General features: G+C 68.7%; 109 protein-coding genes (2 of these 109 running past the window's edge). 50 read left to right on the top strand and 59 right to left on the bottom strand.

Annotation, left to right across the window (positions count from 1 at the left end):
- The 5 genes from G578_RS0100830 to G578_RS0100810 form a co-directional block, all read right to left on the bottom strand.
- Positions 1-274, bottom strand: partial view of an SDR family oxidoreductase gene (locus G578_RS0100830; RefSeq protein WP_028792645.1) — the start only. The gene continues 503 nt to the left of window position 1, outside the view; the window shows 274 of its 777 coding nt (coding positions 1-274); it begins with the start codon at positions 272-274; the stop codon falls past the left edge of the window.
- Positions 275-356: 82 nt separating this feature from the next.
- Positions 357-953 carry a hypothetical protein gene (locus tag G578_RS0100825; RefSeq protein ID WP_028792644.1) on the bottom strand — a complete coding sequence of 199 codons (597 nt, stop codon included), beginning with the start codon at positions 951-953 and terminating at the stop codon, positions 357-359.
- Positions 954-991: 38 nt separating this feature from the next.
- Complete coding sequence (locus tag G578_RS0100820; RefSeq protein WP_028792643.1) at positions 992-1,345, bottom strand: PilZ domain-containing protein; 354 nt, start codon at positions 1,343-1,345, stop codon at positions 992-994.
- 300 nt (positions 1,346-1,645) lie between these two features.
- Positions 1,646-1,927, bottom strand: a complete 282-nt coding sequence (locus G578_RS0100815) for a hypothetical protein (protein ID WP_028792642.1) — start codon at positions 1,925-1,927, stop codon at positions 1,646-1,648.
- A 309-nt stretch (positions 1,928-2,236) separates the two neighbouring features.
- The gene (locus G578_RS0100810; RefSeq protein ID WP_028792641.1) at positions 2,237-2,575 is read right to left on the bottom strand and encodes a DUF2794 domain-containing protein; all 339 of its coding nucleotides are present in this window, start codon (positions 2,573-2,575) and stop codon (positions 2,237-2,239) included.
- A gap of 254 nt (positions 2,576-2,829) precedes the next feature.
- Here G578_RS0100810 and G578_RS0100805 point away from each other — a divergent pair, with 254 nt between their 5' ends.
- From G578_RS0100805 to G578_RS28000, 7 genes are all read left to right on the top strand, one after another.
- On the top strand, positions 2,830-3,474 hold the full coding sequence (locus tag G578_RS0100805) for a tetratricopeptide repeat protein (RefSeq protein WP_028792640.1): 645 nt from the start codon (positions 2,830-2,832) through the stop codon (positions 3,472-3,474).
- A 7-nt stretch (positions 3,475-3,481) separates the two neighbouring features.
- Positions 3,482-4,819, top strand: coding sequence for an outer membrane protein assembly factor BamB family protein (locus tag G578_RS0100800; RefSeq protein ID WP_028792639.1), 1,338 nt, complete (start codon positions 3,482-3,484; stop codon positions 4,817-4,819).
- Between the two features lie 10 nt (positions 4,820-4,829).
- Complete coding sequence (gene der / locus G578_RS0100795; RefSeq protein ID WP_028792638.1) at positions 4,830-6,269, top strand: ribosome biogenesis GTPase Der; 1,440 nt, start codon at positions 4,830-4,832, stop codon at positions 6,267-6,269.
- Positions 6,270-6,321: 52 nt separating this feature from the next.
- Positions 6,322-6,648 (top strand): hypothetical protein, encoded by a 327-nt coding sequence (locus G578_RS0100790; RefSeq protein WP_028792637.1) that lies wholly within the window; start codon positions 6,322-6,324, stop codon positions 6,646-6,648.
- Between the two features lie 7 nt (positions 6,649-6,655).
- Positions 6,656-7,183 (top strand): cysteine dioxygenase, encoded by a 528-nt coding sequence (locus tag G578_RS0100785; RefSeq protein WP_028792636.1) that lies wholly within the window; start codon positions 6,656-6,658, stop codon positions 7,181-7,183.
- A 149-nt stretch (positions 7,184-7,332) separates the two neighbouring features.
- On the top strand, positions 7,333-7,857 hold the full coding sequence (locus tag G578_RS0100780; RefSeq protein WP_028792635.1) for a PAS domain-containing protein: 525 nt from the start codon (positions 7,333-7,335) through the stop codon (positions 7,855-7,857).
- Between the two features lie 163 nt (positions 7,858-8,020).
- On the top strand, positions 8,021-10,405 hold the full coding sequence (locus G578_RS28000) for a sensor histidine kinase (RefSeq protein WP_028792634.1): 2,385 nt from the start codon (positions 8,021-8,023) through the stop codon (positions 10,403-10,405).
- A 49-nt stretch (positions 10,406-10,454) separates the two neighbouring features.
- Here G578_RS28000 and G578_RS0100770 read toward each other — a convergent pair whose 3' ends face one another.
- The 7 genes from G578_RS0100770 to alr form a co-directional block, all read right to left on the bottom strand.
- Positions 10,455-11,165 (bottom strand): SDR family NAD(P)-dependent oxidoreductase, encoded by a 711-nt coding sequence (locus G578_RS0100770; protein WP_028792633.1) that lies wholly within the window; start codon positions 11,163-11,165, stop codon positions 10,455-10,457.
- Positions 11,166-11,172: 7 nt separating this feature from the next.
- Complete coding sequence (gene purF / locus G578_RS0100765; RefSeq protein ID WP_028792632.1) at positions 11,173-12,633, bottom strand: amidophosphoribosyltransferase; 1,461 nt, start codon at positions 12,631-12,633, stop codon at positions 11,173-11,175.
- Positions 12,634-12,726: 93 nt separating this feature from the next.
- On the bottom strand, positions 12,727-13,416 hold the full coding sequence (locus tag G578_RS0100760) for a CvpA family protein (protein WP_028792631.1): 690 nt from the start codon (positions 13,414-13,416) through the stop codon (positions 12,727-12,729).
- Between the two features lie 12 nt (positions 13,417-13,428).
- Positions 13,429-14,832: a DNA repair protein RadA gene (radA, locus tag G578_RS0100755; protein ID WP_028792630.1), complete on the bottom strand. Its 1,404-nt coding sequence runs from the start codon at positions 14,830-14,832 to the stop codon at positions 13,429-13,431.
- 14 nt (positions 14,833-14,846) lie between these two features.
- The gene (locus tag G578_RS0100750; protein WP_028792629.1) at positions 14,847-15,623 is read right to left on the bottom strand and encodes an ABC transporter ATP-binding protein; all 777 of its coding nucleotides are present in this window, start codon (positions 15,621-15,623) and stop codon (positions 14,847-14,849) included.
- Positions 15,624-15,634: 11 nt separating this feature from the next.
- Positions 15,635-16,408, bottom strand: a complete 774-nt coding sequence (locus G578_RS0100745; RefSeq protein ID WP_028792628.1) for an MlaE family ABC transporter permease — start codon at positions 16,406-16,408, stop codon at positions 15,635-15,637.
- Positions 16,409-16,454: 46 nt separating this feature from the next.
- Entirely contained in the window at positions 16,455-17,576 is a 1,122-nt protein-coding gene (alr, locus tag G578_RS0100740; RefSeq protein ID WP_028792627.1) for an alanine racemase, read from the bottom strand.
- A gap of 101 nt (positions 17,577-17,677) precedes the next feature.
- On the opposite strand from alr, the gene G578_RS0100735 reads away from it, so the two are divergent.
- The gene (locus G578_RS0100735) at positions 17,678-18,475 is read left to right on the top strand and encodes a 2-keto-4-pentenoate hydratase (protein ID WP_051243446.1); all 798 of its coding nucleotides are present in this window, start codon (positions 17,678-17,680) and stop codon (positions 18,473-18,475) included.
- A gap of 4 nt (positions 18,476-18,479) precedes the next feature.
- On the opposite strand, the gene G578_RS24010 is transcribed toward G578_RS0100735, so the two are convergent.
- From G578_RS24010 to rpsF, 9 genes are all read right to left on the bottom strand, one after another.
- Positions 18,480-19,298 carry a CE1 family esterase gene (locus tag G578_RS24010; protein WP_051243443.1) on the bottom strand — a complete coding sequence of 273 codons (819 nt, stop codon included), beginning with the start codon at positions 19,296-19,298 and terminating at the stop codon, positions 18,480-18,482.
- Positions 19,299-19,828: 530 nt separating this feature from the next.
- The gene (locus G578_RS0100725; protein ID WP_028792625.1) at positions 19,829-21,358 is read right to left on the bottom strand and encodes a replicative DNA helicase; all 1,530 of its coding nucleotides are present in this window, start codon (positions 21,356-21,358) and stop codon (positions 19,829-19,831) included.
- A gap of 374 nt (positions 21,359-21,732) precedes the next feature.
- Positions 21,733-22,578, bottom strand: coding sequence for a phosphonate ABC transporter, permease protein PhnE (gene phnE / locus G578_RS0100720; protein WP_038012986.1), 846 nt, complete (start codon positions 22,576-22,578; stop codon positions 21,733-21,735).
- A complete protein-coding gene (locus tag G578_RS0100715) occupies positions 22,571-23,398 on the bottom strand; it encodes a phosphonate ABC transporter ATP-binding protein (protein ID WP_028792623.1) in 828 nt (275 codons plus the stop codon). Before G578_RS0100715 ends, phnE begins: the two co-directional genes overlap by 8 nt.
- A gap of 49 nt (positions 23,399-23,447) precedes the next feature.
- On the bottom strand, positions 23,448-24,314 hold the full coding sequence (locus tag G578_RS0100710) for a PhnD/SsuA/transferrin family substrate-binding protein (protein ID WP_028792622.1): 867 nt from the start codon (positions 24,312-24,314) through the stop codon (positions 23,448-23,450).
- Positions 24,315-24,657: 343 nt separating this feature from the next.
- Complete coding sequence (gene rplI / locus G578_RS0100705) at positions 24,658-25,260, bottom strand: 50S ribosomal protein L9 (RefSeq protein ID WP_028792621.1); 603 nt, start codon at positions 25,258-25,260, stop codon at positions 24,658-24,660.
- A 104-nt stretch (positions 25,261-25,364) separates the two neighbouring features.
- Complete coding sequence (locus tag G578_RS0100700) at positions 25,365-26,291, bottom strand: DUF2232 domain-containing protein (RefSeq protein WP_084618588.1); 927 nt, start codon at positions 26,289-26,291, stop codon at positions 25,365-25,367.
- Positions 26,292-26,349: 58 nt separating this feature from the next.
- The gene (gene rpsR / locus G578_RS0100695; RefSeq protein ID WP_175474174.1) at positions 26,350-26,604 is read right to left on the bottom strand and encodes a 30S ribosomal protein S18; all 255 of its coding nucleotides are present in this window, start codon (positions 26,602-26,604) and stop codon (positions 26,350-26,352) included.
- Positions 26,601-27,080 carry a 30S ribosomal protein S6 gene (gene rpsF / locus G578_RS0100690; protein ID WP_028792618.1) on the bottom strand — a complete coding sequence of 160 codons (480 nt, stop codon included), beginning with the start codon at positions 27,078-27,080 and terminating at the stop codon, positions 26,601-26,603. Before rpsF ends, rpsR begins: the two co-directional genes overlap by 4 nt.
- A gap of 368 nt (positions 27,081-27,448) precedes the next feature.
- On the opposite strand from rpsF, the gene ppk2 reads away from it, so the two are divergent.
- The 6 genes from ppk2 to mltG all read left to right on the top strand — a co-directional run bounded on the left by ppk2 (position 27,449) and on the right by mltG (position 32,907).
- Positions 27,449-28,336, top strand: coding sequence for a polyphosphate kinase 2 (ppk2, locus tag G578_RS24005; protein ID WP_051243441.1), 888 nt, complete (start codon positions 27,449-27,451; stop codon positions 28,334-28,336).
- A gap of 107 nt (positions 28,337-28,443) precedes the next feature.
- A complete protein-coding gene (fabD, locus tag G578_RS0100680) occupies positions 28,444-29,406 on the top strand; it encodes an ACP S-malonyltransferase (protein WP_038012985.1) in 963 nt (320 codons plus the stop codon).
- Between the two features lie 25 nt (positions 29,407-29,431).
- On the top strand, positions 29,432-30,172 hold the full coding sequence (gene fabG / locus G578_RS0100675; RefSeq protein ID WP_028792616.1) for a 3-oxoacyl-[acyl-carrier-protein] reductase: 741 nt from the start codon (positions 29,432-29,434) through the stop codon (positions 30,170-30,172).
- Positions 30,173-30,345: 173 nt separating this feature from the next.
- Positions 30,346-30,582 carry an acyl carrier protein gene (locus G578_RS0100670; protein ID WP_028792615.1) on the top strand — a complete coding sequence of 79 codons (237 nt, stop codon included), beginning with the start codon at positions 30,346-30,348 and terminating at the stop codon, positions 30,580-30,582.
- 64 nt (positions 30,583-30,646) lie between these two features.
- Positions 30,647-31,912, top strand: a complete 1,266-nt coding sequence (gene fabF, locus G578_RS0100665; RefSeq protein WP_028792614.1) for a beta-ketoacyl-ACP synthase II — start codon at positions 30,647-30,649, stop codon at positions 31,910-31,912.
- An 11-nt stretch (positions 31,913-31,923) separates the two neighbouring features.
- Positions 31,924-32,907, top strand: coding sequence for an endolytic transglycosylase MltG (gene mltG, locus G578_RS0100660; RefSeq protein ID WP_028792613.1), 984 nt, complete (start codon positions 31,924-31,926; stop codon positions 32,905-32,907).
- Between the two features lie 109 nt (positions 32,908-33,016).
- Here the strand turns inward: mltG and G578_RS0100655 are convergent, their stop codons facing one another.
- On the bottom strand, positions 33,017-33,790 hold the full coding sequence (locus G578_RS0100655; protein WP_028792612.1) for an SDR family NAD(P)-dependent oxidoreductase: 774 nt from the start codon (positions 33,788-33,790) through the stop codon (positions 33,017-33,019).
- A 77-nt stretch (positions 33,791-33,867) separates the two neighbouring features.
- Between G578_RS0100655 and G578_RS0100650 the strand changes: the two genes are divergently transcribed.
- Both G578_RS0100650 and gmk read left to right on the top strand, forming a co-directional pair.
- On the top strand, positions 33,868-34,809 hold the full coding sequence (locus tag G578_RS0100650) for a YicC/YloC family endoribonuclease (protein ID WP_051243438.1): 942 nt from the start codon (positions 33,868-33,870) through the stop codon (positions 34,807-34,809).
- 16 nt (positions 34,810-34,825) lie between these two features.
- Positions 34,826-35,458 (top strand): guanylate kinase, encoded by a 633-nt coding sequence (gene gmk / locus G578_RS0100645; protein ID WP_028792610.1) that lies wholly within the window; start codon positions 34,826-34,828, stop codon positions 35,456-35,458.
- A gap of 7 nt (positions 35,459-35,465) precedes the next feature.
- On the opposite strand, the gene G578_RS0100640 is transcribed toward gmk, so the two are convergent.
- The 4 genes from G578_RS0100640 to G578_RS0100625 are packed head-to-tail and all read right to left on the bottom strand — an operon-like array spanning position 35,466 to position 38,657.
- Complete coding sequence (locus tag G578_RS0100640; protein WP_028792609.1) at positions 35,466-36,227, bottom strand: class I SAM-dependent methyltransferase; 762 nt, start codon at positions 36,225-36,227, stop codon at positions 35,466-35,468.
- On the bottom strand, positions 36,224-37,282 hold the full coding sequence (locus tag G578_RS24000) for a glycosyltransferase family 4 protein (RefSeq protein WP_038012984.1): 1,059 nt from the start codon (positions 37,280-37,282) through the stop codon (positions 36,224-36,226). The genes G578_RS0100640 and G578_RS24000 overlap by 4 nt, the downstream gene beginning before the upstream one ends.
- A 9-nt stretch (positions 37,283-37,291) precedes the next feature.
- Positions 37,292-37,690: a 6-pyruvoyl trahydropterin synthase family protein gene (locus G578_RS0100630; RefSeq protein WP_028792608.1), complete on the bottom strand. Its 399-nt coding sequence runs from the start codon at positions 37,688-37,690 to the stop codon at positions 37,292-37,294.
- A 10-nt stretch (positions 37,691-37,700) separates the two neighbouring features.
- Positions 37,701-38,657 carry an MDR/zinc-dependent alcohol dehydrogenase-like family protein gene (locus G578_RS0100625; RefSeq protein ID WP_028792607.1) on the bottom strand — a complete coding sequence of 319 codons (957 nt, stop codon included), beginning with the start codon at positions 38,655-38,657 and terminating at the stop codon, positions 37,701-37,703.
- A 108-nt stretch (positions 38,658-38,765) separates the two neighbouring features.
- Here G578_RS0100625 and G578_RS0100620 point away from each other — a divergent pair, with 108 nt between their 5' ends.
- The 3 genes from G578_RS0100620 to G578_RS0100610 all read left to right on the top strand — a co-directional run bounded on the left by G578_RS0100620 (position 38,766) and on the right by G578_RS0100610 (position 40,795).
- Entirely contained in the window at positions 38,766-39,401 is a 636-nt protein-coding gene (locus G578_RS0100620; protein ID WP_245565533.1) for a YceI family protein, read from the top strand.
- A gap of 199 nt (positions 39,402-39,600) precedes the next feature.
- On the top strand, positions 39,601-40,080 hold the full coding sequence (locus tag G578_RS0100615) for a PadR family transcriptional regulator (RefSeq protein WP_245565532.1): 480 nt from the start codon (positions 39,601-39,603) through the stop codon (positions 40,078-40,080).
- Positions 40,081-40,186: 106 nt separating this feature from the next.
- Positions 40,187-40,795 (top strand): NUDIX domain-containing protein, encoded by a 609-nt coding sequence (locus G578_RS0100610; protein WP_028792604.1) that lies wholly within the window; start codon positions 40,187-40,189, stop codon positions 40,793-40,795.
- A gap of 13 nt (positions 40,796-40,808) precedes the next feature.
- On the opposite strand, the gene G578_RS23995 is transcribed toward G578_RS0100610, so the two are convergent.
- Complete coding sequence (locus G578_RS23995) at positions 40,809-41,684, bottom strand: lysophospholipid acyltransferase family protein (RefSeq protein ID WP_084618586.1); 876 nt, start codon at positions 41,682-41,684, stop codon at positions 40,809-40,811.
- A 106-nt stretch (positions 41,685-41,790) separates the two neighbouring features.
- Positions 41,791-42,462, bottom strand: a complete 672-nt coding sequence (locus G578_RS0100600; protein ID WP_028792603.1) for a Fe2+-dependent dioxygenase — start codon at positions 42,460-42,462, stop codon at positions 41,791-41,793.
- 108 nt (positions 42,463-42,570) lie between these two features.
- On the opposite strand from G578_RS0100600, the gene G578_RS0100595 reads away from it, so the two are divergent.
- Both G578_RS0100595 and G578_RS0100590 read left to right on the top strand, forming a co-directional pair.
- A complete protein-coding gene (locus tag G578_RS0100595; protein ID WP_028792602.1) occupies positions 42,571-43,533 on the top strand; it encodes a glutathione S-transferase family protein in 963 nt (320 codons plus the stop codon).
- Positions 43,534-43,647: 114 nt separating this feature from the next.
- Positions 43,648-44,400 (top strand): hypothetical protein, encoded by a 753-nt coding sequence (locus G578_RS0100590; protein WP_028792601.1) that lies wholly within the window; start codon positions 43,648-43,650, stop codon positions 44,398-44,400.
- A 635-nt stretch (positions 44,401-45,035) separates the two neighbouring features.
- Here G578_RS0100590 and G578_RS0100585 read toward each other — a convergent pair.
- The gene (locus tag G578_RS0100585) at positions 45,036-45,560 is read right to left on the bottom strand and encodes a hypothetical protein (RefSeq protein WP_028792600.1); all 525 of its coding nucleotides are present in this window, start codon (positions 45,558-45,560) and stop codon (positions 45,036-45,038) included.
- Positions 45,561-46,064: 504 nt separating this feature from the next.
- Between G578_RS0100585 and G578_RS23990 the strand changes: the two genes are divergently transcribed.
- Positions 46,065-46,874, top strand: a complete 810-nt coding sequence (locus tag G578_RS23990) for a fatty acid desaturase (protein ID WP_051243432.1) — start codon at positions 46,065-46,067, stop codon at positions 46,872-46,874.
- A 5-nt stretch (positions 46,875-46,879) separates the two neighbouring features.
- Here G578_RS23990 and G578_RS0100575 read toward each other — a convergent pair whose 3' ends face one another.
- Both G578_RS0100575 and G578_RS0100570 read right to left on the bottom strand, forming a co-directional pair.
- Positions 46,880-47,437 carry a DUF2061 domain-containing protein gene (locus G578_RS0100575; protein WP_028792599.1) on the bottom strand — a complete coding sequence of 186 codons (558 nt, stop codon included), beginning with the start codon at positions 47,435-47,437 and terminating at the stop codon, positions 46,880-46,882.
- 80 nt (positions 47,438-47,517) lie between these two features.
- Positions 47,518-48,624 (bottom strand): mandelate racemase/muconate lactonizing enzyme family protein, encoded by a 1,107-nt coding sequence (locus tag G578_RS0100570; RefSeq protein ID WP_028792598.1) that lies wholly within the window; start codon positions 48,622-48,624, stop codon positions 47,518-47,520.
- 128 nt (positions 48,625-48,752) lie between these two features.
- Here G578_RS0100570 and G578_RS23985 point away from each other — a divergent pair, with 128 nt between their 5' ends.
- The gene (locus tag G578_RS23985) at positions 48,753-49,934 is read left to right on the top strand and encodes an iron-containing alcohol dehydrogenase (protein WP_051243429.1); all 1,182 of its coding nucleotides are present in this window, start codon (positions 48,753-48,755) and stop codon (positions 49,932-49,934) included.
- A gap of 3 nt (positions 49,935-49,937) precedes the next feature.
- On the opposite strand, the gene G578_RS0100560 is transcribed toward G578_RS23985, so the two are convergent.
- Positions 49,938-50,747 (bottom strand): phosphate/phosphite/phosphonate ABC transporter substrate-binding protein, encoded by an 810-nt coding sequence (locus G578_RS0100560; RefSeq protein ID WP_028792597.1) that lies wholly within the window; start codon positions 50,745-50,747, stop codon positions 49,938-49,940.
- Positions 50,744-51,628, bottom strand: a complete 885-nt coding sequence (locus tag G578_RS0100555) for a helix-turn-helix domain-containing protein (protein WP_028792596.1) — start codon at positions 51,626-51,628, stop codon at positions 50,744-50,746. The genes G578_RS0100560 and G578_RS0100555 overlap by 4 nt, the downstream gene beginning before the upstream one ends.
- Positions 51,629-51,722: 94 nt before the next feature.
- Here G578_RS0100555 and G578_RS0100550 point away from each other — a divergent pair, with 94 nt between their 5' ends.
- Both G578_RS0100550 and G578_RS0100545 read left to right on the top strand, forming a co-directional pair.
- Complete coding sequence (locus G578_RS0100550) at positions 51,723-52,700, top strand: fatty acid desaturase (RefSeq protein WP_084618584.1); 978 nt, start codon at positions 51,723-51,725, stop codon at positions 52,698-52,700.
- 433 nt (positions 52,701-53,133) lie between these two features.
- A complete protein-coding gene (locus G578_RS0100545; protein WP_028792594.1) occupies positions 53,134-53,607 on the top strand; it encodes a helix-turn-helix domain-containing protein in 474 nt (157 codons plus the stop codon).
- A gap of 143 nt (positions 53,608-53,750) precedes the next feature.
- Here the strand turns inward: G578_RS0100545 and G578_RS29305 are convergent, their stop codons facing one another.
- Positions 53,751-53,960: a hypothetical protein gene (locus tag G578_RS29305; RefSeq protein WP_139189424.1), complete on the bottom strand. Its 210-nt coding sequence runs from the start codon at positions 53,958-53,960 to the stop codon at positions 53,751-53,753.
- A 101-nt stretch (positions 53,961-54,061) separates the two neighbouring features.
- Between G578_RS29305 and G578_RS0100535 the strand changes: the two genes are divergently transcribed.
- Genes G578_RS0100535 through G578_RS0100510 form a run of 6 tightly spaced genes read left to right on the top strand, consistent with a single transcriptional unit; the run spans position 54,062 to position 60,007 of the window.
- Positions 54,062-55,051 carry an iron-containing alcohol dehydrogenase gene (locus G578_RS0100535; RefSeq protein WP_028792593.1) on the top strand — a complete coding sequence of 330 codons (990 nt, stop codon included), beginning with the start codon at positions 54,062-54,064 and terminating at the stop codon, positions 55,049-55,051.
- Positions 55,048-55,539: a GNAT family N-acetyltransferase gene (locus G578_RS0100530; protein WP_028792592.1), complete on the top strand. Its 492-nt coding sequence runs from the start codon at positions 55,048-55,050 to the stop codon at positions 55,537-55,539. Before G578_RS0100535 ends, G578_RS0100530 begins: the two co-directional genes overlap by 4 nt.
- Positions 55,536-56,561: a phosphotransferase family protein gene (locus G578_RS0100525; protein ID WP_028792591.1), complete on the top strand. Its 1,026-nt coding sequence runs from the start codon at positions 55,536-55,538 to the stop codon at positions 56,559-56,561. The genes G578_RS0100530 and G578_RS0100525 overlap by 4 nt, the downstream gene beginning before the upstream one ends.
- Entirely contained in the window at positions 56,558-57,847 is a 1,290-nt protein-coding gene (gene eno, locus G578_RS0100520; RefSeq protein WP_028792590.1) for a phosphopyruvate hydratase, read from the top strand. The genes G578_RS0100525 and eno overlap by 4 nt, the downstream gene beginning before the upstream one ends.
- Positions 57,848-57,875: 28 nt before the next feature.
- Positions 57,876-58,823 carry a 2-hydroxyacid dehydrogenase gene (locus tag G578_RS0100515; protein ID WP_028792589.1) on the top strand — a complete coding sequence of 316 codons (948 nt, stop codon included), beginning with the start codon at positions 57,876-57,878 and terminating at the stop codon, positions 58,821-58,823.
- 32 nt (positions 58,824-58,855) lie between these two features.
- Positions 58,856-60,007, top strand: coding sequence for an alanine racemase (locus tag G578_RS0100510; protein ID WP_028792588.1), 1,152 nt, complete (start codon positions 58,856-58,858; stop codon positions 60,005-60,007).
- A 16-nt stretch (positions 60,008-60,023) separates the two neighbouring features.
- Here G578_RS0100510 and G578_RS0100505 read toward each other — a convergent pair whose 3' ends face one another.
- The 6 genes from G578_RS0100505 to G578_RS23975 all read right to left on the bottom strand — a co-directional run bounded on the left by G578_RS0100505 (position 60,024) and on the right by G578_RS23975 (position 67,848).
- A complete protein-coding gene (locus G578_RS0100505; protein ID WP_028792587.1) occupies positions 60,024-61,307 on the bottom strand; it encodes a pentapeptide repeat-containing protein in 1,284 nt (427 codons plus the stop codon).
- Positions 61,304-61,666, bottom strand: a complete 363-nt coding sequence (locus G578_RS0100500) for a hypothetical protein (RefSeq protein WP_028792586.1) — start codon at positions 61,664-61,666, stop codon at positions 61,304-61,306. The genes G578_RS0100505 and G578_RS0100500 overlap by 4 nt, the downstream gene beginning before the upstream one ends.
- A 192-nt stretch (positions 61,667-61,858) precedes the next feature.
- Positions 61,859-62,026, bottom strand: coding sequence for a hypothetical protein (locus G578_RS29300; RefSeq protein WP_156907153.1), 168 nt, complete (start codon positions 62,024-62,026; stop codon positions 61,859-61,861).
- Between the two features lie 66 nt (positions 62,027-62,092).
- Positions 62,093-63,346, bottom strand: coding sequence for a pentapeptide repeat-containing protein (locus G578_RS0100490; protein ID WP_038012983.1), 1,254 nt, complete (start codon positions 63,344-63,346; stop codon positions 62,093-62,095).
- Between the two features lie 132 nt (positions 63,347-63,478).
- Positions 63,479-66,703 carry an efflux RND transporter permease subunit gene (locus tag G578_RS23980; RefSeq protein ID WP_051243419.1) on the bottom strand — a complete coding sequence of 1,075 codons (3,225 nt, stop codon included), beginning with the start codon at positions 66,701-66,703 and terminating at the stop codon, positions 63,479-63,481.
- Between the two features lie 23 nt (positions 66,704-66,726).
- Positions 66,727-67,848 (bottom strand): efflux RND transporter periplasmic adaptor subunit, encoded by a 1,122-nt coding sequence (locus tag G578_RS23975; RefSeq protein WP_038012982.1) that lies wholly within the window; start codon positions 67,846-67,848, stop codon positions 66,727-66,729.
- A 329-nt stretch (positions 67,849-68,177) separates the two neighbouring features.
- On the opposite strand from G578_RS23975, the gene G578_RS0100475 reads away from it, so the two are divergent.
- The 4 genes from G578_RS0100475 (at position 68,178) to dxs (ending at position 72,341) form a co-directional block, all read left to right on the top strand.
- Positions 68,178-69,104, top strand: coding sequence for a histone deacetylase family protein (locus G578_RS0100475; RefSeq protein ID WP_028792584.1), 927 nt, complete (start codon positions 68,178-68,180; stop codon positions 69,102-69,104).
- Between the two features lie 106 nt (positions 69,105-69,210).
- Positions 69,211-69,486: an exodeoxyribonuclease VII small subunit gene (locus G578_RS0100470; protein WP_281169140.1), complete on the top strand. Its 276-nt coding sequence runs from the start codon at positions 69,211-69,213 to the stop codon at positions 69,484-69,486.
- 12 nt (positions 69,487-69,498) lie between these two features.
- Positions 69,499-70,389 (top strand): polyprenyl synthetase family protein, encoded by an 891-nt coding sequence (locus G578_RS0100465; protein ID WP_028792582.1) that lies wholly within the window; start codon positions 69,499-69,501, stop codon positions 70,387-70,389.
- Positions 70,390-70,409: 20 nt separating this feature from the next.
- Positions 70,410-72,341, top strand: a complete 1,932-nt coding sequence (gene dxs, locus G578_RS0100460) for a 1-deoxy-D-xylulose-5-phosphate synthase (RefSeq protein ID WP_028792581.1) — start codon at positions 70,410-70,412, stop codon at positions 72,339-72,341.
- A gap of 19 nt (positions 72,342-72,360) precedes the next feature.
- Here dxs and G578_RS0100455 read toward each other — a convergent pair whose 3' ends face one another.
- The gene (locus G578_RS0100455) at positions 72,361-73,647 is read right to left on the bottom strand and encodes a DUF3422 family protein (RefSeq protein ID WP_028792580.1); all 1,287 of its coding nucleotides are present in this window, start codon (positions 73,645-73,647) and stop codon (positions 72,361-72,363) included.
- Positions 73,648-73,807: 160 nt separating this feature from the next.
- On the opposite strand from G578_RS0100455, the gene G578_RS0100450 reads away from it, so the two are divergent.
- From G578_RS0100450 to G578_RS0100440, 3 genes are all read left to right on the top strand, one after another.
- Positions 73,808-74,119: an ArsR/SmtB family transcription factor gene (locus G578_RS0100450; RefSeq protein WP_028792579.1), complete on the top strand. Its 312-nt coding sequence runs from the start codon at positions 73,808-73,810 to the stop codon at positions 74,117-74,119.
- Between the two features lie 63 nt (positions 74,120-74,182).
- Complete coding sequence (locus tag G578_RS0100445) at positions 74,183-75,208, top strand: permease (RefSeq protein ID WP_028792578.1); 1,026 nt, start codon at positions 74,183-74,185, stop codon at positions 75,206-75,208.
- Positions 75,205-76,422: an MFS transporter gene (locus G578_RS0100440; RefSeq protein WP_051243416.1), complete on the top strand. Its 1,218-nt coding sequence runs from the start codon at positions 75,205-75,207 to the stop codon at positions 76,420-76,422. Before G578_RS0100445 ends, G578_RS0100440 begins: the two co-directional genes overlap by 4 nt.
- Positions 76,423-76,492: 70 nt before the next feature.
- On the opposite strand, the gene putA is transcribed toward G578_RS0100440, so the two are convergent.
- Entirely contained in the window at positions 76,493-80,137 is a 3,645-nt protein-coding gene (gene putA / locus G578_RS0100435) for a bifunctional proline dehydrogenase/L-glutamate gamma-semialdehyde dehydrogenase PutA (protein ID WP_084618583.1), read from the bottom strand.
- Between the two features lie 89 nt (positions 80,138-80,226).
- Between putA and G578_RS0100430 the strand changes: the two genes are divergently transcribed.
- Both G578_RS0100430 and ndk read left to right on the top strand, forming a co-directional pair.
- A complete protein-coding gene (locus G578_RS0100430) occupies positions 80,227-80,676 on the top strand; it encodes a DNA polymerase III subunit chi (protein ID WP_028792575.1) in 450 nt (149 codons plus the stop codon).
- 139 nt (positions 80,677-80,815) lie between these two features.
- Positions 80,816-81,238 (top strand): nucleoside-diphosphate kinase, encoded by a 423-nt coding sequence (gene ndk / locus G578_RS0100425; protein WP_028792574.1) that lies wholly within the window; start codon positions 80,816-80,818, stop codon positions 81,236-81,238.
- 85 nt (positions 81,239-81,323) lie between these two features.
- Here the strand turns inward: ndk and G578_RS28885 are convergent, their stop codons facing one another.
- The 4 genes from G578_RS28885 to purM form a co-directional block, all read right to left on the bottom strand.
- The gene (locus G578_RS28885; protein WP_084618582.1) at positions 81,324-81,458 is read right to left on the bottom strand and encodes an aa3-type cytochrome c oxidase subunit IV; all 135 of its coding nucleotides are present in this window, start codon (positions 81,456-81,458) and stop codon (positions 81,324-81,326) included.
- A 99-nt stretch (positions 81,459-81,557) separates the two neighbouring features.
- Positions 81,558-82,172: a HupE/UreJ family protein gene (locus tag G578_RS0100415; RefSeq protein WP_028792573.1), complete on the bottom strand. Its 615-nt coding sequence runs from the start codon at positions 82,170-82,172 to the stop codon at positions 81,558-81,560.
- A gap of 90 nt (positions 82,173-82,262) precedes the next feature.
- Entirely contained in the window at positions 82,263-82,871 is a 609-nt protein-coding gene (purN, locus tag G578_RS0100410; protein ID WP_028792572.1) for a phosphoribosylglycinamide formyltransferase, read from the bottom strand.
- On the bottom strand, positions 82,871-83,992 hold the full coding sequence (gene purM / locus G578_RS23970; RefSeq protein ID WP_425425855.1) for a phosphoribosylformylglycinamidine cyclo-ligase: 1,122 nt from the start codon (positions 83,990-83,992) through the stop codon (positions 82,871-82,873). The genes purN and purM overlap by 1 nt, the downstream gene beginning before the upstream one ends.
- A 124-nt stretch (positions 83,993-84,116) precedes the next feature.
- Here purM and G578_RS29295 point away from each other — a divergent pair, with 124 nt between their 5' ends.
- From G578_RS29295 to G578_RS23965, 6 genes are all read left to right on the top strand, one after another.
- Positions 84,117-85,409: a DUF2066 domain-containing protein gene (locus tag G578_RS29295; protein ID WP_028792571.1), complete on the top strand. Its 1,293-nt coding sequence runs from the start codon at positions 84,117-84,119 to the stop codon at positions 85,407-85,409.
- Positions 85,410-85,414: 5 nt separating this feature from the next.
- Positions 85,415-86,515 (top strand): AI-2E family transporter, encoded by a 1,101-nt coding sequence (locus G578_RS0100395; protein WP_028792570.1) that lies wholly within the window; start codon positions 85,415-85,417, stop codon positions 86,513-86,515.
- Positions 86,499-87,275 carry a P-loop NTPase family protein gene (locus tag G578_RS0100390; protein ID WP_028792569.1) on the top strand — a complete coding sequence of 259 codons (777 nt, stop codon included), beginning with the start codon at positions 86,499-86,501 and terminating at the stop codon, positions 87,273-87,275. Before G578_RS0100395 ends, G578_RS0100390 begins: the two co-directional genes overlap by 17 nt.
- Before the next feature lie 39 nt (positions 87,276-87,314).
- Entirely contained in the window at positions 87,315-88,094 is a 780-nt protein-coding gene (locus G578_RS0100385) for an SDR family oxidoreductase (RefSeq protein ID WP_028792568.1), read from the top strand.
- A 194-nt stretch (positions 88,095-88,288) separates the two neighbouring features.
- Positions 88,289-90,433, top strand: a complete 2,145-nt coding sequence (locus G578_RS0100380; RefSeq protein ID WP_051243717.1) for an RNA degradosome polyphosphate kinase — start codon at positions 88,289-88,291, stop codon at positions 90,431-90,433.
- A 21-nt stretch (positions 90,434-90,454) separates the two neighbouring features.
- Positions 90,455-91,984, top strand: coding sequence for a Ppx/GppA phosphatase family protein (locus G578_RS23965; RefSeq protein ID WP_084618581.1), 1,530 nt, complete (start codon positions 90,455-90,457; stop codon positions 91,982-91,984).
- A 17-nt stretch (positions 91,985-92,001) separates the two neighbouring features.
- Here G578_RS23965 and rnd read toward each other — a convergent pair whose 3' ends face one another.
- Positions 92,002-93,162, bottom strand: coding sequence for a ribonuclease D (rnd, locus tag G578_RS0100370; RefSeq protein WP_028792566.1), 1,161 nt, complete (start codon positions 93,160-93,162; stop codon positions 92,002-92,004).
- Between the two features lie 206 nt (positions 93,163-93,368).
- Between rnd and G578_RS23960 the strand changes: the two genes are divergently transcribed.
- Positions 93,369-94,307, top strand: a complete 939-nt coding sequence (locus G578_RS23960) for an SPOR domain-containing protein (protein ID WP_028792565.1) — start codon at positions 93,369-93,371, stop codon at positions 94,305-94,307.
- A 132-nt stretch (positions 94,308-94,439) separates the two neighbouring features.
- On the opposite strand, the gene G578_RS23955 is transcribed toward G578_RS23960, so the two are convergent.
- A complete protein-coding gene (locus tag G578_RS23955; protein WP_084618580.1) occupies positions 94,440-95,165 on the bottom strand; it encodes a GGDEF domain-containing protein in 726 nt (241 codons plus the stop codon).
- Positions 95,166-95,390: 225 nt separating this feature from the next.
- Between G578_RS23955 and G578_RS0100355 the strand changes: the two genes are divergently transcribed.
- The gene (locus G578_RS0100355) at positions 95,391-96,218 is read left to right on the top strand and encodes an EipB family protein (RefSeq protein ID WP_169400800.1); all 828 of its coding nucleotides are present in this window, start codon (positions 95,391-95,393) and stop codon (positions 96,216-96,218) included.
- Positions 96,219-96,260: 42 nt separating this feature from the next.
- On the opposite strand, the gene G578_RS0100350 is transcribed toward G578_RS0100355, so the two are convergent.
- Complete coding sequence (locus G578_RS0100350) at positions 96,261-97,577, bottom strand: DNA polymerase IV (RefSeq protein WP_028792563.1); 1,317 nt, start codon at positions 97,575-97,577, stop codon at positions 96,261-96,263.
- 7 nt (positions 97,578-97,584) lie between these two features.
- Positions 97,585-98,541, bottom strand: a complete 957-nt coding sequence (locus G578_RS0100345) for an ROK family protein (RefSeq protein WP_245565531.1) — start codon at positions 98,539-98,541, stop codon at positions 97,585-97,587.
- Positions 98,542-98,664: 123 nt separating this feature from the next.
- On the opposite strand from G578_RS0100345, the gene G578_RS0100340 reads away from it, so the two are divergent.
- Together G578_RS0100340 and G578_RS0100335 are read left to right on the top strand one after the other, a co-directional pair.
- The gene (locus G578_RS0100340; protein ID WP_051243410.1) at positions 98,665-99,078 is read left to right on the top strand and encodes a response regulator; all 414 of its coding nucleotides are present in this window, start codon (positions 98,665-98,667) and stop codon (positions 99,076-99,078) included.
- Positions 99,079-99,084: 6 nt separating this feature from the next.
- Positions 99,085-100,488 carry a PleD family two-component system response regulator gene (locus tag G578_RS0100335; RefSeq protein ID WP_028792560.1) on the top strand — a complete coding sequence of 468 codons (1,404 nt, stop codon included), beginning with the start codon at positions 99,085-99,087 and terminating at the stop codon, positions 100,486-100,488.
- Positions 100,489-100,625: 137 nt separating this feature from the next.
- Here G578_RS0100335 and rpmG read toward each other — a convergent pair whose 3' ends face one another.
- From rpmG to G578_RS0100290, 9 genes are all read right to left on the bottom strand, one after another.
- Complete coding sequence (gene rpmG, locus G578_RS0100330; RefSeq protein ID WP_028792559.1) at positions 100,626-100,793, bottom strand: 50S ribosomal protein L33; 168 nt, start codon at positions 100,791-100,793, stop codon at positions 100,626-100,628.
- A gap of 65 nt (positions 100,794-100,858) precedes the next feature.
- Complete coding sequence (locus G578_RS23950) at positions 100,859-102,472, bottom strand: S41 family peptidase (protein WP_051243407.1); 1,614 nt, start codon at positions 102,470-102,472, stop codon at positions 100,859-100,861.
- 106 nt (positions 102,473-102,578) lie between these two features.
- Entirely contained in the window at positions 102,579-104,810 is a 2,232-nt protein-coding gene (rnr, locus tag G578_RS0100320; protein WP_028792558.1) for a ribonuclease R, read from the bottom strand.
- 11 nt (positions 104,811-104,821) lie between these two features.
- Positions 104,822-107,551: a type I DNA topoisomerase gene (topA, locus tag G578_RS0100315; protein WP_028792557.1), complete on the bottom strand. Its 2,730-nt coding sequence runs from the start codon at positions 107,549-107,551 to the stop codon at positions 104,822-104,824.
- A gap of 59 nt (positions 107,552-107,610) precedes the next feature.
- Entirely contained in the window at positions 107,611-108,780 is a 1,170-nt protein-coding gene (gene dprA / locus G578_RS0100310) for a DNA-processing protein DprA (RefSeq protein WP_028792556.1), read from the bottom strand.
- Positions 108,781-108,892: 112 nt separating this feature from the next.
- Positions 108,893-109,510: a glycerol-3-phosphate 1-O-acyltransferase PlsY gene (gene plsY / locus G578_RS0100305; protein ID WP_028792555.1), complete on the bottom strand. Its 618-nt coding sequence runs from the start codon at positions 109,508-109,510 to the stop codon at positions 108,893-108,895.
- Positions 109,503-110,837: a dihydroorotase gene (locus G578_RS23945; protein WP_051243404.1), complete on the bottom strand. Its 1,335-nt coding sequence runs from the start codon at positions 110,835-110,837 to the stop codon at positions 109,503-109,505. The genes plsY and G578_RS23945 overlap by 8 nt, the downstream gene beginning before the upstream one ends.
- Positions 110,834-111,832 carry an aspartate carbamoyltransferase catalytic subunit gene (locus G578_RS0100295; RefSeq protein WP_028792554.1) on the bottom strand — a complete coding sequence of 333 codons (999 nt, stop codon included), beginning with the start codon at positions 111,830-111,832 and terminating at the stop codon, positions 110,834-110,836. The genes G578_RS23945 and G578_RS0100295 overlap by 4 nt, the downstream gene beginning before the upstream one ends.
- 67 nt (positions 111,833-111,899) lie before the next feature.
- A protein-coding gene (locus G578_RS0100290) for a CaiB/BaiF CoA transferase family protein (protein WP_245565530.1) crosses the window boundary here: on the bottom strand, positions 111,900-112,479 show its end. Its footprint extends 674 nt past the window's final position; only the last 580 of its 1,254 coding nucleotides appear in the window; the start codon falls outside the window, past its right edge; it ends in the stop codon at positions 111,900-111,902.

Genomic DNA, 112,479 nt, shown 5'->3' with positions numbered 1-112,479 from the left:
CGGCGGTGCCGGCGTTGTTCACCATGATGTCGAGCCCGCCCAGGGTCTCGATGCCCTTGTCCATGAAGTCCTGGAAGGCGGCGGCGTCGCCGACGTCGCAGGGCACGCCCTGCAGGCCCGGGATCGTCGCCTTGGCGTCTTCCAGCGCGTCCACGTCCAGGTCGCAGGTATAGACGGTGGCGCCGGCAGCGGCGAAGACCTCCGCCGTCCTGCGGCCGATGCCCTGGGCGCCTGCGGTGATGATGGCGCGCTTGCCGGTCAGATCGAGCTTCATGGGGTCCCTCCGGTACTCGGTTTCTTGGCCGCAGGGACTATAGCGGGGGCCGGTTCGTCGCGTCAGTTCTTCAAATGCGGGTTCAGTCGTCCAGGTTGAGTTTCTGGCGCACGTCCTTGCGGATGATCTCCACGTCCTTGCCGCTCAGCATCACCCCGGCGACGACGAAGGCGAGCGCGAGGCCGATGGCCGAGGCCATGGCGCCCGTGCCCCAGGCCGGACCGTAGGTGTCCCAGATGAACACGGTGCCGAACCAGAACCCGCCGAACGAGGCCAGCGCCGCCAGCAGCAGGAAGCCGACGCGCATGCACAGCCCGCCGATGCGGTTGGCCGACATCAGCTCGCGGAACATGGCCGACGCCTCGGCCTCGGCGATGGCGCGGGTGATCTTGTTGCGCGCGATCTTCTGCCAGTCGCCGTAGGCCATGCCGGTGCTGCCGTCCAGGCGGCCTGGATTGAGGATCGCCTCCTTCAGGTCGGCGACGATGCTGTCGGCCCGTTCCTTCGGCGTCTTGCGCTTCAGGCTCGGATAGATCGGCCCGTCATCGGAGTTCGCGGGGGACTCGCGGAAGACCGGGCCGGGGGAGACCGCGGCTCCGGCACCGGCGGGGCCGCGCCGGGCGGGCGGGCCGGCGTGGGCAGGGCGGTTGGGGGCAGGGCGGTTGGACGGTGGGCGCATACGCTGTTCCGCTCGCATCGACATCGGGCTGCCCGCGATCAGAGGGTGCCGCGGAGCACTCGTTCGCGAAAATACCGGTTCAGCGTGGCGAAGGCGACCGAATCCAGGTTGTTGAACGCTACGCCGACCGACCCGTCATCGTCGTCCTTGCGCCGGACCTCGCCACTGGTGCGGAACAGGGCGCCCGGGCCGGCGGTCGGCACGAAGACGCGCATGGCGGTACAGTCGCCCGGTTCCAGCGCGCCGGAATACTCCAGCACCCGGAGGCCGCCGAGGCTCCAGTCGCCGATGGCATAGGGTGCATTGCCGATGACGACGGTCATGGGGGCGGAGATCCGGCGGGTGCTGCGGCGGTCGGCCTGGCGGTTGCCCGGGGCGGGGGTGGGTGACATGGGGTCATCTCCGATTGATGCTTCATCGTGTCCTGCGGAGGCGGTGTCCGAGGGCACGGTCTCCGCCGGTTCTCCAGCAACCGGCGTGCCAAGGCGGCAGGTCACGGCGGCGGGCGTTGTTTTCCAACGATTCGTGCCGTGCCGTCGGTCCGACGCGCCCGCGCCGGCGGCAGAATCTGCCCGGCCGGAGCCGTCCGCGTGGATCGCCTTTGCCCAGTGGGCCGACCGTGAATCGCCCTCCAACTCGTTAAGGATAGAGCGACTTCACACGACCGGATGTTTCGCCTGACCGTGGTTTTTTTAGGCCGTGTGCTTGCTGACCGGGCCGAGATTGGGCCAGGCGGGGCGGGTCGACACGTCCTTCGATCCGCAGGAGCTGCACCGCATCCGCGCGCCGATCTCCGGCACCGGGAAGGCCGGGCCGAGCTGGGCGATCAGCATGGCGGTGGACGCCTCTGCATAGTGGCTGCACCGGTTGCACCAGCAGAACACGCCAACCTTGGCCGACAGCAGATCCCCCAACTGGGCCGCCCGCTGGTCGCGGTCCTTCCGGTCCATCAACTCCCGCTTCATCCGTCCCATGCCGCGACCGTCCTCGTCCCGTTCTGTCGAGTGAGAACATAACAAGAACACTCGAGGCGAACAACTGGGAGCGAAATTCAACCGGCCTTTTGCATGTCGCGGATTCAGTCAAAAGTTGTATTGGATAATGTGCAATTCAGTTGAAGCGACGCAAGCGTTTGAAGACGTCTTTATGTTTGTTTGTGTATTTATTTATCAACTCACTCGTCATCCCGAACCGATCCCGGATTTAATCCGGGACGGGATGGCGGCGGGGGAGGGGGTGAGTTCGGAGGTGGCCGCGCCCGAGGTGATCGGCACAGAGCGCCCTCAGCTCTGTACCAGCCGGGGCAGCTTCTCGAAGACGGCGAGCACGTCCAGCAGGCTGGTGCTGCTCTTCAGGCGCTTCTGGCCCGCGAACAGGGCGAAGGTCGGCCGCTTCTGGCCGCGGCGCTGGGTCTTCGACACCGAATAGAGCGGCCGTTCGTGGGTGTGCCGGAAGATCGAGAACACCGCCATGTCGTCATGCCGGTCCAGCGCATAGTCCCGCCATTCGCCCGCGGCGACGCGGCTCGCATACAGCGAGAGCAACTGACCCAACTCGTGACGGGTGAAGAAGAAGTGGCGGACCGACTTGCGCGTGCTCGGGAGACGGATGAGATTTTCCATCGGCCGGCGGATATCCTTGCGTTACCTAGCCTGTCTGCTAGGAAGTCTTTCTGAATTTCCCGGCGGGGTAAACCCCCAGCGGTCATGTCCCGGGGACATGTCCCAGCCCTCGCGTCGCCGCCAAGGGCGGTTGGCGGGTGCGCGTTGATTTCCGCACGCCCCGCCGCTAGGTTGCGCGACCGCCGCATATCCGCGGATGACCGTGTTCCGGATGCGGCGGGCGAGCCGGACACCTGAGTTTGGAGAACGATGCCGTGGCCGACATCTTCCGGGAAGTCGACGAAGAACTGCAGCAGGAGCGCGCCGCGACGCTGTGGAAGAAGTATGGCGGCTGGGTCATCGCGCTCTGCGTTGGCATCGTCCTGGCCGTCGCCGGCAACGTCTTCTGGCGCGAATACAAGGCGAACCAGCGGGCCGAACAGGCCGCCGCTTATGCCGAGGCGTCCGCCCTGCTCGGGCAGGAGAAGCCGCGCGAGGCCGCCGAGGCCTTCGCCGCCCTGGCCGATTCAGGCGATGCCGGCTATGCCGCGATCGCCCGGCTGAGCCAGGCCGCCGCCCTGGTCGATGCCGACGATATTCCGGCCGCCGCCGAAACCTACATGGCGATCGCCAACGACTCGTCGGTGCCGGCGCCCTATGGCGATCTGGCGCGGCTGCATGGCGTAAGGCTGCGGATCGGCACCGCCAACGCCCCGACCCTGCACAGCGACCTTGCGCCGCTGCTGACCCCGGGCAACGCCTGGGAGCCGCTGGCCCGCGAGACCGAGGCGGCGATCTCGATCCAGGAGGGGGACATCGACGCCGCCCGGGAGTCCCTGAAGCTGATCGCCGACAACCCGGAGACGCCGGGGCAGCTGCGCCAGCGCGCCAGCGAACTCCTCCAGGCCCTGGGCGGGTGAGGTCAGCGTGATCCGCTTCGGCGCCCGTTTCCCCCTCGTCGCCTCCCTTGCCGCCACCCTCGCGCTCGCCGGCTGCGGCAGCGGCGACTTCTTCGGCGAGGACGCCCAGATTCCGCTGCCGGGCGAGCGGCTTCCGGTGCTGCAGATCGGCGAAGGCCTCAAGGAGGACCCGAGCATCGCCGACCTGCAGGTCGTGCTGCCGCGTCCTTATGTGAACGCCTACTGGTCGCAGCCCGGCGGCAACGCCTCCAAGGCGCTCGGCCATGTGGATGCCGGCGACGCCCTGGCACAGGCCTGGTCCGTGTCGATCGGCAGCGGCGGCGACGACGAGGTGTCGCTCCTGACCCAGCCGCTGGTGGTGGACGACACCGTCCTCGTGCTCGACAGCGAGGCCAATCTGCGGGCGCTGAACGCCGCCAACGGCCGCGAGCTGTGGGAGCACGACCTGCGGCCCGAGGACGAGGACGACGCGGTCTATCCGGGCGGCATCGTCGCCGACGCCGCGAACGTCTATGCCGCCACCGGCTTCGGCGAGGTGATCTCCTTCGCCATCGCCGACGGCTCCGAGAACTGGCGCGTGCGCCTGCCGGGACCGGTGCGCGGGGCGCCGGCGATCGCCGACGGGCGCCTGTTCGCGGTGACCCTGGAGAACCGCACCATCGCCCTGTCGACCGCCGACGGATCCCGGATCTGGGAGCACCAGGGCATCACCGAGATCGCCTCCCTGCTTGGCGGCGCCGCCCCGGCGGTGCAGGGCTCGACGGTGCTGGTGCCGTACTCCTCCGGTCAGCTCTTCGCCCTGCGTGTCGAGACCGGTCGCGTGGTCTGGGTCGAGAACCTGTCGAGCCTGCGGGCGCTGGACGCCATCTCCCGCCTGTCCGACATCCGCGGCAGCCCGGTGATCGACGGCGACCTGGCCTTCGCGGTCAGCCATGCCGGCCGCATGGCGGCGATCGACATGCGCTCCGGCCGCCGGGTGTGGGAACGCGCCATCGGCAGCACCTCGATGCCCTGGGTGGCCGGCGAGTTCGTGTTCGTCGTCAGCCTGACCGGCGAGGTGGTGGCCCTGACCCGGCGCGACGGCCGGGTGCGCTGGGTGCACCGCCTGCCGCGCTACGAGGACATGGAGGATCAGACCGGGCCGATCCAGTACGCCGGTCCGGTTCTGGTCGGCGACCGGCTGCTGGTCGGCTCGTCCGACGGCTTCGTCTATGCGATTTCGCCGTATACCGGCAAACTGCTCGGCCGGATCGAGGTCGGGGACCCGGTCTATGTCGCCCCCATCGTCGCCGGTGGCACGATCTACGTCCTCGACAACGACGCGCAACTGCGCGCGTACCGCTAGGGGACCCGCCATGGCGCTCAAGGTCGCCATCATCGGCCGGCCGAATGTCGGCAAGTCGACGCTGTTCAACCGGCTGACCGGGACCAAGCACGCCCTGGTCGACGACACCCCCGGCGTGACCCGCGACCGGCGTGAAGGCGACGGCCGGATCGCCGACCTCAATTTCCGCATCGTCGATACCGCCGGCCTGGAGGACGCCCAGGACGACAGCCTGGAAGGGCGCATGCGCCGCCAGACCGAGGCGGCCGTGCAGCAGGCCGATCTGGTCTTCATGATGATCGACGCCCGGGCCGGCGTCACGCCGCTGGACGCCCATTTCGCCGACTGGCTGCGCCGGGTGAAGGTGCCGGTGACCGTGCTCGCCAACAAGTGCGAGGGACGCGGCGGTATCGCCGGGCTGAGCGAGGCCTATAAGCTGGGGCTCGGCGACCCGGTGCCGATCTCCGCCGAGCATGGCGAGGGCATGGGCGAGCTCTACGACATCATCCGCGCCCGGATCGAGGCCGATCCCGTGCTCGCCGCCGAGCTCTATGCGGAGGACGAGGAGGACCCGTTCCCCGAGGAGGTCCTGGACGGCGTCGATCTCGACGAGGCCGATCTGGAAGAGGACGCGATCCTGCAGGATCGGGGGCCGAAGGGTCCGCTGAAGCTCGCCATCGTCGGCCGTCCGAACGTCGGCAAGTCGACCCTGATCAACCGGCTGCTCGGCGAGGACCGGCTGCTGACCGGCCCCGAGGCCGGCATCACCCGCGACTCCATCGAGATCCCCTGGAGCTACAAGGGCCGGGAGATCCACCTGATCGACACCGCCGGTCTGCGCCGCAAGGCCCGGGTGGTGGAGAAGCTGGAGCGGATGTCGACCACCGACAGCATGCGGGCCGTGCGCTTCGCCCAGGTGGTCATGCTGGTGCTCGACGGCGAGCAGATGCTGGAGAAGCAGGACCTTGCCATCGCCCGCACGGTGCTGGACCAGGGCCGCGCCCTGATCATCGCCGTCAACAAGTGGGACGCGGTCGCCGACAAGAACGCCGCCGGCCAGCGCCTGCGCGACCGGCTGGACACGTCGCTCGCCCAGGTGCGCGGCATTCCCTGGATCGCCGTCTCCGCCCTGCGCGGCAGCAATCTGGACAAGCTGCTGGACGCGGTGTTCGACATCTACGACGTCTGGAACACCCGGGTGCCGACCAGCCGGCTCAACCGCTGGCTGGAGCGCATGGTCGATCAGCATCCGCCGCCGCTGTCCAAGGGCCGGCGCCTGCGCCTGCGCTACATGACCCAGGTCAAGGCCCGTCCGCCGACCTTCGCCGCCTTCGTCAGCCAGGCGGACGAGCTGCCGGAAAGCTACGTGCGCTACCTGATCGGCGGCCTGCGGGACGAATTCGGGCTGGCCGGAGTGCCGATCCGGGTTAATCTGCGCAAACGGCGCAACCCCTACGTCGACGACCGCTAGCCGAGAGGCGGTGACGGGGCGGCTGCCGCACGCAGCGCAGGACGGAGCCGCCATGCGAAGCCGCGGGAAGACGAAGCTGGATGCCAGGGTCTCGATCTCGGACCTTGCGCGGATGTACGACGGACGGAACGACGGCACGCCGCCGACCCACCGCTACACCAAGGGCCGCATGCCGCTGCGCCGCGGTTCCCTGAACCAGACCGGCACCGTGAACCAGGGCGGCACGCGGCTGGCCCGGCTGAAGGCCCGCGCGTCGGGCATCCGCTATGCGCTGCAGACCGAGGCGATGGACCGCTCCAAGCTGCGGGAGCTGGAGCAGACCCTGCGGAACCTGGAGCTGGCCATCCGCGGGATGGAAGACACCTTGAAGAGCGAGTGAGGACGGGGTGGGCGAGATTCTCAACAGGCTGGTGGAGGATTGCCGTCGTGCGGCGGGATCGACCGATCCGGTCGCCGGGGTGCAGGCCGCGCTGTCGCTGGTGACGGCGGATCCGGACACGACCATCGCCGAGATCCCCGACTTCGAGGGCGAGGATTACGTGCTGCACCGGGCCGACGACCTGTCGGTCTTCCTGGTGCGTCAGGCGCCGAACACGGCGGGGCCGCCGCACGATCACGGGATGACGGCGGTGATCGCCATGCTGGAGGGGGTGGAGATCCACCGCCGCTACCGCCGGGAGGGGCAGCGCATCACCCTGGACCGGGAGCAGACGGCCGGTCCCGGCGGCATTCTGGTGCTCGCCCCGCGCGACGTGCACGCCATCGCCAACCCGGACCCGACCCCGTCGATCGGCGTCCATGTCTATCTGGGCGACATCGTCGGGATCGAACGCACGCTGTGGGATACGGCTTCCGGCGAGGCGCTCCCGTTCACCCTGGATAGCTACGAAAGCAGGGTGCGGGCCTACCGATAGACCAACCTCCCCACGGAGTTTGTGACAGCGACCACGGCTTGACACCCGACGCCCGGCCAACAAGGTTGGGGTTTCCGTCGTCGGTGCCGTGCCGACCTTACGTACGGATCGGTACCGCCGGTCCAAGACCAGATTGTGGACTGTTTTCCATGTTACGCCCGGAGTCATTCGAGTCGGTCAACGACGCCCTGGACATGGGCTCGATCGAGCGCTTCCCGGTTCTCTCCGGTGTTTTCGAGACCTGGCGGCGGCTCGGTGACGGCGCGGCGCCGACGGGCGTCGATGCCCTGGACCTCCCGCCCCGGGCGCTGCCCTATCTGATGCTGGTCGATCTCGACGGGACGAAGGACGCGGTGATCCGTCTGGCCGGAACGGCAGCCTGCGATCTCTATGGCCGCGAGTTGAAGGGCACCAGCGTCCACGACTTCTTCGGCGCCCGGGACGCGAAGCTCGTGCTCGACGGCCTGCTGACGGTCGCGGAAACCGAGGCCCCGATGCTGACCCACCGCTCCTATGTCTCGATCAACGGAAAGCCGTGGAGCTATGTCCGGCTGCTGCTGCCGATCCGTCCGGAGGGCGGCCGGGTGACACGGATCCTGAAGGCGCTGGAGCCGAGCAAATTCAGCGCCGTGCCGGTGCGCTCGGCGCCGGCGAACCGCCGCGCTGGGCTATAGGGCCGGCGAGCCTATGTCCGTGTAGGCTCTATACAGAGCACCCCCGATGTTTGAGTATTCGCCAGACGATTGGGCTGGTGCCCACGGCATCGGGTAGAAGGGGGATCGTTTCGGGCGCGCGATTCCGGGCGGCGCCGGCCGCTGAATTGGGGCGGATGACCCTATGAAACTGAAATGGCTGGTGCTTCTGGTCTTTGCCGGCGTGCAGACGCTCACCGCCGGGATCGTCGCCGTGAGCACCTGGGCGGTGGTGACCGGTTCGGTGGCGACCAACACCGCACACACCACCCGGGCCGTCGCCGATACGGTGCGGCTGCGCTTCGAGCGGTTCGTCGATCCGGCGACCGACGCGGTCGACCTGGCCCGCTTCGTCCTGCAGCGCCACGGTCCGGTGGACGTGTCCCTCGACACTTTCGAACGATTCATGTTCGACCAGTTGACCAGTCATCCGGTGGTGGACGCGCTCTACATGGGCCGCTCGACCGGCGAGTTCATGATGGTCAAACGGGTCCGGGCGCCGGGGCCGCCGACCTTCCTGACAAAGCATATCCGCGTCGCGGAAGAGGGCCGTACGGTCGAGTTTCGCCTGCGCGACCGGCAGTTCGAGCTGGTGCGGCGCTGGCGCGACGACGACGACCCGTTCGACCCGCGCACCCGGCCCTGGTACCGGGTAGCCCAGGAGCAGGCCGAGGAACAAGCCCAGGACGACATCCAGCGCTGGACCGAGCCCTATACCTTCTTCACCTCCGGCGCGCCCGGCGTCTCCACTGCCAACGCCCTGATGGGCACCTCGGCCGACAGCTGGGGTGCGGTCTCGGTCGACATCGAGACCGGTTCCTTTTCCAAGTTCCTGTCCTCCCTGGCCCTGCCCGGCGGCGGCGAGGCGTTCATCGCCGGGTGGGACGGCGAGGTGGTCGCTCTGCCGGCGGAGATCGGGGAGGCGGGGCGGGCGCTGTTCGCCGAGCCCGACGACAGCCGGCGCCCGGCCCTTCTCCTGGCCCTGCTCGAGGCCGACCGAGAGGCGCTGGCGGCGGCCGGAGACGGCAGGGTGCTGCGCGACGTGGTGGTCGGCGGTCGGTCCTACATCGTCCACCTGGTCGGCTTCGCGGAGGCCGGCATGCCCTGGAGCATCGTCGTCGCCGTGCCCGAGGACGCCGTCTTCGGCTGGGTCTACCGCCTGCGTAACGAGATCATGGCGATCAGCGTCGCCGCCTGTCTGCTGGCGGGCGTCCTGCTGCTGCTGTTCTGGCACCGGGCGATCGAGCGGCCGATGGCGGCGATCTCCTCGCGGCTGGCGGTCATCGGCGCCGGCGGCAATGGGGACGGCGCGCCGGTGTCCGGGGCGAAAGAGATGCGGCAGATCGACCAGGCGGTGATCGCCGCTGGTCAGATGATCAGCGAACGCCAGGCTGCCCGGCTGTCATTGATCGACCGGCTGCGCGAGCTGGTGGAGGCGATGGAGCGGGCGCCGGTGGGGATCGCGATCCTGGAGGCCGACCGGCGGCTGAGCTTCGCCAACGGGGCGGCGCGTACCGCCCTGTCGGTCGGCGACGGCGACGATGTCCGCCTCGACACCGCGGTCCTGGGCATGTCGGAAGCCGAGTTCGCGGCCAAGGCCGAGCTGGTGGCCGGAGGGCGCACGATCCGCGGCGAGGCGGTGCTGCCGGACGCCGACGGCGCGGAGGCGGAATACGGGGTCCTGCTGTCGCCGCTCGGCGACGGCGACGAGGCCCGGATCCTGCTGGTGCTCGAGGACGTCTCCACGGCCAACGTCCTGGAGGCGGGTATTGTGGCGGCGCGCGAGGCGGCGGAGCGCAGCGACCAGGCCAAGACCCTCTTCCTGGCGCAGATGAGCCACGAGTTCCGCACGCCGCTGAATGCCATCGCCGGGTTCTCCGAGATGCTGCAGGGAGCGCCGGATATGGGCTCGGAGAAGGCCCGCCAGTATATCGGCCATATCAGCGCCAGCGCGGCGACGCTGCTGGAGATGGTCGATCGCATCCTGGAATACGCCCGCTACGAAAGCGGGGCCGTCGGCACGGCGCCGCGGCCGACGGATATCGCGGGCGTGCTGGAGGATGCCATCGACGCGGTGAGCCGCGAGGCGGCGACGGCCGGGGTGACTGTGGAGCTGACCCTGCATGGCCGGCTGGAGCCGGTGGCGGCGGATCCGGCGATGCTGACCCGCGCCCTGGAGCAGCTTCTGTCCAACGCCATCAAGTTTTCCAGGCCCGGCTCGGCCGTCTCGGTCGCCGCGGCCCCCAGCCCGGGCAAGGATCCGCGGCGCGTCACGGTCGGCATCGTCGACCGCGGCAGCGGCATCAACCCGGTCGATCTGCCGCGGGTGTTCGATCCGTTCTGGAAGGCCGACACCCATCTGCGGGCCAGTACCGAGGGGCCGGGTCTGGGGCTGGCGATCGCCCGACGCATCATCGCCGGCTTCGGCGGTCAGATCGAGGTGGACAGCGCCCCCGGAGAGGGAACGCGGGTCGTGGCGACCCTGCCGGTGTTCTCAGGTCCGAGCCCGGACCGCTCGAACGGCAACTGAGCCGACGTGCTTCTCCGGGGTGGTTTTTTCGGTCGGTTCTTCGGGGTGGTCAGCCTTGCGCGTCGATCCGTTCGCCATGGGCGACGCAGGCCGGAGAGGCCAAGTCGAGGAACGCGGGGGCGATATCCTCCGGCGTCTTCAGGGTCATCGGATCCTCACCCGGGAAGGCCGTCGCCCGCATCTTTGTGCGCGTGCCGCCCGGGTTCAGCAGATTGATCCGCAGGTTGGTGCGCCGGGTCTCGCCGGCATAGGCGCGCACCATGGCCTCCAGCGCGGCCTTGGACACCGCATAGGCGCCCCAGTTCGGTCGCTCGCCGACGGCGGCACCGGAGGTCACGAAGATCGCCCGTCCGGCGTCCGACTGGCGCAGCAGCGGGTCCAGGCTGCGCACCAGCCGCTGGCAGGAGCTCAGGTTGACCGTCATCACCTCGTCCCAGAGCTTGGGGTCGTAGTGCGAGATCGGGCTGAGCACCCCGAGGATGCCGTGGTTGGCCACCAGCACGTCCAGCTTGCCCCAGCGTTCGTAGATCGACGCGCCCAGGCGGTTGATCGCTTCGAAATCGGTGAGGTCCATCGGGACCAGGGTGGCCTCGCCGCCGGCCGCCTTGACCCGGTCGTCCGTCTCCTCCAGGCCGCCGACCGTGCGCGCCACCAGGATCAGGTGGGCGCCCTCGCGGGCGAAGGCCTCGGCGACGGCGGCACCGATGCCGCGCGACGCGCCGGTGATGAGCGCGACACGCCCTTCGAGAATGCCAGTCATAGAACCCTCAGGAGGCTTCGGCGAGCAGGGAGAGCTGACGCGTCCGGCCGCCGGTGTAATCGGTCAGCGAGATCGGATAGTCGCCGGTGAAACAGGCGTCGCAGAACTGCGGCACGTCGTTGTTCCGCGCCGCTTCGCCCATCGCCCGGTACAGCCCGTCGATGGAGATGAAGGCGAGGCTGTCGACGCCGATCTTCTCCGCCATCTCCTCCACGCTCATCTGCGCGGCGAGCAGCTTGGAGCGCTCCGGCGTGTCGACGCCGTAGAAGCAGGAATGGGTGGTCGGCGGGCTGGCGATGCGCATGTGCACCTCGGTCGCCCCGGCCTGGCGCACCATCTCCACGATCTTCGTCGAGGTGGTGCCTCGGACGATGGAATCGTCGACCAGGATCACCCGCTTGCCTTCGAGCTGCCCGCGGTTGGCGTTGTGCTTCAGCTTGACGCCCAGGTGGCGGACCTTGTCGGTCGGCTGGATGAAGGTCCGGCCGACATAGTGGTTGCGGATGATGCCCAGCTCGAACGGCAGGCCCGAGGCCTCGGCATAGCCGATCGCCGCCGGCACGCCGGAATCCGGCACCGGGACGACCACGTCGGCATCGACCCCGCTCTCGTTCGCCAGCTCGGCGCCGATCCCCTTGCGGGCGGCATAGACGCTGTGCCCCTCGACCATACTGTCGGGGCGGGCGAAGTAGATGTACTCGAAGATGCAGAACCGGCTCGGCCGCGGACGGAACGGGAAGAACGAGCGCACACCCTTGGCGTCGATCACCACCAACTCGCCCGGATTGATGTCGCGGACGAAATCGGCGCCGATGATGTCCAGGCCGCAGGTCTCCGAGCACAGGATATAGGCGTCGCCGATCTTGCCGAGCACCAGCGGGCGTACGCCGAACGGGTCGCGCAGGCCGATCAGTGTGTCCTTGCTCATGCAGATCAGGGAATAGCCGCCCTCGACCTGGTTCATCGCCTCGACCAGCCGGTCGACCACCGACGCGCGGCGCGAGCGGGCGATCAGGTGGATGATGACCTCGGTATCCATGGTCGACTGGAAGATCGAGCCCTGGCGCACCAGACCCTCGCGCACCTGCAGGGCGTTGGTCAGGTTGCCGTTGTGGCACAGCGCGAAGCCGCCGAACTCCAGATCCGCGAACAGCGGCTGCACGTTGCGCAGCGCCGTCTCGCCTGTGGTGGAGTAGCGGGTATGGCCGATCGCCGAGTGACCGACGAGCTGGTCCATGACCTCCTGATTGTCCTCGCCGAAATTCTCGCCGACATGGCCGAGGCCGCGGTGGACGTTGAACGTCGTCCCGTCGGTGGCGACGATCCCGGCCGCTTCCTGGCCGCGATGCTGCAGGGCGTGGAGGCCCAGGGCGGTGTGCGCGGCGGCGTCGGACGTGCCGAAGATGCCGTAGATCGCACACTCTTCATGAAGATGGTCGTCGTCATAGGGAGAGGTCGTGAGCGTCATGCGCGGGTCCGGTCCTCGCTCGAGGGGGAGATGTCGGACGGGGTCATACCCCATCCGATCGGCGACGGCCCTCCAAAACGAAACAGCACCCACCTATTGGGTGCTTTGGATGGCCCGGTTCAGTTCCTGACGTTCCTTGTCAGTATACCCCTGATTGCCCCCCGACGCATCGGGATTCGGGGTGTCGCTGCGAGGTGTGGGGCTGAGCAGCCGCTCTTTCAAGGCCTCGCGGGTTTCATCCTCAGCCTGCCTGCGGAGTCGCGCCGCCTCTGTGTCGGCCTGGCTGCGCAGGTGTTCCGGCACCAGGGTGACCAGCATGTCCGATCCGGCCACGATCAGAGGTAGAGATTTCGCCTCGGTGATCCAGGTCGGGTGATCCTGCGAGTCCGGTTCCGCCCACAGCACGAGCAGGTAGGCGACGCAGACCAGGACCACGCCACGCAACACCCCGAACAGGAAGCCGAGCGACCGGTCGACCGCGCCGAGCCCCACCATCTGCAGGGTTCCGCTCGCCAGTCGGGCGAGGATCATGAAGATGATCAGGGCGACGATGAACAGCACGCCGCCGGCAATCAACTCGCCCAATGGTCCGTCGATGCCGGTCAGGTCCTCAACGATGGGGGTCGCCGGCTTGTAGCCGTAGATGCCGACCGCCAGCGCGCCGACCCAGGCGACGATGGAGAACACCTCCGCGACAAAACCGCGCATGAGCGCCAGAAGGCCCGACAGGACCACCACGGTGATGACGGCGATGTCGGTGATGTTGATCGGCAGGGAATCCATTGAGGGCCCGTATCAGGAGGCGACGACTCGGCGACCGATGCGGGCATCGTCGCCGGGATCATGGAGCAGGTCCACCAGATCATGTAGCCGGGAGATTTCGACCAAATCGAGGCCGCCGGACAGGGCCTTGCCGCCCTTGCGGCGCGAGGCGGGCAGCAGGGCCTTCTCGAAACCGAGCTTGGCGGCCTCCTTCAGCCGGGCCTCGGCCTGGGTGACGGCGCGCACCTCGGCCGACAGGCCGATCTCGCCGAACACCACGGAGCCCTTGGGCACCGGCACGCCGGTCAGCGAGGAGAGTAGGGCCGCAGCCACCGCCAGATCGGCGGCCGGCTCCGACACGCGGAGCCCGCCGGCGACGTTGAGGAACACGTCGTTGCCCGCCAATGAGACGCCGCAGCGCGCCTCCAGCACGGCCGTGACCATGGCCAGCCGGTTGCCGTCCCAGCCGACCACCGCCCGACGCGGGGTGCCGTAGGGGGAGGGGGCGATCAGCGCCTGGATCTCCACCAGCACCGGCCGGGTGCCCTCAACCCCGGCGAAGACGCAGGCGCCGGAGATGTCGTCCTGGCGGTCGGACAGGAACAGAGCCGAGGGGTTGGTGACCTCCATCAGCCCGCCCTCGGTCATCTCGAACACGCCGATCTCGTCGGTCGGACCGAAGCGGTTCTTCACCCCGCGCAGGATGCGGAACTGGTGGCCGCGCTCGCCCTCGAAATACAGCACCGTGTCGACCATGTGCTCCAGCACCCGGGGGCCGGCGATGGCGCCTTCCTTGGTGACGTGGCCGACCAGCAGCAGGGCGATGCCGCGCTTCTTGGCCACCCGGATCAGTTCCTGGGCCGAGGCGCGGACCTGGGCGACGGTGCCCGGCGCGCTGTCCAGCGCGTCCACATACATGGTCTGGATCGAGTCGATCACCACCACGTCGGGGCTGTCGGCGGCCTCCAGGCTGGAGACGATGTCGCGCACGCTGGTCGCCGCCGCCAGCCCGACCGAGGCCCCGGCTACGCCGAGACGCTGGGCGCGCATTCGGACCTGGTCCACCGCCTCCTCGCCGGAGACATAGGCGCAGCGGCAGGTGCCGGACAGGCCGGCGACCACCTGCAGCAGCACGGTCGACTTGCCGATCCCCGGATCGCCCCCGATGAGGGTCGCGGAGCCGGGGACCAGCCCGCCGCCAAGCACGCGGTCGAACTCGCCGATGCCGGTGATCCGCCGGGGCGTCTCCTTGCTCTGGCCCGCGAGTTCGACGAAGTTGATGCGCCGGCCGCCGCCGGGCTTAAGCCCTTTCGGCGCCGCCTCGACGACCTCTTCGACCAGGGTGTTCCAGGCGCCGCAGGCGTCGCATTTGCCGGCCCACTTGGCCGTCACCGATCCGCATTCCTGGCAGACGTAGCGGCTGGTCGATTTCGCCATCCGTGTCTCCGTCCTCAGCCGCGCCGGACGGCCATCTGGATCGGACCTTCGGCCCGGCCGTGGATGAACTGGTCGACATAGTCGTTGCCCGAGCTGTCGATGTCCGACACCGGGCCGGCCCAGATGATCTTGCCCTGGTACAGCATGGCCATGCGGTCGGCGATCTTGCGCGCGCTGGCCATGTCGTGGGTGATCGACAGGCCGGTCGCGCCCAACTCGCGGGTACATTTCACGATCAGGTCGTTGATCACGTCAGCCATGATCGGGTCGAGACCGGTGGTCGGCTCGTCGAAGAAGATGATCTCCGGGTCGGTGGCGATGGCGCGGGCCAGCGACACGCGCTTCTGCATGCCGCCGGACAGCTCCGACGGCGACAGGGCGGCGACATCCTCGCTCAGCCCCACCTGGGCCAGCTTGTCGATGGCGACCTTGCGGGCGTCGGCCCGGTCCACCTGCTTGGAGGCCATCAGGCCGAAGGCGACGTTCTCCCAGACCGGCAGGCTGTCGAACAGCGCGCCGCCCTGGAACAGCATGCCGAACTTGCGCATATAGGCCTCGCGCTCGGAGCGCGGCAGGCCGACCACGTTCTCGCCGTCGATCTCGATGGTGCCGGAATCCGGCTCCATCAGGCCGATGATGCATTTCAGCAGCACCGACTTGCCGGTGCCGGAGCCGCCGATCACGACGACGCTCTCGCCGGCGCCGATATCCAGGTCGATGCCGTTCAGCACGACCTTGGCGCCGAAGCTCTTCTTCAGGTCCCGGATGCGCAGTTTAGGGGTGTCGCTCATCTGCTTCGCCCTCAATCCGCAAAGAACATCTCGGTGATGACGTAGTTCGCCACCAGGATCATGATCGAGGCCGTGACCACGGCGTTGGTCGTCGCCGCCCCCACGCCCTGGGCGCCGCCGCGCGAGTTGTAGCCGTGATAGCAGCCCATCAGCGCGATCAGGAACCCGAACACCGCCGCCTTGACCAGACCCGAGATCACATCCATCCGCTCCAGATACTGGATGGTGGAGCTGATGTAGTTGGCGGCGTTGAAGTCGAGCTTGTAGACGCCGACCACATAGCCGCCGAACACGCCGATGATGTCGCCGATCAGCACCAGGATCGGCAGGCTGATGGTGGCGGCGATGACCCGGGGGGCGATCAGATACTTGAAAGGGTTGGTCGACAGGGTGGTCAGGGCGTCGATCTGTTCGGTCACCCGCATGGTGCCGATCTCGGCCGCCATGGCGGCCCCGACCCGGCCGGCGACCATCAGCCCGGCCAGCACCGGCGCCAGCTCGCGGGTCATCGACAGCACGACCACGGTGGCGACCGCGCCCTCGGCGGAGAACCGTGCGAAGCCGGTGTAGCTCTGCAGCGCCAGCACCATGCCCGAGAACAGCGTGGTCATGCCGACCACCGGCAGGGAGTAATAGCCGATCTCGATGAACTGCCGCAGGATCAGCCGCGGATAGAAGGGCGGGCGCACGCAGTGTCCGATCGCGGCGGACGCGAATAGCCCGATGCGGCCCGTGGTGGCCAGGAGTGTCAGGAAGCCTCGGCCGATCGCCGCGAGAGGATTCATCGCACGGAGTACCCCGATCGATCGTTGATGCAAGCGATCCCGGCCGTCATTCGGCGCTGTCGACGTAATGGCGCACATAGCGGCTGCCGAGCGAGGTCAGTAGCTCGTAGCCGATGGTGCCCGCCAGGTCCGCCATCGCGTCGGGCGTCACCGTCGGACCCAGCACTTCCACCATCCCTCCGGGAGCGGTGTCGGCCGGGTCCATGTCGGTCACGTCGACCATGATCATATCCATGGAGACGCGTCCTACCACGTTGCACAGCCGGCCACCAACCGCCACGCGTCCGACCGACGAGAGGCTGCGCAGGTAGCCGTCGGCGTAACCCGCCGCCACCGTGGCGATCCGGGTCTCCCGTCCGGCCCGCCAGGAGCCTCCGTATCCGACGGTCCAGCCGCGCTCGACCGTCCGTACCTGGAGGATCCGGCCCTCGATTCGGATTGGGCAGCGCATCGGGTTGTCGCCGCCGGCCGAGGGGCGGCCGCCATACAGGGCGATGCCCGGCCGGGCCAGATCGTGGTGATAGTCGGATCCCAGAAAGATTCCCGACGAATTGGCGAGGCTCGCCTTGATGGCTCCCGGCAGGCGGCGGCGCATTTCGGTGAAGCGGGCGAGCTGCTGGGCGTTCATCGGGCTGTCCGGCGCGTCGGCGGCGCACAGGTGCGACAGCACGTATTGCCAGTCGATGCCGTCGAGCAGCGCAGGATCCTCGGCAACTTGGTCCATCTCGCGGCCGTCCAGGCCGAGCCGGTTCATGCCGGTATCCACGTGCAGCATGGCGGCCAGCGGCGCGCCGGTCTTCACGCCGTGCGCGCGCCAGCGGGCGACCTGGCCGAGATCGTTCAGCACGGGGGTGAGCCGGTGTTCGACATAGGCCGCCTCGGTGCCGGGCAGCAGACCGTTCAGGCAGGCGATGTCGCCCTCGGGCAGGATCTGGCGCAGGCCCACCGCCTCGTCGAAGGTGGCGACGAAGAAGGTGCGGCAGCCCTCCTCGTACAGGACGGATGCCACATGGTCGGCGCCGAGGCCGTAGCCGTCCGCCTTCACCACGCCGGCGCAGGGCACGTCGCCGAGCTCCCGGCGCAGCCGCCGGTAATTCTGCCGCACCGCCCCCAGATCGATGGTGAGGCGGGACAGGGTGGCGTCGAAGGCGAATGTCGTCGTGACCATCAAGGTCCGATATCAGGCGGGCGGGACGGGGACAAGGCGCAAGAGGGGTTCTCCCCGATCGAGGTTCGATCCATGCTCCCGGAAAAGAGGGAGGATCCACCATGACCGACACCACCCGCATCGTCCGCGTCGCCGACGCGCTGGCCGATCAGCATGCCCGCCGCGCCCGGTACGAGCCGCTGGCCGGCGATCTGGCGCTGCCCGATCTCGACGCCGCCTACGACGTCCAGCGCCGGCTGATCGCCGGCTGGGAGGCGGGCGCCAAGGGGCCGATCGCCGGCTACAAGATCGCGCTGACCTCCAAGGCCGTGCAGGAGCTGTGCGGCGTCAATCAGTCCCTGGTCGGCGCCATCTTCGCCTCCACCGTCCACAAATCCCCCGCCGTGGTGAAGCTGTCCGATTTCGTGCGGGTCGGCCTGGAGTTCGAGCTTTGCCTCAAAATGGGATCGGATCTTTTTGATAATTCAGGAAAATTTACGGCAGAGATCGTTCGCGATGCGGTGGAACTGGCGGTGCCGGCCTTCGAGCTGATCGAGGACCGCGATGCCGACTACAGCCGGCTCGACGGAGTCTCCATGGCCGCCGACAACGCCTGGTCAGGGGGCATCGTCCTGGGCGAGACGACCGGCGACTGGCGGTCGCTCGACCTCGTCACCACGCCGGTGCGTCTGGAGTACAACGACGAGGTGGAGGAGGCGGTGACCGGGGCCGCCATGGGCAATCCGCTGACCGCGCTCGCCTGGGTCGCCAACCTGCTTGCCGAGCAGGGCCGCCCCCTGCGGGCGGGCCACTGGGTCATGACCGGATCGACGGTAAAGACCCGCTATCCGAAGGCGGGCGACCGGGCGGTTTATACCGTGGAGGGGCTGGGCAGCGTCGAGGTGGAGGTCGCCGACTGAGCGGTTATCGCTCGGCGGCACGCGCCTCCGCCCAGGCGATCGCCCGTGCCATGTGGTCCATAGGAATGATGTGTCCGCCCGGATGGAGGCAGAGCTGAAGCTCCCTGCCTGACGTGCAGCCGCGCCAGATCTCGCAGCGCAGGTCGCCGGTCTCGGTCACCTCCGACGGGTCCGCCGGACAGCCGTTCTGTGCGCGCCAGAAGTCCATGCCCGTCAGCACGTCGCCCTGGTGGTACACCTCGCGGATCGGCCGGCCCTGCATCGGCACCACCGTATCGCCGGTCCCGTGCACATGCATCAGGTTCACCGGGCCGGACGGGCAGCTCTCCGGATGCGGCCTCCAGAAGGCGCCGGCCACCGGCAGGAAGGCGGTGAACAGCCCGCCCTGGAAACAGGCCTGGTGCCAGGTCATCGATCCGCCGATGGAGAAGCCCGACGCCCAGATCCGTCGCGAGTCCACGGGCCAGCGACGCTTGGCGTCGGCCAACACCGCGCGCACGAAGGCGTCGTCGTCGCGCAGCCGCTCGCGCAGCGGCGCGCCCTGGTGGGACCAGCGCTTCTCCTGGCCGTCGGGAGCGATCACCAGCACGCCTTCCGCGTCGGCCAGCCGCATCAGCCCGGTGTTGCCCATGACGACTTCGCCGCTCTGGCCGTAGCCGTGGAAGAACATCAGCAGGGGCAGTTGGGCGGCACCGTCCCAGCCGGCCGGAACATGGGCCTGGTAGGTGCCCGTCTCGACCGCAAAGGACGCGGTCGGTTCCGCCCGGGCCGGGGCGGTCAGCAGGAAGGCGGCGAGGGGGAGAGACAGAAGCAGGCGGATCATGCCGGTACCCTGGCGGCTGCCTCCCCGAGCGTCCAATGACAAGCCGGTGACCGGATTCGCGTCGATCTGAGGCCACAGGCCGGCGGGCCGGAGGGGGCGATATCCCCGGTATTCCTTGGTTTCCGTCGATGGGTTGTGGAACCGCGCCGTGCGCCGCACCATTTCCGTGGTGTTCAACCAACTGAAAGGAGGTGATCCGGTGTCTAGTGATCTTGCGATGAGGGGCGAGTTCGTGTGTCTCGGCAGGATGTCGGAGCAACCTTCGGCGGCCAACTGAAGCACATAAATCGAGTTCGAGCCTTCATCGACTCACGGAAAGGCCGCCCCATCCGGGCGGCCTTTCTTCTTTGCGCCCGCCTGACGCGGCCTTTCGACATGGCCCGACCAAACGGGCCAAACCTGCTCTGGGCGAGGCCGTTTGGGCTAAACCACCGTCATCCCGGGTCGAGCCCGGACCTGATCCGGGGTCGGGCAGGGATGACGATCTGAGAGGCGAACGGCGCAGAGAGGCGGCTCGTGCTTGCAGAGGCTCAGTAGTGGTCCGGCACGTGGTCGTCGGCGACGTAGTTGGTGAACTTCGTGGTCGAGCCGTCGAAATGCAGCGTCACCACGCCGGTCGGGCCGTGGCGCTGCTTGGAGATGATCACCTCGGCCTTGCCGTGGGCCTTCTCGCAGCGCTCCTTCCAGGCGTCGTAGCGGTCGTGGAACTTCTGCGCATCCTCCTCGATCCGCTGGATCGGCTCGGCCTTCTGCAGGTAGTAGTCCTCGCGGTAGATGAACATGACGATGTCGGCGTCCTGCTCGATCGACCCGGATTCACGCAGGTCGGCGAGCACCGGGCGCTTGTCCTCGCGCTGTTCGACCGCGCGCGAGAGCTGGGACAGGGCCAGGACCGGCACGTCCAGTTCCTTGGCGATCGCCTTGAGGCCCTGGGAGATGGCGGAGATCTCCTGCACGCGGTTGTCGATGCGCGTACCCGGGGCCGGGCGCATGAGCTGCAGGTAGTCGACCACGATCAGGGCCAGGCCGTGCTGGCGCTTCAGGCGCCGGGCGCGGGTGCGCAGGGTGGAGATCGGGATCGCCGGGGTGTCGTCGATGAACATCGGCGCCCGTTCCAGATCCTGGCTCGCCTCCACCAGCTTGCCGAAATCCTCGTTGTCGAGCTGGCCGCGGCGCAGCTTCTCCGAGGCGATGCCGGTGCGCTCCGACAGGATACGGGTGGCAAGCTGCTCGGCCGACATTTCCAGCGAGAAGAAGGCGACCGGCTGCGGCGGCGTCTCCGGATCGTCCATCGAGGCGGTGGCGATGTGGAAGGCGATGTTGGAGGCCAGCGTCGACTTGCCCATGGCCGGGCGGGCGGCGAGGATCAGCAGGTCCGACGGGTGCAGGCCGCCGAGCAGGTTGTCGATGTCGATCAGGCCGGTGGAATGGCCGGCAAGGCCGCCGTCGCGCTTGTAGGCGGCTTCGGCCTGGGCGACCGATTCCATCAGCGCCAGCTTCAGTTCCTTCAGCCCGTTCTCGCCCTCGCCGGTCTCGGCCAGGGTGAACAGATGGTTCTCGGCCTTCTCGATCAGTTCCTGGGCGGCGGTGTCGAGGTCGCGGTCATAGGCGTCGTTGACCACGCCCTCGCCGATCTCGATCAGCTCGCGCCGCAGGTAGCAGTCGCGGATCTCGCGGCCGTAATCGGCGGCGTTGATGACGGTGACCACCGACGCGGCCAGCTTCACCAGATATTGGGCGCCGCCGACTTCGTTCAGGGCCTCGTCCTGGTCGAACAGGCCCTTGAGCGTGACCGGGGTGGCGATCTGGCCGCGGTCGATCAGCTTGGCGCAGGAGGCGAAGATGCGGCCGTGGACCGGATCGGCGAAATGCTCCGCGCGCAGAAACTCGCTGACCCTTTCATAGGAGCGGTTGTTGACCAGGATGGCGCCCAGCAGCGCCTGCTCGGCTTCCAGGTTGTGCGGCGGCTCGCGGTACGAGGCGGCGGCGGGACCGGCCGCGTCGGGGGCGAAGGCGGAGGGACCGGGGAAGGGGGCGATGCTGGACTCGGGATCGGACATGGCGAGGCGACTCGGCTTTGCTGTTCGTGTTCCCTCGGGACAGACTCTAACGCATAGCCCGCCGGAGGCCCGATTAGCGAGCGTCTTGCACGTACTATTGAAAAGGATTGTGGGGACGAAACCGAGGCTTAGCTGTGGATAGTTCGCGCTGGGGAGTTCGGGCCATGGGCTTGCGAGACTCGGTGCGTGTGAATGATACGGAGCCGGAACAACGGGGGCGGACCCTACCTCCGAATAAAACTTTCACTCCCCGGTCCTGCACCGGGGCGAGGGTGCCGCGTGACGGGGCGGATCCGATCCTGCTGAAGGCCCGTCGGTCCCGAGCGCTCGCCCCGGCACAAGGCCGGGGTATGCGCTCTGTCAGTTGAAGCGGCTCACCCCAGCCGGCGGCGCAGCCAGTCGGTCAGCTGCTCCATCATCAGCACGATCACGAAGATCGCCAGGATGATCGCCGAGGCCTTGGGGTACTGGAACAGCTCGAAGGCGCTTTTCAGTTCCTGGCCGATGCCGCCGGCGCCGACGATGCCCAGCACCACCGAGGATCGCACCGACAGTTCCAGCGCGAACAGTGAGGTGTTGACGAAGGACGGCATGCATTGCGGCACCACGGCCGAGGCGAGGATATCGAGCTTGCGGGCGCCGACTGCCTCCAGCGCCTCGCGTGGGCGCTTGTCGCTGTCCTCCATCGCCTCGGCGAAGAACCGGCCGCAGAACCCGGCGGTATCGACGATGATGGTCAGCGTGCCGGCAATGGCCCCGAGGCCGACGGCGGAGACGAAGAACAGCGCCCAGACCAGGTCGGGCACCGTGCGGAACAGGGAGACGGTGCCCCGGGCCAGCCAGCGCAGACGCCCCAGCGGGCTCAGTCCGGCGGCCGACAACCAGGCCAGCGGGAAGCTCAGCAGGATGCCGAACAGGGTGCCCACCAGGGCGATCTGAAGCGTCTCCACCAGCCGCAGGCCCATGCGGCCGAGAAAGGCAGGGTCGGTCTCCGGCGGCAGCATCCGTTCCAGCAGCGAGCCCATGCGCGGAACCGCCCCGATCAGCCGGTCGGCCGACGGCGCGACGTCGCCGATCGACGCCAGCAGCACCGCGCCGGCGGCCACCAGCAGTGTGAATCGCAGCGGCGTGAGGCGGGGCCAGCGGGCGATGTCGCGGGCGCCGGGGCGGGAGGCTGCCGGGCCGGAGGTCGGCGGACGGGACGAGGTTGTGTCAGCCACGGTAGATCGGCTCCAGGTCGCGCTCGCTCAGGTCGGCGGCGGCGGCATCGAACACGACCCGCCCGGCCTTGAGCGCGACGATCCGGTCCGCGTGCTCCAGGGCGTGACGCATGTCGTGGGTGGTGTAGACCAGGGTGCGCGCCTGCTCGGCGGCCAGGCGGGTGAACAGCCGCATGATGTCGAGGCCGGCGGCGGGGTCGAGGCTGGCGGCCGGCTCGTCGGCGAACAGCAGATCCGGGCCGTGCACGATGGCGCGGGCGATGGCGACCCGCTGGGACTGGCCGCCGGACAGGGTGTCGGCCCGCGCCGTCGCCCGGTCGGCCAGACCGACCGCCTCGAGCGCCTCCAGCGCGGCGTCGCGCAGGGCGGCGGGGGCCAGCGACTGGTGCCAGCTGCGCCAGCCATGACCCTGGCCCATGGCGCCGTTCACCACGTTGGACAGGGCGCTGGTGCGGCCGACCAGGCCGTGGAACTGGAAGACGAAGCCGAGCCGGCGGCGCAGGGTCGCGCGCTGGCGGGCCGTGGGCTGACGGGTGAAGCGCTGGCCGAGGATCTCCACCGCGCCGCCGGTGATCGGGATCAGCCCGACCAGGGCGCGCAGCAGGGTCGACTTGCCGGCCCCGTTGGCGCCGAGCAGGGCGACGCGCTCGCCCCGGCGGATGGCGAGGGTCACGCCGTCGAGCACCGCGGGACCGTCGGCGAAGCGCTTGGTCACCGACTCCGCCGAGATCAGCGGCGCGGCGGCGGCCGGAGCGGGCGCGGCCGGCGTCGGGCCGGCCGGGTCCGCGTTCATCGGCGAGGGTTTGAGCAGGGCTGTCATGATGGGATCGGGGCGGGCGCCGGCCGTGGGGACCGGCGCCCTGCCTGCCTCAGTTGCCGACGAAGTTCTTGAAACCGTCGACGCCGATCGTCGTGTACATCGAGCGGACGTAGTCGTAGTCGCCGTCCTCGACCGTCGCGAGGAAGAAGCCGCCCTTGTACTTCTGATTGTCCTCGCCCTTCAGCACGGCGGCGAGCAGGGACTTGCCGTCCTCCACGAAGGCCTTGCGGATCTTGTCCATGGCCGCCGGGTCGGCATCGGCGCGGGCGACCAGGATGTCGTTCGGCAGGTCGCGGCCGCGCGCCACCACGGTGAAGGCGACGTCCGGATAGGCCTCGCGGGCGCGCTGCAGGTGGCTGTAGTTCATGCCGATGGCGGCGATGTCGCCGCGGATCAGTGCCTCGATGGCGACGTTGCGGGAGATGATCTTCGGCTCGTAGTCCTGGCCGTAGACGAGGCCGAGATCGGTCAGCGCCTGCGCCGGGCCGAGATGCTGGGAGGTGGAGCCGACCGAGCCGAAGGCGACGGCGCGGCCCTTGAGGTCCTGCACCCGGCGGATCGGACCGTCGGCCAGGGTAACGACCTGGGCGAAGTAGTCCGGACGCTGCCAGCCGACGACGATCCTGGCGTCGGTCAGTTCCTTGATCACCACGTATTCGGCCGGGCCGGTCAGCACCAGGTCGACCTGACCGGCGTTGATGGCCTCGACGGCGGCGGTGCGGTTGCCGACCGGGAACAGCTCGATGTCGAGACCGGTGCTCTTCTCGAGCGCCGCCTCGAATGGGCCGAACTCGCTCTGCAGGGCCTCCAGGCCCTCAATGTCGGTGACCGCGATCTTGATCGCGTCGGCGGCGCTGGCCAGGGACGGGGTGGCTACCGCCAGGGCGGCGGCGGCAAGCAGGGCGCGAAGGTTCATGAAGGCCTCCTCCAGGGGCGGGCAGATGCCCGGATCATTCGGAAGGCCCAGCGGATATCACCCCCCGCCTGTCGCCGGTGTGACAGGGCGGTGTCGGAACCGCGTCGGTTGCGTGATGGTTTGGTGACCGTGGATGTGTTCCGGTGGATGTCCAGCGCCAGTTGTCGAGGGGGCGAAAGGGGACAAAATCTCAAACGATCGTCACCCCGAACGCGCCCGGACCTCATCCGTGTGCGGGCCGGGATGACAGGATTGGAGCGGGGAGGTAGGTGGAGAGAGCACCTCAAATGCAAAGGGCCGCCCCGAAGGACGGCCCGTCGCAAATCTTGTCGCTGAGTAAGGATCAGACCTCGGCCTTCTCCTCCTCGTCCTCGGCGGCGGCGGCCGCTTCCGGCTCGAGAAGCTCCTCGACCTCGGGGGCCTCGTCTTCCATCCGCTCTTCCTCGTCCAGGATGCCCCGGTCGAGCGCGCGGCCCAGGCGGGCCTGGGTCTCCGCCTCGTCCTGGGACCGGGCGATGTTCACGGTCACATTCACCGAGACCTCCGGGTGCAGCTGGACGCGCACCGGCTCCAGACCGAGCGCCTTCAGCGCCTTGTCCAGCTTGACCTGGCTGCGGCCGACGGTGACGCCGGCTTCGGTCACCGCGTCGGCGATGTCGCGGGCGGAGACCGAGCCGTACAGCTGGCCGTTCTCGCCGGCGGCACGCACCAGCACGACGGTCATGCCGTCCAGGGTCTTGGAGACCTTCTGGGCCTCGGACTTGCGCTCGAGGTTCTCGGCCTCAAGCTGGGCCCGGCGCTCCTCGAAGACCTTGCGGTTTCCTTCGTTGGCGCGCAGCGCCTTCTTCTGCGGCAGCAGAAAGTTCCGGGCGTAGCCCGGCTTGACCGAAACCACTTCGCCCATCTGGCCGAGGCTCTCGATCCGTTCCAGCAGGATGACTTCCATCGTCCTCACTCCTTCTCTTGCGGGCCTACGCCCCCCGGATAGGTATCCGGATTTCCTCATCAGGGCGGCGCCGAGGCGACCGCTTGTCAGTTATCCGCCGACGGTCATTCCTGCGGGGGAGGCCCCGCGCGACGGCGAAAATCGAAAACCACGTCCAGCATTCCGACCAGCACGATCACTGCGGCCGCCGCCCAGCTGAAGACGATCAGCAGGGCATAGGTTCCACCGAGCCAGAGGCCCCCGCTGCCGCTGCGCCGGGCCAGGGCGTGCACCACGCCCAGTCCGGTGAACAGGAAGAGCAGCAGCACCACCGGAACCATGTTCTTGGCGGCGAAGCCGATCCCCTCCGGCAGATAGGCCAAGGCCAGCACCGCCGCGAGCACGAGCGCGATCCAACGCGGCGCCCGCAGGTCGGCGATGTCCGGCGTTGGCAGCGTCGCCTTTCCGAAGCGGCGCAGCAGAAGCTGCGCGAGCCCGGCACTGGCCGCCGTGGTCAGCACCCATCCCGCGGCCGCGAAGGCCGGGAACAGACTGGCCAGGGAGGACAGCATGTCCTGCAGCTCCGCCATGGGAAGCGGCGGTTGCCCGGCCTCCTCCGCATAGCTGGAGATCGTCTCGAACGTCCGCTGCAGCTCCTCCGCGATCACCCCCTGCATGCCGTCCGGATGCCCGGACAGGATCAGGCCCGCCAGCGCGATCGTCGCGCAGGCATAGGCGATCAGGGTGAGCAGCAGGACCCTGGGCTCGCTGCCGCTCCGTTCGGCCTGCCAGATCAGCAGGCCGGCCGGAACGCCGGTCATCGCCGCATGATAGGCTGCGACGTCGAGACCCAGCGACAGGCCGAGGGCGACGAAGGCCGCCGCGGCTGCCGCCAGTCCCAGAACCGCTCCGTAGGCCAGACCCACCAGGAACAGCGGCAGCGAGGTCAGAGACAGCTGCAGCATCGCGAAGAACGGCGACGGATAGACCGCCACCGTCATCAGCGCGCTTGCTGCTGCCGCTATTCCAACCGTTAGCCAACCGTAGTTCATGCAGGGCCATCGTCGTGCCGACGCTCGTCAGGGTACCGCCGGATGCCTGTCCGGTCGCTCAGCTCACCACGAACGGCAGAAGCGCCATGTTGCGGGCACGCTTGATCGCGCGGGCCAGCTCACGCTGCTTCTTGGCCGAAACGGCGGTGATCCGGCTCGGCACGATCTTGCCGCGCTCGGAGATGAAACGGGACAGCAGCTTGGTGTCCTTGTAGTCGATCTTCGGCGCGTTGGCGCCGGAGAACGGGCAGGACTTGCGGCGGCGCATGAACGGCTTGCGCACGGCCGCGCGGGCGATCTGCAACTGGCTCATTCTGCATCTCCCTTGCTGGCGGTATCGCGCTCGCGGCGATCGCCACGGTCGCCCCGATCTCCGCGGTCACCCCGATCTCCACCACGGTCGCCGCGATCGCCACGGTCACGGTGGTCACGATCGCCCCGGCCGCCCCGGCCGCGATCGCGGTCGGACTTGGCCTGCATCATGATGGAGGGGCCTTCCTCGAGTTCTTCAACCTTGATGGTCATGTAGCGCAGCACGTCTTCGTTCAGACGCATCAGGCGCTCCATCTCGGTCACCGCCTCGGAAGGGGCGTCGAGGTTGAAGAGCACGTAGTGGCCCTTGCGGTTCTTGTTCACCTTGTAGGCGAGGTTCCGCAGACCCCAGTACTCGCGCTTCTTGACCTCGCCGCCGAGACCGGCGACGACTTCGGCGAACTGGTCGGTCAGCTGTTCGACCTGGGTGGACGAAACGTCCTGGCGTGCGATGAACACGCTCTCGTAGTACGGCATTGCGCACTCCTTGTGGATGTTGCGCCCGGGGCATCACCCCCTGGGCAAAGCCGCATCGGTGCGTTTGAGCGTATCGATGCAGCAAGGAGCTATGGTTACCGGACACCGGGGTGGCCGGAAGAGCGCGCACAATACGCAGAATTCCGCCATGCGCAAGGGTTTTCCCCCAGGGCGGAATGCATGTTGGGGAATGGGGCATCGGCGCTCTCCCGATACTCCATCGTCTTCCCGGCCTTGCGCCGGGATACAGGGTGACGCTTGCCGCAGCGGTGTAGGATCATCACCGGTGATCCATCGATCCCTGTTCTGGATCCCGGCGCAAGGCCGGGAAGACGGGTAGGGTGGCTGTGAAGGAATAGGGCAGAGCGATGGCGACCGGTAAGGACGGCAAGACGCAATCGGAGACCAAACCCGGCAATCCGGGCAATCGCGCCAGTGCCGAGGCGCGGCAGCGCCAGGCGGAGATGCGCCACGACCCGGCCGTGCTGCGCCACCTCTTCGAGAGCGGCGACTATCCCTACAAGTCGCCGATGGAGCGCGAGACCTACGAGAAGCAGAAGCGCGACCTGCAGATCGAACTGCTGAAGCTGCAGCGCTGGGTCAAGGATACCGGCCAGCGCATCGTCATCGTCTTCGAGGGCCGCGACGCCGCCGGCAAGGGCGGGGCGATCCGGCGCTTCATGGAGAACATGAACCCGCGCGGCGCCAGGGTCGTCGCTCTCGACAAGCCGAACGACCGCGAACAGGGTCAGTGGTACTTCCAGCGCTATGTCGCCGAACTGCCGACCCGGGGCGAGATCGTGCTGTTCGACCGCTCCTGGTACAACCGCGCCGGGGTCGAGCGGGTGATGGGCTTCTGCGACGAGGCGGAATACCGAGAGTTCCTGCGGGAGGCGCCGGAGCTGGAGCGGATGTGGGTGCGCTCCGGCATCCGGCTGTTCAAATACTGGTTCTCGGTCAACCGCGACGAGCAGGCCAAGCGGCTCCACGGCCGCGAGATCAATCCGCTGAAGCGCTGGAAGCTGTCGCCCATGGACCGGGAGTCGGTGAAGCGCTGGGACGCCTATACCGAGGCGAAGGAGACCATGTTCTTCCACACCCACACCGCCGACGCCCCGTGGACGATCATCAAGGCCTCGGACAAGAAGCGGGCGCGGATCGCGGTGATCCGCCACTTCGTGCATTCCCTGGACTATCCGGGCAAGAACACCCGGGCGGCGAAGAGTCCGGACCCGCTGATCGTGGGAAGCTGGTAGGCCGCCGGCGGTACCCGGTGCGCCTTGACAAGCCGGCCGGTCCGTCGCAAACGACGCCGCGGCCCCGACGCCGCGGACGCGAAGAGACTCATTCGGGAGGAACGATCATGGCCGGCACCGCGCGGGCACTCGTATTTCCGGGCCAGGGCAGCCAGGCCGTCGGTATGGGCAAGGACCTCGCCGATGCCTATCCCGCCGCCGCCCAGGTGTTCGAGCAGGTCGACGAGGCGCTCGGCGAATCCTTCTCCACGCTGATCTTCGAGGGTCCCGAGGACAAGCTCACCCTGACCGCCAACGCCCAGCCGGCGCTGATGGCGGTCAGCCTCGCCGCCCTGCGCGCGGTCGAGGCGGAGAGCGGCAAGACCATCGCCGAGATCTGCGACTACGTGGCCGGCCACTCGCTGGGCGAGTACTCCGCGCTGGCCGCCGCCGGCACGCTCGACATCGCCGTCGCCGCCCGGCTGCTGCGCCTGCGCGGCGAGTCGATGCAGAAGGCGGTCCCGGTCGGAGAGGGGGCGATGGCGGCCCTGATCGGCGCCGATCTGGAGACGGCCGAGAAGATCGCCGCCGCCGCCCGCCCGGGTCCCGACGGCGATCAGGTCTGCGATATCGCCAACGACAACGGCGGCGGTCAGATCGTGCTCTCCGGCCATGCCGATGCGATCGAGCGGGTGCTGACGCTGGCCGGCGAGCATGGGGTGCGTCGCGCCGTGAAGCTGCCGGTGAGCGCGCCGTTCCACTGCTCGCTGATGGCCCCGGCCGCCGATGTCATGGCCGACGCCCTGGCCGGCACCGACCTGCGGGCGCCGCTGGTGCCGCTGATCGCCAATGTGACCGCCGCTCCGACCGGCGACCGCGACGACATCCGCCGCCAACTGGTCGAGCAGGTGACCGGTCGGGTACGCTGGCGCGAGACGGTGGAGAGCTTCGCCGGTCTCGGCGTGACCAGCGTGGCCGAACTCGGCGCCGGCAAGGTGCTGTCGGGCATCGTCAAGCGGGTCGACAAGTCGGTCGACGCCCACGCCATCAATACGCCGGCCGACGTCGCCGGCTTCGTCGCCGCGCTGTGACGGCGCAACGCAACGGGAGGAAGACATGTTCGACCTGAGCGGCAAGACCGCCCTGGTAACCGGGGCGACGGGCGGCATCGGCGCCGCCATCGCCGAGACCCTGCACCGTCAGGGCGCCCACGTGGTCCTGTCCGGCACCCGCCAGGCGGTGCTGGAGGAGAAGGCCGCGGCTTTGGGCGACCGGGTGTCGGTCGCGGCCTGCAATCTGGGCGACGCCGAAGCGGTGGAAGCGCTGCCGAAGGCGGCCGAGGCGGCAGCCGGTGCGCCGATCGACATTCTGGTGAACAACGCCGGCATCACCCGCGACCAGCTGCTGATGCGCATGAAGGACGACGACTGGGATCAGGTGATCGCGGTCAACCTGACCTCCGGCTTCCGCCTGTCGCGGGCGCTGGTGCGCGGCATGATGAAGAAGCGCTGGGGCCGGATCATCGGCATCTCCTCCATCGTCGGCGCGACCGGCAATCCGGGCCAGGCCAACTACGCCGCCGCCAAGGCGGGCATGGTCGGCTTCTCCAAGGCGCTGGCGGCGGAAGTCGCGAACCGGGGGATCACGGTGAACGTTGTGGCGCCGGGATTCATCGCCACGGCGATGACCGACGCGCTGCCCGAAGCCCAGAAGGAGAAGCTGCTGGAGAGCGTTCCGGCGGGCCGACTCGGCACGCCGGAGGACATCGCGGCCTCCGTGCTATACCTCGCTAGCGAAGAGGCGGGCTATGTCACGGGAGCGACGATCCACGTCAATGGCGGCATGGCAATGCTTTGACGCCGACTGACGTCGGTTAGCCTGTAAAAGCGGCCGGGTGTGCTGGTCTTAACAAAAGACTTGTGTTACAGCCCGCCGATCCAAATATCGCGGGTTCGCCGGAATACGCGGCGGACCGCGACAACTGGGCAGCGAAAGCGCCCTCAGTAGAGAGAGATCAGAGGTTCAGGACCATGAGTGACGTTGCCGAGCGGGTTAAGAAGATCGTCGTCGAGCATCTCGGTGTCGACGAGTCGAAGGTGACCGAGGATGCGAGTTTCATCGACGATCTGGGCGCCGACAGCCTCGACACCGTCGAGCTCGTCATGGCTTTCGAGGAGGAGTTCTCCTGCGAGATCCCGGACGACGCGGCAGAGAAGATCCTGACCGTTAAGGACGCGATCGACTTTATCAAGAGCCAGGAAGGCTGAGTCGACTGCCGGAGCCCCGGCTCCGGCGCCGTCTCGCCTCGTGCAGCTGGAAATGAGTGACGTCATGCGACGCGTCGTCATCACCGGCCTCGGGATGGTCACCCCGCTTGGGTGCGGTGTTAAGACCAACTGGGACCGTCTGATGGCCGGTAAATCCGGCATCCGGGCAATCGACAGCTTCGACGTTTCGGACCTGCCGGCGAAGATCGCCGGTATGGTGCCGGAGGGGACGAAGGACGAGGGCGGCTTCGATCCGTCCGAGTGGGTCGAGCCCAAGGAACAGCGGAAGATCGACCGCTTCATCCTTTTCGGCATGGTCGCCGCGCAGCAGGCGGTGGAAGATTCCGGCTGGACGCCGACCGATGCCGAGGGTCAGGAGCGTACCGGTGTGATGATCGGCTCGGGCATCGGTGGTCTGACCACCATCGCCGAGGCCGCGGTGCTGCTGCAGGAGCGCGGTCCGCGCCGCATCAGCCCGTTCTTCATTCCCTCCGCGCTGATCAACCTGGTCTCCGGTCAGGTCTCGATCAAATACGGATTCAAGGGCCCGAACCATTCGGCGGTCACCGCCTGCGCCACCGGCGCCCACGCCATCGGCGATGCGGCCCGGCTGATCGCCCTGGACGATGCCGACGTGATGGTCGCCGGTGGGGCGGAGGCGGCGATATGCCGTCTCGGCGTCGCCGGGTTCGCGGCCGCCCGGGCCCTGTCGACCGGCTATAACGACAGCCCCGAAGAGGCCTCACGCCCCTGGGATGAGGGCCGCGACGGCTTCATCATGGGCGAGGGCGCCGGCGTGGTCGTGCTCGAGGAGTACGAGCATGCCAAGAAGCGCGGGGCGACGATCTACGGCGAGGTGATCGGCTACGGCCTGTCCGGCGACGCGCACCACATCACGGCTCCGGCCGACGATGGCGACGGCGGGTTCCGGGCGATGAAGGCCGCGCTGAAGCGGGCGCAGATCTCGGTCGACGACATCGACTACATCAATGCCCACGGCACCTCGACGCCCCTGGGCGACGCCATCGAATTCGGCGCCGTGAAGCGCCTGTTCGGCAATGCCGCGGCCAACGTGTCCATGTCGTCGACCAAGTCGGCGATCGGCCACCTGCTCGGGGCCGCCGGTGCGGTGGAGGCGATCTACTCGGTGCTGGCGATCCGCGATCAGGCCGTGCCGCCGACGCTGAACCTGAACAACCCGTCCGAAGGCATCGACGGCATGGATCTGGTCCCGAACCAGGCGCGCGAGCGTCCGGTCCGGGTCGCCCTGTCGAACTCCTTCGGCTTCGGGGGCACCAACGCCGCCCTGATCTTCTCCAAGGTCGCCTGACCGGCGGGGCTATGGGGCGCTGGCTGCTCCGTCTGGCGTCCCTGCTGCTGTCGGCGGCGGTGATCGCCGGGTTCGCCGGGGTCTGGGCCTGGAGCGAATTCACGCGTCCGGGCCCGCTCGCCGAGGAGACCACCGTCGTCATCCCGCGCGGCTCCGGCATGGAGACGATCGCCCACCGGCTGCTCGAGGCCGGGGTGATCGCCGATCCCCGCATTCTCGCCATCGGCGCCAAGATCACCGGCCAGGCCCGCCGCCTGAAGGCCGGTGAGTTCGCCTTTCCCGCCGCGGTCAGCCCGCGGGGCGTCCTCGATATTCTGGAAAGCGGCGCGACGGTCGTCCGCCGCGTGACGGTGGCGGAGGGGCTGTCCAGCCTTCAGGTCGTCGCCGTGGTGAACGCCGCAGAGGGGCTGGAGGGCGAGATCGAGGACGTGCCGCTGGAAGGCACGCTGCTGCCGGAAACCTATCACTACGCCTATGGCGACGACCGGGCCGATATCGTCGCCCGCATGCGCGCCGAGATGGACGAGACGGTCAAGGCGCTGTGGGAGAACCGCGCGCCCGACCTGCCGATCGCCAGCCCGCAGGAGGCGGTGATCCTCGCCTCCATCGTCGAGAAGGAGACCGGCGTTGCCGAGGAACGCCCGTTGGTGGCCAGCGTCTTCGTGAACCGGCTGAACCGGGGCATGCGGCTGCAGTCGGACCCGACGGTGGCCTATGGCATCGCCGGCGGAGAGGGGCTGGACCGGCCGCTGACCCGGGCCGACCTGAAGGCGGAGAACCCGTACAACACCTATGTGATCTCCGGCCTGCCGCCGGGGCCGATCGCCAATCCCGGTCCCGCCGCCATCGCGGCGGTGCTGCGGCCGGCGGAGACGGACTATCTGTACTTCGTCGCCGACGGCAGCGGCGGCCATGCCTTCTCCAAGACCCTGGCCGAGCACAACCGCAACGTACGTGCCTGGCGCCGGCACCAGCGGGAAAAGCGGGCGGAGTAGCGCTTCTTACTCTCCCCGTCATCCCGAACTTGTTTCGGGACCTCTTCGGACACGTCAGACTGGGAAGAGGTCCCGAAACAAGTTCGGGATGACGGGCTTAATTTTGATTCTACCCGGCCCCCTTCCGAGGCAGCCGCCGCAGCAGCGGGTCCACCCATGCCGGCGGCAGGGCCTGGAGCAGCCACATGGCCGCCGCCATCGGCCAGGGGAAGCTGATCCGTCCTCGGTTCCGCGCCAGCCCCCTCCGGATGATCCGCGCCGCCCGGTCGGCATCCATGATCAGCGGCATCGGGAAGTCGTTCACGTCGGTCATCGGCGTGCGCACATAGCCCGGGCAGATCACCGACACCCGGAGGCCCTTGCCGTGCAGGCTGCCCCGCAGGCCCTCGCCCAGAACCTTCACCGCCGCCTTCGACGCGCAGTAGCTCGGCGCCCCCGGCACGCCGCGATAGCCGGCCAGGGAGGCGACCAGTGCGAGCTGGCCGTGCCCGCGCGCCTCCATGGCCTCGATCGCCGGCAGAATCGTGTTCAGCACCCCGTCCACATTGGTGGCGAAGACCGCGCGCACCTGCTCCGCCGGCTCGGCCCCGTCGCGCCCGGCGGTGCCGGCGGAGATCCCGGCATTGGCGATCACCAGATCCAGGGGCGCGGCCCGGTCGCAGGCCTCGACCCAGGCCCTGACAGCCGTCGTATCGCAGACATCGACCACCGCCGTCTCGCAGGCTGCCCCGAGCGCCCGAACGTGCCGCGCCACCGCCTCCAGCCGGTCGGCGCTGCGGCCGGACAGGAACAGCCGCACCCCGGGCGCTGCGTATTCCTGCGCCAGGGCCGCCCCCAATCCGCTGGAGGCGCCGGTGATCAGGATCGTGCTCGGGTGGGCCATCTCGGTTGCCTCCTGCTTGGCGCCTCGGGTGCCCATGGATATAAGGGCCGGGACTTTTGATTTCGAAAGGATATCCCGTGAGCGAACAGAGCGCCCGCGTCACCAGCATGACGGGTTTCGCGCGCAGCGACGGCGGTGCGACCTCGACCTCCGACGACGGGGCCGCCACCGACTGGTCCTGGAGCTGGGAGATCCGCAGCGTCAATTCCAAGGGCCTGGACCTGCGCATGCGCCTGCCTTCGGTGGCCGAACGCTGGGAGCAGACAGTGCGGGAACGGGTGTCCGCCTCGGTGAACCGCGGCTCGGTCACGGTGAACTGGTCGCTGGAGAAGGCGGATAGGGCGACGACGCCGGAGCTGGTGGTGAACGAGGCGTTCCTGGAGACCGTGCTCGGCCTGCAGCAGAAACTGGAGGACAAGGGCCTGGTCTTCCCGACCGCGCCCAGCCTCGACCGTCTGCTGAATGTCCGCGGCGTGCTGGAGACGGTGGAGCGCGTGGCCGACACCACGGTGATCGAGCAGTTGCAGGCACCGGCCTTCGCCGATCTGGACACGGCCCTGGCCGCCCTGGTGGAGGCGCGCCACCGCGAGGGTGCGCGGCTCGAGACGGTGCTGCTCGGCCATCTGGACGAGATCGACAGCCTGACCGCCGATGCCGCCAAGGTCGCCGAGGCGCAGCCCGCCGCCCTGCGGAAGCGGATGGAGGGGCAGCTCGCCCTGCTGCTGGCGGCCTCGCCGCCGGTGTCGGAGGAGCGGCTGGCTCAGGAACTGGCGCTGTTGGCGACCAAGGCCGACGTGCGCGAGGAGACCGACCGGCTGTCCGCCCATGTCCACGCCTGCCGCGAGCTGCTCACCGGGGGCGGCGCGGTCGGACGCAAGCTCGATTTCCTGTGCCAGGAGCTGAACCGCGAGGCCAACACGCTGTGCTCCAAGGCGATCGACCTGGACCTGACCAATATCGGGGTCGAGCTGAAGACGCGGATCGAGCGGTTCCGCGAGCAGATCCAGAACGTCGAGTAAGCCGGAGACCCGCCCCATGATCACCAGACGCGGCCTGATGCTCGTGCTGTCCTCCCCCTCCGGCGCGGGCAAGACCTCGATCTCCCGCAAGCTGCTGGAGCGCGAGGACGAGCTGTCCATGTCGGTTTCCGTCACCACTCGGCCGCGCCGGCCGGGCGAAGTGCAGGGGCGCGACTATTTGTTCATCGACCCGACCGAGTTCCAGCTCATGGCGAACCGGAACGAGCTGCTGGAGCACGCCAAGGTGTTCGGCAACTACTACGGCACGCCGCGTGGGGCGGTGGAGGAGGCGCTGGCCGCGGGCAAGGATGTGCTGTTCGACATCGACTGGCAGGGCACCCAGCAGCTGGCGGCGAACGCGCGACAGGATCTCGTCAGCGTGTTCATCCTGCCGCCCTCGACCCGCGAACTGGAGCGCCGCCTGCGCACCCGCGCCCAGGACAGCGAGGAGGTGGTGGCCCAGCGCATGGCCAAGGCGGCGGACGAGATCAGCCACTATCCGGAATACCAGTACATCGTCCTCAACGACGACATCGCCGCCAGCGTGGAGAAGATCCGCGCCATCCTCCACGCCGAGCGCCTGAAGCGGGAGCGGCTGGTCGGGTTGCCGGACTTCGTGCGCGGCCTGCAGGACGGCAGCGGGGATTAAGCGGCGCTCACCCCGGCAGCCAGAGCTGGTCCGTGTGGCCGACGGTCAGCGCGCGTGGCTCCGAGGAAGCCCAGGCACGCCACGCGGCGATGCTCTCCGTTCGCTCCGGCGCGATTTCGGCGGCGGCACCCGACCAGCCGTCGACCAGCGCCCTCCGCATCGCCGTCTCGCCAGGGCCGACCTTCCAGTCGCTGGACGCCGTCTCGACACCGGGCAGTAGCCTGGAGAGCGCGCCCGGTGCGTCCGGACCGAGCGCCGCTCCGAAACCCTTGTCGCCGCGCTGGTGCCGGTTGACCAGGTCGCGGATCTCGGCGTCCTGCCCGGTCTCCCGCTCCCAGGCGATCCGGCCGTCATAGGTGAGCACCACCAGCAGGGCGCAGCCGATCTCGCGCACCCGGTCGGCCAGCCGCGCCAGCCAGGCCTGCGATACCAGGTCGATCAGCGCCGAGGCGGTGACGAGATCGGTCCCCTCGGGGATCAGCGCCGTCAGGTCGCCGGCGAGGTCGCCCGCGTGGAGCGTCACCCCGGGATGCCGCCGCGCCGCCTCCGCCAGCAGGGCACCGTCGGCATCGACGAGGGTCCAGCGCTGGTCGACGGCCAGGCGCGGGGCGAGGTGCGCCAGGTTGTTGCCCGACCCGGCGCCGAGATCGACCACCGACACCGGCCGCCGGCCGCCGAGCCAGTCGCCCAGCCGGTGCTCCAGCCCGGTCGCGCGGGCGGCGCTGTCGTAGGGTGCGCGGAGGGCCAGCCAGTCGGGGGAGAAGCTCATGCGAGGCCCTCCGCCACGGAGGCGAACTCTGCCCGCATCTCGGCCCAGCTCCGCAGTCCGGCCGCCGCCGATCGCGCACCCTCGGCCAGGGCGGTCCGGTGGATCGGATCGTCCAGCAGCCGAGCCATCGCCGCGCGGAGGGCGGGGATGTCGCCCGCCGGGACCATGACCCGGCCGGCCTCGGGCACGGACTCGGGCAGGGCGCCGGCGTCGCTGGTGATCACCGGCAGGCCCCAGCGCACCGCCTCTACCGGGGCGATGCCCCAGCCCTCGTGCAGGCTCGGGAAAACGAAGGCATCGGCCCGACGCCAGTGATCCGCCAGCGCCGCGTCGCCGACGGCGCCGGTGAGCGTGATCCGGCCGGACAGGGACGTGCCCTCTGTCAGTGTGCGCAGGCGCTGCGCATAGGCCGCGTCGCGCGCCTCGCCCACCAGGGTGAGGTGCCAGTCCCGGTCGGCGAGCGGCGCCAGCGCCTCCAGCAGCAGGTGCTGGGCCTTGCGCGGGATCAGCGTGGCGACGCAGAGCAGGCGCAGCGGTCCGGGCGCGCGGCTGTCGCGAAAGCCGAGGTCGCAGACGGGATCGACGCCGGGCACCACCGCCGTGACCCGGCCGCTGTCGATACCCAGTTCGGCCAGACGGCCATGGGTGGTGCGGCTGGTCACCAGGATATGCCGGGCATGGGTCAGGGCATCGACTTCGGCGCGCAGCCAGCGCTCCCGGTCCTGCGGGCTCAGGCCGGTCTCGTCGCCCAGCGGATGGTGCACCAGGGCGATGATTCTCAGACGCCCGTCATGACGGGCGAGGACCGGCGCCAGGGCGGTATAGGCGAGGCCGTCGACGATCACCCGGTGACCGTCCGGCACGGTGGCGAGGCCGGTCTCCGCTGCCTTGAGCGTCGCCGCGTCGCCTTCCGGAAACGGTCCGTCGACCCGGATCGTCCCGGCCAGCAGCCCGGCCTCGCGCAGCCCGGCGACGGCGTGGCGGTCATAGACGAAGCCGCCGGTCGGGGTCGCCGGATCGCCGGGGATCAGGACGTGAATGTCGGGGGGCGTCACCGCTGGGGCTCAGAGCGTGCCGTGATAGCCGGCCGAGGCGACGTGGGATTCGTTGAACACCACCTCCAGCGAGGCGAGTTCGTTGCCCGGGCGGCCCAATCCTCCGGACCGCGCCACCGCGGCGATCCTGTCGAAGGCGGTCTTGGCCAGAAACTCGGTAGTGGTGTTCACACCGGCGAACTCCTCCAACTCGTCCAGGTTCCGATAGGCCCAGGGCTGTAGCGTGTCGGACAGGGCGGCATGGGCGGCGCCGATATCGACCACCACGCCGTTGGCGTCCAGGGTTTCGGCATTGATCCGCAGATCGACCACATAGGTGGCGCCGTGCAGGCGCTGGGCCGGGCCGAACAGGTCGCCCTTGAAGGAGTGCGCGATCATGACGTGGTCGCGTACGGTGACGGTGAACATGCGAACTCCTTCAATCCTCGTAGCGGATGCGATGACATAGGGCGGGCAGGCTGCCATCGGCAAGGGCGGCCATGGTCGCCGGCAGGGCGTCGAACGCGCTCTCGCCGTCGATTAGGCAGTCGAGTGCCGGGTCGGCCAGCAGGGCCAGGGCCTTGTCCAGACGCCGGGCGTAGTCCCAGCGCGGCCGGTGCGACGGTGCCACCATGCCGACCTGGGTGGAGCGCAGAACCAGGCGGCGGCTGTGGAACGCCTCGCCCAGGGCCAGCGGGACCGGCTGGCTGCCGTGCCAGCTCGCCTCCAGCACCGTCGCCTCCATCCCGGCGAGGCGGAGCGCGGTGGCCAACCCGTCCGGCGTGCCGCTGGCATGGACCACCAGATCGGCGTCGATCCCATCCGGCGCCCGCGCGGTGAACGGGATGCCGAGACGCTCGGCGACGCCGGCCCGTGTCGGCTTCGGATCGATGCCGACCAGGTCGACGCCGGGCACGCGCGCCGCCAGATAGGCGATCAGCAGGCCGACCACGCCGAGACCGACCACCGCCACCCGGTCGCCGGGCGCGATGCCGGAATCCCAGAGCGCGTTCAGCGCGGTCTCCATATTGGCGGCGAGCACGGCGCGGGCCGCAGGAACCTCCGCGGGAACCGGGCGCACCATGTCGGCCGGAACGACGAAACGGTCCTGGTGTGGATGCAGGCAGAACACGGTTCGCCCGTCCTCCAGGGCTCCGACGGCGCAGTAGCCGTATTTCACCGGTCCGGGAAACCCGCCGGCCTGAAACGGACAGCGCATGGCGGCGTGCTGGCTTTCAGGCACCCGGCCACCGAAGACCAGGGTCTCGGTGCCCCGGCTGACTCCGGAAAAAAGCGTGCGCACCGCGACCTCGCCCGGCCCTGCGGGGGTCAGCGCCTCCTGGCGGATTTCGCCCTGTCCCGGCCGGACGACCCAGAATGCTCGGGCCTGCGCCATGCTCGCCTCACGCGGTTGTTGACCGGTGCCCCGTTGCCGGTCCGGTTCGCCGTACTAGGTTGCCCCGTACTAGCCCGGGGCGGGGCGAGCTGGAAGGAGGAATGGACGATGCCGACTCACATCCCCGCGATGACCCGTATCCCCGCGTGCCTGGGCAGGGTGGCCGCCGTGCCGCTGCTGGCCGCGGCTCTGTGTCTGACGCCGGGCCTCGTACGGGCGGAACCCTACGAGTACGTGATCGACCCCGAGCATACCGCCGTCGCCTTCTCGGTCCGCCATCTGGGCTTCGCCGACGTGCTCGGCCGGTTCCTGGAGGTGGCCGGGTCCTTCACCTTCGATGAGGAGGCCCGTACCCTCAGCGATGTCACCGCCGAGATCCAGGCGGCCAGCGTGACCTCAGACCATGCCGCCCGCGACGATCATCTGCGCAAGAAGGACTTCCTGTGGGTCGGCGAGCATCCGGAGATCCGCTTCACCGGGACCGGTGCCGAGCCGACGGGCGAGCGGACCGGCAAGGTGTTCGGCGACCTGACGATCCGCGGCGTGACCCAGCCGGTTGTGCTGGACGTGACCTGGAACCGCAGCGGGCGCTATCCCTTCGGCGACAAGCACTACGCCATCGGCATCTCCGCCCGAACCTCGATCAAGCGCTCCGATTTCGGCATGACCTACGCGCTGGAGGGCGACATGGTCGGCGACGAGGTCGATATCGTGCTGGAGTTCGAGGCGATCCGGCAGGAGTAGGGGGGCGTATCCGGCCGCACTTCGACTACCTCCGTCTCTCTCAGCCTCAAGCTCTACACGCTCCCTGGGCCTCTACGTACTCCCCAGCCTCTAAACACTCCCCGGCCTTGTGCCGGGGCGAACCCTTAAACCGACAGGGCGGCGGATTTTCTGTCGCGATCGCGGCACCCCCTGCGTTACCCCGGCACGAGGCCGGGGCGTGCATCGGGGCGGGCGCAGGTCCGGCCGGTTGTTCGACCACGGCGAACTGCGCTACGTCGTCCTCGCCCTGATCGCCGAGCAGCCGCGCCACGGCTACGAGATCATCAAGGAGATCGAGGACCGGGTCGCCGGCACCTACACGCCGAGCCCGGGGGGCATCTACCCGACCCTGACCCTGCTGGAGGAACTTGGCCACGCCACGGTGACCGAGGACGTCGGCAAGAAGCGCTACGCCATCACCGAAGAGGGGACGGCCTTCCTGGAGGGCAATCGCCCCGCCACCGATGCCGCCATGGCCCGGATGGACGCCTTCGCCGCCGAGGCTGGGCGCGGCCCCGACCCTCAGGTGGTGCGGGCCATGGAGAACCTGAAGCTGGCGATGCGGCTGCGCATGGGCCGCGGCTCCCTGAGCGAGGAGCAGGCCCGCACCGTCGCCGCCGCCCTGGACGCCGCCGCCCTGGCGGTCGAGCAGAGCTGACCGCCATCCGCCTCCTGCCGCCCGCAACCCGCAGAGGCAGGGCTTGATCCGGTGCCTCGCAGCCGCGAGGCTGCGGATATCGCCTCTCCGGGAAGGAACCCGCCCGATGACCGAGACGCCGACACGGCGCGGACCGTGGATCGTGAACGCCAGCCGGCGGGTCTATGACAACCCATGGATCGGTGTGAGCGAACATGACGTGACCGATCCGGGCGGCAATCCCGGCCTCTACGGCGTCTGCGAGGTCAAGTCCTTCGCCGTCGGGGTCGTGCCGGTCGATGCCGAGGGGCATGTCTGGCTGGTCGGCCAGCACCGTTTTCCCCGCGATTACTACTCCTGGGAGCTGCCGGAAGGCGGCGGCAGCATGGCGGTGCCGCCGCTGGACTCCGCCCGGCGCGAGCTCAAGGAGGAAACGGGGCTGAGCGCCGCCGGCTGGTGGGAACTGCTGCAGCTCGACTTCTCCAACGCGGTGACGGACGAGATCGGCTTCGGGTTTCTCGCCTGGGACGTCACCCCCGGCGCGTCGGACCCGGACGACAACGAGAAGCTGGAGATCCGGCGCCTGCCCTTCGGCGACGTGCTGGAGATGGCGCTGAACGGCGAGATCCGCGACGCCTTCTCCCAGGTCATGCTCATGAAGGTCGATATCCTGGGACGGCGCGGGGGCCTGCCGGCTCCCGTGGCCCGGGCGCTCGGCTACGACGCGGCGGGCTGACCCGTATACCGGACTACCGGGGAACCCTGAGATCGTAGGTGATCGAGCGCAGGTGGTCGATCAGCAGCCGCCGGTCCTTCAGATGGGCCAGATGCTCGAACGGGATCGTGTCGCCGATGGTCAGTCCCATGTCGGTGCCGATCTTGTTTGCCACCTCCTTGAACAGCAGCGCCTCGCGGAAGGTCTGGCTGACATTGCTGGCGAACTGGAACAGCTTGCTGTTCTGACCCTCGAAATACACCGGCACGACGCTGGCCTTGGCCGAGACGATCAGCTTGGAGGTGAACGGCTTCCAGTCCGGATCGACCGCCCGGCCGAAGGCGGATGGCGCGGTGGAGACGGTGCCGCCCGGGAACACCACGACGGCGCCGCCCTCGGAGAGTTCCTGCAGGGCGAGCTTGCGCGTCTCGATATTGGTCGCCAGCGCCTCGCGGCTCTCCGCGAAGTCGATCGGCAGTAGGAAGGGCTGAACCTCCGGCGCGCGGAACAGCACCGAGTTGGTCAGCACCTTGAAGCGCGGCCGGATGCGCGAGGTGAGGTAGCTGATCACAATCCCGTCAAGAACGCCGAACGGATGGTTGGCGACGATCACCAGCGGCCCGTCCTTCGGCACCGCCTCCCATTTCGCCCGGTCGTAGACCAGGTTGAGCTCCAGCTTGCGCACCGCGGCCGACCAGAAATCCTCGTCCGGCACCGGGTTCATGCGGTGCTCGAGATATAACCGCTTCACCCGCGGCTGGCCGGTCATCTTCTCCACCGCCTGGATCACCAAACGTTTGAGAAATGGGTGTTCCGCCGACGCGTAGGAGAAATAGGGCAGCTCTGGAGGCTCGGCCGCGCGTGCGGGTCTCAGGCGTCTCAGCAGGGCGGTCGTCGGGCCTTTGACCATGGCACTTCCGGTCGGGGCTTCTCGTTGGGCGATAAGGGTGAATGGTCGCCCGACGGCACGCTCCGGGTCAAGGATCGCGGCCGGACGGTTCACCCGGGGGCAGGGCTCAGCTGTCGGCCCACATGCGCAGCAGGTTCAGCCGGGCCTTCTCGACCCGCAGCATCAGCTCCTCGTCGCCCTTGGTGGCGACCAGCCGCTCCATGACGGCGGCCAGGTCGCCGATGATCTCGCGCCTGGCCGGATCGCGCACCATGCTCTCCATCCAGGTGACGATCGCCATGCGCCGACCTTTGGTGACCGGGTTCACCCGGTGGCGGTAATGGGTCGGGTACAGCACCGCGTCGCCCGCCTTGCCCTTGTAGACCTGCTCGCCGAAATCGGTGACCAGCACCAGCTCGCCGCCCTCATAGGCGCCGGGTTCGTTCAGGAAGATCGTTATCGACAGGTCGGTGCGCATCCCGGGCCACTGTCCCATCAGGGCGGCGTCCACATGGTCGCCGTAGCGGTGCCCCTCGGTGTAGGAGGCGAAGATCGGCGGCAGGATCCGGCGCGGGATGGCATTGATCGCGACCGTTTCGTTCTGCTTGATGATCGACAGCACGAAATCGGCGAGTTCCCGATACTCCGGGCTGTTCGGCGCCACCTGGGTGTTCTTCTTGATCTCCTTGCCCAGCGGACCGCCGCTCATGGACCCGTCCGCGAACTTCGCGCTGAACAGGCGCTTGGCGATGGTCTGCACCTGCTCCTTGGTGAGCAGACCGTCGATCACCGCAACCATAGCCGTCTCCCGATTGACCCGTTTGGTGTTGATTACCGCGCAATCCACCCCACCTTGGCCTTTCGATCAAGCCACTCTGTGGCGAGGACTAAAGCCAACGAGGATTTTATGGGACAGCTTGTCGACGGCGTCTGGCAGTCCGGCGACGTGCGCGGCGCCACTGAGGACGGAAACTTCAAGCGCAAGGAAAGCGCCTTTCGCGACTGGATCCGCGACGAACCCGATGCGCGCTTCCGACCGGAGTCCGGCCGATACCATCTGTACGTTTCCTATGCCTGCCCCTGGGCCCACCGCACGCTGATCTTCCGCAAGCTCAAGGGCCTGGAGAGCATGATCGGCGTGACCGTGGTCGATCCGCTGATGCTGGAAAACGGCTGGCAGTTCTCCGAGGAGCATCCCGACACCCTGCACGGCGCGGAATACCTGCATCAGGTCTATACCCGGGCCGATCCGAAATACACCGGCAAGGTCACGGTCCCGGCGCTCTGGGACAAGAAGGAAGGCACGATCGTCAATAACGAGTCGGCCGAGATCATCCGCATGTTCAACAGCGAGTTCGACGGCGTCGGCGCCAAACCGGGCGATTATTACCCGTCGGACCTTGCCGAGGAGATCGACGCGGTCAACGAGCGCGTCTACGAGACCGTGAACAACGGGGTCTACCGCACCGGCTTCGCCACCAGGCAGAAGGCCTACGAGGAGGCGTTCGACGGGCTGTTCGATACGATGGACTGGCTGGAAGAGCGGCTGAGCACCCGCCGCTACCTGCTGGGCGAGCGGGTGACCGAGGCCGACTGGCGCCTGCTGCCGACGCTGCTGCGCTTCGATCCGGTCTATCACGGCCACTTCAAGTGCAACCGCCACCGGGTCGTCGATTTCCCCAATCTCTGGGCCTATACCCGCGAGCTCTACCAGTGGCCCGGGGTCGCGGCCACGGTGCATCTCGACCACATCAAGTCGCACTATTACGGCAGCCACCGCACGGTGAACCCGACGGGGATCGTGCCGAAGGGGCCGCGGATCGATTTTACCGCCCCGCACGATCGGGACCGGCTGAAAGCGGCAGCCTAGAAGACACGTCGGCCCCGCGACTCGGCGGGTTCGCTAAAACGGCACGGCTCTTGCTTTGGTCTTGGCGATACACGGACTGGCGGTTTTCCGCCGGTCGAGCCAAGGGAGAACAGAATGTCGCTTGCCGCCGCACTGAAGAAGGGCCTCGAGACCGCCGACAGCATCGGCAACTGGGATCCGTTCGCGGACGAGACCAAGGTCAAGGCGGCCCCGCGGGCGGCCTCCGGCCCCGCGCTGGCCGGTCCGGCGAACACCAACGCCACCGGGCGGGGGCTGGTCGCCAAGGAAGACGCGGCCCGGCGCAACCCGATCACGGCGGTGCGCGACGGCCGCGGGTCGGCCGCGGCTCAGCCGACCCGGGCGAAGGCAGCTCAGCCGGCTCCAAGTCAGGCGACCCCGGCCCAGGCGACACCGGCCCAGGCGGCTCCCACGGCCCGGCAGGCGGCTCCCGCGCAGCAGCGCATGGCGGCCCGGCAGGGCGGTCAGAAGTCCGCTCAGAAGCCGGCGCAGCGGGCCAACTGGCTGCATGACGCCGTGCCCGGCGGCCGTGTGAATGCCGCCCAGTACGTGCGCGAACTGGACAGATTTGCCGCTGAAGAGAACCGAAGGGCGGTCTCGGACGTTGTCATGGAAGTGAACCAGAGCGAGGTGGAAGGCGTGGTCCGCCACGCGGCCCGGATCAAGGGGCGCTATCTCGCCAAGCTGCTGGATATCGGCAACAAGTCGAAATCCGGCGTCATGGAGGCGGAAGTGAGCGAACTGACCCGCTACCGTGAGACCTATGAAGAGCTTGCTCGCGGGCTCGACATTCTGAAGTCCGCGATCGAGGCCGGAGACATCTCCGTCTCCGGAACGGTTCGGCGCTGAGGGACAGCACCCCCGGGGCACACGCTCCTGGGGCCTGACGCGAAGAGCCACATTGCCTACCCCGAGTATCGAGGGCCGCCTGCGGGCGGCTCTCTTTCTTTTTAGGGAGGGTTTCGTTGTGAGGGGGCTTTGTAGGACGGGCGTCCCCTCGACCCGCCCTTACTCTTCGTCTTCCCAGCCTTGCGCCGGGATCCAGACGTCGGCGCGATGGAACCCTGGGGCCTGATCACTGAAGCTGACGCTGCCCCTTTCCTGGATCCCGGCGCAAGGCTGGGAAGACGGGAACAGGGGGATGTTTTGTCGGGGCCTGTTTCAGCGGCCCCCCCAATGGGCAACGCGCGCCGATCGCTGGGTTCCCATTGCCCCTCGGTAATCCTGACGTGCGTCGGGATCCAGGCGCACCGGATCTCGACGTCGGAATCCTGACCCTGACATGCGTCAGGAAGACGGGAGGAGCCGAAAGCTGCCTCCTGCCATGCCGGCATTGTGGCATCCCCCCTCGGCAGAGCCTCACACCCCAACAAAGAAAAAAGCCCGCTCCGGTGAGGGAGCGGGCGAGGTGAGGGGAGAGAGAGTGCCGTCTTGGGCCGGAGCCCTCCCGACGGCGAAGGAAACGGTTCGGGTCAGTCGCGGTCTCAGGCCTGGTGCAGGGCGCGCGGCGCCTGGCTGTTCAGGAAGCGGCGGGCCGCCTCGCGGTGATGGTCGTGGACGCTGTCCAGATAGATCCGGGCCTGGTGCAGGTCGCCGATGCGGGCGCCGTTATCCATGCGCTCCAGCAGGCAGGTGAAGCCGACCTCCTTCAGGCTCTCGAACTCCTCGTCGGTCATCTCGTCCATGTGCTGGCGGAACTGATCGGCGAAGACCCGGGCGAAATGGGTCATGGCCTCGCGGCGGAAGCGCCAGGGCCGGGCCGAGAGATGCAGCGCCCATTCGTCGATGGCGCCGCGGATGGCCATCGGAAGCTGGTTGAACAGAAGCCCTTCTGCGGTGGGCACGTTCTCGTTGGCGACGCCGAAGACGGTGTCGAGCTGGACCGGGCCGGCGGCGCGGCCGCACAGACTCACCGCACTCATCATCGGCACGTGCCTGGCATGGGCCACCCCAAGGGCGACCGCCCCGTCGTTGGAAGCCTCGAAATGGATCGGATCGATATCGCGCATTCTGCCTCTCCCGCAGCTGGATTGTGTTCGGGAGAGGCAACGCAAGTGCCGGGCCAAGGGTCGCCACGGTGTAACACGTTGAAATATATGAAAATTCAAAGCTAGAATTATGCCGCGGGTAGGATTTGCCGGGGGAGCACCCGGCAAGCGCTGCCGCACTGGACGGAAAACTCCGCCTCGGCCAATCTGGCTCGGCCCGTCTGGCGCCCGTCCGCCGGCATGCCGCGGGCAAAAAAAGGGGCCGCGACAAGCGCGGCCCGAGTTAAGGGAGGAAACGCCCAAGAAGTATTCACAGCATGTTGGGCAGTCATGCTGCACTGCAAAATATGATCGGCTGGGATATGCTTTGCAAGGCCTTTTCCATGCCGCGACGCAAAAAATTCAGATCGGGAACAAAGTCGAATGCCGGAAACCCCGAAAGATCAAAGGGATGTCCCACCCGTCCGTACCCTTACAGCCAGAAGGGATGCTCCCGGCCTTTGGCACCTGGCCTTGCAGGGGGCGATGCTGGCCGCAACCGGTGCGTTGTGTCTGACCCTCCAGGGCGGCCCGCTGGTGGCGGCGATGCTCGCGCACGGCGTGCTGCTGTCCTTCCTGTTCCCGCCGCTGCATGAATGCGTTCACCGCACCGCGTTCAAGACCGTCTGGATCAACAAGGCGGTGGCGGAGGTCTGCGGCTTCCTGCTGCTGCTGCCGCCGCGCTGGTTCACCGCCTTCCACATGGCGCATCACCGCTTCACCCAGGATCCGGAGCGCGATCCCGAGTTGGCGAGCCCGAAGCCGACCACCTTCCTCGGGTATCTCTATATGCTGACAGGGCTGGAATACTGGTACCGGATGGTCAAGGGACTGGTCGGCCGCGCCTTCGGGCATACGCCGGGGGCGTTCCTCGACAGCCGGTCGCGTGCCCGCTCGATCGTCGAGGCGCGGGTCTATCTGGCGCTGTATGCCGCCATCGCCGTCATTTCGGCGCTGACCGATCCGCGGCCGGTGCTGGTGCTGTGGATCGGCCCGGCGCTGCTGGGCCAGCCGTTCCTGCGCGCCTATCTGCTGTCGGAGCATTGGGGTTGCCCCTCGGTGAAGGACATGTGGGCCAATACCCGCTCGGTGGTCAGCATCGCGCCGATCCGCTGGCTCGCCTGGAACATGCCCTATCACGCCGAGCACCACGCCAATCCCGGCATCCCGTTCCACGCCCTGCCGGCCTATGGCGCGGCGATGCAGGGGTCGCGGAAGGTCGAGGCGGCGGGCTATCTGCCGTTCCACGGCGAACGCATCGCGGCGCTCAGGAACGGTACGGCGGAACCGCTGTAATCCGGTCAGGGCGTCCGTTCGGGGCGCAGGATGTCCCAGACATACTCGTTGGTCAGGAAGATGCTGGTGTCGTAGACGATGTTCAGCCCGGCGAAGGCGCCGGCGGTCACCGCTCCGCCGCCGTACAGGTAGCCCAGGGTGAAGTTCCGGCCGACGCCGATGAAGCGGTAGAGGATGGTCTTCTCGACGATGGTCTGCTCGGTGGTCTCGTCCAGGGTCGGCCCGAGATTCTGCCAGGCGTATTCGAAGCCGTAATAGGCCGCCGCCGCCGTCGCCGCGTTGACGACGAAGAACCCGGTCGTGGTGGCGGCCGACGCCCCGACCAGCAGGTCGAAGACCAGCACGTCGGCGGCATTGGCGGCCGCCTGATAGGTCAGGGTCTTGTACAGGGTGCGCCGCCACAGCGGCAGGTCTTCGCCGGTTTCCCGCTCGACGGCGGCGGAGGGCAGCATGGCCGGTGCTTGCGTGGGGGCCTGCTGGGCATGTGCCGGCATGGCGGACCAGAGCGTCAGCACCGCCGCAAACAGCAGACAGCGTCCCGTGGCCGATCCGATCAGCGTCATCGCGGCTATCCCCCGGAAAGCATGGTTCGTCCCCTCGGGAGACTATAGCAAGGTGCCGACCGCCCGTCGTCGGCCGACCCCTATCCGATGCGGGTTTTCGCCAGGCGATCCTCGTCCAGCGCCACGCCGAGGCCCGGGGCCTCGCCCAGAACCATCCAGCCATCCTCGTAGGTCAGGGTCTCGCTCAGCATGTAGTCGCGCCGCTCGGCCGACCATTCCGGCGGGTCGAACGGGAACTCCAGGAACGGCGGGTTGCCGGCCCCGCAGGCCAGATGGGCATTGGCCGCCACGCCCAGGCCGTTCGACCAGGTATGCGGGGTGAAGACCAGGTTGGCGGCGACGGCGGCCTCGGCGATCCGCTTCAGCCCGCCGATGCCGCCGGTCAGGGCCGCGTCCGGCTGCAGCACGTCCAGGCAGCGCCGCTCGATGATCGTATCGAACTCGAACACCTCGCGGTTCATCTCGCCGCCGGCGATGCGGATGTCGACGGCGTCGCGCAGGGCGGCCATGCCGGCATAGTCGGCCCGGTGCAGCGGCTCCTCCATCCAGTAGATGTCGAGCGTCTCCAATTCGCGGGCGACGGCCAGCGCATCCTTCAGCGACCAGGGCCGCTCGGTGTCCCAGGGCATGCGCCAACCCTGGTTGCAGTCGACCATCAGGGTCAGCCGGTCGCCGACCGCGCCGCGCACCGCCTCCAGCGCCTTGATGTCGTCGCGCCAGTCGCCGCGGTGGAAGCGGATCTTCATCGCCGGGAAGCCTGCCTCCAGGAAGGACAGCGCGGCGTCCGCCATCTCCTGCGGGCCGCGCAGGGTGCCGGAGGAGGCATAGAGCCGGGTGCGGTCGGAGCGCCCGCCCGTAAGGCGCCAGACCGGCTGGCCGAGGATCTTGCCGGCCAGATCCCACAGGGCGAGATCCAGGGGCCAGTAGCGGCTGTAATGGAAGGCGAGGTTGTCCAGCACCCGGTTGTGCCGGTCGAGGTCGAGCGGGTTCTGTCCGACGAACAGCGCCGCATGCCGCTCGAAGCCGAGCATGGTGTCGCCCGACCCGATTCCCACCAGACCCTCGTCGGTGACGACCCGCACCACGGTGGCGTCGAACTCGGTGCGGGGGCGTGTGTCCCAGCTCGCCCGGAACGGCGGATCCAGGGGCAGGCGGTGGTGGGTAATGTCGATGCGCTCGATTTTCATGGAGCGCAGTGGGGACTTTCGCGTTGCACCCGTCAACGGCGAATGCGACCCCCGGTGGCGCTTTTCGACGCGAAACTGAAACGCAAGTCTGAAACCCTTGCGGCCACCCTTCCAGACGGAGACGCCCCATGCTGTCCGCCTTCACCCATGAGCCCAGCCCGGCCATGAGCTACGGGCTCGACCGGGTCGATGCCCTGCCGGACGATGTGGCGGCCCTGTGCGGTGCGGCCGCGCGGGTGCTGATCGTCACCGATCCCGGCGTCGCCGCCACCGGCATACCGGACGCGGCGGCGCGCCGCCTCGCGGCCGCCGGGATGGCGGTGGAGCGGTTCGACGAGGTCGAGAGCGATCCCTCGGCGGCGTCGATCGACGCGGCGTCGCGCCAGGCGCGCAGCCACAAGGCGGATCTCGTGCTCGGCATCGGCGGCGGCTCGGCCCTGGATGTCGCCAAGCTGGCCGCCTCGGTCGCGGTGGCCGACGCGTCGGCGGAATCCTATGCCGTCATGGCCAATCCGCTGCCGACCCGGGCGATCCGCAAGATCCTGATCCCCACCACCTCGGGCACCGGGGCGGAGATGACCCGAACGTCGGTCTATGGGCTCGACGGCGGCCGCAAGGTCTGGGCCTGGGGCAGCACGCTGAAGGCGGATCTGTCGATCCTCGACCCGTCCATGACCCTGGGCCTGCCGGGACCGCTGACGGCGGCGACCGGGCTCGACGCCCTGGTGCATGCCATCGAGGCGTATACCCATGTGCGCTCGACCCCGGTTGTGGCGGGCATGGCGCTGCAGGCGGTGGCCCTGGTGGCGCAGAACCTTGAGCGGGCGGTGACCACGCCGGGAGATGTGGAGGCGCGCGGTCGCATGGCGCTCGGCTCGGCGCTGGCGGGGGTGGCGATCGACGCCTGCGGCACCGGCATCGCCCATGCCTACGGCCATGCGCTCGGGACCCTGGCGCATGTCCATCACGGCCGGGCGGTGGCCCTGGCCATGCGGGTGACGCTGCCATGGTCGGCGCTGCGGCGGCCGGACCTGTACGCCCCGATCGCCACGGCGCTCGGCGTCGATCCGCGCCTGACCGGCGACGAGTCCGAACATGCGGCTGCCGGGGCCGACCGGTTCGAGACGCTCCTGCGCTCGGTCGGCCTGCCGGTGTCGCTGGCCGATAAGGGGTTGAGCGGCAGGGACGCCCCCCGGCTGGTCACGGTCGCCCTGGCGGCGGAGAACCGGCCGATGATCGACAACAACGCGATCCGACCGGACGACGCGGAACTGCTGGATCTCGCCCGGGCGATCCTGGACGCGGAATAGGGCTCAGGCGAGCAGCGGGTAGCCGCGCGCCTCCGCCGCCTCGCGCATGGCCACCATGACCGCGTAGTCGGCATCCGCGACCGGTTGCAGGCCGGCGATCCGCAGGGTGTCGCGGGCGGCTTCACTCTCGGGATCTGCCGACGCCGCCAGCAGTGCGTCGGTGACGCGGGCGCGGGTGTCGCCGTCCAGGTTCCTGCGCACCGCATAGGGTAGGGCGGGGGTGGCGGCACTCCAGGCCAGCACCCGCAATCCGGCGACCTCCCGCGGGGCGGCGTCGCCGACCAGCGCGAAGGTGACGCCGTCGATCGCGGCGATGTCGGCCTTGCCCTCGCGCACGGCGGCAAGGCTCAGGCGGTGGGCCCCGCTCCAGGTGACGTCGCTGAAGAACCGGTTGCCGACGGCGATCTCGGCAACCGCGGCGCGCAGGGCGTTGCAGCCGGACTGGCTGTCCGGGCCGTTGGCGGCGACCCGGCGGCCGCGCAGATCCTCCAGGCCCCTCGCCGGATCGTCCGCGCGCACCACGAAGGCGCTGCGGTACAGCCCTCCGCCGCATCCCTCGGCGCGGTAGTCCGGTACGGCGATGGCGCTCAGGTCGTCGGCATGGCCATGGGTCAGCGGATAGCCGCAGGTCTGGGTCAGCAGCAGGGCGGGGTCGCGCCAGTTCACATCCACCGGCCGGCCGCGGGTCAGCTCCTGCGGCACGTCGTCGAGCCCGGCCCGGCGCAGGTGTCCGGCGATCGCCGTCCACCAGGCATTGGTCGCGGCCTGAAGTTCCGGCAGGTCGTACATGGTGAGGGCGGCGATGGCGGTCATGCGGCCAGTCCTTTGTCGATCCGGTCGATCAGCGTGCGCATATAGGCCGGGATCTCATGGGCATGGACCACGGCGTGGCGGATCAGGTCGTCGAAGCGCCGGGTGAGGACCCGGATGTGCTCGGTCGTGGTGAAGACGATATACATGTCTCCGGCGTAGATCGCCGCCCGCTTCGGTCCGAAGATGGTGACCGGAATGGCGTAGTCGCGCACCCCGTCGAACAGGAACCAGCGCACGCTCGGATAGAGCTCGTCGACCAGATCGGCGATATGGATGAGCTGGCGGCGGCGCATGTCCGGCGGCAGGTCGCGCCACACGCCGGTGCCGTCGGCAAAGTCCAGCATCGACTGTATGGAGGTGCATATCTCCACATCGGTTTCCGGCTGACGGACATAGTCGAGCCGGTCGCGGGAGCGGCGCATCGCCTGGTCGGCCATCGAGCCGCCGGTCTCCTGATACTCGTAGGCGATCACCTCGGGGATCTTCACCTGGTCGGGCAGGCTGGTCGGAACGTAGCGGATCTTGTAGCCGGCCGCCTCCGCGTGCCAGCGCAGCAGGTTCTCGTCGGCGACGGTTCGGTTGTGCGGGCTGATCTCCGGCGAGCGTTCCATGATGTCGGCGGTGAACTGTCCCTCCTCGGCGAGGCCGAGCAGCCAGTCCAGCGACACCTGCAGCGTCACCGCCAGGGCGGCGACCGTGTCGGCACGGGGCAGGCGCACACCCTCGTCCGAGAGGATCTGGGACAGGGTCGAGCGGTCGACCCCGATGCGCTTGGCCACCGCCGAGCGCGACAGGCCGGCGCGGTCCATTGCCGCCTCCAGCCGCTCGCGGAACAGGCGGGCGACATCGCGCTTATCGGCCGGTTGAAGAGAGTGTTGCATTTAATAAACATCGTTTCCTAAGTGGCGCTTTGTCAACATTAGTTTCGCATTGGCTCAATTGCGGCAACATCGGGGTTGTCGATAGGGTCGCGCCATGGATCAAGTACATCGCGTTGCCGCCGACGGCACCGGCCACGGGCCTGCTGTCGCTCCTCTTCCTGTTGCCGCTCACCGCCGCCGGGTCCGCCTGCCGGATCGGGTGGAATGGCCGACCGTCTGGGTTGCCTTGTGTGTGTATCTGCCGATGGCCGCCGCGCTTGGCGTGGTGTCGGCGGGTTGGATCCCGTGGTGGACGGCGACGCCGGTTCTGGCCTGGTGCGCGGCCTGGCAGGCGTCGCTGCAGCATGAGGTGATCCACGGCCATCCGACCCCCTGGGCCTGGGTGAACCGGCTGATCGCCGGCCCACCGCTGCTGGGCTTCGTGCCCTTCGACCGGTACCGCGACAGCCATCTCGCCCATCACATCGACGAGCGGCTGACCGATCCGCTGGACGATCCGGAGAGCTGGTACGTCACCGCCGCGCGCTGGCAGCGGGCGGGCCGGGTGGAGCGGGGACTGCGCCTGGCGATGAACAGTCTGGCCGGCCGCGTGGTGCTCGGCCCCCTGTGGGTGGCGGTACTGTCCTTTGTGACCGATGGTCGCGACCTGTTGGCCGGTCGTCGCCTTTTCGCGCTTGCGGGGCATGCAGCACAGCTTGCGGCGATGGTGGCCTGTCTGTCGGTCGTCGGGATCCCGCTCTGGGGTTATGCGCTCCTCGTCGCGTGGCCGGCGACCGGTCTCATGCTGGTCCGCAGCTTCGCAGAGCACCGCCCCGACCCGATTCCGGCCCAGCGGAGCGTCATCGTCGAGGCCGGCGGGGCGTTCGACCTGCTTTTCCTGTCGAACAATCTGCACGCCCTGCATCATGAGCGGCCCGGATTGCCGTGGTATCTGCTGCGCCGTGTTTTCCGCGATGGCCGTGGGGGGATTCTCGCCCGTAATGGCGGCTACAGCTTCGACTCATACGCCAAAATGGCAGGGCGCTATCTTTTTACACCCCGGGATCACCCGATTCACCCCCGGTGCCGGTAACGGAAACTCAACCCTGGAGATTATAGGCCGGGGAGAAGTCGTTGTTTTCGTAGGCAAATGCATGCGACAAAATGGTTAATTTATGTGAAATTCATTTTATTTCGCCATTAACGAGTTATAAACAAATCAATGTAATACAACGTATATCCGTGGAACGCCCCGAACTTGGATGAACGTGGTTTCAAGTTTGTTGTCGCTCCTGCAATCGAGGGATATACGAATGGGTGAACCCGACAGCCTATGTCACCAGGAGTACCGAGCGGGAAGGACGTTCCTCCATTCCGATCAGTTCGCCTCACGCGTGTGGCCGTCGCAAACCCGATAAACGTGTATTGCCTTGTCAGCGAGGTAGTGCGAAACCCATACTGCACTTTTAGTGAGACGGACGGTCGCGCACACCTCCGTCTCGAAGTAAGGAGGTTGAAGTAGCTCCATGGCTAAAGCCAAAGTAGATAAGCGTCGTGATGATCCCAACTATCAGATCACGAACAACAACCCGATCGACGTGCATGTCGGTCGCCGTGTGCGGCTGCGTCGCACGTTGCTGGGGATGAGCCAGGAGCAGCTCGGCGAAGCGCTCAACATCACCTTCCAGCAGGTTCAGAAGTACGAGCGCGGCAGCAACCGGATCAGCTCGTCCCGGCTTTGGGATATCGCCCAGATCCTCGACGTGCCGGTCAGCTTCTTCTTCGACGACATGTCCGACGACACGATGGCGCACTCCCCGCGCCGCATGAAGTCCGGCCAGCCGCGCGACGAGTACGAGGAGAACCCGACGGACCCGATGGCCCGCCGCGAGACCCTGGAGCTGGTGCGCGCCTACTACTCGATCAAGAATCCGAACCTGCGCAAGCGCATCACCGAAATGGTGAAGTCGGTCGCGACCGCGCTGCCGGAAGAGAAGTAAGCCTCTCCATCCCCGGAAATCGTCTACAAAGCGCGCCGCTTGCCGGCGCGCTTTTGGTTTGCGCGCATGGCGTCAGGCCGATCCTGAGGCGGAGATAAGGGGTTGGGCCGGCGTGCCGGCAGGATGTCAGGTCGAGCAGAAGGTCAGGCGGAGACGTCGACGTTCTGGCCGCGGCCGGCATCCACCGGCACCGCCGGGGTGGCGGCGGAATTGGGAACCTGATCGGCGATCTGCTCGGCGACGGCGAGCAGGGACGACAGGCCCTGACCCAGCACGCGCACCTGCTCGTTCGCCGCGCGCACGCCGGACACCGACAGTGTCGCACTCGCTGCTGCTGCGCCCGAAATCGCCATACCGTGTCGCTCCTGAAACCGACGTGATAACTGCCTTACAATACAGCAGGATGAGCCGCATTTGAAGGGCGGATGCCGGAACAGCCGGATCGGGGTGACGGATGACGACGGGCGCGCGGGTGATCTGGGGCGGTGTGGTCGCCCTTCAACTCGGCCATGCCGCCGGAGAGGCGGTCCGGTCCTGGGCCGCCCCGCGCGGGCTTCGGCGCCTGCTGCTGGTGCATGGGCCCGGCGGCCGCCCGGAGGCTCTGATCCCGCACCTGGAAACAGCCGGCCTGGCGGTCTTCGCCTTCGAGCATCCGGGCGGCCCGTCGGTCGCCGCCGTGGCGGAAGCGGTCGCGGCCTATCATTTCGATCAGTGCGACGCGATGGTCGCAATCGGCGGCGGGGCGGCGGTCGACCTGGCGACCCTTGCCGCCTTCATGGCGGGGCAGCGCCATCCGCTGCCGGATCTGGCCGCCGATCCGTCGGCGGTTGATCCCCGCGGCGTCGCCTCCTGTCTTGCCGTCGCGACGGACCCGACCGGGCTGGCGGCGCTCGGCGGCGCGCGCGTTCTGATAGACGACCGGGGCTGTCCGTTTCTCATTCGCGACCCCCTCCTGCGCCCGGGCGCAGCCGTCTGGTGTCCGCTGTCGGGCGGCGACGGTCTCCGCGCCCCGGTGGTGGCGCTGGCGCTCGATGCGGGGGATGCCGAGGCTGCGGAGCGGCTGATTGCCGCCGGGCCCGAGGATGTGCCGGAGATCGCCCTGACGGTGGCCGGACTGCTGGAACGGCGCCTCGGCCCGGCCCGCGCCTTCGCCGCCTTCGCCGAGGTGGCCGGGGAGCTGCCGCCCGGGCCGACCCTCGCGGCCGTCCTGCGGGGTGTCGGCGGCCCTGAGTCGACCCTCTCATTCCTCTCGCGCGCCCTGGACCCGGACGGGACGGGGAGGGCGGGGCTGGACTGCCTTCCCCTGGACGGCCTCGCCCACCTCGATCCGGCCACTCTACCGGTGGACATTTCCGGCGTGCTGGTGATGCTGGGACGAGACATACCGGCGCGCAGACGCCGTGGCGGACGGGGAGGGGCGGCGCGCGGCCGTCGATCTGAATGACGCAAGATATCCGCGATGCCGAGCCCGGCGACTACGAGGCGCTGGTTCTCCTGAACAATGCCGCCGTGCCGGCGGTGAATGCCCTGACGGTCGCCGACTTCGCCGATTTTGCGGCCCAGGCGGACCTGTTCCGGGTGGTCGGGCCTCTGGGCGACCCGCAGGCGGTGCTGATCGCCCTGCGCCCGGGCCGGGTCTATGACAGCCTGAATTACCGCTGGTTCGAGCGCACCTATGACAGCTTCCTGTATGTCGATCGGGTGGTGGTGTCGGAATCCCAGCGGGGCAAGGGACTGGGCGCGGTGCTGTATGAGGATTTCGCCGGGGCCGGCCGTCGGCTCGGCGTGCCGCGGCTGACCTGCGAGGTGAACCTGGACCCGCCCAATCCCGGTTCTGTGCGCTTCCACGAGCGGCTCGGCTTCCGGCCCGTCGGTACCCAGCAAGTCGGCAGCAAACAGGTCCAGCTCATGGCCCGGGAGCTCGCGACGTGAGCGCGCCGGACGCCCCTGAGGAGGTCGTCGCCGCGCTGCGCGGCCTCGGCCTGATCGGCCCCGACGAACGGCCGGTGCTGACCCCGCTGACTGGCGGCGTGGCTTCGGATATCTGGCGGGTGGATGCGGCGCGCGGGCCGTTCTGCGTCAAGCGGGCGCTGGCCAAGCTCAAGGTCGCCGCCGACTGGCGCGCGCCGGTGATTCGCAACGAATACGAGGTCGCCTGGTTCGAGACGGTGGCACAGGCTGTGCCCGAAGCGGTGCCGGAGATCCTCGGCCACGATCCCGAGGCCGGGCTGTTCGCCATGGCCTGGCTCGACCCGTCGGACCACCGGCTGTGGAAGGCGGATCTGGCGGCGGGAGTGGCCGACCCGGCGGTGGCCCATGCGGTCGGCGACCGGCTGGGCCGGATCCATGCCGCGACCGCTGCACGCCCGGAACTGGCCGAGCGCTTTCCGACCGACAGCATCTTCCACGCGATCCGGCTGGAGCCCTATCTGGAGGCCGCCGGCCGCACCCGACCCGAGGTGGCGGCGGAACTGGCCGCGCTGGTCGCCCGTACGGCCGCCACCAAGCGCTGCCTGGTGCATGGCGATGTCAGTCCGAAGAACATCCAGGTCGGCCCGACCGGCCCGCTGTTCCTCGACGCGGAATGCGCCTGGTGGGGCGATCCAGCCTTCGACCTGGCGTTCTGCCTGAACCACCTGCTGCTGAAATGTCTGTGGGTGCCGGGCAAGGCGGCCGGGTACCTGCGCTGCTTCGAGCGAATGAGTGCGGCCTATCTCACCCGGGTCGATTGGGAGGATGCGGCCGTCCTGGAGGCGCGGGTGGCGAGCCTGCTGCCGGGTCTGTTCCTGGCGCGGGTCGACGGCAAGTCGCCGGCGGAATACCTGACGGAAGAGACGGACAAGGCGCTGGTGCGCGAGACGGCGATCGGCTGGCTGAAGACCCCGCCGGCGACGCTTGAGGCACTGCGGACGGATTGGGCGAAACGGGTGAATGCGGAAGGCGCAGGGATATGAGCGATACGATCGACGCGGTGATCGGCCGACGGGTCTGGGACAGCCGGGGGCGCCCGACCGTGGAGGTGGAGATCCGCACGACCTCCGGCGCCATGGGCAGGGCGATCGCCCCGGCGGGAGCCTCCACCGGATCCGGTGAGGCGCTGGACCGGCGCGATGGCGGTTCGGCGTTCGGTGGCCTCGACGTGCGCGGCGCGGTCGCCTCGGTGAATGGCGAGATCGCCAAGGCGCTGAAAGGCCGCCCGGTCGACGATCAGGCCGGAATCGACCGTGGCCTGGTCGAGTTGGACGGCACCGGCGACAAGTCGCGGCTCGGCGGCAACGCGATCATCGCCACCTCCATGGCGCTGGCCCATGCGGCCGCCGCCTCGGCCGGTCTGCCGCTGTGGCGCCATCTGGCGGGGGAGGGGGAGCCCGGCCCGCTGCCGCTGCCGGAGATCCAGATCCTCGGCGGCGGCGCCCATGCCGCGCGTCGGGTCGACGTACAGGACTTCATGGTCATCGCCGTCGGCGCGTCGGACTATCCCACCGCCCTGGACTGGACGGCCGATGTCTACCGGGCGGCGGGCAGGATTCTCGCCGATGCCGGCAAGCTGCAGGGCGTGGCCGACGAGGGCGGGTTCTGGCCGGCCTTCGACAGCAACGAGGAGGCGCTGGACTGCCTGCTGCGCGCCATCGAGGCCTCGGGCCACGCGCCGGGCGACGACGTCGCCATCGCGCTGGACATCGCGGCCTCCGATTTCGGCACCGGCGGTCGCTACACCCTGGCGCGCGACGGCCGCGAGATCGACAGCGACGGGCTGAGCGAGATACTGCTCGGCTGGCTCGCCAAATACCCGGTCGTCTCCATCGAGGACCCGCTGGGGGAGGACGACGAGGAGGCCTTCGCCCGCTTCACCAGGGCGGCACCTGCAGGCGTGCAGGTCGTCGGCGACGACCTGGTGACCACCAACGCCCCGCGCATCGCCCAGTGCGCCGCGCTGGGTGCCGGCAACACCGCGCTGATCAAGCCGAACCAGATCGGCACTCTGAGCGAGACCCACGAGGCCCTGGAAACCGCACGGGCCAAGGGCTGGGGTGCCATCGTCTCCGCCCGGTCCGGTGAGACCGAGGACGTCACCATCGTCCATCTCGGCGTGGGCTGGGGCATTCCTCAGCTCAAGGTCGGGTCTTTCACCCGATCGGAGCGCATGGCGAAATGGAACGAGGGCCTGCGGCTGGCCGAACAGGTGCCGACAGGCACCGCCTTGCCGCCACGCACTGCCTACCCCTGGGGACGCAAGTAAGGACGACGGTTGGCATGAGGGTGGCGGCATGAAGGTTCTGTATCACTACGACGTCGGCCCCTGGCTGCGCGACCGGCTGAACCGGATGGCGCAGGAGGAGGGCCTGAAGGTGGCGATCTGCTCCGAGCGGGACCACGAGGGCTTCCTGGAGCAGATGGCCGATACCGACGTGCTGCTGCACAACCTGGAGCCGGTGAAGGACGAGCACATGGCGGCGGCACCCAAGCTGAAGCTGGTGCAGAAGATCGGCGTCGGGGTTAACACCATCGACCTGGAGTCGGCCAAGGCGCGCGGCATCGCCGTCTGCAACATGCCCGGCACCAACAGCCAGGCGGTGTCGGAGATGACCCTGCTGCTGATCCTGGCCTGCCTGCGCCGCCTGCCGGTGTTCCATACCCGCACCGCGCGCGGCGACGGCTGGGGCTGGCCGCCGGCGATGCAGGACACCCTGGACGAGGTCGCCGGCAAGACGGTCGGCCTGGTCGGCAACGGCTCGGTGCCGCAGCTTCTGACGCCGGTGCTGAAGGCGATGGGCGCGCGGGTGATCTTCACCAAGCGCGGCACGCCGGACCCCGCCATGCCGGAATGGGTCGACAAGCCGACCCTGCTGGCGGAATCCGACATCATCTCGCTGCACATCCCGCTGGTGGACGAGACCCGTCACTGGCTCGACCGCGGCGCCATCTCGCAGATGAAGCCGGGCGCGATCCTGGTGAACACGGCGCGCGGACCCCTGGTCGACGAAGAGGCGCTGGCCGCCGCCCTGTCCACCGGCCGGATCATGGGGGCGGGGCTCGACGTCTTCGCCGAGGAGCCGTCGCCGGCCAACAATCCGCTGTTCAAGCTGGACAATGTGGTGCTGGCGCCGCATGTGGCGTTCTTCACCCTGGGCACGCTCGAGCGCAGCCTTGCGGTGGCGAGCGAGAACATCAACCGCCTGCGCGACGGGCGCGAGCTGCTGCACCGGGTCGCCTGAGCGTCCGGACGCATCTAAGCGAGGAGACCACCGTGAGCGATATCGCGCCGAGCCTCGGCGATCTGCCGACCCCCTGTCTGGTGCTGGACCGCAGCAAGATGGACCGCAACCTGACCCGCATGCTGAAGCGGGCGGAGACCCTGGGTGTGCGCCTTCGTCCGCACTGCAAGACGGCGAAATCGGCCGAGGTTGCACGTCTGGCCCTGGGTGGCGAGGTCGGGCCGATCACCGTCTCCACCATGCGCGAGGCGCAGTATTTCGCCGAGAACGGCTTCTCCGACATCACCCTGGCGGTCGGCATCTCGCCGTCGCGGCTCGGTCAGGCGGCCGATCTGCTGGCACGTGGCGTCGATCTGACGGTGATCACCGACAACGCGGTCATCGCCGGCGAGATCGTCGCCGCCGGCAAGGCGCGGGGCGTGACCTTCGCGGTGATGATCGAGGTCGATGTGGGCGAGCACCGGGCCGGCATCGACGCCCATGCACCCGAGCTGCTGGAGATCGCCGTGATCGTCGCCGAGGGCGGCCAGGAGCTGCGCGGCATCCTCGCCCATGGCGGCCATACCTATGGCTGCCGCACGCCCGAGGCGGTGGCCGAGATCGCCGAGCAGGAGCGGGCCGGCGCGGTTCTGGCCGCCGAGCGCCTGCGTCAGGCGGGGCATGCCTGCCCTGTGGTCAGCGTCGGCTCGACCCCGGGCGCGCTGTTCGCCAGGTCGCTGGACGGCGTCACCGAGATGCGCCCCGGCGTCTACATGTTCATGGACCTGTTCCAGTCCGGCGTCGGCTGCTGCGGGTTGGAGGACATCGCCGTCACGGTGATGGCCAGCATCACCAACCTGCGCCCGGAGCAGGGCACGGCGATCATCGATGCCGGCGCGTTGGCCCTGTCCAAGGACCGCTCCACCCAGGCACTGCCGCGCGACTGCGATTTCGGCCTGCTGACCGACGCCTTCGGCCGGCCGCTGCCGGGGCTGACGGTGGAGGCGGTGCATCAGGAGCACGGGCGGATCGGTGGGGCCGGGGCCGACCCGGCGGTGCTGCCGATCGGCAGCCGCGTTCACGTGCTGCCGAATCATGTCTGCATGACGGCGGCGATGTACGACCGCTACGCGGTGGTCGACGGGCTCGAGCGGGGGCCGAACCAGCCGGTGGTGGCATTCTGGGAGCGGGTGAACGGCTGGTAGCCGCCGGCCGGCCCGCCTACGGCTTGGAGGCGAGCTCGGCGATCTGTTCGTCGGTCAGGATCGCGCCGTCCAGTTCGGCGCCGCGCAGATGTGCCCGGCTCAGACGGGCGCCCTGAAAATTCGCGCCGCGCAGGTTGGCACCGGTCAGCTTCGCCCCGGTCAGGTCGGCATCGACGAAGACCGCGCCGGACAGGTTCGACACCCACATCCGGCCGGTCGGCGTGCCGTCGGCGGATTTCAGCTCGACCTCGGAGAAGTTCGCCCCGGCCGCCCGGGTGCCGGTCAGGTCGGCGCCGGACAGGTTGATCCCGGCCAGTTCGGCGTCGCGCAGGTCGGCGCCGCTCAGGTTGACTCCGCTCAGGTCGGACATCACCAGGCTGGTCCGGCGCATGGTCGAGCCGGCCATCTGCGCCTCGCGCAGGTCGGCGCCGGACAGATTCACGTCCGAGATGTCGATGCCCGACAGATCGGTCTTGGCCAGTTGCGCCCGCGAGCCGCCGCGGCCCTGTTCGCGGATCCACACCGCGTGGTCGCGCAGGATGTCGCGCATGGAGCGGGACAGGCCACGGCCGTCGGAATTCACGAGATTGGCGCCGGCAAGATCGGCCGAGGAGAGATCCACATTCTCCAGAATGGCGCCGTGCAGGTCGGAATTGCGCAGCAGCGTGCGGTGGATCAACGCGCCGGAGAGGTTGGCTCCGGACAGGTTGGCGCCGACGATCTTGGCATCCGACAGGTTCGCGCCGGACAGGTCGGCGCCCGACAGGTTGGCGTTCTCCAGATTGACGCCCGACAGGTTGGCCCCGCACAGCAGCGTCTTCTCGAGCGTCGCCCCGACCATGCTGGAATGCGACAGGTCGGTGCCGGAGAGGTTGGCGCCGTTCAGCTCGGCCTCGTCCAGCTCGGACTGGCCGATATTGGCGCGGATGATGGTCGCCGGCGCCGCCGGATTGCCACTGATCAGCGCACCGCCGCGCAGGTCGGCTTCCTTCAGGTTGGCGCCGGCCAGGTTGGCGCCGCGCATGAAGGCGCCGCGCAGGTCGGCCCGCATCAGCATCGACTTGGCCAGATCTGCACCGTCCAGGTTGGCGCAGAACATGTCGGCATAGGACAGGTCCGCCCCCACCAGGATGGTGCGCGCCATGTAGGCGCCGGACAGCTTCGCCGACTGCAGCATGGCGGCCGTCAGGTTGAATTCGGAGAGGTTGCAGCCGGACAGGTCCGCTCTCTGCCCGCCCGACTTGCGCTGGAGCCACCGTTCGTGGCTCTCGATCATCTTGAGTATCTGCTCCGGGGTCATATGGGAGACCCCATCTGCCAGCCGTCGATGATCACGCGGTAGATCTTCGTCGGCCGCGGATCGGAAGCATAGAAATGCTCGTCTATGCGGACCTTCAGGTTCCGCATCTCGCAGTGTTCCTGCAACTGTTGAAATCCTCTGGTCTCGACGATGTCTGCCAGGCTGCTTCCGAGATCAGCCACCGTGACGTCCTTGAGCGGCTCGCCGTTCTCGTCCGTCAGGTAATAGATCACGAACCCGCCGCCGGTCGGTCCGACCCGGGAATCGGCATATCGCGCAACGTCGTCTTCGACACGGCTCACCAGTTCCAGAAGTTGGTTGCTGACCGTATGAAGAAACGATGCGTTAGGCTCGGCCACTGTGGTCATCATAGTTGAAGGTCAATCCGATCTGGTGTTTGGGCGTCGATGGACCGACCAAGACAAAGCGTTAAAAACTCGACGCGACGTTCAATCTTTCGACCAAACGTCGCGTCGGTGCGGAAACAGTAGCCCGCAACATCTGGGGTCGCCGGCAAAGTCGTGAGCTCTGCCCGCCGTGTTCGCCGTCGATCAACCGTCCGAGGAGGGCGCGGTCGTCGGCGTCTGTGGCGCCATGACCGTCTGGCCGGTCGACTTGCTTGACGCTGATTTCGACGACCAGCCGCAGGCGGAAGCGCCGGTGGCGCCGAGCATGGACAGGCCGAAAGTCACTGCGAGGGCAACGATGAGGGTGCGCATGATGTGCCTCCTATCTGTAGACCCCAAGGATAGTGTGTTAAGCGCCTCACGACAACTGGAACCGGATCAGACGGCAGCCGCTTCGGTGTTCAGCGCTGTTTCCAGCTGCTCCGGATCGACGACCGTGTCGGTCAGGTTCGCGCCGGTCAGGTTCGCCCCCTTCAGCTGCGCGCCGGTGAGGTCGCAGTGGGACAGGTTCGCCCCGCGCAGATCCGCCCCCCGCAGATCCGCGCCGTTGAGCTTGGCGCCCGACAGGTTGGCCGGCCAGAGCCGGCCGGTCGGGCGGCCCTTGCTGTCCTTCAGGTTCACCGGCGAGACGTTCGCCTTATGCAGATTGGCGCCGACCAGGCTGGCATTGGAGAGGTTCACCCCCTCCAGCACCGCCTTGGTCAGGTCCGCGCCCTCCAGGTTGCACTTGGCCAGGTCGGACATCACCAGCAGGGTCTCCGACAGGTTGGCGCCGGACAGGATCGAGGTGTGCAGATCCGCCCCCGACAGGTTCACGCCGGACAGGTCGATATGGCTGAGATCGGTGCCGACCAGCACCGCCCGGTCGCCGAGGCGGCCGTCCTCGCGAATCCACACATAGTGGTTGTTCAGCATGTCGCGGATGTCGGAGGGCAGGGTGTCCTCGCTGCGCACCATGTTCGCGCCGGTCAGGTTCGCGGTGGCCATGTCGCAGCCGTCGATGTTCGCGCCCGACAGGTTGGCGTGCTTGAACACCGTGTTGTTGATCACCGCGCCCTGGAGCTGGACGTCCTGCAGGTTGGCGCCGGTGAAGTCGGTGTCGCTGAGGATGCACCCCTTCATGTCCGCGCCTTCCAGATTGGCGTTGCGCAGATTGACGCCGGACAGGTTGGCGCCGGACAGGGTGGCGCCGGCCAGGTTGGCGTTGGCCATGGCCGAGTTCGACAGGTTGGCGCCACGCTCGTTCTTGGTCGGGCTGTCGCGCTCGCCGTCCTCGTCCTCGGTGCCGAACATCAGCGTGCCGCCGCGGAAGTCGGCGCCGCGCAGGTTGGCCCCGGTCAGGTTCACGTTGCGGATATTGGCGCCGCGCAGATCGGCGTTCTCCAGGTTGCAGCCCTTGGCGTCGACGCCGTCCAGCACCGCGCAGAACAGGTCGGACTCCGACAGGTCCGTGCGTTGCAGGATGGCGCGGGTCAGGTCGCAGCCGGACATCTTGGCGCCGCGCAGCCGCGCCCCCTCCAGCGAGAAGCCGGTCAGGTTCTGCCGGGCCAGATTTGCGCGCACGCCTCCGCGACCCTTGGTCAGCCAGGATTCGTGCTCCTGAAGGATCATGACGAATTGTTGCGGCGTCATCGGGATGCCCCAATCCCTTGCGGTCTCATTGCGCGAATGTCTCCCCCACCGTGCAGGGCAAACGTTAACACATCGTTTGCTCCGTGAAGAAGCATGCTCGGCGGGGAAGCTCTTGCGGTCCGTTCCGTCCGCCTATTCGGCCGGAGCGCCCTTGGGATCCGGGCCGCCGGAGGCCCCCGTGACCGTCGCCGGCACGTCCGGCGCCGGGCTCTTCGCCTCCCGGCCCTCGATCGCCGCCATGAACAGCGACAGCATCGGCGGGATCAGCCCCAGGGTCAGCACGGCCGACAGGGCGAGGCCCCCGACCACCACCGAGCCGAGGCCGCGGTACAGCTCCGACCCCGCGCCCGGGAACACCACAAGCGGCAGCATGCCGAGCACGCTGGTCAGGGTGGACATGAAGATCGGCCGGATACGGTTGCTGGTCGCCTCCAGGATCGCCGCTCCCGGCGCCATGCCCTCGTCGCGCAGGTGGTGCAGGGTCTGGTGCACCAGCAGGATCGCGTTGTTCACCACGATGCCGATCAGGATCACGAAGCCGAGCAGGGTGAGCATGTCGAGCTTCTGCGGGGTGAAGGCGTTCAGCACCCCGAGCCCGAGCATGCCGCCGGCGGTCGCCAGCGGCACCGAGAACACGATGATGATCGGGTACAGGAAGCTCTCGAACAGGATCGCCATGACCAGGTAGACGATGGCCAGCGCCATCACCAGGTCGATCTGCATCTCCGCCCAGGTCTCCTGCAGCTTGCTGGCGGTGCCGGACAGCCGCATGGTCACGCCGGCGGGCACGCCCTCGGCGACCACCTTGGCGATCACCTGGTCGCGCAGGATGTCCATGCTCTCCTCCAGCGCGATGGAGGCCGGCGGCTGCACCACCAGGGTGATGGTGCGCAGGCGTTCGCGGTGGCGGATCTCGGTCGGGCCGGTTGTGACCGCCACTTTGGCCAGGGAACTGGCGGGCAGGATCATGCCCTGTTCGGTGACCACGGGCAGGGCCTCGATCCCCTGGGTCTGGGTGACGTTCTTGACCGGGCCGCGCAGGGTCAGGTCGACCCGCTCGCCGTCGACGGTGATCTCCGCCACCCGCAGCCCGTCGTTGAAGGCATCGACGGTCTGGCCGAGTTCCAGGGCGGAGATGCCGTTATCGGCCAGTTTCATGCGGTCGGGCAGCAGCCGCACCTCCGGCGCGCCGAGGGTCAGGCTGGGCAGCGGGCGGATCTGCGTGCCCTCGCTGCGTGGCAGGACGTCGTTGATCGCCCGGTCGATCCGCTGGGCCACCTCGACGATCTCGTTCATGTCGCCGCCGGAGATATCCAGATCGACTGCCCCCGAGCCGCCGACACCGCGGCCGAACAGCGAGGTCTGGAAGAAGAAGGAGCGGGTGCCGGGCACCGAGCGCACCGGGGCACTGAGCACCGGGATCAGCTCCGCCACCCGGCTGTCGTCGGCCGCGGCGGCACCGATGATGGTGTTGGCGCGGAAGGCGACGAAGAAGAAGCGCGACAGGGTCGGCGTGCCGTCCTCGGTCTGCAGCCGCTCCGCATTCTCGTCCCAGATCGGCCGGGTGGCGTTCTCCAACTGGCCGGCGATGGCGGTCTGGGTATCCAGGTTGTAGCCCGGCGGCGGCGACAGGCGGCCGATCACCAGGTTGCGGTTGCCGTTCGGCAGGTAGTCGAGCTTCGGCAGGAAGATATAGGTCGAGATCGAACAGACGGCCGTCAGGGCGAGAATCATGGCGGCGGCGAAGCTGCGCGAGCGCACCGCGCTGCGGGTGATGCCCATCACGCCGCGATGGAAGGCCCGGGCGAAGTGGTCGATGCCCGGCACCCGCCGGCTCTGCGCCTTCTCCACCCCGGGGCCGAGCAGGCGGCTGGCCAGGGCCGGGACCACGGTGACCGAGACCAGCAGCGACAGCAGGACCGAGACCGAGATGGCGACGGCGATGTCGCGGAACAGCTGTCCGACTTCCAACTGCATGACCAGGATCGGGATGAACACCATCACCGTGGTCAGGGCCGAGACCAGCACCGCGCCCCAGACCTGGGAGGCGCCGAGATAGGCGGCGTCCTTGGCGCTGCGGCCGTTCTGGCGCAGCCGGAAGATGTTCTCCAGCACGACGATAGCGGCATCCACCACCATGCCCACGGCGAAGGCGAGGCCGGCCAGCGAGATCACGTTGATCGACCGCCCCAGCGCGGCCATGGCGACGAAGGACCCGACCACGGAGACCGGAATGGCCAGCGACACCACCAGCGTCGCCGATCCCGAGCGCAGGAAGGTCATCAGCACCACCGCCGCCAGCACGCCGCCGACCCAGATGTTCTGCTGCACCAGACTGATGGCCGAGGTGATGTAGGTGGTCTCGTCATAGACCTTGTTGATGTAGAGCCCCTCGGCCGGCAGGTCGTAGGCCGACAGCTCCGCCAGGGCGGCGTCGACGCCGGCCATGGTCTCGATCACGTTGGCGCCGGTCTCGCGGCGAATGGGCATGGCCATGCCGGGCTCGCCGAAATAGCGGATCCGGGCGACCGGTTCCTTGTAGTCGAAGACGACGGCGCCGATATCGGCCACGGTCAGCCGGGCGACCCGGCCGGTCACCGGATCGACGGTGGAGCGCAGCACCACGTCGCGCACCGACTGGACGCTCTCGAAATCGCCTTCGGTGCGCACGGTGTAGCGGCGCTTGCCTTCCTCCACCGCGCCGGCGGAGATGGACGCGTTGGCGGCGCGCAGACCCTGGACCACCTGGCCGATGGTGATGCGGTTATGGGCGAGGCGCTCCGGGTCGACGATGAGCTGCATCTCGCGCTCGGCGCCGCCATAGACGTCGACGCGGCTGACGCCGGGCACCCGCTCGATGCGGGTCTTGATCACGTCCTCGGCGAAGTCGCCGAAGGTGTGGATCGGCCGGTCGTTGCCCGCCACCCGGCGCAGGGTCAGCCAGGCGATGGCGTTGTCCTCGGCCCCGGCGGTGCTGAGCGTCGGCTGGTCGACCTCGGCGGGATAGTCGCCGACCCGGTCCAGCCGGTTGGCGACCAGCAGCAGGGCACGATCCATGTCGGTGGCGACCTGGAACTCCAGCTCGATGCGGCCCCGGCCGGTCTCGGCCGTGCCGATCATCTCCTCCAGCCCTTCCAGGCCGCGCAGCTCGTCCTCCTGGCGGTTGACGATCTCGCGCTCGACCTCGGCCGGGGCGGCGCCGAACCACTCGGTCTCCACCGTGATCACCGGCCGGTTCACGTCGGGGGCGAGCTGGATCGGAATGTTGATCAGGGCGACGATGCCGAACATCACCACCATCAGCACGGCGGAGATGATGGCGATCGGCCGTTCGATCGAGGCGCGGATGATGTTCACGGCGCTGTCCCCCCGCTCTCGCCTCAGCCCTGACCCTGGCCCACGGACACCGCCTGGCCGGGGCGCAGCACCTCGTTGCCGCGGACCACGGCGAGGTCGCCGTCCTCCAGCCCGTCCAGCACCTCGAAGCGGTTGCCGACGCTCTCGCCGAGACGGATCGAGCGGGGTACCGCCTTGCCGTCCTGGACGATGAAGACGATGTTCTCGCCGCGCTGCACGGTGACCGCGTCCTTGTCGACGGTCAGCACCTGCCGGCTCTGGTCCAGCGGGACTTCCAGGGTGATGGCCTGGTTCGCCGCGTTGCCGACCTGGGAGGAATCCTGCGGGGTGAAGCGGACGGCCCGGGTCCGGGTGCGGGTGTTCTCCTCCGGCACGACGGCGCGGACCACGGCGAACAGGCGGGTGCCGTCCTGCAACTCGCCTTCGACCACCGTGCCCGGTTTCAGGCCGCCGGTGCGGTTGGCCGGCACGTCGGCCTCGATCTCCAACTCCACGTGGTTGAGCATGGTGACCACCGGGTCGCCGAGACGGACATAGGAGCCGGCGGAGACGTGCTTGACCGTGACCACCCCGTCATACGGCGCGGTGATCGCGGCGTCCTGCAGGGCGATCTCGGCCAGGTCGAGCTGCGCGCGGGCGACGGCGGCATCGGCCTCGGCGGCGCGCAGGGCGGCCCGATGGGCCTCCACGTCGCGTTCGGCATCCTCCACCCGGTCGGGGCGGTGCGCACTGGAGGAGCGCAGCTTGTTCAGCCGGTCCAGGGTCTGCTGCGCCTTGGCCAGATTGGCGCGTTCGGCGGTGATGTCGGACTCCGCCGCCTTGGCCTGGGCCTCCGTGCGCAGGCGTTCCGCCGCCAGCCGGTCGCTCGACAGCCGGGCGATCACGTCGCCGCGCTTCACCTGGTCGCCAACCTGCACCGCCACCTCGTCGACCCGCTCGGCCACCCGGGCGGCGAGCACGCCGGACTGCCGGGCGACGAAGCGGCCGAGCACGTTGACCGTGGCGATCAGCGGCTGCCGGGTGACGGGATCGACGGTGACCGACGCCTCGCGTCCCTGGGCCAGGGCGGCCGAGGTCGGCAGAAGCACCGCGCAGAGGGCCCAAAGCCCGAGGAACAGGGCGGCGGAACGGGCAGGAACGGGCATCGTATGCAAGTCCTCACGGTCACTGGACGGTCATAAGGTAGCGCTCGTCACGGGCTTGCAAGTCTACAGGGTGAGATATACCAGAGTCCGCAACTATTAACCGGCTGACGGCCAGCGATCCGCGCGCGCCGCGCCGTCCCGGCCGCCGCCCGAAAGGCGGGCTTTTGCGAATGACATCGCATCCGACCGTGATCGAGACGGAGCGGCTGGTTCTGCGGCCGCATCGGTTGGTCCGGTCGATGGGGTACGCGGAAATCGCTACCGTCAGCTATGCCGGAGACCCCGTGCTGCTGCTGGTACGCGAGCGGGGGGCTTGCTAGGCTCGGCCCATGACAACGCTTCTCTATACCCACGACGCCTGCGTTCATCACGAGCCGGGCAAGATGCACCCGGAGCACCCGGCCCGCCTGAAGGCGATCTGGAAGGCGCTTGAGGCGCCGAACTTCGACAAGCTGGACCGGCGCGAGCCGCCGATGGCCTCGGTCGAGCAGATCGCCCGGGTCCATCCCGAGCGTTATGTGGCCGCGATTCTGGAGGCGGTCCCCAAGACCGGCATGGCGGCGATCGACGGCGACACCTTCCTGTCGCCGGGATCCGGCGAGGCCGCGCTGCGCGGGGCCGGGGCGGCGGTGGCGGCGACCGACGCGGTGCTGGGCGGCGAGGCGAAGAACGCCTTCTGCGCGACAAGGCCGCCCGGCCACCATGCCGAGCCGGACCGGGCCATGGGCTTCTGCTTCTTCAACAATGTCGCCATCGCCGCCCGCCATGCGCAGGCGGTGCACGGGCTGAAGCGGGTGGCGGTGATGGATTTCGACGTCCACCACGGCAACGGCACCCAGGCGGCGTTCTGGGACACGCCGAGCCTGCTCTACGCCTCGACCCACCAGATGCCGCTGTATCCGGGCACCGGTGCGGCGACCGAGCGGGGCCAGGGCAATATCGTCAACGCGCCGTTGGCGCCGATGTCCGGCGGCCCGGAGTTCCGGCAGACCATGAGCGACCGCATCCTGCCGGCGCTGGAAGCCTTCATGCCGGAGCTGCTGATCATCTCCGCCGGTTTCGACGCCCACCGCGACGACCCGCTGGCCTCGCTGATGCTGGAGACCGAGGATTTCGTCTGGGCGACCAAGGAGCTGATGCGGGTCGCCAAGAAGGTCTGCGGCGGCAAGGTGGTCTCGTGCCTAGAGGGCGGCTACGACCTGCAGGCGCTCTCCGTGTCGGCGGCGGCCCATGTGAAGCAGCTCATGAAGGGCTGACCGGCCGCCTCGGGCGGTATGCGAAGTCCAGGGCGAGGCTCAGTCCGCCGGCCTTGTTTCGCACCCGCACCCTGCATACACTCCGCGCGCTTTCCGGAGGACAGACGTGACCGATACACAAGCCGACAAACCCGCCGCCGCGCCCGCTCCAGCGCCGGTCGATACCATGAGCTTCGAGGACGCCCTGCGCGAGCTCGAAGCGATCGTCGAGACCCTGGAGCAGGGCCGAGGCTCGCTGGACGACGCCATCGCCGCCTATGAGCGGGGGGCGGCGCTGAAGAAGCACTGCCAGAAGAAGCTGGAGGAGGCCCGCCTCAAGGTCGAGAAGATCAAGCTCGACGAGAGCGGTCAGCCGTCCGGCACCACCGATTTCGACGCCTGAGGGGAGCTGTCGATGGCCGACCTGCAGACGCTGCTGGCGGAGTGCGCCGCCACGGTCGACAAGACCATGGACCTGCTGCTGCCGCAGCCGGACGACGCCGAGGCGTTGCTGTTCGAGGCGATGCGCTATTCCTGCACGGCCGGCGGTAAGCGGCTGCGGCCGTTCCTGGTGATGCAGTCCGCCGCCCTGTTCCGGGTCGACAAGCGCTGTGCCGCCCGGGTCGCATCGGCCGTGGAGTTCATGCACACCTATTCGCTGATCCATGACGACCTGCCGGCCATGGACAATGCCGACACGCGGCGCGGCCGGCCGAGCTGCCACAAGCAGTTCGACGAGGCGACCGCGATCCTGGCCGGCGACGCGCTGCAGGCGCTGGCCTTCGAGGTGCTGGCCGCCCCGGAGACCCATGCGGATCCCGCGGTGCGCATCGAACTGGTGCGCGAGCTGTCCCAGGCGGCCGGCGGCCACGGCATGTGCGGCGGCCAGATGATCGACCTGCTGGCGGAGCGCGACGGCGAGATGAACATCGGCGCCATCACCCGGCTGCAGCGCCTGAAGACCGGCGAGATGTTCGCGTTCTCCTCGGTGGCGGGCGCGATCCTGGGCAAAGGCTCCTATCGCTCCTATATGGCATTGCATAACTTCGCGCAGGAGTTCGGTTTGGCGTTCCAGATCGCCGACGACCTGCTGGACGCCGAGGGCGACCCGGAGAAGACCGGCAAGCCAGTGGGTCAGGACGCCGCAGCCGGCAAGGCGACGTTCGTGTCTATCCTGGGAGCCGAACGGGCACGGGCGCAGGCCCACCTGCTGATCGACCAGGCGGTGCACGCTCTGGAGGTGTTCGACGAGGCCGCCGACCCGCTGCGCGAGGCCGCGCGCTACGTCGTCGACCGCACGAACTGACGGACTGGAAAGCGTTTATCATGAGCAATCGGCCCGAGACCCCGCTCCTGGACCGCATCGCCTCGCCGGACGACCTGAAGGGGCTGAGCGTTGCCGACCTGCGCCAAGTGGCCGACGAGCTGCGGGCCGAGACGATTTCGGCGGTGTCGGTGACCGGCGGTCATCTGGGTGCCGGTCTCGGCGTGGTCGAGCTGACCGTGGCCCTGCATCACGTGTTCGACACGCCGCGCGACAAGGTCATCTGGGATGTCGGCCACCAGGCCTATCCCCATAAGATCCTGACCGGCCGGCGCGACCGCATCCGCACCCTGCGCCAGGGGGGAGGTCTGTCGGGCTTCACCAAGCGCTCGGAAAGCGAATACGACCCGTTCGGCGCGGCGCACAGCTCCACCTCCATTTCCTCCGGCCTCGGCATGGCCGCCGCCCGCGACCTGCTGGGCGACGATTTCGACGTGGTCTCGGTGATCGGCGACGGCTCCATGAGCGCCGGCATGGCCTATGAGGCGATGAACAACGCCGGGGCGTCGGCCAGCCGGATGCTGGTGATCCTGAACGACAACGACATGTCGATCGCCCCGCCGGTCGGCGCGATGAGCGCCTATCTGTCTCAGATCGTCTCGTCGCGCTCCTTCGCCTCGTTCCGCGAGCTCGGCAAGCAGGTCGCCCGCCACTTCCCCAAGCCGCTGGAGCGCGCCGCCCAGCGCGCCGAGGAATTCGCCCGCGGCATGCTGACCGGCGGCACCCTTTTCGAGGAGATGGGATTCTTCTATGTCGGCCCGGTCGACGGCCATAACCTCGACCATCTCGTGCCGATCCTGAAGAAGCTGAAGGGCCGCAAGCAGGGGCCCGTGCTGCTGCACGTGGTCACCGAGAAGGGCCGCGGCCATCCGTTCAACGAGGCCAATGCCGAGAAGTACCACGCCGTCGCCAAGTTCGACGTGGTCACCGGCGCCCAGGCCAAGCCGAAGCCGAACGCGCCCAGCTATACCAACGTCTTCGCCGAGAGCCTGATCCAGGCGGCCGAGGCCGACGACCGCATCGTCGCGGTGACCGCCGCCATGCCGTCCGGGACCGGCCTGAACAAATTCGCCGAGCGCTTTCCGGAGCGCAGCTTCGACGTGGGCATCGCCGAGCAGCATGCGGTGACCTTCGCCGCCGGCATGGCCTGCGAGGGGATGAAGCCCTTCGCCGCGATCTACTCCACCTTCCTGCAGCGCGGCTACGACCAGGTCGTGCACGATGTGATGCTGCAGAGCCTGCCGGTGCGCTTCGCCATCGACCGCGCCGGGCTGGTCGGCGCCGACGGGGCGACCCACGCCGGCGCCTTCGACCTGACCTATCTCGGCTGTCTGCCGAATTTCGTGATCATGGCGCCGTCGGACGAGGCGGAGCTGAAGCACATGGTCGCCACCGCCGCCGCCATAGACGACGGCCCTTCCGCCCTGCGTTATCCGCGCGGCGAGGGCGTGGGTGTGGAGTTGCCGGTCACCGGCTCGGTGCTGGAGATCGGCAAGGGCAGGGTGGTGCGCGAGGGCACGACCGTGGCGATCCTCTCGCTGGGCGGCCGTCTTCAGGACGCGCTGGCCGCGGCCGAGGCGCTGCAGGCGCGCGGGATCTCCACCACCGTCGCCGACGCCCGCTTCGCCAAGCCGATCGACGGCGAGCTGGTCACCCGCCTGGCCCGCGAGCATGCGGCGCTGATCACGGTGGAGGAGAACGCCATCGGCGGCTTCGCCTCACAGGTGCTGCATCACCTAGCCCATGCCGGACTGCTGGATGCCGGGCTGGCGGTGCGTCCGATGGTGCTGCCGGACCGCCCCATCGACCACGACAGCCAGTCCGCCCAGTACAAGGATGCGGGGCTGGATTCCGAGGCCATCGTGACCACCGCACTCGGCGCGCTGATGGCGACGGGGGCCTCCATCGCGTCCGGCGCCGGCCCGGTGGCCTGAGGCCGCTCCCGGTCGTGCTCTACCCGTCCTTCTCCCGCGCGATGCGCTTGCGCGCCCTGCGGGCCCCCGACCAGACCAGGATCGCGATCACCGGCACGGCGAAGCCCTGCACCGCGGGGACGTTGATCTCGGCACCGACCGACTTCATCGCATAGAGCAGATAGCCGGCGACTCCCACTACGTAATAGGTGATGGCGGCGACCGACAGGCCCTCCACGGTCTGCTGCAGGCGGAGCTGGAGGCGGGCGCGCCGGTCCATGGAGGCGAGCAGGTCGCGGTTCTGCGCCTCCAGGGTGATGTCCACACGCGTGCGCAGCAGGTTCGCCGCCCGGGTGGCCCGCTCCGACAGGGAGGACTGCCGCGATGCGGTCGACTCGCAGGTCCGCATGGCCGGGGTGAAACGGCGGTCCACATAGGCGCTGGGGGTGGGGTGGTCGCCCAGCGGCACCTCGGCGATCTCCACCACCCGGTCGACCACCAGCCCTTCATAGGCCCGGGCCGCGGCGAAGCGGTAGGACGTGGCGGCGATGTTCTCCTCGATCTCCGCCGACAGGGTGATCAGCCGCTCCAGCATCCGCTGCTCGTCGTCGATCTGTCCGACCGAGGTCATCGTGCCGGTCAGCTCCGCCAGCGACGCATCGATCCGGGCGATGGTCGGGGCCGCCTCGCGCGCCTTGGGCAGGGCGAGCAGGGCCATGTCGCGGTATGTCTGGATCTCCACCAGACGCTGCACCAGCCGCCCGGCCTGGCGCGGCAGCAGGGTGCGGTCGAACACCAGCATGCGCACGAAGCCGTCCGGCGCGATCCGGTGGTCGGTGGCGATCTCCGCCGCCCCGCCGAGCACGGTCGCCCGGCACAGCGAAGACAGCGACAGGTGCTTGGCCAGATCCTCCTCGGCCCGGTCGCTGGTCTCCGGCAGCAGGGCCAGGTGGATCGCCACGACCCGCTCGCCGGGCAGGGAGGCCAGCCAGTCCGGCGGCGCCAGGGCCGATGCCGGCTCGGCGAACGGGGCGTCGAACGGGCCGTGGCGCAGGAAGGTGTAGGTCGTGAACTCGGTATGGCGCTCCCATTTCAGGCGGAAGGTGCCGAAATCCATGATGTGGTGGGTCGCCTCCTCGCCCGGGGGCGTGCCGCCGAGCCTGGCGCAGAGATCCGCCAGCCGGGCGCGCTCGACCTCGCGGGAGCCGGTGCCGGTGAGCAGGGCGATATGGGAGATCCGCTCCGGCGCCTCGAGTTCTGCAAACGGGCGCGCGTGCAGCTCCGCCGCCAGCGGAAACCTCAGCGGATGATCGGACGGGGCGGACATCGGGCCGGTACCTCGTCGCTGCGAATGCGCCTAATACGCGTGAAAGCGGCAGGTGGATCAGCCGGCCAGATCGTGGGCCGTACCGTGGGGCCAGAATCTATATTCCGATATTCTTCGGAATATCGTTGAAGAGGCGGCCGATCCGTCATATATGTGGCTCATGGACAGCACAGAGACAGCGCGCCGTCTGGAGGCGCTTGGCAACGCGACCCGGCTGGAGATCTTCCGCACCCTTGTGCGGGCCGGGCCGGACGGACTGCCGGTGGGGGAGATCCAGTCCCGCACGGGCACGGCGCGTTCGACCCTGTCGCACCACCTGCACAAACTGATCGCCGTCGATCTGGTCCGCCAGGAGCGGGACGGGACCACCCTGTACTGCCACGCGAACTATTCCGAGATGCAGGCGACCATCGACTATCTCACCCGGGAGTGCTGCGCCGACGCGCGCGGCAAATCCTGCGACGCCGCGTAATCGCGGCTTTTTTTTGCCCAGGAATGTCGATATTCTTGGGAATAACGAAGAAGGAGCAACCCGATGGCCGACATGGCCCTGACCACCCGGCGTCTCGCCGGCAGGATTGACTGGACGCTGGTCGTCGTTCTGGCGGCTTTCGCCGTGCTCGCGATCATCAACGCCGGGCAGGCGCGGGACAGCGCCATCTTCGTCGGCGAGGCCCTGCTGGGGGTGGCACCGTTCCTGTTCGCCTCCATCGCCATCGCCGCCTATGCCAAGGCGAGCGGGGCCGACGGCCTGATTGCTCGGGCTTTCGAGGGGCGGGAGGTGACGATGATCGGTGCCGCCGCCCTGATGGGCGCTCTGTCGCCGTTCTGCAGCTGCGGCGTGATCCCGCTGATCGCGGCCCTGCTGTCCATGGGCGTGCCGCTGGCGCCGGTCATGGCGTTCTGGCTGGCCTCGCCGCTGATGGACCCATCCATGTTCTTCCTGACCGCCGGCACGCTGGGCATGGACTTCGCTCTATTCAAGGTGTTCGCCGCCATCGCGGTCGGCCTGATCGGCGGCTTCGGCACCTTCGCCGTGGTGCGCGCCGGCGGCTTCGAGAACCCGCTGCGCGAGGGTGTTGGCAATGGCGGCTGCGGCGCCTCCAGCGTGCGTGCGCCCAAGCAGGTCGTCTGGAAGTTCTGGGATGAGTCGGCCCGGCGCGAGCGGTTCGCCAAGAACGCCTGGGAGAACACCCTGTTCCTGGGCAAGTGGCTGGCCGTCGCCTTCTTCCTGGAGAGCCTGATGCTGGCCTATATCCCGGCCGAGACCGTGACGTCGGTGATCGGCGGGGAGGGATGGCTGCCGGTCCTGGGGGCCACCCTGGTCGGCGTGCCGGCCTATCTGAACGGCTACGCCGCCCTGCCGCTGGTCGGCGGGCTGATCGAGCAGGGCATGGCGCCCGGCGCGGGCATGGCCTTCCTGCTGGCCGGCGGCGTCAGCTCCATTCCGGCGATGATCGCGGTTTGGGCTCTGGCCCGGCCGCATGTGTTCGCCGTATACCTGGGCTTCGCCTTTGTCGGAGCCTTCTCCATGGGAGCGCTGTACGGCGTGATCGTTTGACCTCTTCCGCCTCCACGGCGGCGGCGTTTCCCACGGGACGCGTCGCCGCCCTCGCCATTGCCGAAACGCTCGTCTGGGCCGGGATGTTCTACAGCTTCCCGGCGCTGATCGCGTATTGGGAGGCTGATCTCGGCTGGTCGAAGACCGAGCTTGCCGGCGCCTATTCCGCCGCCCTGGTCTGCTCCGCCCTTTGCGCCCCGCTGATGGGCAAGATCATCGACAAGGGACACGGCCGGGCGGTGCTCACGGTCTGTGCCGTCGTCGGCGGCGTGCTGGTCGGGCTGCTGAGCGTGGTCCAGGCTTCCTGGCAGTTCTTCGTTCTGTGGCTCGGCATCGGCGTGTGCATGTCCGGATGCCTGTACGAGCCCTGCTTCGCCTTCGTCACCCGGATGATGGGCGGCGAGGCGCGCCGGGCGATCACCCGCATCACCCTGATCGCCGGGTTCGCCGGCACCGTCTCGTTCCCGCTCGCCGGGTTCGTGTCGGAAGCCTATGGCTGGCGGGTGGCGGTACTGACCTTCGCGGTGATCATCCTGGTGGTAGCCATCCCGCTGTTCCGCTACGGCACCGCCCTGCCGGCGCCCGAGGAGGAGCCCGAGGCGCGCAAGCCCCTGCCGGGAAGCTCCTCCGACCTGCGCCGGGCGATGGCCAAACCGACCTTCTGGCTGCTCGGCATCACCTTCTCGATGATCGGCCTGACCCACGGCATCATCATCACCCACCTGCTGCCGATGCTGGCCGAGCGCGACGTGCCGGTGGCGACGGCGGTGCTGGCCGCCTCGATGATCGGGCCGATGCAGGTCGCCGGCCGGGTGGCGATGATGGTGGTGGAGCGCCGGCTGTCCATGCAGGTGATCTGTGCGGTGTCCTTCCTGTTCATGATCGCGGCGATCTCGTCGCTGATCGGCTCGATGGCGCTGCCGGCGCTGCTGGTGCTGTTCGTGTTCTTCCAGGGTTCCGGCTACGGCGTCACGTCGATCACCCGGCCGGTGGTGACGGCCGAGATCCTCGGGCGGCAGGGGTTCGGCTCGATCTCCGGCGCGCTGGCCCTGGGGTTCATGGGAGCGAACGCCGCCGCGGCCACCCTGGGTGCCGCGATCTGGGAGGTCGGCGGCTACGCGATGGTGCGCTGGATGGTGTTCGGCTGCGTCCTGGTGGGGCTGATGGCGTTTCTCACGGCGATGACGCTCGCGAAGCGGGAGCGGGCGGCGTAACCCCACCAGTATTCGTCATCCCGGCTGTGCCCGGACTTGATCCGGCGCTCACCGGGATGACGGCTGGGGGTCAAGCAGGCCCGCTCGCCGCCAGCAGGGAGGCGTTGCCGCCCGCCGCCGTGGTGTCGATGCAGAGATGCCGCTCCAGCACGTAGCGCTCCGGGTCGATGCGGTCGGTGATCGGGATCAGCAGCGGCCCGGCGCGCTTCGCCAGCGCCTGGGCGATCGGCCGGACGTCCTCGCGGGTGCCGGCATAAGCCACGCCGTCGATCCCGGCGATCTCGGACAGGGCGCCGATCTCCACCGTGCCCTCGGCCACGATCAGCGCCGGGGCCAGATCCTTCAACTCGGCCAGGACCGCCTCCGCGCCGGGGGCGACCACCACCGCCCGGTTGCCGGTGGCCAGCGCCTGGATCGCCTGGTCCCGCGCCACCTCCGCGCTGGGGCCGAGGCACAGAATCACGCCGCGCGGGTGCACGCTGAACCGGTTGCTCTCGCCGGTCGGCCCCGGCAGTTCCAGCACCTGGTCGGCGATGTCGGCGGCGGCGCTGAGTGCGGGAGAGCCGGACGACAGCGCCCGACCGACCGCGCGCAGGGTCGACCGTCCCCGGGCCGAGGACACCAGCCGCGACAGGGCGGCGGCGTCGACGAACCCGGCCGGTGCCTGTCCCGGCTCCGGCGTCTCGCCCGCCGTGCGGAAGCGCGACAGATAGTGCGGACCGCCGGCCTTGGGTCCGGTCCCCGACAGCCCTTCGCCGCCGAACGGCTGGGAGCCGACAATGGCGCCGATCTGGTTGCGGTTGACGTAGAGATTGCCGACCTCGGCCCGGTCGACCACCTGCTGGACCCGGCTGTCCACCCGGGTATGCAGTCCGAAGGTCAGGCCGTAGCCCTTGGCGTTGACCCGCTCGACCACGCCGTCGATGTCGTCCGGCGCAAAGGTCGCCACATGCAGGACCGGGCCGAAGATCTCGCGCTCAAGCTCCTCGATGCCCGACACCTCGATCACCGTCGGCGGCACGAAGGTGCCCTTGGCCGGGGTCTTCAGCCGCTTCAGCACCTTGCCGGCCTGCTCCATGGCCATGCAGTGCGCCTCGATGCCGGCACGGGCCTCTTCGTCGATCACCGGGCCGACATCGGTTGAGAGCAGGCGCGGGTCGCCCAGCCGCAGCTCGTCCATGGCGCCGAACAGCATCTCCAGCAGCCGGTCCTTGACCTCCTGTTGAACGAAGAGGCAGCGCAGGGCGGAGCAGCGCTGGCCGGCGCTCTGGAAGGACGAGGCGATGATGTCGCGCACCGCCTGTTCCGGCAGGGCGGTGCTGTCGACGATCATCGCGTTCAGTCCGCCGGTCTCCGCGATCAGCGGCGCGTCGGCGGCACCGGTCTCGGCCATGGCCTGCTGGATGCGCCGGGCGGTGTCGGTGGAGCCGGTGAAGCACACGCCGTCGATCCGCGGGTCGCCGACCAGGGCGCCACCGACCTTGGCGCCGTCGCCAGGCAGGAGCTGGATCACGTCGTCGGGCAGCCCGGCCTCGTGCATCAGCGCCACGGCGCGGGCGGCGAGCAGCGCGGTCTGCTCGGCCGGCTTGGCGATGACGGTGTTGCCCGATACGAGCGCGGCGGTGATCTGGCCGGTGAAGATCGCCAGCGGGAAGTTCCAGGGCGAGATGCACACGAAGGTGCCGCGCCCTTTCTCGGCATCGCCGAAGCGGCGGGTTTCGGCGGCGTAGTAGCGGCAGAAATCCACCGCCTCGCGCACCTCGCCGATGGCGTCCAGCAGGGTCTTGCCGGCCTCGCGCGCCAGGATGACGAAGAGTTCCGGCGCGTTCGCCTCGTAGAGATCGGCCACGGCTTCGATGAGGCTCGCCCGCTCGGCGGCGGGGCGGTTGCGCCAGGTCTCCTGGGCGGCCCTGGCGCGCAGGATGGCGTCCTCCACCTCCTGCTCGTCCGCGTCCACGACCCGGCCGACCAAGTCGTCCGGATCGGCCGGGTTGATCACCTCGGCACCGGGCCGGTCGCCGCCATGGGTCGGGGCCGCCTGCCAGGTGGTCTTGGCGAAGGGCGCGCGGGCCTCGTCCAGGGCGACGAGATCGACCGGATCGGTCTGGTCCCATCCCTTGGCGTTGCGCCGCTCGCCGCCGTAGATGTTTGCCGGTGCCGGGATATGCGGATTGGCGGATCCGGCCTGTGGGAACGGGTCGGCGGCGACCCGTTCGGCCGGCACGCTGGCATCGACGATCTGGTTCACGAAGGACGAGTTGGCGCCGTTCTCCAGTAGCCGGCGGACCAGATAGGCCAGCAGGTCCTGGTGCTTGCCGACCGGCGCGTAGATCCGGCAGCGGGTGCCGTATTCCGTCTTCACCGTGCCGTGCAGCGACTCGCCCATACCATGCAGGCGCTGGAACTCGAAGCTGTCCCGGTCCTCACCGGCCATGTGCAGGATGGCGGCGGCGGTATGGGCGTTGTGGCTGGCGAACTGCGGGTAGATCCGGTCGGTCATTCCCAGCAGCAGCCGGGCGCAGGCGATGTAGGAGACGTCGGTATTGGCCTTCTGGGTGAACACCGGATAGCCGTCGAGGCCGAGGGTCTGGGCGCGCTTGATCTCGGTATCCCAGTAGGCACCCTTGACCAGCCGCACCATGATCCGCCGGTCGAGCCGCTCGGCCAGCTCATACAGCCAGCGCAGCATGAAATGGGCGCGCGGCCCGAAGGCCTGGACCACCACGCCGAAACCGTCCCAGCCCTCCAGCGCCTCGTCGCTCAGCACCGCCTCGATCACGTCGAGTGACAGGTCGAGCCGGTCGGCCTCCTCGGCGTCGATGTTGAAGCCCATGTTCGCGCTCTTCGCCAGCAGGGCGAGCGAGCGGCAGCGCGCGGTGAGCTGCGACATCACCCGCTGCTTCTGCGGCACCTCGTAGCGCGGGTGCAGGGCCGAAAGCTTGACCGAGATGCCCGGATTCTCGCGGATGTCCTTGGACTTGCAGGCGGGCGCGATGGCGGTGATGGCGTCGGAATAGGACAGGTGGTAGCGCCGGGCGTCGGCCTCGGTCCGGGCGGCCTCGCCCAGCATGTCGAAGGAGTAGGTGTAGCCGCGCTCCTCCATGCCGGCGCCGCGCTTCATCGCCTCCTCGATGGTGCGGCCGAGCACGAACTGGCGGCCGAGCTCGATCATCGCCTGGCCGGTGGCGGTGCGCACCACCGGCTCGCCGAGACGGCGCACGGCCCCGCGCAGGGCGGTGACCAGCCCCTGCTGCTCGCCCGGCCGCAGGACGGTGCCGGTCAGCATCAGCGCCCAGGTGGACGCGTTGACCAGGGAGGAGGAGGAATGGCCGAGATGCTGGCCCCATTCGCCGGGGACGATCTTGTCCTCGATCAGCGCGTCGATGGTCGGCGTGTCCGGCACCCGCAGCAGCGCCTCGGCCAGGCACATCAGCGCGATGCCCTCCTTGGTGGAGAGGCCGTATTCGGCGAGGAAACTCTCCATCGCGGTCGGCTCGGTCGAGCTGCGCACGCTTTCCACCAACCGGGCCGCGTCCTTCGAGATCGCCGTCCGATCCGCCTCCGACAGGCCGGCGGCCTGTTTCAGGGCGGCGATCCGCGCGCTCTCCTCGGCCAGGGTCGCCGCGCGGATCTCGGCGCGCAGATCCGCGTTCGCATGGGTAGCGGTGGCATTGGGGGCGCTGGAATGGCTATGCTCGGCCGACGGTGCGGTCATTGCCTTCTCCGATCTGGGGTGTTGGAAACCTACACGCTGGAGGGGCGGTCCGTCATCGCTTGTGACACCTGTTCGGAGCGCGCCGCGCCGTGACCGAGATCGGCTTCTACCATCTGACTGCGACGGCCATGGACCGGGCCCTGCCGAAGCTGCTGGAGCGGACGCTGGAGGCCGGCGAGCGCGCCGTGGTGCGGCTTGCCTCCGAGGAACGGGTGCAGGCGCTGAACGCCCATCTCTGGGTCTATGAGGAGAAGTCCTGGCTGCCCCACGGCTGCCGCAAGGACGGCGAGGCGGAGCTGCAGCCGGTCTGGCTGACCGAGCGCGAGGAGAACCCGAACGGCGCCACCTTCCTGTTCCTGGCCGAAGGAATGGAGGCGTCGGACCTGGACAGCTTCAAGCGGGTGTTCGACCTGTTCGACGGCCGCGACGACCAGGCGGTGGCCGCCGCGAGGGCGCGATGGAAGACGGCGCGCGAGGCCGGTCACACGCTCACCTACTGGCGCCAGAAGGACAATGGCGGCTGGGAGAAGGCCGGGTAGGGGCCTCCGCTTGCGAGGAATCGCCGGCGACGCTTGCCGCTGTCCCGCCGCGTCGCTATAAGGCCCGCGCCATTACCGGACATCCGGGCGCTGTGCCCGAGCCACATATCCCGCAAACAAGACAACGGAAGAGAGAGCCATGGCCCTCGAGCGCACCTTCTCCATCATCAAGCCGGACGCTACCGAGCGGAACCTGACCGGCGCCGTCAACGCCAAGATCGAAGAGGCGGGCCTGCGCATCGTCGCCCAGAAGCGGATCCAGATGACCCGCGGCCAGGCCGAGACCTTCTACGCCGTCCACAAGGAGCGTCCGTTCTTCGGCGAACTGGTCGACTTCATGATCTCCGCGCCGGTCGTCGTCCAGGTGCTGGAAGGCGAGAACGCGGTCGCGAAGTATCGCGACGTCATGGGCGCGACCAACCCGGAGCAGGCCGCCGAGGGCACGATCCGCAAGGCCTTCGCCAAGTCGATCGGCGAGAACTCGGTGCACGGCTCCGACGCGGCCGAGACCGCGGCGATCGAGATCGCCCAGTTCTTCAGCGGCAACGAAATCGTCGGCTGATCGCGTCGGCTGATCGCGACCCGACGCCGAAACGAAAAGGGCCGGTCCTGAGGACCGGCCCTTTTTTCATGCGCGGGATCTGGTTTCAGACGACGAAGATCGCCAGCAGGACCAGCAGGACCGCAATGGCGACCCCGTTCCACAGCGTGAAGTTCATGAAGCCTTCCCAGAACGCCTTCCGCTCGCGGGTCAGTTCAGCGAATTGATCGTTACCGGCCATGCTCCAAATTCCTCCAAGGCGCAGGTTCGTCCATCTGACGGGGTTATACGGGAACGGGGCGCGCGGGAAAAGTCTCTTGGCGCCCGATTGAGTCTCCGCTCAGAGCATCGTTCCGACCATGCCGGCGCCGAACGCGGCGATGGTGATGCCGGTCAGATGCACCGCATTCGCCCCCATGGTCGCGAAGCGTTGACACAGCAGCCGGGCGCCGAACAGGCCGCAGCCATGCAGCAGGGCCGTCGCCAGCACGAACCCGGCGCCGTATTCGGCGGCCGAGAGGCTCGGGGCCATCTCGGTGCCGTGGGCATGGCCGTGGAACACCGCGAAGCCCGCCGCCAGGGCGACGGCGGCGGCTTCCGGGATCGACCGGCCGAAGGTCGTGGCCAGGCCGAGCACGACGACCGACGCGCCGATCCCCAATTCGACCATCGGCACCGGCAGGCCCAGCGATCCGGCGGCGGCGCCGAGCATCATCATGGCGAGGAAGGCGCAGGGCACGCTCCACATCGCGCGCCCGCCGACCACGGCGGCCATGGTGCCGACGGCGATCATCGTCAGCATGTGGTCGACGCCGGTCATGGGATGCAGGAATCCGATGGCGAAACTCGCCACGAGGCCGCTGCCGGCATGGGCCAGGGCCGGGGTCGCGAGGGCACCGAGCGCGGTGACGGTCAGGACCGCGACAGCCAGGGCGGCGACGGGGAGCGAGCGCATGGGAAAGTCCCTCCAGAATGACGATGGAGGAAGTCTAGACCGGTGATTTGCGATGCAACAAGACGTCGGGCGCGGTATCCGGCGTCGGCGTCAGCCGGTGAGCGCGCGCCGTCCCTCGATGCGCACGGCGCCGCCGGCCAGGAGCGCCAGTCCCTTGGGATAGATCCGGTGTTCCTGCTCGAGAATCCGCGCCGACAGCGCGGCTTCGTCGTCGCTGTCCAGCACCGGAACGGTGGCCTGCTCGAGAATCGGTCCGTCGTCCAGGTCCGGGGTGACCAGATGCACGGTACAGCCGGCCACCTTCACGCCCGCCTCCAGCGCCTGGCGCTGCGGGTGCAGGCCCTTGAAGCTGGGCAGCAGGGAGGGATGGATGTTCAGCATCCGACCGGCCCAGCCCTCCACGAATCCGCGCGACAGGATCCGCATGAAGCCGGCGAGGCAGACGATCTCGCAGCCCGCCGCGCGCAGGGCCGCGTCCATCGCCGCATCGAAGCTCTCGCGGTCGCCATAGCCCTTGTGGTCGAACACCTGGGTGGCGATCCCGGCCTTGGCGGCCCGCTGCAGGCCGAAGGCGTCAGCCTTGTTGGAGACGACCAGGGCGATCTCGGCCGGATACGCGGGGTCGGAGGTGGCGTCGATCAGCGCCTGCAGGTTGCTGCCGCTCCCTGAGATCAGCACGCCGACGCGTTTGCGGGCCATCACGCCAGCCAGGTCTGGTCGAGACCGTCGAACATCACCGCGTCGCCGGTACGCGTCTCGATCCGGCCGACCCGAACGGGCGTCTCGCCATGGTCGGACAGGGCAGTCTCGACGGCCTCCACGGCATCCGCCCGCACCACCACCAGCATGCCGAGGCCGCAGTTGAAGGTACGCAGCATCTCGCGTCCCTCGATGCCGCCCGCCTTGGCGAGCCACGGGAACACGGCCGGCGGCGTCCAACTCGTCAGGTCCAGCCGCAGGGCCAGAGCGTCGCCATAGACCCGGGGCGGGTTCTCCACCAGACCGCCGCCGGTGACATGGACGAAGCCGTGCACCGCGTCGGTCTGCAGCGCCGCGAGGCAGGCCTTCACATAGATCCGGGTCGGGGCCAGCAGCGCCTCGGCCACGGTCTTGCCGGGCTCGAACGGAGCCGGCGCGTCCCAGGCGAGGCCGGCGCGCTCCACCACCCGGCGCACCAGGGAATAGCCGTTGGAATGCACGCCGGAGGAGGCGAGGCCGAGCACGATGTCGCCTTCGCCCACCTTGTCGCGCTCCAGCACCCGGTCGCGCTCGACCGCACCGACGGAGAAGCCGGCGAGGTCGTAGTCGCCTTCGGAATACATGCCCGGCATCTCGGCGGTCTCGCCGCCGATCAGCCCGCAGCCGGCCTGGCGGCAACCCTCGGCAATGCCGGCGACCACGTCGCGGGCGACGGCCACCTCCAGCTTGCCGGTGGCGTAGTAGTCCAGGAACATCAGCGGCTCGGCGCCCTGGACCACCAGGTCGTTGACGCACATGGCGACCAGGTCGATGCCGACGGTGTCGTGCTTGCCGGATTCCAGCGCCACCCGCAGCTTGGTGCCCACGCCGTCGGTGGCCGCCACCAGGATCGGGTCGGAGAAACCGGCCGCCTTCAGGTCGAACAGCCCGCCGAAACCGCCGAGATCGGCGTTCGCCCCCGGCCGCCTAGTCGAGGCGGCAAGCGGCTTGATCGCCTCCACCAGGGCGTCGCCCGCGTCGATATCGACGCCCGCGTCCCGATAGGTGAGGGGGGTGTTCGCGCCACCGGTGCCGGGGCCCTTTGAGTAACTGTCGCTAGGGGCGGTTATGGTGTCCTCCACCGCGCTGGGCTATAACTCCGGTCCGGTTGCCATTTACCTTCAGGATAAAGGGAACCTTTCGACGTGTTCGCGGGTTTATGCCGTGACGCTCATGCTCCCCGCAAGCGGCAAGTGGGAAGAAACCGTGCACCATCGATCCATCCTCATCGCCTCGCTCATGCTTCTGGCGGTGGCCTTCAGCGGCGCCGAGGCGTCGGCCCAGGAGATCTACACTGTGCGCGGCGTCCCGGTGGACGCCACCGCGGACAGCCCCTCGGCCGCCCGCGACAAGGCGGTGCGCGAAGGCCGCCGGCTGGCCTTCGAGCGGCTCATCGACCGGTTGGTGCCGAAGGGCTCAACCGGATCGGTGGGGCAGCAGTCCGACAATGAGCTGGCCAACCTGACCCTGGGCTTCGAGGTCGCCGACGAGCGCAGTTCGGCGGTGCGCTACGTCGCCAAGATGACCTTCGCCTTCGATCCGGGCCGAGTGCGCAATTTCCTGATGCAGACCGGCGTCCCCTTCGCCGAGACCCGCAGCCTGCCGGTGCTGGTGATCCCGGTGCTCGACGGCAGCAACGGCACGATGCTGTGGGAGGAGGGCAACCCCTTCCGCGCCGCGTGGAGCCGGGCGTCGATGGAGGCCGGGCTCGTGCCGGTGGTCGTACCGTATGCCGATATCGCCGACGTGCGCGAACTGACCACCGCTCAGGCCACCGCCGGCGACGAGGCGGCGCTGGCCAACATCGCCGAGCGCTACGGGGCCCGCGATGCGGCCGTGGTCGTGGCCGAGCCGCGCTCCGACGGGGCGCTGAACCTGTCGGTGCGCCGGATCGGAGCGTCGGGCTCGGGTAACACGATGACCGATACGGTGTCGGCCGATGGCGGCGGCGGGACGGCCTACGACGCGGCGGTGCAACGCGCGGTCGCCATGCTCGAGGATGCCTGGAAGCGCGACAACCTGATCCAGGGCGGGCTTGAGTCCCGGGTGACGGTGACGGTGCCGATAGACAGCATGAAACGCTGGCTGGCGATCCGCGAGGCCCTGGAGAAGACGATCATCATCTCCCGGTTCGACGTGATCCAGCTCACCCGGGTCGAGGCGGTGGTCGATCTCTGGGTGAACGGCGGCGCCGAACAGCTCCGTGTGGCCCTGGAGCAGCAGAACCTGCGTCTGCTGCCGGGTGCCGGCGACTACATGCTGGTCCAGCGCGGCCAGGAGATCCCGACACCGCGCGAGAGCTACGGCACGCCCGTCCCCGGCGCCGCCCCGGCGGCACCTCCGGCTGCCGGCACAACAGCGCCGGGCACGACGGCTCCGGGCACCACGTCTCCGGGCACGACGGCGCCGGTCGACACCGCGCCGCCGACCGGCGGGCCGGGCGGCTTCTCTCCAGCCCCGGGCAACGTGTCGCCGCTGCCGGCCCCGGCGGCCGGGTAACGGCCGTGACAAGACGCGAGCGCCAGATCTTCTGGCTCCTCTTCCTCGCCGGATTCCTGATCCTGATCTACGTGCTGCGCGACGTGCTGCTGCCGTTCGTCGCCGGCATGGCGGTCGCCTATCTGCTCGACCCGGTGGCGGACCGGCTGGAGCGCCTGAAGCTCAGCCGGACCCTGTCGACGACCATCGTCGTGCTGGCCTTCTTCATCATCACCATCGGTCTGATGCTGCTGCTGCTGCCGCTGCTGCAGACCCAGGTCGAGCAGTTCGCCAACGCGGTGCCGACCTATGTGGAGCTGATCCGCGAGCGGGTGGGCCCGAAGATCCAGGAACTGCTGAGCGGGTTCGACGAGGAATCGGCAGTGAACAAGCTGCCGGATATCGCCGGCAATGCGCTGACCTGGGTCGGCAATATCTTCGGCAAGCTGTTGAGCGGCGGCGCCTGGCTGGCGAATGTCCTGTCCATCCTGGTGATTACGCCGATCGTCTCGTTCTACCTGCTGCGCGACTGGGACAAGATGGTGGCCACCATCGATGGCTGGCTGCCGCGCGAGCAGGCGCCGACGATCCGCACGCAGATGGGCGCCATCGACCGCACGCTCGCCGCCTTCGTGCGCGGGCAGGGGACGGTCTGCCTGATCCTGGGGGTGTTCTACGCCATCGGCCTGTCCCTGGCGGGGCTGAACTTCGGTCTGGTGATCGGGCTGTTCGCCGGGCTGGTCTCCTTCGTGCCCTTCGTCGGCTCGACCCTGGGCGCCATCCTCAGTGTCGGTCTCGCCGCCGCCCAGTTCGACTCGTGGCAGCCGGTGGCCATCATCGCCGGGATCTTCCTGGCCGGCCAGCTCATCGAGGGCAATTTCCTGACCCCGAATCTGGTCGGCGATGCGGTCGGCCTGCATCCGGTCTGGGTGATCTTCGCCCTGCTGGCGGGCGGCGCGCTGTTCGGTTTCCTGGGCGTGCTGCTGGCGGTGCCGGTGGCGGCGGTGATTGGCGTCTTGACGCGGTTCGCGCTGGAGCACTATCTCGCCAGCCCGTTGCATCTTCACGGCATACCGCCGCCCGACGATGCCCCGAACCGCGCCGAGTTCGATGACCACAAGCACTGACGCAGCCAACCGACGACAGCTCGCCCTCGATCTCGGCTTCCGGCCGGCGCTCGGCCGGGCCGACTTTCTGGTCGGCGCCTCCAACGCCGAGGCGGCCGCCTGGATCGACTGCTGGCCGGACTGGCCGGAACCGGCGCGCGGGCTGGCCATCGTCGGTCCGACCGGGGCCGGCAAGAGCCACCTGGCCGCGGTCTGGCAGGCCGCGAGCGGGGCGGCGCTGATCGACGCGCCGGACCTGACCCCGCGGACGGTGCCGGACGCCCTGGGCGAGGCGCGCAACGCCGTGGTCGACCGGGTCGATGGCGGGATCGACGAGCCGGCCCTGTTCCACCTGTTCAATATGGTGGTTGAGCGAAGCGGCTCCCTCGTTATCCTGTCGCGCACTCCTCCGGCCAGGCTGGAGATAACCCTTCCCGACCTGGCGTCCAGGCTGGCGACCCTGCCGGTCGCGACCATCGGACTGCCGGACGAAGCGCTGCTGGCGGGCGTGCTCGCCAAGCATTTCGCCGACCGTCAGGTCCTGGTGCGCGATGACGTCATCGCCTATCTGGTGAACCGGATGGAGCGGTCCTTCGACGCCGCCGAGCGTCTGGCCGACCGGATGGACCGGGCAGCCCTGGAGGGGGACGGGAAGATTTCGATGCGCGTCGCGCGTCTGGCCATGGCCGACGAGGACGTGTCGCAAGAGGACATGCCTCACGAGGACATGCCTCACAAGGACAGGTCGCGCGAGAGCGCGGCGGACGACGACGGGCAGTAACGCCAACGGTGAAGACCGAACAGGAGAGGAGACTTACGCATGGATCTGGGTATCAAGGGCCGCAAGGCCATCGTCTGCGCCGCCAGCAAGGGTTTGGGCAAGGCCTGCGCGATGAAGCTGGCGGAAGCCGGCGTGGAACTGGTGATCAACTCCCGCACCAAGGAGGCCATCGAGGCCACCGCGACGGAGATCACCAAGGCCACCGGGGTCAAGGTGGTCGCGGTCGCCTGCGACATCACCACGCCCGAGGGCCGCAAGGAGGTCCTGGAGGTTGCCGGCAACGTTGACATCCTGGTCAACAACGCGGGCGGCCCGCCGCCGGGCAATTTCCGCGACTGGGGCATCGACGACTGGCAGAAGGCGGTGAACGCCAACATGCTGACCCCGATCGAGCTGATCAAGGCGACCGTCGACGGCATGATCGATCGCAAGTTCGGCCGCATCGTCAACATCACCTCGGGGGCGGTGAAGGCGCCGATCTCCTATCTTGGCCTGTCCAACGGCGCCCGCGCCGGTCTGACCGGCTTCGTCGCCGGCGTGGCCCGCGAGACCGTGCGTCACAACGTGACGATCAACGGCCTGCTGCCGGGTCCGTTCGCTACCGACCGCCTATACGGCAACCTGCGTCTGCAGGCCGAGAAGGCGGGCCGCACCTTCGAGGACTACGCCGCCGAGCAGGCCTCGAAGAACCCGGCCGGCCGCTTCGGCGAACCCGACGAGTTCGGGGCGACCTGCGCCTTCATGTGCAGCGTTCACGCCGGCTTCATGACCGGCCAGAACATCCTGCTCGATGGCGGCTCGTTCCCTGGTACTCTCTGAGCGCTGACCGGAAAGCCGTCCGGTGTCATGCTCCTGTCACACGGGACGCGTACATCGGACGGCACCCGCCGTTTCCAGCGGCCGGACCAGCCCCGCCGCTTCCAGCGGCCGGACCAGCGAGGAGAGCCGACGTGAGCGAGCAGGCCAGCCACAGCGAAAGTCCCCGTAAGCCGGCGGCGAAGCGCAACCGGACCGTGGTCAAACCGGAGGCCGACGAGGGACCGGCGATCACCCTCGACAGCCCCGAGCGGCTGATCAACCGGGAGCTTTCCTGGCTGTCCTTCAACACGCGGGTGATGGAGGAATCCCTCAACACCCGCAACCCGCCGCTGGAGCGTCTGCGGTTCGTCGCGATCTCCGCCTCCAACCTCGACGAATTCTACATGGTCCGCGTGGCCGGCCTGAAGGGCATGGTCAACGCCGGCATCACCTCGCCCAGCGAAGACGGCCTCAGCCCGGCGCAGCAGCTCGCGGAGATCACCCGCGAGGTCGCCATCCTGATGAGCGACCAGCAGACCTGCATGAAGCGTCTGCGCGAGGAGCTGAAGGCGGTGGACTTCCACCTCGTGGACATCGCCGAGCTGACCGAGGACGACCGCGAGTTCCTGCGCGCCCATTACAGCGAGCACGTCTTCCCGGTGCTCACCCCGCTGGCCATCGATCCGGCCCATCCGTTCCCGTTCATCCCCAACAAGGGCCTGTGCCTGGCCCTGACCCTGCGCGGCACCGGCGGGGCCTCCGACATGCAGGGCCTGGTGCCGTTGCCGTCCCAGGTCGGCCGCTTCGTGCGGCTGCCCGGCGACACCATCCGTTTCATCGCCATCGAGCAGGCGATCCTGCTGAACGTCGACCGGCTGTTCCCGAAATACGAGGTCACCGGCCAGGGCGTGTTCCGGGTCATCCGCGACAGCGAGATGGAGATCGACGAAGAGGCCGAGGATCTGGTGCTGTCCTTCGAGACGGCGCTGAAGGCCCGGCGGCGCGGCAACGTGATCCGACTGGCGGTCGACCACGCCATGCCCGAAGAGCTGAAGGCGATGGTCATCAGCGAGCTGAACGTGGCCGAGGAGGACGTCTTCGCCCTGGAGGCGATGGTCGGGCTGGCGGACCTGTCCCAGCTCATCACCTCCGAGCGGCCGGACCTGTTGTGGCCGACGTTCAACGCCCGGTTCCCCGAGCGTATCCGGGATTTCGCCGGCGACTGTTTCGCCGCGATCCGGGCCAAGGACATCGTCGTCCACCACCCCTATGAGAGCTTCGACGTCGTCGTGCAGTTCCTGCGCCAGGCGGCCTCCGACCCGTCGGTCATCGCCATCAAGCAGACCCTGTACCGGACCTCCAAGGACAGCCCGATCGTCAAGGCGCTGATCGAGGCGGCGGAGGCCGGCAAGACCGTCACCGCCATGGTCGAGATCAAGGCGCGGTTCGACGAGGAGGCGAATATCCGGCTGTCGCGCGATCTGGAGCGGGCAGGGGTGCAGGTGGTCTACGGCTTCGTCCACCTGAAGACCCATGCCAAGGTCTCGCTGGTGGTGCGGCGCGAGGGCAACTCCCTGCGCAACTACGTGCATTTCGGCACCGGCAACTACCATCCGATCACCGCGAAGATCTACACCGACCTGTCGTTCTTCACCTGCGACCCCGCCCTGTGCCGGGACGCCGCGCGGATGTTCAACTACATGACCGGCTACGCCCTGCCGGAGGAGATGGAGAAGCTGGCGATCTCGCCGCTGACCCTGCACAAGACGGTCATCGAGGGCATCGCCCAGGAGATCGCGCACGCCAAGGCCGGCCGGCCGGCGGCGATCTGGGCGAAGATGAACAGCCTGGTCGACCCGATCCTGATCGACGAGCTGTACAAGGCGAGCGAGGCCAGCGTGCAGATCGACCTGGTGATCCGCGGCATCTGCTGCCTGCGGCCGGGGGTGAAGGGGCTGTCGGAGAACATCCGCGTGCGCTCCATCGTCGGCCGGTTCCTGGAGCACTCCCGCATCGTGGTATTCGGCAGCGGGTCGAAGTTGCCGTCGGACGATGCGAAGGTGTACATCTCCTCGGCCGACTGGATGCCGCGCAACCTGTACCGACGGGTGGAGCATCTGGTCCCGATCGAGAACCCGACCGTCCACCGGCAGATCCTGGATCAGATCATGGTCGCCAACCTCAAGGACCAGACCAACAGCTGGATCCTGCGCAGTTCCGGGCGCTTCGAGCGGCTGGCCGGCGGCGCGGACGATTTCTCGGCGCATACCTATTTCATGACGAACCCGAGCCTGTCCGGACGGGGCAGCGCGCTGCGGCGCGGCGGTGGTCCTAAGACCATCGGCGGATCGTCCCTCTGAGCCCTAGGCGCGAGTGAAACGCTGACCACCGAGACTTCCGACACACGCTCGAAGAGGGCCCGGCGCGACCACCGCATCGGCGTCCTCGATATCGGCTCCAATTCGATCCGCCTCGTCGTCTACGACCACGAGGGGCTTTCCCCGATCCCGGTATTCAACGAGAAGGCCCTGTGCGGACTTGGCCGGGGGCTGGACGAGACCGGGGCGCTCTCGGTCGAGGCCATGGGCTCGGCCCTGACCAACCTGCAGCGCTTCGCCTCGATCGCCGGGGCCATGCGGGTGGGCCGGGTCGACGTGCTGGCCACCTCGGCCGTGCGCGACGCCTCCAATGGCCCGGACTTCGTCGCCGAGATCGAGCGGCGCACCGGCTACACGGTGCAGATCATCGGCGGCGACGAGGAGGCGCGGCTGTCCGCGCTGGGGGTGGTCAGCGGCTTTCCGGATGCCAACGGCGTGGTCGGCGATCTGGGGGGCGGCAGCCTGGAGCTGATCGACGTGGCCGACCAGCAGCTCGGCGCCCATACCACGATGCCGGTCGGCCCGCTGCGCATCGGCGAGGTGGAGCCGAGCAAGCGTCGCAAGATGGAGGCGCTGGTCGACGGCTATCTCGACGGCGCGCCCTGGCTCGTCAACCTGGAGGGGCGTACCCTCTATGCGGTCGGCGGCGCCTGGCGCAGCGTGGCCAAGGCGCATATGGCAGCCGTCAACTATCCGATCGAGGTGATCCACGGCTATACGATCGACCGGGCGACCCTGAGCGATTTCCTGTCGACCCTGGCGCTCCAGTCGAAGAAGTCGATCCGCGCGACCCCGGGCGTGTCGCGCCGGCGGGCCGATACCATGGCGACGGCTGCCCTGGTGCTGCAGCGGGTGCTGGCCCGGGGCAAGCCGGACCGGGTGGTGTTCTCCGCCTTCGGGCTGCGCGAGGGCTGCATCTTCGACCGGCTGCCGGCGGAGGAGCGCCATCAGGATCCGCTGCTGGTCGCCGCCGTCTCCATCGCCCGGGAGACCAACCGTTTCGCGCCGCCGGCGGAAACCGTGTTCAACTGGCTGAAGCCGCTCTTCGGCGATTTCGCCCGGCGCGACGAGCGGCTGGTGCGGGCGCTGTGCATGCTGAGCGACATGGCCTGGGCCGAGCATCCCAGCTACCGCGGCGAGCACGCCTTCCTGCGGATCTCGCGGCTGCCGGTGGCCGGGCTCGACCATGCCGACCGGGTGTTCCTCGGCCTCGGCATGCTGGCGCGCTACAGCGGGCATGTACAGCTGGAGGCGGCCCGCAAGGTGGAAGGACTGCTGGATCCGGAGCGTCGGCAGTTGGCGGTTCAGGTCGGCCTGGCCCTGCGCCTCGGCCTGACCTTGTCGGGCGGCGCCACGGCGTTGCTGCGGCGCACCCGTATCGAGTCCCGGGACGACGGCTTCGCTCTGACCGTGGCGCCGGAGGCGGTGGTGCTGATGGGCGAGGTGGTCGAGCGGCGGGTGCAGTCCCTGTCCGACGCCCTGCAGCGCCCGGTGGTGCTCAGCGTGCGGCCGGGCCGCAACGGCAAGCGCTGACGCAGAGACGCCCGGATCTACCCGGGAACCTCGATCAGCGCCAGCCGGTCCTTTTCCGGATCGAAAGCGAAGGCAAGCTTGCCGTGCTTGACCGCGAGTGCCGCATCGCCGAACACCTCGCGCCGCCAGCCCTTCATCGCCGGCACGTCGGCATTGTCGTCGGTGGCGATGGCGTCCAGGTCGTCGGCGCTGGCTACCAGCTTCGGGGCGACGTCATGGGCGTCGCACTGCACCTTGAGCAGCACGCGCAGCAGTTCGGCCACCGGCTGGCGGCCCTGCGGCTTCTCGCGCTGGTCGGTCACCTTCGGCCAGGTCTCCTTCGGCGACTCCAGCGCGGCATTGACCGCCTCCAGGATCGCCCGGCCGGTCTTGCCGCTGGCGGATTCCCGGTTGAACGAGCGCGAGCGCGACAGCTCTTCGGCCGAGGTCGGGGCCTGGGCGGCGATGTCCACCAGCGCGTCGTCCCGCAGCACGCGGCTGCGCGGGATGTCCCGTGTCTGCGCCTCGACCTCGCGCCAGGCCGACAGGGCCCGCAGCACGGCAAGGAACTTCGGCTTCGTGGAGCGGGTCTTCAGCCGCTTCCAGGACTCTTCAGGCTCGGTGACGTAGGTGGCGACGTCGGTCAGGACCGCCATTTCCTCGTCCAGCCATGCGGAGCGTTTGGTCTTCGCCAGACGCTTGGCCAGGCGCTCGTAGCAGGGGCGCAGATGGATCACGTCTGCCAGCGCATAGTCGATCTGGTGCTGCGACAGCGGCCGGTGGCTCCAGTCGGTGAAGCGCGAGGTCTTGTCGATGTTCACCCCGGTCATGGCGCGCACCAGCCGGTCGTAGCTGACCGCGTCGCCGAAGCCGCAGACCATGGCGGCGATCTGCGTGTCGAACATCGGCGCCGGCACCTGGCCGGCCATATGAACGAAGATCTCGATGTCCTGGCGGGCGGCGTGGAACACCTTGAGGACCGAGGGATCGGCCATCAGCTCGAACAGCGGCGTCAGGTCGATATCCGGGGCCAGGGTGTCGACCGCGACCACGTCCTGCTCGCCGGCGAGCTGTACCAGACAGAGTCTGGAGTAGTAGGTCTTGTCGCGCAGGAATTCGGTATCGATCGCGACGTAAGGCTCGGCCGCGATTCGCTGGCAAACGGCGGCGAGGGTTTCCGTGTCCGTGACGAGTGTCATGGCGGGTGGTAATACACGAGCCTTGCGGCGGCGCAAGAGTGCGCGCGACCGGGCGTCGAATCCATACCCCCATTAGGGCTTCAGCCATACCGGTTCACACACCGCCTTATCAGCATCCAATTTTAGATAAACTGCGACAGTTGCACTCGCCGCTCCGATAGGTGAAGATTCTCACACTAAACACCTGGTGGGACGGGGGAATTCTCATGAAACGCATCATCGCTGTGGCTGCGATGCCATTGCTACTCGGCGGATGTCTGCCGATTCCGGTCACGATCGCGTCGACCGCGATCTCCGGAATCAGCTACATGAAGACGGGAAAGTTCTCGGCGGATCATGTGCTTTCCGCCTTCGTCGAGCAGGATTGCGAATTCAGCCGGCCGATCATGGGCGAGGCGATCTGCCACGACATCGACCCCGCCAGCGCCGCCGCCTCCGAGCGCGTGGTGGTCGCCGCCTATCCGGGCGACCGCGACAATGGCAGTTTCCGCTCGAACAACGATCCCGTGATCAGCCTCGGCGCCATGAAGATCGATGGCGTGCAGGAAGAGCCGACGGTGGTGGCCGCCGCGCTGTCGGTGAGCCCGCCGCCGCGTGCGCCGATCGAGACCCCGGGTCTCGCCAAACCGGAAGCCTCGTCGCTCGCCGTGCTGGCCGCACCGAAATCGGCGGTTCCGGCCTCCATGCCGCCGGTGCCGATCGCCCGCCCCGCCTCGATCTCCTCGACCGTCGCTGCGCCGGCGACCTCGGTTTCGGCCCCGATCGACCCATGGACCCCGCCGGCCGGCTATACCCGGGGCGACCGCAGCGCCCGGGCCATGCCGGCCGCGCTGACCGCCGCGGCGCCTATTGACGCGCCCGTTGACGTTTTCGGTCAGGCGACCGCGTCGTCCGCGCCGCGATACATCGTCGTCGGTTCCGTGCGCGAGAGCGGCCGGGCCAAGGGTCTGGCAGAGCGGTTCGCCGACCGGAAGGCGGAAATTCAGTCGGTGGAGGTGGATGGCCATGTCTGGCACCGCGTCCTGATCGGCCCCTATGGACTGCAGGAGGCGCGGGTGGCCAGGTCGGACCTGGGCGAGGTGGACGGCCAGCAGCCCTGGATCATCCGGCGCGCACCGCATGCCGATCAGGTGGCGATGCGCTGAGACGCGAACGACCGGGCCGCTGGAGACCCGGTCGATCCGCTTGACATCATGATTGAGGCAGGGCGGCGTTCGGCCGCCCTTTTTCGTGGATCGCCTTGGCCGGGCTTCGCTCGTGTTGCCGGGCCGGTGTCGTCAGGCCCGGCGCTCCGCCTTTCGCCGGTACATGATCTCGTCGGCGCGGTTCAGCACTTCGGCCGGCCGGTCCTGCGGCCGAAAGCTGACCGCGCCGACACTGGCGGAGACCGGCAGAACCAGTTCCCCCCAGCTCAGTCTCGTGGAATTCAGGCGCTTCTCCAGCCGCCGCGCCCGGGTCAGCCCGTCCTCGGCGTCCAGATCCGGCATCAGCACCGCGAACTCGTCGCCGCCCAGGCGGGCGACGGTGTCGCTGGCGCGCACGTCGCGGGTCAGGACGCCGGCCACCAGGCGCAGCAGCTCGTCGCCGGCGGCATGGCCGTAGGTGTCGTTGACCGCCTTGAAACGGTCCAGGTCGATCATCAGGACGACGCCGCCATGCTGCTCGTCGGTCTCCTGGCTGTGGCGCTTCTGATGCGCCATCGACTTGCGCAGCTGCATATCGAAACCGCGGCGGTTCATGGCCCCGGTCAGCTCGTCGGTAACGGAGAGGCTCTCCAGCTCGGCGATCCGCATCTGCTGACGCTCGATGCGCTTCTGCGCCTCGGTCATGGCGACCAGTGCCAGCTTCAGGGCCGCCGTCGTTTCCGTCGGGCTCAGCTCCTCGGCATCATTGGCCGGATCGAGGGCGCCATTGAAACGGGCCAGCATGCCCGCCACTTCGGCGTACATCCGGGCGCTCGGCCCATCCAGGGGCGCGGTCATCAGGCTTGGATCGTGTGACATGGTCACCTCGCACGTTGGTCACCCCGGTCCATGCATCGGCCGTGCCATGTGCGGCGTTTCTGTCTGTCGCGTAAGAGTATGAAACCGTTTATGAATTTTTCGAGCGTTACCGAGAGGATCCTGCATTGGGAAAAACTTGCCGATGCGGTGGCGCGGACAGGGGCCATTTTTCCGCCCTGTTCGACGTGTAATAGTCGGCGGAGAGTGAGCATGAAGGAGTGGCATATGTTGCACCGAGCCCGGGCCGCGGCTGTTGTTGCGGTTGCCGTGTTGGGCATGACGGCGGTCGTCGGACAGACGCACGCCAGTCCGGCGACCGCCGTTGAGATCCTGCCCCACCGCGCGCTGTACAAGGTGACGCTGGACAAGGCGGCATCCGGTTCGTCGATCGTCGATGTCCAGGGCCGAATGGGCTTCGAGTGGCGCGACGCCTGCGACGGCTGGGCCGTCGAGCAGCGCTATGCCATGGAGTTCTCCCGTGCCGACGGCGACGGCTCGGTGATCCAGTCGACCTATTCGACCTGGGAGTCCAAGGCCGGCGACATCTACCGCTTCTTCGTGAAGCGCGACCGTGGCGGCGGCGAGGAGCGGATCGAGGGCAAGGCGGTGATGCCGCTGCCGCTCGGGTCCGGCCCCGGCAAGGTCACCTTCGCCGAGCCGGAGTTGCAGGAGCTGAAGCTGCCGAAGGACACCCTGTTCCCGACCGAGCACACGATCCGGATGATCGCGGCCGCCACGTCGGGCAAGCGCTTCCTGCGGGCGCCGGTGTTCGACGGTGGCGAACCGGAGGCGCCGTCCCTGATCTCCGCCGTGCTGGGCAAGGGCAAGGACGACGTCCTGCCGTCGATCAAGTCCGAGGCGGTGCAGGGGACCTACTATCCCTCGCGGCTGGCCTGGTTCGGCCCGGACAGCGAGGGCTCGGAACCCGATTTCGAGATGAGCATCGAGGTCCTGGCCAACGGCATCGCCCGGCTGATCCTGGTGCATTACTCGGACTTCTCGGTCCGCATGAGCCTGGAGGAGGTCGAGGCGCTGCCGGCGCCGGACTGCTGACGGTCCGGAGCGCGGACGGCTCGGATCGATGTGCTCCGAGCCTTAGAGTTCCTCGCCTTCCGGCATCTTGTCGGACGGCTGCTGACGGATCTTGCGGGCCTTCAGGCCGATCCCCTTGGTGATGGCCGCGTCGCCCAGCTTGGCGCGAACCGCGTCCATGGCGCCCTCCACCTTGCGTCTGGTCTCGAAGCCCGGATCGGCGAGATCCGCCGGGTCGGCCAGCCGCTCGCCGGCGAGATCGCTCACCCCCACCCCGATCAGCCGGAACCGCCGGCCGTCGGCCTGCTTTGACAGCAGCGCGTCGGCGGTGCGGTAGATCCGGTCGGCGAGCTGGGTCGGCGCCAGCAGGTGCTGCTGGCGGGTGACGATCTTGAAATCCTTGGTCTTCAGCTTCAGCGTGACCACCCCGCCGGCGATCGCCTTGCGCTTCAGCCGACCCGACACCTCCTCGCTCAGCCGCCAGAGATAGGGGCGCAGCACGTCGATATCCGAGATGTCGGTGTCGAAGGTGGTCTCGTTCGACACGCTTTTGACCACCGACCCGGGCTCAATGCGCCGGTCGTCACGGCCGTGGGAGAACCGGGCGAGGCGCTGGCCGATGCTGCCGTAGCGGCGCATCAGGTCGGTCTCCTCCATCGGCTGGAGGTCGCCGATGGTGCGGATGCCGTCATCGATCAGCTTGCGCTGCAGCGTCTTGCCGACGCCCCACAGGATCGATACCGGCTGGTCGGCCAGGAACGATAGCGCCTCGCCCTGGCCGATCACGTGGAAACCGCGAGGCTTGTCCAGGTCGGAGGCGACCTTGGCCAGGAACTTGTTGAAGCTGAGCCCGATGGAGACGGTGACGCGGACCTCCTCCTCCACCCGCTTGGCGAGGCGGGCGAGGGTCTCCGCCGGCGGCGCGCGGTGCAGCCGCTCGGTGCCGCCGAGGTCCATGAACGCCTCGTCGATCGACAAGGGCTCCACCTGCGGTGTGATGGCCCGCATCATCTCGCGGATCTCGCCGCCGACGGCCGCGTATTTCTTCATGTCCGGCTTGATCACCACCGCATGGGGACAGGCGTCCAACGCCTTGAACATCGGCATGGCGGAGCGCACGCCATAGATCCGGGCGACATAGCAGGCGGCCGAGACCACCCCGCGGTGCCGGCCGCCGACGATCACCGGCTTGTCGAGCAGGGAGGGGTCGTCGCGCTTCTCCACGCTGGCGTAGAAGGCGTCGCAGTCCAGATGGGCGATGCTCAGCGACCGTAGCTCCGGATGGAACAGCACCCGGGGCGAGCCGCAGGAGGGGCAGCGGGCAGGCGTGCCGGGGCTCCAGGTGAAGCATTCCCGGCACAGGGTTTCGCCAGCCGCCATCGTCCGCTCACTCCGTTCCTGCCGGAGGTTCGGCGGGTTCTTCGGACTGCCACAGCCAAGCCGCCCCGCGCACGCCGCTGCTGTCGCCATGAACCGGCGGCACGATCCGGGTGTCGAGCCGGTCGGTGAACACATGGGGCGGCAGAAGCTGTGGCAGGCGCTCGTACAGCATCGCCACCCGCGACAGGCCGCCGCCGAGCACGATGACGTCCGGGTCGAGGATGTTGATGACCCCGGCCAGCCCGCGGGCCAGCCGGTCGGCATAACGCGCCATATGGGTGACTGCGGCTGGATCGCCCGCCTCGGCCGCCTCGGCGATCTGAGCGGCGGTCAGGCCGGGGCCACCGCTCTCGGCGAAGCGCCGGGCCATGCCCGGGCCGGACAGGAAGGTTTCCAGGCATCCATGGCGCCCGCAGTAACAGGCCGGACCGGGCCGTTCGTCGTCCAGCGGGGCGGGCAGGGGATTGTGCCCCCATTCGCCGGTGACTCCCATGGGACCGTCGACCACCCGTCCGTGGATGGCCAGGCCGCCGCCGACGCCGGTGCCCAGGATCACGCCGAAGGCGATGGCCGCGCCCCGTGCCGCGCCGTCGGTCGCCTCGGACACGGCGAAGCAGTTGGCGTCGTTCTGCACCCGCACCGGCCGTTGCATGGCCTGCGACAGGTCGCGGTCCAGGGGCTTGCCGTTCAGCCAGGTGGAATTGGCGTTCTTCACCACGCCGCTGGCCCGCGACAGGCTGCCGGGAATGCCGACACCGACCGTGCCCCGGGCGCCGAGCTCCGATTCCAGGGCGCGCACCAGATCCGCCGCCCCCCGCACGGTGCCGGGGTAGTCGCCCTGGGTGGTCGGGACCCGCCGGCGGAGCAGTTCGCGGCCGTCCTCGGCCAGCGCGATCGCCTCGGTCTTCGTGCCGCCGAGGTCGACGCCTATGCGCAGGTGGCGCTGGATCGGCTTTTGGTGCAAAACTGCCTCATCCGTGATAAGCCCGTCGGTGATGGAATCGGGTTGCAGGGCTTGATATTATCTCTATCCGGCTCGTCAAAACGGGTCGAGTGTATCCCAGAACGGATCAAGGTGGATGAGGGCATGACCTCGGTCGAGACACAGAACGGAAACTCGGGACCGGCATCGTCCACGCCGAAGACCGTCCTCATTGTCGAGGACAATGAGCTCAACATGAAGCTCTTCCATGATCTGCTCGAGGCTCATGGGTACGACATCATCTGCACGCGGGACGGGATGGACGCCCTGCGTCTTGCGCGCGACAAGCGTCCCGATCTGATCCTCATGGACATCCAGCTGCCCGAGGTCTCGGGCCTGGAAGTGACCAAGTGGATCAAGGAGGACGATCGCCTGAAGTCAATTCCGGTGATCGCCGTGACCGCTTTCGCGATGAAGGGTGACGAGGAGAAGATCCGGGAAGGTGGATGCGAGGCGTATATCGCCAAGCCGATCTCGGTCGGGCACTTCCTGGATACCGTAAAAAAGTTCCTGGGATAGAGCGCCATGCCGGGCCGCGTCCTCGTCGTTGACGATGTGCTGCCGAACGTCAAGCTGCTCGAAGCGAAGCTGACGGCGGAGTATTTCGACGTCCTTTCGGCCTATAACGGCCCAGAGGCGCTCGAGATGATCGAGCGCGAGATCCCCGACATCGTCCTTCTGGACGTCATGATGCCGGGGATGGACGGGTTCGAGGTGTGCCGCCGGATCAAGGCCGATCCGCGTACCACCCACCTGCCGGTGGTCATGGTCACCGCCCTGTCCGACGTGTCGGACCGGGTGCGGGGGATCGAGGCCGGCGCCGACGACTTCCTGACCAAGCCGGTGGTGGATGCCGCCCTGTTCGCCCGGGTGCGCTCGCTGCTGCGGCTGAAGATGATGATGGACGAGTGGCGTCTGCGGGTGGAGACCTCGTCCCAGCTCGGGATGCAGGAACCCCGGGCGATGACCGAGATCGACGTCACCAAGGCCCGGGTCCTGACCATCGAGGACAACCGCATCGACGCCATGAACCTGCGCGAGAGCCTGGCCGTGGACGGCGACACGGTGGAGCAGGCGGCCGACGGTGCCACCGGCTTCGCCCGCGCTTCGGCCGCCGAGTTCGACCTGGTGATCTGCAGCCTGAACCTGGCCGGCGACGACGCCCTGCGGCTGGTCTCCCAGTTCCGCGCCGCCGAGGCGACCCGGCACATCCCCATCCTGATGGTCGGCGAGGAGGACCAGACCGAGAAACTGGCCAAGGCGCTGGATCTCGGGGTGAACGACTACCTGATGAAGCCGATCGACCGGAACGAGATGCTGGCGCGCGTGCGCACGCAGATCCGCCGGCGCCGCTATCAGGAGCGGATGCGCGAGACCTACGAGCAGAGTCTCGCCCTGGCGCTCACCGACAGCCTGACCGGGCTGTATAACCGACGCTACCTGCTGACCCATCTGGGCCGGCTGATGAACGACACCGCCGAGCGCCAGAAGCCGCTGGCCCTGCTGGTGATCGACGTGGACCACTTCAAGCTGGTGAACGACACCTACGGCCACGGGGCGGGCGACCGGGTGCTGCAGCACATCACCGAGCTGATGCGCAGCAGCGTGCGCAATGTCGATCTCGTGTCGCGCCTGGGCGGCGAGGAATTCGTCGTGGTGATGCCGGACACGCCGGAGCCCTTCGCCATGGTCGTGGCCGAGCGGCTGCGCGACGTGATCGCCTCGACGCCGCTGCGGCTGGACGACGGGCGCGAGCTGGGCGTGACCATCAGCATCGGCTGCGCCCTCAGGAATTCCGTGGGCGAGGACAGCATCGACAAGCTGATCGGCCGGGCCGACGATGCCCTGTACCAGGCCAAGCGCCAGGGCCGCGACCGGGTGGTGCTGGCCACGGACGAGTCGGCGGCAAACGTCACCGCGGTGAGCTGACCGACGGGACCGGCCCGGGCCGTCCGCCGCAACACAGTCTCTCCGCGCAGCACCGTCCTCCTGAACAGAACGGCTCAGCACAAAACAAAAGGGCCGCCCACCGGGCGACCCTCGGGGTCGTCAGCCTGTGGCCAGGATCACTTGATCTTGGCTTCCTTGAACAGGACGTGCTTGCGCGCGACCGGGTCGTACTTTCGCAGCTCGAGCTTCTCGGTCTTGGTGCGCGGGTTCTTCTTGGTCACGTAGAAGTACCCAGTCTCGGCGGTGCTGACCATCTTGATCAGAACGGTCGCGGGCTTCGCCATCTCTCATCTCCTTCGCCTTCGCGGAGGCCGCAAAATAGCTACGGCGCCGCACATGTCAAGCGTGCTTAGTTCAGATCCTTCGGCCGCTCGCCCAGGGCCACGCGGGAGGCGTGGAAGGCGAGTTGGAAAAGCTTGCGGTCCGACAGCAGGCGCAGGGCGAGCCGTGTGTCAGTGTCGGTGGTCGAGGGCGGGTGGTCGGCATGGCACCAGGCCAGCAGCTTCTGGCGCTCCGACTCGTCCATGCGGGTCACGTAGAGCCGCTTCTGCATGGTCTCGCTGAGCCGCAGCTCGCCCGACTCGAGGGCGGCGGCGCTGACCTCCGGGTCGTCGCCGTAATCCGGCGTGCAGATCGACGGGAACACCCCGAAATCGGCGAGCGGGTAGCCCGATGGCGCATGCATGCGCGCCCAGGTGAGAATCAGTTCGCTGGCGATCGGCGGAATGTCGATTACGCGCTGCACCGTGCCCTTGCCGTAAGAGCGGGCGCCGATCACCAGGGCGCGGCCTGAATCCTGCAGGGCGGCGGCCACCACCTCGGCGGCGGAGGCCGAGCCGCTGTCGATCAGCACGGCGATGGGGGCCAGGGTCGTGGTGTTGCCGTACTGGGCGTCGTAGCGGTGCCGGGACATGCTGTGCCGGCCCTGGGTCTCCAGGATGATGCCGTTGTCCACGAACAGGTCGGCCACCTCGACCGCCTCGTCCAGGGTGCCGCCGCGATTCTGCCGCAGGTCCAGGATGATGCCCGGCAGTTCCTCGCCGAGCGTCGCCTTGGCCTCGATCAGGGCCTGGGACAGGGCGTTGGCGGTGTCGCTGTTGAAGCCGCTGACGTTGAAATAGGCAATGCCGTCGATCGGCACGAACCGGACGGTGTCCTCGATCACCCGTTGGCGCAGGATCGTGACGTCCTTGGCCTCGCCGCCGCGGGCCACGCGAATCGCCACCGTCGTGCCGATGGCGCCGCGCAGCAGGTTGGCGGTCGTCTCCATGTCCTTGCCGGCGACCGGCGTGCCGTCCACCGAAACGAATCGGTCGCCGGCCTTCAGCCCGGCCGAATGGGCGGGCGAGCCGTGGAAGACCGAGGCGACGACGACCGATCCGTCGGTCTCGCCGATGGTGACGCCGATGCCGGTATAGCCCTTGCGTGCGGCCCGCCCGGCCCGGGTCTCGGCGGCGTTGTGGTAGCGCGAGAACCGGTCGAGCTTGCCGGTGATGGCGTCGAAGGCGACTTCGTAGAGCCGGTCGGCGGCGGTATCCGCCAGAACCGCGGAGCGCTTGCGCGCCGCCTCGATCGCTGCGGCGGTCAGCCGGGCCCAGTGGGTCGGGCTGTCATCCGCCGGCACGGTGAATTTGGCGAAGGGGGTGCCGGTTTCGGTGACGATCAGCGAGTCGCCACGCCGCACGAAGTCGATGGCCGGGTCCAGGGCGGCGACGCCGTCCAGTGCCGCCAGGGCCAGGGACTGGGTCGGCACCGGCTCCACATACAGGTCGGCGATGCCCTCATAGCCGATCGAGAAGGCCTCCGCGCCGGTATCCATGGCGAAGGAGGTCGGACCACCGGATTGCGGCCGCGAGCCCGTGCAGGAGCCGAGCAGCAGCAGGGCGAGGCCGGCGAAACCTAGGCGCCGAAGGGCGACCGACGGGAACGGTTTGAACGGCGAGAACCGACCAGGCTGTGACATTCACGGGCACTCGACATGGCGCTTGGAATTCGTATTCCGCGATGCATCAACAATGCTGCAAATCCGGGGGTGAATCAATCGCCACCACCGGACCGCGCGGGCGCTATCACCGCCGCTTGCGTCCCTTGGGCGGGCGTCCGCGCGCCTGCGGGCGCCGCTTGGGACCGCCGTGACGCCGCCCGCCGCGCGGCGCCGTGCCCTGTTCGCCGCCCGACACGATCTCCACCACGATCCCGCCCGACGCCGCGTCGGCATCGACCAGCCGCACCTCCACCCGGTCGCCCAGGCGGAAGATCCAGCCATGCGAGCGGCCGGTGAGCGTGTGGTGCACGTCGTCATGGTCGTAATAGTCGTCCGGCAGGGAGCGGATCGGCACCAGCCCGTCGGCCCCGGTCTCGTCCAGGGTGACGAAGACGCCGAACTTGGTCACGCCGTTGATCCGGCCGGGAAAGATCCCGCCGACCCGGTCGGCCAGGTGGCGGGCGAGGTAGCGGTCCATGGTCGTGCGCTCGGCCACGGCGGCCCGGCGCTCGGTCATGGAGATGTGCTCGCCCCATTCCTGGAACTCGCTGTCGTCCTCGGCCCGTAGCCCGTCCTCGCCGAATTTCAGGCCGCGGATCAGCGCGCGGTGCACCAGCAGGTCGGAATAGCGCCGGATCGGCGAGGTGAAATGGGCGTATTTGGTCAGCGCCAGACCGAAATGGCCCAGGTTCTCCGGTGCGTAGACCGCCTGGGACTGGGAGCGCAGGACCAGTTCGTTGACCATGCGCTCATGCGGCTCGCCCTTCACCTTGGCGAGCACGCCGTTGAAGGTCTTCGGGCGTACCACCTGGCCCTTGGCGAAGGCGATGCCGAGCCCGTCCAGCACCTCGGACAGGGCGGCGACCTTCTCCGGGTCCGGGGTCTCGTGCACCCGGTACATGCAGGGCTGGCGCCGGTCCTCCAGGGTCTCCGCCGCGCAGACATTGGCCAAGACCATGAACTCCTCGATCAGCATATGGGCGTCGAGACGCTCGCGGATGCCGATCTCGGTGATGTTGCCGGACTCGTCCAGGATCACCCGCTTCTCCGGTAGCTCGATGTCCAGCGCGCCGCGCTCCGTGCGCGCCTTGCGCAGGGCGGCGAAGGCGCCGTAGAGCGGCTCCAGGATGCCGTCGGGGATGCCTTCGGTGCTGCCGCCGTCGCGGGCCTGCTGGACCTGGCGGTAGGTGAGGCGGGCCTGGGAGCGCATCAGCCCGCGCATGAACTTGTGGCGGCGCTTGTTGCCTTCGGAATCGATGACGATCTCGACGGCCAGGCAGGCGCGGTCCTCGTCGGGGCGCAGCGAGCACAGCCCGTTGGACAGGGCCTCGGGCAGCATCGGCACGACCCGGTCGGGGAAATAGACCGAGTTGCCGCGCTTCAACGCCTCGCGGTCCAACGCGTCGCCGGGGCGCACGTAATGGGCCACGTCGGCGATGGCCACCAGCAGTCGGAAGCCGCCGGGATTGGCCGGATCCTCGTCTGCCTCGGCGAACACGGCGTCGTCGAAATCCCGGGCGTCGATGCCGTCGATGGTCACAAGCGGAAGCGCACGCAGGTCGGTGCGCTTGCCCAGCGACACCGGCTTCGCCTTCTCCGCCAGGGCCTCCGCCGCCTCGGGGAAGACGTCGGGGATCTCCTGCTCGTGAATGGCAATGCGGCTGAAGGAGCGCGGGTCGGCGGCGCCGGCGAAACGCTCGATCACCCGGCCGACCGGCAGGCCGAGCCGCCCTTTGGGCATGATCTCCACGGTGACCAGGTCGCCGGTGACGGCTTCCTTCTCGTCGCCCTTGGGAATGCGGATCTCCGACTTCGCCTTCTTGTCGGTCGGGCGGACCCGGCCGCCATCGGCGGTCTTCTCGAACACGCCGAAGGTGCGCGCGGCGGTGCGGCCCAAGCGGCGGATCACCCGGGCGATGTAGAAGCTCTCGCCGGCGCGCTCCAGGCGGCACAGGGCGCGGTCGCCGGAACCCATGGGGCCGGAGCGGCGGTCGGGCAGGATGTGGATGCGCGGCGCCGGCTCCTCGGCCTCGCGGCCGACGGCGCGGGCCATGACCTCGCCGTCCTTGTCGGTGCCGGTGACCTCAAGCACGGTCACTTCCGGCAGAGCGCCCGGCGGTGCCACCTTGCGCTTGCGGCCCATGTCCAGGTCGCCGGCCTCGGCCATCTCCTTCAGCAGCCCGCGCAGCTCCGCGCGCATCGGCCCCTTCACGTCGAACGCGCGGGCGATCTCGCGGCGGCCGACCGGGGTGGGGCTGTCCTCGACGAAGGCGAGGATCTGCTCACGGGTGGGAAGCTGGGCGGGGGGACGGGCCACGTTGTCGGCGCTCAGCTTCCCGTCGTGCCGGCGGTGTCACCGTCGGCGGCTTTCTTAGACTTGGCCGGCGCCTTCTTGGTCGCGGCCTTCTTCTTCGGCGCGGCCTTTTTCGCCGCGGGCTTCTCGGCTTCGCCAGCCTTGGCGTCCGTCTTTTTCGCCGCGGCTTTCTTTGCGGCAGGCTTCTTGGCCGCCTTCTTCGGCGCGCCCTTGCCGCTCTTCTCGGCCTTGGCATTCAGCAGTTCGATCGCCCGCTCCAGGCTGATCTCCTCCATCTCCTCGCCCTTGGGCAGGGTGGCGCGCAGGGAGCCGTGCTGGGCGTAGGGGCCGTAGCGGCCGGCCTGGACCGTCACCGGCTTGCCGTCGACCGGGTGATCGCCCAGCGGGCGGCCCGGCTTCTTCTTCGAGCCCTTCTCGGCGATGAGCTGCACCGCGTGGTTCAGGCCGATGGTCAGCACCGTGTCGTCGCCGGGCAGGCTGACATAGCTGCCGGCGTATTTCAGGTAAGGACCGTAGCGGCCGATGCCGGCCTCGATCAGGTCCTTGGTCTCCGGATGGTCGCCGACCGGGCGGGGCAGGGAGAGCAGGGCGAGACCCTTCTCCAGGTCGATATCGGCGGGCGACACCTGCTTGGGCAGCGAGGCCCGCTTGGGCTTCTCCTTGGAGCCTTCCTCCGGCTCGCCGAGCTGGACATAGACGCCGTAGGGGCCCTTCTTCAGGCTGACGTCCTTGCCGGTGGCCGGATCCTGGCCGAGCACGCGAGGCAGCGCGCCGCCTTCGCCCTCGCCATCGACCGGGCGGCCGCCGGCGGCCTCGCCGAGTTGGCGGGTAAACTTGCAGTTCGGATAGTTCGAGCAGCCGATGAAGGCGCCGAACTTGCCAAGGCGCAGGGACAGGTTGCCCTCGCCGCAGCTCGGGCATTCGCGGGCGGGCTGGCCGTCCGGACCCTTGGGGAAGAAGTGGTCGGCCAGCTCGGCGTCGAGCTTCTCGATCACGTCGCCGATCGACAGGTCCTTGGTGCCGTCGACCGATCCCTTGAACGACGACCAGAAGTCGCGCAGCACCTGGCGCCAGTCGATCTGCCCGTCGGATACGTTGTCGAGCTGGGTCTCCAGATCGGCGGTGAAGTTGTACTGGACGTAGCGCTCGAAGAAGCTGGACAGGAAAGTGGTGACCAGACGGCCGCGGTCCTCCGGCACGAAACGACGGCGGTCGATACGCACGTATTCGCGGTCCTGCAGCACCTGCAGGATACTGGCATAGGTCGAGGGCCGGCCGATGCCGAGCTCCTCCATCTTCTTCACCAGGCTCGCTTCCGAATAGCGCGGCGGCGGCTGGGTGAAGTGCTGCTCCGGCTTCACTTCCTGACGGGTGACGGCGTCGCCATCGGCGACAGCGGGCAGGATCTTGTCGTTCTCGTCGTCGCTCAGCTCCGCCCCGTCACTGTCGTCGCGGTCCTCGCGATACAGCTTCAGGAAGCCGTCGAAGGCGATGACCGAGCCGGTGGCCCGCAGCACGCTGCGCCCGCCCTTGTCGGTCACGTCGATGGTAGTCTGGTCGAGCTCGGCGCTGGCCATCTGGCTGGCCACGGCGCGCTTCCAGATCAGCGAATAGAGCTTCCACTGATCGGCATCGAGGCGGGAACGCAGCATGTCCGGCGTGCGAGTCACGTCGGTCGGCCGGATCGCCTCGTGCGCCTCCTGGGCGTTCTTCGCCTTGGTGGTGTAAACCCGCGGCGTGTTCGGCAGATAGCGGTCGCCGTATTCGCCGCCGATCGAGCGTCGGATGTCGGTGATCGCCTCCGGCGACATCTGCACGCCGTCGGTACGCATATAGGTGATGAGACCAGTGGTCTCGCCGCCGATATCCACACCCTCGTAGAGCCGCTGGGCGAGCTGCATGGTGCGGGTGGCGCCGAAGCCGAGCTTTCGCGACGCCTCCTGCTGCAGGGTCGAGGTGGTGAAGGGCGGGGCCGGGTTGCGCTTGACCCGCTTCTTCTCCACCGAGCCGATGGTGAAGGTGCCGGCCTCGATGGCGGCGACGGCGGCCTTGGCCTCGGCCTCGGACTTGATGTCCAGACGGTCGAGCTTCTTGCCGTCCAGATGGGTCAGCCGGGCGGTGAAGGTCTTGCGCTCCTCGGTGCGGAACACCGCCTCCACCGACCAGTATTCCTGGGCGACGAAGCGTTCGATTTCCGACTCGCGCTCGCAGACCAGCCGCAGGGCGACGGACTGCACCCGGCCGGCCGAGCGGGCGCCCGGCAGCTTGCGCCACAACACCGGCGAGAGGGTGAAGCCGACGAGATAGTCCAGGGCCCGGCGCGCCAGATAGGCGTCGATCAGATCCTGGTCCAGCTCGCGCGGATGGGCGATGGCGTCCAGCACCGCATCCTTGGTGATGGCGTTGAAGGCCACGCGCTTGACGTCGATGCCGTTCAGGACCTTGCGCTCGTCCAGCACGTTGCGGATGTGCCAGCTGATCGCCTCGCCCTCGCGGTCGGGGTCAGTCGCCAGAATGAGCTGTTCCGCACCCTTCACGGCGTCGGCGATCGCCTTGACCTGCTTCTCCGAACGCTGGTCGGTCTGCCACAGCATCTGGAAGTCATGGTCCGGATCGACGGATCCGTCCTTAGGGGGCAGGTCCCGGATGTGGCCGTAGCTCGCCAGCACGTGATAGTCGCTGCCGAGATACTTGTTGATGGTTTTGGCCTTGGCCGGGGACTCGACGACAACGACTTTGGTCATACGTACCGTTCGCTTTCCCAGGATCCGGCCCGAACGGCGGCCGACGGAAGGCCGGGCGGTCAGGTCGGTATGTCCATTCGCCGCGACACCTGGTTTCCGGGATGGCGGTCAATAAGCCCCGCAAGCTCCGCTTCCAGAAGCACCGTCGCGACGATCGGAGCCGACAATTGGCACCCGCGGATCAGTTCGTCAACCGCGACCGGTTCGCAGCCCAGCGCTTCCAGGACCCGACGGCGGGCGGTTTCGTCCACATCTATCGTGGGCGTATCAAGGGCTTCGCCGTCATAGGAGCCCTCCCAATCGCGCCGTTGCGGTTCCCCCAATTTTCTCTGGGGCAAGCCGTCCAGAATCCGCAGCACGTCGGACGCGGACTCGACGAGAAAGGCGGCACCCTCCTTGATCAGACCGTTGGTTCCGCCGCATCGCGGGTCGAGCGGGGAGCCGGGAACCGCGAAGACCTCGCGGCCCTGATCCAGCGCCCGGCGGGCGGTGATCAGCGAGCCCGATCGGCTCGCCGCCTCGACCACCAGCACGCCGAGACTGAGCCCGGCGATGATGCGGTTGCGCGACGGGAAGTGCCGGGCCTGGGGCGTGGTGCCGACCGGCTGCTCGGCGATGACGGCGCCGGTCTCGGCGATGCGGTGGAACAGGTCGGTGTGCTCCGGCGGGTAGATCACGTCGATTCCGCCGGCGACGACCGCCAGCGTCCCGCTCTCCAGCGCACCCTCATGGGCGGACCCGTCGATACCGCGGGCGAGACCGGAGGCGACCGCGTAGCCGCCCAGGCCGATCTCGCGCGCCAGGACATGGGCCAGTTTGCGGCCGTTCATCGAGGCGTTGCGGGCGCCGACGATCGCCACCGCGCGCGCGGCCAGCAGGTGGGCATGGCCGATCAGGGAGAAGGCGCCGGGGGCGTCCTCGACCGCCGCCAGGGCGGGGGGATAGGCCGGGTCGCCGTAGACCACCAGGGCCGCGCCGACACGGGCTGTGTCCTCCAGCTCGCGCTCGGCCGCGGCGACGGAGGGCACCCGCAGCGGGTGGCGACGGCCGCCGCGCCGTGCCAGTTCGGGCAGGGCGGCAATCGCCTTCTCCGCACTGCCGAACCGCTCGAGCAGCTGGCGGAAGGTGATCGGGCCGACATTCTCGGTGCGGATCAGGCGCAGCCGGGCGATCCGCTCCCGGTCGGCGAGGCGGGCGGGTGCGGTGTCGCGTGCGGTGGCGGAGGACATCGGCCGGCTCCCTGGCGATAAAGGTCGCCGAGGCTATGGGAGGGCCGGGGGCCGTTTCGCTGTCGATGCTAAATCGAAACGAGCTACGGCAGACGAAACCGCTTTCGCGGTTTCACTTCTTGCGGAAGCTGATCTTGCTCTCTTCGCCCTTCAGCAGGCGGCGGATGTTCTGGTAGTGGCGCAGCCAGATGATCGCGGCGATCGCGCCCCCGGCCTGGGCGATCTGCGGGCCTTCCAGGTGCCAGGCGAGGAACGGTGCGACCGCCATCGCCACCAGGGCGGCGACCGAGGAGTAGCGGAACACGAAGGCGATAGCGAGCCACAGGCCGCAGACCACCACGCCGACATTCGGCACCAGCGCCAGCCAGACGCCGATGGCGGTGGCCACGCCCTTGCCGCCTTTGAACTTAAGCCAGACCGGGAAGCAGTGCCCGAGCACGACGCCGACCGCCGCCAGCACGGCCATGTCCGTTCCGAACTGCCAGCCGACGGCGACGGCCACGATCCCCTTGCCGCCGTCCAGCAGCAGGGTCGCGGCGGCCAGACCCTTGCGGCCGGTGCGCAGCACGTTGGTGGCGCCGATGTTGCGCGAGCCGATGGCCCGGATGTCCCCCAGCCCGGCGAACCGGGTGAGCAACAGCCCGAACGGGATGGATCCCACCAGGTAGGCGAGCAGGAAGCCGGCATAGAACGGCCACGTGTATTCGAACGGTCCCAGCGGATCAGGCATCGACGAAAGCCCTGCGTCGTATCGGAGGTGGTGTCTCGGTCTCTACATCATAAACGGTCGTGCCGCGATAGACCGTGCGCCAGACACGGCCCTCGATGGGCCGGCCGTCGAACGGCGTGTTGCGCGATTTCGAGGCGAAACGCTCCGGCTCAACCTTGCCGGCCCGGTTCAGATCGAAGATCACCAGATCGGCGTCGCCGCCGACCGCCAGCGTGCCGTAGGGCAGGCCGAGGATGCGCGCCGGCGCCACCGTGAGCCGGTGCAGCAGGTCGAGCAGGCTCATCGCCTCGGTATGGACCAGTTCCAGGCTGATCGCCAGCAGCGTCTCCAGCCCGACGCCGCCCGGCTGAGCCTGGGCGAAGGGCACGCGCTTGCTGTCCTGGTCGTGCGGGGCATGGTCGCTGGCGATGGCGTCGATCGTGCCGTCGGCCACCCCGGCGACCACGGCCAGCCGGTCCTGCTCGCTGCGCAGCGGCGGGGAGAGCCGGGCGAAGGTGCGGTAGTCGACCACCGCGCCCTCGTTCAGCGCGAAATAGGGCGGGGCGGTGTCGCAGGTCACCGGCAGGCCGCGCTTCTTCGCCTGACGGATCGCGTCGATGGCGGCCCCGGTGGACAGATGGGCGGCGTGGTAGCTGCCGCCGGTGAGTTCAACCAGCCGCAGGTCGCGCTCCACCATCATCACCTCGGCCACCGCCGGGATGCCGGCCAGGCCCAGGCGGGTCGCGGTCTCGCCCTCGTTGGCCGAGCCCTCGCGGGCCAGGGCCGGATCCTCGGGATGCTGGACGATGGTGCGCTTGAAGATGCTGGCGTAGGACAGCGCCCTGCGCATGACCAGCGCGTCGGCGATGGCGTGCTCGCCGTCGGTGAAGGCGACGGCCCCGCTGTCGGCCAGCATGCCGAACTCGGTCATCTCCTGGCCGCGCAGCCCCTTGGTGGCGGCGGCATAGGGATGGACGTTGGCCAGCCCGACCTCCAGCGCCCGGCGCTCGACGAACTCCAGCAGCGACACGTCGTCGATGATCGGGTTAGTGTTCGGCAGGGTGGCGAAGGTGGTGACACCGCCGGCGACCGCCGCCTTCTGGGCCGAGGCGAGGGTCTCCATATGCTCGTCGCCCGGCTCGCGGACCTGGACGCGCATGTCGACCAGGCCCGGCGCCAGGCAGCGGCCGGCGCAGTCGACCACCTCCACGTCTTCCTGGATGGCGTCGACGAAGACCTGCGGGCCGACCTCGACGATCTTGCCGTCGCGGGTCAGCAGCGCGCCTTTGGCGTCGAGACCGCTGGCCGGATCCAGCAGGCGGGCGTTCTTGTAGAGGGTCGGCCTCATTGGTTCTTCGCCCAGGGTTCGGTCTGGTTGCTGACGAGGATGTCGAGGATCGCCATGCGCACGGCGACGCCCATCTCCACCTGCTCGCGGATCAGCGAGCGGTCGATGTCGTCGGCCACGAGGCTGTCGATCTCCACCCCACGGTTCATCGGCCCCGGATGCATGATCAGCGCGTCCGGCTTGGCGGCCTGGAGCTTGTCCACGTCGAGGCCGAAATAGCGGAAATACTCGCGCACCGACGGCACGAAGGAGCCGCGCATCCGCTCGGTCTGCAGCCGCAGCATCATGACGATGTCGCAGCCGGCGATGCCGCGTTCCATGTCGTGGTGGATCTCCACGCCCATGCGCTCGATGCCGCTGGGCAGCAGGGTCGGCGGCGCGACGAGCCGCACCCGGGCGCCCATGATCGACAGCAGGTGGATGTTGGAGCGCGCCACCCGGCTGTGGGCGACGTCGCCGCAGATCGCGACCTCCAGCCCTTCCAGGTGCCCCTTGCGCCGGCGGATGGTCAGCGCGTCGAGCAGCGCCTGGGTCGGGTGCTCATGGCTGCCGTCGCCGGCATTGATCACCGAGCAGTTCACCTTCTCCGCCAGCAGGTGTACGGCCCCCGAGTCCGAATGGCGGACCACCAGGGCGTCGGGGTGCATGGCGTTCAGGGTCATGGCGGTGTCGATCAGGCTTTCGCCTTTCTTGATCGACGAGGTGCTGACGGACATGTTGATCACGTCGCCGCCGAGTCGCTTGCCGGCCAGCTCGAAGCTCGTGCGGGTTCGGGTGGAGTTCTCGAAGAACAGGTTGATCACCGTGCGACCGCGCAGGCTGGACGCTTTCTTGTCCAGCTGGCGGTTCTGGGCGACGAAGCGCTCCGACCGGTCGAGCAGAAGATCGATATCCGGTCGGGTCAGCCCCTCGATGCCGAGCAGGTGACGGTGGGGGTACGCGCGGCCGTCATCATCGGATGCCGGCGTGGCGAGCTGGGAAAGGGCGTCGGTCATTAAAGGGGCTGTATATGCCTCGTTGGCCGCGCGGGCAACCGCGCCCGAGAGAATCCGGCGGCGACTCTCAGATCACCTTTGCCGCCCGCAGCTTGGCGACCGCCTCGGCGTCGAGTCCGAGCTCGCCGGTCAGCACCTCGTCGGTGTGCTGGCCGAGAATCGGGGGCGGACGGCGATAGGTGGCGGGGGTTTCCGACAGCTTCAGCGGATAGGCGACGGCCGGCACGCCCTCCGGGTTGAGGGCGTGGCCGGGGATGGAGGTCGCCATGCCGCGGGCCTGGACCTGCGGGTCGGCGAAGACCCGGTCGATGGTGTTCACCGGGCCGCAGGGCACCTTGACCGCCTCCAGGTCCGAAACCCACGCGTCGGTGGTGCGGGTGGCGACGATCTCGCCCATCACCTGGCGCAGCGCGTCGATATTGGCGAGGCGCGCGCTGTTGTCGACGAAGCGCGGGTCCTCGGCCAGTTCCGGCCGGCCGGCGACCTGCAGGAAGGCATGGAACTGGCGATCGGCGCCGCATCCGACGATGACGAAACCGTCGGCGCTGGCGAACACCTCGTAGGGCGCGACGTTCGGATGGGCGTTGCCGAGTCGTCCCGGCACCACGCCGCCGACCAGATAGTTCATCGCCTGGTTCATAAGCCAG

This window comes from Thalassobaculum salexigens DSM 19539 (assembly GCF_000423805.1).
Taxonomy (GTDB): Bacteria; Pseudomonadota; Alphaproteobacteria; order Thalassobaculales; family Thalassobaculaceae; genus Thalassobaculum; species Thalassobaculum litoreum.
The sequence above is the reverse complement of the archived record's forward strand: the minus strand, read 5'-3'. Positions and strand labels throughout refer to the sequence as shown.

Coding starts and splice junctions, on each gene's coding strand:
- G578_RS0100825 (WP_028792644.1), bottom strand. CDS start 953: ATGCGCCCACCGTCCAACCGCCCTGCCCCCAACCGCCCTGCCCACGCC.
- G578_RS0100820 (WP_028792643.1), bottom strand. CDS start 1,345: ATGTCACCCACCCCCGCCCCGGGCAACCGCCAGGCCGACCGCCGCAGC.
- G578_RS0100815 (WP_028792642.1), bottom strand. CDS start 1,927: ATGGGACGGATGAAGCGGGAGTTGATGGACCGGAAGGACCGCGACCAG.
- G578_RS0100810 (WP_028792641.1), bottom strand. CDS start 2,575: ATGGAAAATCTCATCCGTCTCCCGAGCACGCGCAAGTCGGTCCGCCAC.
- der (WP_028792638.1), top strand. CDS start 4,830: ATGGCGCTCAAGGTCGCCATCATCGGCCGGCCGAATGTCGGCAAGTCG.
- G578_RS0100790 (WP_028792637.1), top strand. CDS start 6,322: ATGCGAAGCCGCGGGAAGACGAAGCTGGATGCCAGGGTCTCGATCTCG.
- G578_RS0100780 (WP_028792635.1), top strand. CDS start 7,333: ATGTTACGCCCGGAGTCATTCGAGTCGGTCAACGACGCCCTGGACATG.
- G578_RS28000 (WP_028792634.1), top strand. CDS start 8,021: ATGAAACTGAAATGGCTGGTGCTTCTGGTCTTTGCCGGCGTGCAGACG.
- G578_RS0100770 (WP_028792633.1), bottom strand. CDS start 11,165: ATGACTGGCATTCTCGAAGGGCGTGTCGCGCTCATCACCGGCGCGTCG.
- purF (WP_028792632.1), bottom strand. CDS start 12,633: ATGACGCTCACGACCTCTCCCTATGACGACGACCATCTTCATGAAGAG.
- G578_RS0100760 (WP_028792631.1), bottom strand. CDS start 13,416: ATGGATTCCCTGCCGATCAACATCACCGACATCGCCGTCATCACCGTG.
- radA (WP_028792630.1), bottom strand. CDS start 14,832: ATGGCGAAATCGACCAGCCGCTACGTCTGCCAGGAATGCGGATCGGTG.
- G578_RS0100750 (WP_028792629.1), bottom strand. CDS start 15,623: ATGAGCGACACCCCTAAACTGCGCATCCGGGACCTGAAGAAGAGCTTC.
- G578_RS0100745 (WP_028792628.1), bottom strand. CDS start 16,408: ATGAATCCTCTCGCGGCGATCGGCCGAGGCTTCCTGACACTCCTGGCC.
- alr (WP_028792627.1), bottom strand. CDS start 17,576: ATGGTCACGACGACATTCGCCTTCGACGCCACCCTGTCCCGCCTCACC.
- G578_RS0100735 (WP_051243446.1), top strand. CDS start 17,678: ATGACCGACACCACCCGCATCGTCCGCGTCGCCGACGCGCTGGCCGAT.
- G578_RS24010 (WP_051243443.1), bottom strand. CDS start 19,298: ATGATCCGCCTGCTTCTGTCTCTCCCCCTCGCCGCCTTCCTGCTGACC.
- G578_RS0100725 (WP_028792625.1), bottom strand. CDS start 21,358: ATGTCCGATCCCGAGTCCAGCATCGCCCCCTTCCCCGGTCCCTCCGCC.
- G578_RS0100715 (WP_028792623.1), bottom strand. CDS start 23,398: ATGACAGCCCTGCTCAAACCCTCGCCGATGAACGCGGACCCGGCCGGC.
- G578_RS0100710 (WP_028792622.1), bottom strand. CDS start 24,314: ATGAACCTTCGCGCCCTGCTTGCCGCCGCCGCCCTGGCGGTAGCCACC.
- rplI (WP_028792621.1), bottom strand. CDS start 25,260: ATGGAAGTCATCCTGCTGGAACGGATCGAGAGCCTCGGCCAGATGGGC.
- G578_RS0100700 (WP_084618588.1), bottom strand. CDS start 26,291: ATGAACTACGGTTGGCTAACGGTTGGAATAGCGGCAGCAGCAAGCGCG.
- rpsR (WP_175474174.1), bottom strand. CDS start 26,604: ATGAGCCAGTTGCAGATCGCCCGCGCGGCCGTGCGCAAGCCGTTCATG.
- rpsF (WP_028792618.1), bottom strand. CDS start 27,080: ATGCCGTACTACGAGAGCGTGTTCATCGCACGCCAGGACGTTTCGTCC.
- ppk2 (WP_051243441.1), top strand. CDS start 27,449: ATGGCGACCGGTAAGGACGGCAAGACGCAATCGGAGACCAAACCCGGC.
- fabD (WP_038012985.1), top strand. CDS start 28,444: ATGGCCGGCACCGCGCGGGCACTCGTATTTCCGGGCCAGGGCAGCCAG.
- fabG (WP_028792616.1), top strand. CDS start 29,432: ATGTTCGACCTGAGCGGCAAGACCGCCCTGGTAACCGGGGCGACGGGC.
- G578_RS0100670 (WP_028792615.1), top strand. CDS start 30,346: ATGAGTGACGTTGCCGAGCGGGTTAAGAAGATCGTCGTCGAGCATCTC.
- fabF (WP_028792614.1), top strand. CDS start 30,647: ATGCGACGCGTCGTCATCACCGGCCTCGGGATGGTCACCCCGCTTGGG.
- mltG (WP_028792613.1), top strand. CDS start 31,924: ATGGGGCGCTGGCTGCTCCGTCTGGCGTCCCTGCTGCTGTCGGCGGCG.
- G578_RS0100655 (WP_028792612.1), bottom strand. CDS start 33,790: ATGGCCCACCCGAGCACGATCCTGATCACCGGCGCCTCCAGCGGATTG.
- gmk (WP_028792610.1), top strand. CDS start 34,826: ATGATCACCAGACGCGGCCTGATGCTCGTGCTGTCCTCCCCCTCCGGC.
- G578_RS0100640 (WP_028792609.1), bottom strand. CDS start 36,227: ATGAGCTTCTCCCCCGACTGGCTGGCCCTCCGCGCACCCTACGACAGC.
- G578_RS0100630 (WP_028792608.1), bottom strand. CDS start 37,690: ATGTTCACCGTCACCGTACGCGACCACGTCATGATCGCGCACTCCTTC.
- G578_RS0100625 (WP_028792607.1), bottom strand. CDS start 38,657: ATGGCGCAGGCCCGAGCATTCTGGGTCGTCCGGCCGGGACAGGGCGAA.
- G578_RS0100620 (WP_245565533.1), top strand. CDS start 38,766: ATGCCGACTCACATCCCCGCGATGACCCGTATCCCCGCGTGCCTGGGC.
- G578_RS0100610 (WP_028792604.1), top strand. CDS start 40,187: ATGACCGAGACGCCGACACGGCGCGGACCGTGGATCGTGAACGCCAGC.
- G578_RS23995 (WP_084618586.1), bottom strand. CDS start 41,684: ATGGTCAAAGGCCCGACGACCGCCCTGCTGAGACGCCTGAGACCCGCA.
- G578_RS0100600 (WP_028792603.1), bottom strand. CDS start 42,462: ATGGTTGCGGTGATCGACGGTCTGCTCACCAAGGAGCAGGTGCAGACC.
- G578_RS0100595 (WP_028792602.1), top strand. CDS start 42,571: ATGGGACAGCTTGTCGACGGCGTCTGGCAGTCCGGCGACGTGCGCGGC.
- G578_RS0100590 (WP_028792601.1), top strand. CDS start 43,648: ATGTCGCTTGCCGCCGCACTGAAGAAGGGCCTCGAGACCGCCGACAGC.
- G578_RS0100585 (WP_028792600.1), bottom strand. CDS start 45,560: ATGCGCGATATCGATCCGATCCATTTCGAGGCTTCCAACGACGGGGCG.
- G578_RS23990 (WP_051243432.1), top strand. CDS start 46,065: ATGCTGGCCGCAACCGGTGCGTTGTGTCTGACCCTCCAGGGCGGCCCG.
- G578_RS0100575 (WP_028792599.1), bottom strand. CDS start 47,437: ATGACGCTGATCGGATCGGCCACGGGACGCTGTCTGCTGTTTGCGGCG.
- G578_RS0100570 (WP_028792598.1), bottom strand. CDS start 48,624: ATGAAAATCGAGCGCATCGACATTACCCACCACCGCCTGCCCCTGGAT.
- G578_RS23985 (WP_051243429.1), top strand. CDS start 48,753: ATGCTGTCCGCCTTCACCCATGAGCCCAGCCCGGCCATGAGCTACGGG.
- G578_RS0100560 (WP_028792597.1), bottom strand. CDS start 50,747: ATGACCGCCATCGCCGCCCTCACCATGTACGACCTGCCGGAACTTCAG.
- G578_RS0100555 (WP_028792596.1), bottom strand. CDS start 51,628: ATGCAACACTCTCTTCAACCGGCCGATAAGCGCGATGTCGCCCGCCTG.
- G578_RS0100550 (WP_084618584.1), top strand. CDS start 51,723: ATGGATCAAGTACATCGCGTTGCCGCCGACGGCACCGGCCACGGGCCT.
- G578_RS0100545 (WP_028792594.1), top strand. CDS start 53,134: ATGGCTAAAGCCAAAGTAGATAAGCGTCGTGATGATCCCAACTATCAG.
- G578_RS29305 (WP_139189424.1), bottom strand. CDS start 53,960: ATGGCGATTTCGGGCGCAGCAGCAGCGAGTGCGACACTGTCGGTGTCC.
- G578_RS0100535 (WP_028792593.1), top strand. CDS start 54,062: ATGACGACGGGCGCGCGGGTGATCTGGGGCGGTGTGGTCGCCCTTCAA.
- G578_RS0100530 (WP_028792592.1), top strand. CDS start 55,048: ATGACGCAAGATATCCGCGATGCCGAGCCCGGCGACTACGAGGCGCTG.
- eno (WP_028792590.1), top strand. CDS start 56,558: ATGAGCGATACGATCGACGCGGTGATCGGCCGACGGGTCTGGGACAGC.
- G578_RS0100515 (WP_028792589.1), top strand. CDS start 57,876: ATGAAGGTTCTGTATCACTACGACGTCGGCCCCTGGCTGCGCGACCGG.
- G578_RS0100505 (WP_028792587.1), bottom strand. CDS start 61,307: ATGACCCCGGAGCAGATACTCAAGATGATCGAGAGCCACGAACGGTGG.
- G578_RS29300 (WP_156907153.1), bottom strand. CDS start 62,026: ATGCGCACCCTCATCGTTGCCCTCGCAGTGACTTTCGGCCTGTCCATG.
- G578_RS0100490 (WP_038012983.1), bottom strand. CDS start 63,346: ATGACGCCGCAACAATTCGTCATGATCCTTCAGGAGCACGAATCCTGG.
- G578_RS23975 (WP_038012982.1), bottom strand. CDS start 67,848: ATGCCCGTTCCTGCCCGTTCCGCCGCCCTGTTCCTCGGGCTTTGGGCC.
- G578_RS0100475 (WP_028792584.1), top strand. CDS start 68,178: ATGACAACGCTTCTCTATACCCACGACGCCTGCGTTCATCACGAGCCG.
- G578_RS0100465 (WP_028792582.1), top strand. CDS start 69,499: ATGGCCGACCTGCAGACGCTGCTGGCGGAGTGCGCCGCCACGGTCGAC.
- dxs (WP_028792581.1), top strand. CDS start 70,410: ATGAGCAATCGGCCCGAGACCCCGCTCCTGGACCGCATCGCCTCGCCG.
- G578_RS0100455 (WP_028792580.1), bottom strand. CDS start 73,647: ATGTCCGCCCCGTCCGATCATCCGCTGAGGTTTCCGCTGGCGGCGGAG.
- G578_RS0100450 (WP_028792579.1), top strand. CDS start 73,808: ATGGACAGCACAGAGACAGCGCGCCGTCTGGAGGCGCTTGGCAACGCG.
- G578_RS0100445 (WP_028792578.1), top strand. CDS start 74,183: ATGGCCGACATGGCCCTGACCACCCGGCGTCTCGCCGGCAGGATTGAC.
- putA (WP_084618583.1), bottom strand. CDS start 80,137: ATGACCGCACCGTCGGCCGAGCATAGCCATTCCAGCGCCCCCAATGCC.
- ndk (WP_028792574.1), top strand. CDS start 80,816: ATGGCCCTCGAGCGCACCTTCTCCATCATCAAGCCGGACGCTACCGAG.
- G578_RS28885 (WP_084618582.1), bottom strand. CDS start 81,458: ATGGCCGGTAACGATCAATTCGCTGAACTGACCCGCGAGCGGAAGGCG.
- G578_RS0100415 (WP_028792573.1), bottom strand. CDS start 82,172: ATGCGCTCGCTCCCCGTCGCCGCCCTGGCTGTCGCGGTCCTGACCGTC.
- purN (WP_028792572.1), bottom strand. CDS start 82,871: ATGGCCCGCAAACGCGTCGGCGTGCTGATCTCAGGGAGCGGCAGCAAC.
- G578_RS0100390 (WP_028792569.1), top strand. CDS start 86,499: ATGACCACAAGCACTGACGCAGCCAACCGACGACAGCTCGCCCTCGAT.
- G578_RS0100385 (WP_028792568.1), top strand. CDS start 87,315: ATGGATCTGGGTATCAAGGGCCGCAAGGCCATCGTCTGCGCCGCCAGC.
- rnd (WP_028792566.1), bottom strand. CDS start 93,162: ATGACACTCGTCACGGACACGGAAACCCTCGCCGCCGTTTGCCAGCGA.
- G578_RS23960 (WP_028792565.1), top strand. CDS start 93,369: ATGAAACGCATCATCGCTGTGGCTGCGATGCCATTGCTACTCGGCGGA.
- G578_RS23955 (WP_084618580.1), bottom strand. CDS start 95,165: ATGTCACACGATCCAAGCCTGATGACCGCGCCCCTGGATGGGCCGAGC.
- G578_RS0100355 (WP_169400800.1), top strand. CDS start 95,391: ATGTTGCACCGAGCCCGGGCCGCGGCTGTTGTTGCGGTTGCCGTGTTG.
- G578_RS0100350 (WP_028792563.1), bottom strand. CDS start 97,577: ATGGCGGCTGGCGAAACCCTGTGCCGGGAATGCTTCACCTGGAGCCCC.
- G578_RS0100340 (WP_051243410.1), top strand. CDS start 98,665: ATGACCTCGGTCGAGACACAGAACGGAAACTCGGGACCGGCATCGTCC.
- G578_RS0100335 (WP_028792560.1), top strand. CDS start 99,085: ATGCCGGGCCGCGTCCTCGTCGTTGACGATGTGCTGCCGAACGTCAAG.
- rpmG (WP_028792559.1), bottom strand. CDS start 100,793: ATGGCGAAGCCCGCGACCGTTCTGATCAAGATGGTCAGCACCGCCGAG.
- G578_RS23950 (WP_051243407.1), bottom strand. CDS start 102,472: ATGTCACAGCCTGGTCGGTTCTCGCCGTTCAAACCGTTCCCGTCGGTC.
- topA (WP_028792557.1), bottom strand. CDS start 107,551: ATGACCAAAGTCGTTGTCGTCGAGTCCCCGGCCAAGGCCAAAACCATC.
- dprA (WP_028792556.1), bottom strand. CDS start 108,780: ATGTCCTCCGCCACCGCACGCGACACCGCACCCGCCCGCCTCGCCGAC.
- plsY (WP_028792555.1), bottom strand. CDS start 109,510: ATGCCTGATCCGCTGGGACCGTTCGAATACACGTGGCCGTTCTATGCC.
- G578_RS23945 (WP_051243404.1), bottom strand. CDS start 110,837: ATGAGGCCGACCCTCTACAAGAACGCCCGCCTGCTGGATCCGGCCAGC.
- G578_RS0100295 (WP_028792554.1), bottom strand. CDS start 111,832: ATGACCGACGCCCTTTCCCAGCTCGCCACGCCGGCATCCGATGATGAC.